Origin of the sequence: Streptomyces hokutonensis (genome assembly GCF_042751305.1) — a bacterium.
In the GTDB taxonomy this organism is placed as follows: Bacteria; Actinomycetota; Actinomycetes; order Streptomycetales; family Streptomycetaceae; genus Streptomyces; species Streptomyces hokutonensis_A.
Genome location: NZ_JBHYWD010000002.1, coordinates 275,313 through 378,466, shown reverse-complemented (window position 1 = coordinate 378,466; position 103,154 = coordinate 275,313). Strand labels below are relative to the sequence as shown.

General features: G+C 70.3%; 105 protein-coding genes and 1 pseudogene. 46 read left to right on the top strand and 60 right to left on the bottom strand.

The window, feature by feature from the left end; genetic code table 11:
• Positions 1 to 195 precede the first annotated feature (195 nt).
• Positions 196 to 1,383, top strand: coding sequence for a glycoside hydrolase family 64 protein (locus tag ACFXC1_RS07915; RefSeq protein ID WP_381240304.1), 1,188 nt, complete (start codon positions 196 to 198; stop codon positions 1,381 to 1,383).
• A gap of 75 nt (positions 1,384 to 1,458) precedes the next feature.
• Here ACFXC1_RS07915 and ACFXC1_RS07910 read toward each other — a convergent pair whose 3' ends face one another.
• A complete protein-coding gene (locus ACFXC1_RS07910) occupies positions 1,459 to 3,855 on the bottom strand; it encodes a M4 family metallopeptidase (RefSeq protein WP_381240302.1) in 2,397 nt (798 codons plus the stop codon).
• 284 nt (positions 3,856 to 4,139) lie between these two features.
• Between ACFXC1_RS07910 and ACFXC1_RS07905 the strand changes: the two genes are divergently transcribed.
• From ACFXC1_RS07905 to ACFXC1_RS07895, 3 genes are all read left to right on the top strand, one after another.
• Positions 4,140 to 5,390: an MFS transporter gene (locus ACFXC1_RS07905; protein ID WP_381240300.1), complete on the top strand. Its 1,251-nt coding sequence runs from the start codon at positions 4,140 to 4,142 to the stop codon at positions 5,388 to 5,390.
• Between the two features lie 77 nt (positions 5,391 to 5,467).
• Positions 5,468 to 5,650 carry an antitoxin gene (locus tag ACFXC1_RS07900; protein WP_381240298.1) on the top strand — a complete coding sequence of 61 codons (183 nt, stop codon included), beginning with the start codon at positions 5,468 to 5,470 and terminating at the stop codon, positions 5,648 to 5,650.
• Between the two features lie 153 nt (positions 5,651 to 5,803).
• Positions 5,804 to 6,703, top strand: coding sequence for an MHYT domain-containing protein (locus ACFXC1_RS07895; protein ID WP_381240295.1), 900 nt, complete (start codon positions 5,804 to 5,806; stop codon positions 6,701 to 6,703).
• A gap of 7 nt (positions 6,704 to 6,710) precedes the next feature.
• On the opposite strand, the gene ACFXC1_RS07890 is transcribed toward ACFXC1_RS07895, so the two are convergent.
• The gene (locus ACFXC1_RS07890; protein WP_381240293.1) at positions 6,711 to 9,005 is read right to left on the bottom strand and encodes a zinc-dependent metalloprotease; all 2,295 of its coding nucleotides are present in this window, start codon (positions 9,003 to 9,005) and stop codon (positions 6,711 to 6,713) included.
• Between the two features lie 88 nt (positions 9,006 to 9,093).
• Here ACFXC1_RS07890 and ACFXC1_RS07885 point away from each other — a divergent pair, with 88 nt between their 5' ends.
• Together ACFXC1_RS07885 and ACFXC1_RS07880 are read left to right on the top strand one after the other, a co-directional pair.
• Complete coding sequence (locus tag ACFXC1_RS07885) at positions 9,094 to 10,602, top strand: metallophosphoesterase family protein (RefSeq protein WP_381240290.1); 1,509 nt, start codon at positions 9,094 to 9,096, stop codon at positions 10,600 to 10,602.
• 72 nt (positions 10,603 to 10,674) lie between these two features.
• On the top strand, positions 10,675 to 11,703 hold the full coding sequence (locus ACFXC1_RS07880; RefSeq protein ID WP_381240287.1) for an LLM class flavin-dependent oxidoreductase: 1,029 nt from the start codon (positions 10,675 to 10,677) through the stop codon (positions 11,701 to 11,703).
• Between the two features lie 2 nt (positions 11,704 to 11,705).
• Here ACFXC1_RS07880 and ACFXC1_RS07875 read toward each other — a convergent pair whose 3' ends face one another.
• Positions 11,706 to 12,680, bottom strand: a complete 975-nt coding sequence (locus ACFXC1_RS07875) for a TauD/TfdA dioxygenase family protein (protein WP_381240285.1) — start codon at positions 12,678 to 12,680, stop codon at positions 11,706 to 11,708.
• 159 nt (positions 12,681 to 12,839) lie between these two features.
• On the opposite strand from ACFXC1_RS07875, the gene ACFXC1_RS07870 reads away from it, so the two are divergent.
• The gene (locus ACFXC1_RS07870; protein ID WP_381240283.1) at positions 12,840 to 13,670 is read left to right on the top strand and encodes an aldo/keto reductase; all 831 of its coding nucleotides are present in this window, start codon (positions 12,840 to 12,842) and stop codon (positions 13,668 to 13,670) included.
• A gap of 98 nt (positions 13,671 to 13,768) precedes the next feature.
• A complete protein-coding gene (locus ACFXC1_RS07865; protein WP_381240280.1) occupies positions 13,769 to 14,206 on the top strand; it encodes a cupin domain-containing protein in 438 nt (145 codons plus the stop codon).
• Between the two features lie 9 nt (positions 14,207 to 14,215).
• On the opposite strand, the gene ACFXC1_RS07860 is transcribed toward ACFXC1_RS07865, so the two are convergent.
• The 3 genes from ACFXC1_RS07860 to ACFXC1_RS07850 form a co-directional block, all read right to left on the bottom strand.
• The gene (locus ACFXC1_RS07860) at positions 14,216 to 16,555 is read right to left on the bottom strand and encodes an ATP-binding SpoIIE family protein phosphatase (protein ID WP_381240278.1); all 2,340 of its coding nucleotides are present in this window, start codon (positions 16,553 to 16,555) and stop codon (positions 14,216 to 14,218) included.
• A gap of 64 nt (positions 16,556 to 16,619) precedes the next feature.
• Positions 16,620 to 17,087, bottom strand: a complete 468-nt coding sequence (locus tag ACFXC1_RS07855) for a peroxiredoxin (protein ID WP_381240275.1) — start codon at positions 17,085 to 17,087, stop codon at positions 16,620 to 16,622.
• The gene (locus ACFXC1_RS07850; RefSeq protein ID WP_381240272.1) at positions 17,084 to 17,467 is read right to left on the bottom strand and encodes a DoxX family protein; all 384 of its coding nucleotides are present in this window, start codon (positions 17,465 to 17,467) and stop codon (positions 17,084 to 17,086) included. The genes ACFXC1_RS07855 and ACFXC1_RS07850 overlap by 4 nt, the downstream gene beginning before the upstream one ends.
• Positions 17,468 to 17,593: 126 nt before the next feature.
• Here ACFXC1_RS07850 and ACFXC1_RS07845 point away from each other — a divergent pair, with 126 nt between their 5' ends.
• From ACFXC1_RS07845 to ACFXC1_RS07790, 12 genes are all read left to right on the top strand, one after another.
• Positions 17,594 to 18,760 carry an acyl-CoA dehydrogenase family protein gene (locus ACFXC1_RS07845; protein WP_381240270.1) on the top strand — a complete coding sequence of 389 codons (1,167 nt, stop codon included), beginning with the start codon at positions 17,594 to 17,596 and terminating at the stop codon, positions 18,758 to 18,760.
• Positions 18,761 to 19,528 (top strand): SDR family NAD(P)-dependent oxidoreductase, encoded by a 768-nt coding sequence (locus ACFXC1_RS07840; RefSeq protein WP_381240268.1) that lies wholly within the window; start codon positions 18,761 to 18,763, stop codon positions 19,526 to 19,528.
• Between the two features lie 44 nt (positions 19,529 to 19,572).
• Complete coding sequence (locus ACFXC1_RS07835; protein WP_381240266.1) at positions 19,573 to 20,427, top strand: FadR/GntR family transcriptional regulator; 855 nt, start codon at positions 19,573 to 19,575, stop codon at positions 20,425 to 20,427.
• An 82-nt stretch (positions 20,428 to 20,509) separates the two neighbouring features.
• A complete protein-coding gene (locus ACFXC1_RS07830; RefSeq protein ID WP_381240264.1) occupies positions 20,510 to 21,310 on the top strand; it encodes an enoyl-CoA hydratase/isomerase family protein in 801 nt (266 codons plus the stop codon).
• Between the two features lie 2 nt (positions 21,311 to 21,312).
• Entirely contained in the window at positions 21,313 to 22,284 is a 972-nt protein-coding gene (locus ACFXC1_RS07825) for an acyl-CoA dehydrogenase family protein (protein WP_381240262.1), read from the top strand.
• Complete coding sequence (locus ACFXC1_RS07820; protein WP_381240260.1) at positions 22,281 to 23,420, top strand: acyl-CoA dehydrogenase family protein; 1,140 nt, start codon at positions 22,281 to 22,283, stop codon at positions 23,418 to 23,420. The genes ACFXC1_RS07825 and ACFXC1_RS07820 overlap by 4 nt, the downstream gene beginning before the upstream one ends.
• Before the next feature lie 15 nt (positions 23,421 to 23,435).
• The gene (locus ACFXC1_RS07815) at positions 23,436 to 25,019 is read left to right on the top strand and encodes a FadD3 family acyl-CoA ligase (RefSeq protein ID WP_381240258.1); all 1,584 of its coding nucleotides are present in this window, start codon (positions 23,436 to 23,438) and stop codon (positions 25,017 to 25,019) included.
• A 1-nt stretch (position 25,020) separates the two neighbouring features.
• Positions 25,021 to 26,220 carry a CaiB/BaiF CoA transferase family protein gene (locus tag ACFXC1_RS07810; RefSeq protein WP_381240256.1) on the top strand — a complete coding sequence of 400 codons (1,200 nt, stop codon included), beginning with the start codon at positions 25,021 to 25,023 and terminating at the stop codon, positions 26,218 to 26,220.
• Positions 26,217 to 27,038, top strand: coding sequence for an enoyl-CoA hydratase/isomerase family protein (locus ACFXC1_RS07805; RefSeq protein ID WP_381240253.1), 822 nt, complete (start codon positions 26,217 to 26,219; stop codon positions 27,036 to 27,038). The genes ACFXC1_RS07810 and ACFXC1_RS07805 overlap by 4 nt, the downstream gene beginning before the upstream one ends.
• Positions 27,038 to 28,186, top strand: a complete 1,149-nt coding sequence (locus ACFXC1_RS07800) for a thiolase family protein (RefSeq protein WP_381240251.1) — start codon at positions 27,038 to 27,040, stop codon at positions 28,184 to 28,186. The genes ACFXC1_RS07805 and ACFXC1_RS07800 overlap by 1 nt, the downstream gene beginning before the upstream one ends.
• An 11-nt stretch (positions 28,187 to 28,197) precedes the next feature.
• The gene (locus ACFXC1_RS07795; protein ID WP_381240248.1) at positions 28,198 to 29,346 is read left to right on the top strand and encodes an acyl-CoA dehydrogenase family protein; all 1,149 of its coding nucleotides are present in this window, start codon (positions 28,198 to 28,200) and stop codon (positions 29,344 to 29,346) included.
• A 46-nt stretch (positions 29,347 to 29,392) separates the two neighbouring features.
• A complete protein-coding gene (locus ACFXC1_RS07790; RefSeq protein WP_381241122.1) occupies positions 29,393 to 30,118 on the top strand; it encodes an SDR family NAD(P)-dependent oxidoreductase in 726 nt (241 codons plus the stop codon).
• A 3-nt stretch (positions 30,119 to 30,121) separates the two neighbouring features.
• Here ACFXC1_RS07790 and ACFXC1_RS07785 read toward each other — a convergent pair whose 3' ends face one another.
• Together ACFXC1_RS07785 and ACFXC1_RS07780 are read right to left on the bottom strand one after the other, a co-directional pair.
• Complete coding sequence (locus ACFXC1_RS07785; protein ID WP_381240246.1) at positions 30,122 to 31,372, bottom strand: amidohydrolase family protein; 1,251 nt, start codon at positions 31,370 to 31,372, stop codon at positions 30,122 to 30,124.
• The gene (locus ACFXC1_RS07780) at positions 31,366 to 32,403 is read right to left on the bottom strand and encodes a CoA transferase (RefSeq protein ID WP_381240244.1); all 1,038 of its coding nucleotides are present in this window, start codon (positions 32,401 to 32,403) and stop codon (positions 31,366 to 31,368) included. The genes ACFXC1_RS07785 and ACFXC1_RS07780 overlap by 7 nt, the downstream gene beginning before the upstream one ends.
• 70 nt (positions 32,404 to 32,473) lie before the next feature.
• Between ACFXC1_RS07780 and ACFXC1_RS07775 the strand changes: the two genes are divergently transcribed.
• On the top strand, positions 32,474 to 33,442 hold the full coding sequence (locus tag ACFXC1_RS07775; RefSeq protein WP_381240241.1) for an enoyl-CoA hydratase/isomerase family protein: 969 nt from the start codon (positions 32,474 to 32,476) through the stop codon (positions 33,440 to 33,442).
• Between the two features lie 47 nt (positions 33,443 to 33,489).
• On the opposite strand, the gene ACFXC1_RS07770 is transcribed toward ACFXC1_RS07775, so the two are convergent.
• Genes ACFXC1_RS07770 through ACFXC1_RS07740 form a run of 7 tightly spaced genes read right to left on the bottom strand, consistent with a single transcriptional unit; the run spans position 33,490 to position 39,708 of the window.
• Positions 33,490 to 34,218, bottom strand: coding sequence for an enoyl-CoA hydratase-related protein (locus ACFXC1_RS07770; protein WP_381240238.1), 729 nt, complete (start codon positions 34,216 to 34,218; stop codon positions 33,490 to 33,492).
• Positions 34,215 to 35,510 (bottom strand): amidohydrolase family protein, encoded by a 1,296-nt coding sequence (locus ACFXC1_RS07765; RefSeq protein ID WP_381240235.1) that lies wholly within the window; start codon positions 35,508 to 35,510, stop codon positions 34,215 to 34,217. Before ACFXC1_RS07765 ends, ACFXC1_RS07770 begins: the two co-directional genes overlap by 4 nt.
• 25 nt (positions 35,511 to 35,535) lie before the next feature.
• On the bottom strand, positions 35,536 to 35,853 hold the full coding sequence (locus ACFXC1_RS07760) for a hypothetical protein (protein WP_381240232.1): 318 nt from the start codon (positions 35,851 to 35,853) through the stop codon (positions 35,536 to 35,538).
• Entirely contained in the window at positions 35,819 to 36,202 is a 384-nt protein-coding gene (locus ACFXC1_RS07755; protein WP_019070011.1) for a hypothetical protein, read from the bottom strand. The genes ACFXC1_RS07760 and ACFXC1_RS07755 overlap by 35 nt, the downstream gene beginning before the upstream one ends.
• The gene (locus tag ACFXC1_RS07750; RefSeq protein WP_381240229.1) at positions 36,199 to 36,906 is read right to left on the bottom strand and encodes an ABC transporter ATP-binding protein; all 708 of its coding nucleotides are present in this window, start codon (positions 36,904 to 36,906) and stop codon (positions 36,199 to 36,201) included. The genes ACFXC1_RS07755 and ACFXC1_RS07750 overlap by 4 nt, the downstream gene beginning before the upstream one ends.
• Positions 36,903 to 37,613 carry an ABC transporter ATP-binding protein gene (locus ACFXC1_RS07745; protein ID WP_381240226.1) on the bottom strand — a complete coding sequence of 237 codons (711 nt, stop codon included), beginning with the start codon at positions 37,611 to 37,613 and terminating at the stop codon, positions 36,903 to 36,905. The genes ACFXC1_RS07750 and ACFXC1_RS07745 overlap by 4 nt, the downstream gene beginning before the upstream one ends.
• Positions 37,594 to 39,708 (bottom strand): branched-chain amino acid ABC transporter permease, encoded by a 2,115-nt coding sequence (locus tag ACFXC1_RS07740; protein ID WP_381240223.1) that lies wholly within the window; start codon positions 39,706 to 39,708, stop codon positions 37,594 to 37,596. Before ACFXC1_RS07740 ends, ACFXC1_RS07745 begins: the two co-directional genes overlap by 20 nt.
• Before the next feature lie 210 nt (positions 39,709 to 39,918).
• Here ACFXC1_RS07740 and ACFXC1_RS07735 point away from each other — a divergent pair, with 210 nt between their 5' ends.
• From ACFXC1_RS07735 to ACFXC1_RS07720, 4 genes are read left to right on the top strand one after another with little or no spacing between them, the layout of a single operon-like run.
• Entirely contained in the window at positions 39,919 to 40,314 is a 396-nt protein-coding gene (locus ACFXC1_RS07735) for a nuclear transport factor 2 family protein (RefSeq protein WP_381240221.1), read from the top strand.
• On the top strand, positions 40,311 to 41,426 hold the full coding sequence (locus ACFXC1_RS07730; RefSeq protein ID WP_381240219.1) for an acyl-CoA dehydrogenase family protein: 1,116 nt from the start codon (positions 40,311 to 40,313) through the stop codon (positions 41,424 to 41,426). The genes ACFXC1_RS07735 and ACFXC1_RS07730 overlap by 4 nt, the downstream gene beginning before the upstream one ends.
• A gap of 2 nt (positions 41,427 to 41,428) precedes the next feature.
• The gene (locus tag ACFXC1_RS07725) at positions 41,429 to 42,214 is read left to right on the top strand and encodes an acyl-CoA dehydrogenase family protein (protein WP_381240216.1); all 786 of its coding nucleotides are present in this window, start codon (positions 41,429 to 41,431) and stop codon (positions 42,212 to 42,214) included.
• A gap of 43 nt (positions 42,215 to 42,257) precedes the next feature.
• Positions 42,258 to 43,061: an acyl-CoA thioesterase gene (locus tag ACFXC1_RS07720; protein ID WP_381240215.1), complete on the top strand. Its 804-nt coding sequence runs from the start codon at positions 42,258 to 42,260 to the stop codon at positions 43,059 to 43,061.
• A 10-nt stretch (positions 43,062 to 43,071) separates the two neighbouring features.
• Here ACFXC1_RS07720 and ACFXC1_RS07715 read toward each other — a convergent pair whose 3' ends face one another.
• Genes ACFXC1_RS07715 through ACFXC1_RS07705 form a run of 3 tightly spaced genes read right to left on the bottom strand, consistent with a single transcriptional unit; the run spans position 43,072 to position 46,468 of the window.
• Positions 43,072 to 43,821: an SDR family NAD(P)-dependent oxidoreductase gene (locus ACFXC1_RS07715; RefSeq protein WP_381240212.1), complete on the bottom strand. Its 750-nt coding sequence runs from the start codon at positions 43,819 to 43,821 to the stop codon at positions 43,072 to 43,074.
• 60 nt (positions 43,822 to 43,881) lie between these two features.
• Entirely contained in the window at positions 43,882 to 45,030 is a 1,149-nt protein-coding gene (locus ACFXC1_RS07710; RefSeq protein ID WP_381240210.1) for a thiolase family protein, read from the bottom strand.
• Positions 45,023 to 46,468 carry a class I adenylate-forming enzyme family protein gene (locus ACFXC1_RS07705; protein WP_381240208.1) on the bottom strand — a complete coding sequence of 482 codons (1,446 nt, stop codon included), beginning with the start codon at positions 46,466 to 46,468 and terminating at the stop codon, positions 45,023 to 45,025. Before ACFXC1_RS07705 ends, ACFXC1_RS07710 begins: the two co-directional genes overlap by 8 nt.
• A gap of 66 nt (positions 46,469 to 46,534) precedes the next feature.
• Here ACFXC1_RS07705 and ACFXC1_RS07700 point away from each other — a divergent pair, with 66 nt between their 5' ends.
• From ACFXC1_RS07700 to ACFXC1_RS07690, 3 genes are all read left to right on the top strand, one after another.
• The gene (locus ACFXC1_RS07700) at positions 46,535 to 47,296 is read left to right on the top strand and encodes an SDR family NAD(P)-dependent oxidoreductase (RefSeq protein ID WP_381240206.1); all 762 of its coding nucleotides are present in this window, start codon (positions 46,535 to 46,537) and stop codon (positions 47,294 to 47,296) included.
• 5 nt (positions 47,297 to 47,301) lie between these two features.
• A complete protein-coding gene (locus ACFXC1_RS07695) occupies positions 47,302 to 48,063 on the top strand; it encodes an SDR family NAD(P)-dependent oxidoreductase (protein WP_381240204.1) in 762 nt (253 codons plus the stop codon).
• 127 nt (positions 48,064 to 48,190) lie between these two features.
• Positions 48,191 to 48,373: a hypothetical protein gene (locus ACFXC1_RS07690; RefSeq protein ID WP_362982607.1), complete on the top strand. Its 183-nt coding sequence runs from the start codon at positions 48,191 to 48,193 to the stop codon at positions 48,371 to 48,373.
• A 12-nt stretch (positions 48,374 to 48,385) separates the two neighbouring features.
• On the opposite strand, the gene ACFXC1_RS07685 is transcribed toward ACFXC1_RS07690, so the two are convergent.
• Genes ACFXC1_RS07685 through ACFXC1_RS07645 form a run of 9 tightly spaced genes read right to left on the bottom strand, consistent with a single transcriptional unit; the run spans position 48,386 to position 57,868 of the window.
• Complete coding sequence (locus tag ACFXC1_RS07685) at positions 48,386 to 49,204, bottom strand: SDR family oxidoreductase (RefSeq protein ID WP_381240202.1); 819 nt, start codon at positions 49,202 to 49,204, stop codon at positions 48,386 to 48,388.
• Positions 49,201 to 49,656 carry a VOC family protein gene (locus ACFXC1_RS07680; protein WP_381240199.1) on the bottom strand — a complete coding sequence of 152 codons (456 nt, stop codon included), beginning with the start codon at positions 49,654 to 49,656 and terminating at the stop codon, positions 49,201 to 49,203. The genes ACFXC1_RS07685 and ACFXC1_RS07680 overlap by 4 nt, the downstream gene beginning before the upstream one ends.
• On the bottom strand, positions 49,653 to 50,711 hold the full coding sequence (locus ACFXC1_RS07675; protein WP_381240196.1) for a CaiB/BaiF CoA transferase family protein: 1,059 nt from the start codon (positions 50,709 to 50,711) through the stop codon (positions 49,653 to 49,655). Before ACFXC1_RS07675 ends, ACFXC1_RS07680 begins: the two co-directional genes overlap by 4 nt.
• Positions 50,708 to 51,664, bottom strand: a complete 957-nt coding sequence (locus ACFXC1_RS07670) for an LLM class F420-dependent oxidoreductase (RefSeq protein WP_381240193.1) — start codon at positions 51,662 to 51,664, stop codon at positions 50,708 to 50,710. Before ACFXC1_RS07670 ends, ACFXC1_RS07675 begins: the two co-directional genes overlap by 4 nt.
• A gap of 31 nt (positions 51,665 to 51,695) precedes the next feature.
• A complete protein-coding gene (locus ACFXC1_RS07665; RefSeq protein WP_381240190.1) occupies positions 51,696 to 52,094 on the bottom strand; it encodes a cobalamin B12-binding domain-containing protein in 399 nt (132 codons plus the stop codon).
• Positions 52,094 to 53,695, bottom strand: a complete 1,602-nt coding sequence (locus ACFXC1_RS07660) for a methylmalonyl-CoA mutase family protein (protein WP_381240188.1) — start codon at positions 53,693 to 53,695, stop codon at positions 52,094 to 52,096. The genes ACFXC1_RS07665 and ACFXC1_RS07660 overlap by 1 nt, the downstream gene beginning before the upstream one ends.
• Positions 53,692 to 55,119 (bottom strand): FadD3 family acyl-CoA ligase, encoded by a 1,428-nt coding sequence (locus ACFXC1_RS07655; protein WP_381240185.1) that lies wholly within the window; start codon positions 55,117 to 55,119, stop codon positions 53,692 to 53,694. The genes ACFXC1_RS07660 and ACFXC1_RS07655 overlap by 4 nt, the downstream gene beginning before the upstream one ends.
• Complete coding sequence (locus ACFXC1_RS07650; protein ID WP_381240182.1) at positions 55,116 to 56,294, bottom strand: amidohydrolase family protein; 1,179 nt, start codon at positions 56,292 to 56,294, stop codon at positions 55,116 to 55,118. The genes ACFXC1_RS07655 and ACFXC1_RS07650 overlap by 4 nt, the downstream gene beginning before the upstream one ends.
• A 35-nt stretch (positions 56,295 to 56,329) precedes the next feature.
• On the bottom strand, positions 56,330 to 57,868 hold the full coding sequence (locus ACFXC1_RS07645; RefSeq protein ID WP_381240179.1) for an AMP-binding protein: 1,539 nt from the start codon (positions 57,866 to 57,868) through the stop codon (positions 56,330 to 56,332).
• Between the two features lie 64 nt (positions 57,869 to 57,932).
• Between ACFXC1_RS07645 and ACFXC1_RS07640 the strand changes: the two genes are divergently transcribed.
• From ACFXC1_RS07640 to ACFXC1_RS07630, 3 genes are read left to right on the top strand one after another with little or no spacing between them, the layout of a single operon-like run.
• Positions 57,933 to 58,946, top strand: a complete 1,014-nt coding sequence (locus ACFXC1_RS07640; protein WP_381240176.1) for a 2Fe-2S iron-sulfur cluster-binding protein — start codon at positions 57,933 to 57,935, stop codon at positions 58,944 to 58,946.
• A 4-nt stretch (positions 58,947 to 58,950) separates the two neighbouring features.
• Positions 58,951 to 59,670: an enoyl-CoA hydratase/isomerase family protein gene (locus tag ACFXC1_RS07635; RefSeq protein WP_381240173.1), complete on the top strand. Its 720-nt coding sequence runs from the start codon at positions 58,951 to 58,953 to the stop codon at positions 59,668 to 59,670.
• Complete coding sequence (locus ACFXC1_RS07630; RefSeq protein WP_381240170.1) at positions 59,663 to 60,472, top strand: alpha/beta hydrolase fold domain-containing protein; 810 nt, start codon at positions 59,663 to 59,665, stop codon at positions 60,470 to 60,472. Before ACFXC1_RS07635 ends, ACFXC1_RS07630 begins: the two co-directional genes overlap by 8 nt.
• On the opposite strand, the gene ACFXC1_RS07625 is transcribed toward ACFXC1_RS07630, so the two are convergent.
• The 14 genes from ACFXC1_RS07625 to ACFXC1_RS07560 form a co-directional block, all read right to left on the bottom strand.
• On the bottom strand, positions 60,426 to 60,998 hold the full coding sequence (locus ACFXC1_RS07625) for a TetR/AcrR family transcriptional regulator (protein ID WP_381240167.1): 573 nt from the start codon (positions 60,996 to 60,998) through the stop codon (positions 60,426 to 60,428). The two genes, ACFXC1_RS07630 and ACFXC1_RS07625, sit on opposite strands and share 47 nt — an antisense overlap.
• 93 nt (positions 60,999 to 61,091) lie before the next feature.
• Positions 61,092 to 61,403, bottom strand: coding sequence for a DUF1330 domain-containing protein (locus tag ACFXC1_RS07620; protein WP_381240164.1), 312 nt, complete (start codon positions 61,401 to 61,403; stop codon positions 61,092 to 61,094).
• 30 nt (positions 61,404 to 61,433) lie between these two features.
• Positions 61,434 to 61,622: a ferredoxin gene (locus ACFXC1_RS07615; protein ID WP_381240161.1), complete on the bottom strand. Its 189-nt coding sequence runs from the start codon at positions 61,620 to 61,622 to the stop codon at positions 61,434 to 61,436.
• Positions 61,619 to 62,914, bottom strand: a complete 1,296-nt coding sequence (locus ACFXC1_RS07610) for a cytochrome P450 (RefSeq protein WP_381240158.1) — start codon at positions 62,912 to 62,914, stop codon at positions 61,619 to 61,621. Before ACFXC1_RS07610 ends, ACFXC1_RS07615 begins: the two co-directional genes overlap by 4 nt.
• Positions 62,915 to 62,984: 70 nt before the next feature.
• Entirely contained in the window at positions 62,985 to 63,836 is an 852-nt protein-coding gene (locus tag ACFXC1_RS07605; protein ID WP_381240156.1) for an NAD(P)-dependent oxidoreductase, read from the bottom strand.
• Positions 63,836 to 64,384 (bottom strand): DoxX family protein, encoded by a 549-nt coding sequence (locus tag ACFXC1_RS07600; RefSeq protein WP_381240153.1) that lies wholly within the window; start codon positions 64,382 to 64,384, stop codon positions 63,836 to 63,838. The genes ACFXC1_RS07605 and ACFXC1_RS07600 overlap by 1 nt, the downstream gene beginning before the upstream one ends.
• Positions 64,381 to 65,298 carry an alpha/beta hydrolase gene (locus ACFXC1_RS07595; protein ID WP_381240150.1) on the bottom strand — a complete coding sequence of 306 codons (918 nt, stop codon included), beginning with the start codon at positions 65,296 to 65,298 and terminating at the stop codon, positions 64,381 to 64,383. Before ACFXC1_RS07595 ends, ACFXC1_RS07600 begins: the two co-directional genes overlap by 4 nt.
• The gene (locus ACFXC1_RS07590; protein ID WP_381240148.1) at positions 65,295 to 66,956 is read right to left on the bottom strand and encodes a thiolase C-terminal domain-containing protein; all 1,662 of its coding nucleotides are present in this window, start codon (positions 66,954 to 66,956) and stop codon (positions 65,295 to 65,297) included. The genes ACFXC1_RS07595 and ACFXC1_RS07590 overlap by 4 nt, the downstream gene beginning before the upstream one ends.
• Positions 66,953 to 68,329, bottom strand: coding sequence for a cytochrome P450 (locus ACFXC1_RS07585; RefSeq protein WP_381240145.1), 1,377 nt, complete (start codon positions 68,327 to 68,329; stop codon positions 66,953 to 66,955). The genes ACFXC1_RS07590 and ACFXC1_RS07585 overlap by 4 nt, the downstream gene beginning before the upstream one ends.
• 35 nt (positions 68,330 to 68,364) lie before the next feature.
• On the bottom strand, positions 68,365 to 68,559 hold the full coding sequence (locus ACFXC1_RS07580) for a ferredoxin (RefSeq protein ID WP_200711201.1): 195 nt from the start codon (positions 68,557 to 68,559) through the stop codon (positions 68,365 to 68,367).
• 42 nt (positions 68,560 to 68,601) lie between these two features.
• The gene (locus tag ACFXC1_RS07575) at positions 68,602 to 69,969 is read right to left on the bottom strand and encodes an ABC transporter substrate-binding protein (protein ID WP_381240142.1); all 1,368 of its coding nucleotides are present in this window, start codon (positions 69,967 to 69,969) and stop codon (positions 68,602 to 68,604) included.
• A 39-nt stretch (positions 69,970 to 70,008) separates the two neighbouring features.
• Positions 70,009 to 71,214 (bottom strand): CaiB/BaiF CoA transferase family protein, encoded by a 1,206-nt coding sequence (locus tag ACFXC1_RS07570; RefSeq protein WP_381240140.1) that lies wholly within the window; start codon positions 71,212 to 71,214, stop codon positions 70,009 to 70,011.
• Entirely contained in the window at positions 71,211 to 72,650 is a 1,440-nt protein-coding gene (locus ACFXC1_RS07565) for an aldehyde dehydrogenase family protein (RefSeq protein ID WP_381240138.1), read from the bottom strand. Before ACFXC1_RS07565 ends, ACFXC1_RS07570 begins: the two co-directional genes overlap by 4 nt.
• The gene (locus tag ACFXC1_RS07560; protein WP_381240135.1) at positions 72,647 to 73,378 is read right to left on the bottom strand and encodes an SDR family oxidoreductase; all 732 of its coding nucleotides are present in this window, start codon (positions 73,376 to 73,378) and stop codon (positions 72,647 to 72,649) included. Before ACFXC1_RS07560 ends, ACFXC1_RS07565 begins: the two co-directional genes overlap by 4 nt.
• Positions 73,379 to 73,613: 235 nt before the next feature.
• On the opposite strand from ACFXC1_RS07560, the gene ACFXC1_RS07555 reads away from it, so the two are divergent.
• From ACFXC1_RS07555 to ACFXC1_RS07535, 5 genes are read left to right on the top strand one after another with little or no spacing between them, the layout of a single operon-like run.
• Positions 73,614 to 74,318, top strand: a complete 705-nt coding sequence (locus ACFXC1_RS07555) for an SDR family NAD(P)-dependent oxidoreductase (RefSeq protein ID WP_381240132.1) — start codon at positions 73,614 to 73,616, stop codon at positions 74,316 to 74,318.
• Entirely contained in the window at positions 74,315 to 74,896 is a 582-nt protein-coding gene (locus ACFXC1_RS07550; RefSeq protein WP_381240130.1) for a carboxymuconolactone decarboxylase family protein, read from the top strand. Before ACFXC1_RS07555 ends, ACFXC1_RS07550 begins: the two co-directional genes overlap by 4 nt.
• A 4-nt stretch (positions 74,897 to 74,900) precedes the next feature.
• Positions 74,901 to 76,166 carry an aromatic ring-hydroxylating oxygenase subunit alpha gene (locus ACFXC1_RS07545; protein WP_381240129.1) on the top strand — a complete coding sequence of 422 codons (1,266 nt, stop codon included), beginning with the start codon at positions 74,901 to 74,903 and terminating at the stop codon, positions 76,164 to 76,166.
• Positions 76,153 to 76,473 carry a hypothetical protein gene (locus ACFXC1_RS07540; RefSeq protein WP_381240126.1) on the top strand — a complete coding sequence of 107 codons (321 nt, stop codon included), beginning with the start codon at positions 76,153 to 76,155 and terminating at the stop codon, positions 76,471 to 76,473. Before ACFXC1_RS07545 ends, ACFXC1_RS07540 begins: the two co-directional genes overlap by 14 nt.
• A gap of 6 nt (positions 76,474 to 76,479) precedes the next feature.
• Positions 76,480 to 77,691, top strand: a complete 1,212-nt coding sequence (locus ACFXC1_RS07535; protein WP_381240123.1) for a metal-dependent hydrolase family protein — start codon at positions 76,480 to 76,482, stop codon at positions 77,689 to 77,691.
• Positions 77,692 to 77,722: 31 nt separating this feature from the next.
• Here the strand turns inward: ACFXC1_RS07535 and ACFXC1_RS07530 are convergent, their stop codons facing one another.
• The 3 genes and pseudogenes from ACFXC1_RS07530 to ACFXC1_RS07520 all read right to left on the bottom strand — a co-directional run.
• Positions 77,723 to 77,872: a hypothetical protein gene (locus tag ACFXC1_RS07530; RefSeq protein ID WP_381240121.1), complete on the bottom strand. Its 150-nt coding sequence runs from the start codon at positions 77,870 to 77,872 to the stop codon at positions 77,723 to 77,725.
• 104 nt (positions 77,873 to 77,976) lie between these two features.
• Positions 77,977 to 78,186, bottom strand: a complete 210-nt coding sequence (locus ACFXC1_RS07525) for a hypothetical protein (protein ID WP_381241155.1) — start codon at positions 78,184 to 78,186, stop codon at positions 77,977 to 77,979.
• Positions 78,187 to 78,408: pseudogene (locus tag ACFXC1_RS07520) on the bottom strand (TetR family transcriptional regulator); the annotation flags it as partial. It lies immediately after the preceding gene.
• Here ACFXC1_RS07520 and ACFXC1_RS07515 point away from each other — a divergent pair.
• From ACFXC1_RS07515 to ACFXC1_RS07500, 4 genes are read left to right on the top strand one after another with little or no spacing between them, the layout of a single operon-like run.
• Positions 78,334 to 79,356 carry a zinc-binding dehydrogenase gene (locus ACFXC1_RS07515; RefSeq protein WP_381240119.1) on the top strand — a complete coding sequence of 341 codons (1,023 nt, stop codon included), beginning with the start codon at positions 78,334 to 78,336 and terminating at the stop codon, positions 79,354 to 79,356. The pseudogene ACFXC1_RS07520 and the gene ACFXC1_RS07515 sit on opposite strands and share 75 nt — an antisense overlap.
• A gap of 8 nt (positions 79,357 to 79,364) precedes the next feature.
• Positions 79,365 to 79,892, top strand: coding sequence for a nuclear transport factor 2 family protein (locus ACFXC1_RS07510; protein ID WP_381240117.1), 528 nt, complete (start codon positions 79,365 to 79,367; stop codon positions 79,890 to 79,892).
• Positions 79,889 to 80,728: an NAD(P)-dependent oxidoreductase gene (locus ACFXC1_RS07505; protein WP_381240114.1), complete on the top strand. Its 840-nt coding sequence runs from the start codon at positions 79,889 to 79,891 to the stop codon at positions 80,726 to 80,728. The genes ACFXC1_RS07510 and ACFXC1_RS07505 overlap by 4 nt, the downstream gene beginning before the upstream one ends.
• 24 nt (positions 80,729 to 80,752) lie before the next feature.
• Entirely contained in the window at positions 80,753 to 81,553 is an 801-nt protein-coding gene (locus ACFXC1_RS07500) for an SDR family NAD(P)-dependent oxidoreductase (RefSeq protein ID WP_381240112.1), read from the top strand.
• A gap of 19 nt (positions 81,554 to 81,572) precedes the next feature.
• On the opposite strand, the gene ACFXC1_RS07495 is transcribed toward ACFXC1_RS07500, so the two are convergent.
• From ACFXC1_RS07495 to ACFXC1_RS07470, 6 genes are read right to left on the bottom strand one after another with little or no spacing between them, the layout of a single operon-like run.
• Positions 81,573 to 82,394, bottom strand: a complete 822-nt coding sequence (locus ACFXC1_RS07495; protein WP_381240109.1) for an enoyl-CoA hydratase — start codon at positions 82,392 to 82,394, stop codon at positions 81,573 to 81,575.
• A gap of 21 nt (positions 82,395 to 82,415) precedes the next feature.
• Entirely contained in the window at positions 82,416 to 83,564 is a 1,149-nt protein-coding gene (locus ACFXC1_RS07490; protein ID WP_381240107.1) for an acyl-CoA dehydrogenase family protein, read from the bottom strand.
• Entirely contained in the window at positions 83,561 to 84,412 is an 852-nt protein-coding gene (locus ACFXC1_RS07485; RefSeq protein WP_381240104.1) for an acyl-CoA dehydrogenase family protein, read from the bottom strand. The genes ACFXC1_RS07490 and ACFXC1_RS07485 overlap by 4 nt, the downstream gene beginning before the upstream one ends.
• Entirely contained in the window at positions 84,402 to 85,373 is a 972-nt protein-coding gene (locus tag ACFXC1_RS07480) for an NADPH:quinone oxidoreductase family protein (protein ID WP_381240101.1), read from the bottom strand. The genes ACFXC1_RS07485 and ACFXC1_RS07480 overlap by 11 nt, the downstream gene beginning before the upstream one ends.
• Positions 85,370 to 86,392: a phosphotransferase family protein gene (locus ACFXC1_RS07475; RefSeq protein ID WP_381240098.1), complete on the bottom strand. Its 1,023-nt coding sequence runs from the start codon at positions 86,390 to 86,392 to the stop codon at positions 85,370 to 85,372. The genes ACFXC1_RS07480 and ACFXC1_RS07475 overlap by 4 nt, the downstream gene beginning before the upstream one ends.
• A complete protein-coding gene (locus tag ACFXC1_RS07470; protein WP_381240095.1) occupies positions 86,389 to 87,669 on the bottom strand; it encodes an acyl-CoA dehydrogenase family protein in 1,281 nt (426 codons plus the stop codon). Before ACFXC1_RS07470 ends, ACFXC1_RS07475 begins: the two co-directional genes overlap by 4 nt.
• A 145-nt stretch (positions 87,670 to 87,814) precedes the next feature.
• Between ACFXC1_RS07470 and ACFXC1_RS07465 the strand changes: the two genes are divergently transcribed.
• Together ACFXC1_RS07465 and ACFXC1_RS07460 are read left to right on the top strand one after the other, a co-directional pair.
• Entirely contained in the window at positions 87,815 to 88,480 is a 666-nt protein-coding gene (locus ACFXC1_RS07465) for a TetR/AcrR family transcriptional regulator (protein ID WP_381240093.1), read from the top strand.
• 94 nt (positions 88,481 to 88,574) lie between these two features.
• Positions 88,575 to 89,636 carry an NAD(P)H-dependent amine dehydrogenase family protein gene (locus tag ACFXC1_RS07460; protein ID WP_381240090.1) on the top strand — a complete coding sequence of 354 codons (1,062 nt, stop codon included), beginning with the start codon at positions 88,575 to 88,577 and terminating at the stop codon, positions 89,634 to 89,636.
• A gap of 25 nt (positions 89,637 to 89,661) precedes the next feature.
• Here ACFXC1_RS07460 and ACFXC1_RS07455 read toward each other — a convergent pair whose 3' ends face one another.
• The 5 genes from ACFXC1_RS07455 to ACFXC1_RS07435 all read right to left on the bottom strand — a co-directional run bounded on the left by ACFXC1_RS07455 (position 89,662) and on the right by ACFXC1_RS07435 (position 93,176).
• Complete coding sequence (locus tag ACFXC1_RS07455; protein ID WP_381240088.1) at positions 89,662 to 90,186, bottom strand: MarR family winged helix-turn-helix transcriptional regulator; 525 nt, start codon at positions 90,184 to 90,186, stop codon at positions 89,662 to 89,664.
• Between the two features lie 149 nt (positions 90,187 to 90,335).
• Entirely contained in the window at positions 90,336 to 90,833 is a 498-nt protein-coding gene (locus ACFXC1_RS07450; RefSeq protein ID WP_381240086.1) for a carboxylesterase family protein, read from the bottom strand.
• A 2-nt stretch (positions 90,834 to 90,835) separates the two neighbouring features.
• Positions 90,836 to 91,570: a polysaccharide deacetylase family protein gene (locus ACFXC1_RS07445; RefSeq protein ID WP_381240083.1), complete on the bottom strand. Its 735-nt coding sequence runs from the start codon at positions 91,568 to 91,570 to the stop codon at positions 90,836 to 90,838.
• On the bottom strand, positions 91,567 to 91,692 hold the full coding sequence (locus ACFXC1_RS07440; RefSeq protein ID WP_381240081.1) for a hypothetical protein: 126 nt from the start codon (positions 91,690 to 91,692) through the stop codon (positions 91,567 to 91,569). The genes ACFXC1_RS07445 and ACFXC1_RS07440 overlap by 4 nt, the downstream gene beginning before the upstream one ends.
• Positions 91,689 to 93,176, bottom strand: a complete 1,488-nt coding sequence (locus tag ACFXC1_RS07435) for a glycosyltransferase (protein ID WP_381240079.1) — start codon at positions 93,174 to 93,176, stop codon at positions 91,689 to 91,691. The genes ACFXC1_RS07440 and ACFXC1_RS07435 overlap by 4 nt, the downstream gene beginning before the upstream one ends.
• A gap of 209 nt (positions 93,177 to 93,385) precedes the next feature.
• Between ACFXC1_RS07435 and ACFXC1_RS07430 the strand changes: the two genes are divergently transcribed.
• The 3 genes from ACFXC1_RS07430 (at position 93,386) to ACFXC1_RS07420 (ending at position 95,920) form a co-directional block, all read left to right on the top strand.
• Positions 93,386 to 93,811: a BlaI/MecI/CopY family transcriptional regulator gene (locus ACFXC1_RS07430; RefSeq protein WP_381240076.1), complete on the top strand. Its 426-nt coding sequence runs from the start codon at positions 93,386 to 93,388 to the stop codon at positions 93,809 to 93,811.
• Positions 93,812 to 93,815: 4 nt separating this feature from the next.
• Complete coding sequence (locus ACFXC1_RS07425; protein WP_381240074.1) at positions 93,816 to 94,817, top strand: M56 family metallopeptidase; 1,002 nt, start codon at positions 93,816 to 93,818, stop codon at positions 94,815 to 94,817.
• Between the two features lie 170 nt (positions 94,818 to 94,987).
• Entirely contained in the window at positions 94,988 to 95,920 is a 933-nt protein-coding gene (locus tag ACFXC1_RS07420) for an alpha/beta hydrolase fold domain-containing protein (protein ID WP_381240072.1), read from the top strand.
• Between the two features lie 69 nt (positions 95,921 to 95,989).
• Here ACFXC1_RS07420 and ACFXC1_RS07415 read toward each other — a convergent pair whose 3' ends face one another.
• The 5 genes from ACFXC1_RS07415 to ACFXC1_RS07395 all read right to left on the bottom strand — a co-directional run bounded on the left by ACFXC1_RS07415 (position 95,990) and on the right by ACFXC1_RS07395 (position 102,489).
• Positions 95,990 to 97,069: an Ldh family oxidoreductase gene (locus tag ACFXC1_RS07415; protein WP_381240070.1), complete on the bottom strand. Its 1,080-nt coding sequence runs from the start codon at positions 97,067 to 97,069 to the stop codon at positions 95,990 to 95,992.
• A gap of 21 nt (positions 97,070 to 97,090) precedes the next feature.
• The gene (locus ACFXC1_RS07410) at positions 97,091 to 98,803 is read right to left on the bottom strand and encodes a thiamine pyrophosphate-dependent enzyme (RefSeq protein ID WP_381240068.1); all 1,713 of its coding nucleotides are present in this window, start codon (positions 98,801 to 98,803) and stop codon (positions 97,091 to 97,093) included.
• Between the two features lie 13 nt (positions 98,804 to 98,816).
• A complete protein-coding gene (locus tag ACFXC1_RS07405; protein WP_381240065.1) occupies positions 98,817 to 99,677 on the bottom strand; it encodes an amidohydrolase family protein in 861 nt (286 codons plus the stop codon).
• A gap of 121 nt (positions 99,678 to 99,798) precedes the next feature.
• Positions 99,799 to 101,007, bottom strand: coding sequence for an L-2-hydroxyglutarate oxidase (gene lhgO, locus ACFXC1_RS07400; RefSeq protein ID WP_381240063.1), 1,209 nt, complete (start codon positions 101,005 to 101,007; stop codon positions 99,799 to 99,801).
• Positions 101,008 to 101,040: 33 nt separating this feature from the next.
• Entirely contained in the window at positions 101,041 to 102,489 is a 1,449-nt protein-coding gene (locus ACFXC1_RS07395) for an aldehyde dehydrogenase family protein (RefSeq protein WP_381240061.1), read from the bottom strand.
• Positions 102,490 to 102,746: 257 nt separating this feature from the next.
• Between ACFXC1_RS07395 and ACFXC1_RS07390 the strand changes: the two genes are divergently transcribed.
• Positions 102,747 to 103,034 (top strand): putative quinol monooxygenase, encoded by a 288-nt coding sequence (locus ACFXC1_RS07390; protein ID WP_381240058.1) that lies wholly within the window; start codon positions 102,747 to 102,749, stop codon positions 103,032 to 103,034.
• The last annotated feature ends 120 nt before the right edge of the window (positions 103,035 to 103,154 follow it).

Here is a 103,154-nt window from a genome sequence, read left to right as displayed (position 1 = left end):
CGGCGCGCGCGCGCGCGCTCGGGCGTGCGCCCGGCCCCGACTATCCCCACCCCCCCCCCCGGCGCGCGCGGCGCGGGGCCCCCCCCCCCCCCCTTTCGTTCAACTCATTGACATGCTCGCGCGGCGGCGCGAATCTGAGAGCGCTCTCACACAGGTACGGACCAATTTCTCGTACACCCCCCACGGAGGTGAGTAGTGCTCGGCAGAATCCTGCGCCGACTGGGCGCCGCGACCGCGGTGGCCACAATGCTCGCGCTGGCCACACCGCTGACGGCGGACGCGGCGGTGCCCGCCACGATCCCGCTGAAGATCACCAACAACTCGGGCCGCGGCGACGCGGTCTACATCTACGACCTGGGCACCAACCTGGCCACCGGCCAACAGGGTTGGGCCGACGCGGCCGGCACGTTCCACGCCTGGCCGGCCGGCGGCAACCCGCCCACCCCGGCACCGGACGCGTCGATCGCGGGCCCGGCGACCGGACAGTCCACGACCATCCGGATCCCGAAGTTCTCCGGCCGCCTCTACTTCTCGTACGGCCAGAAGCTCGTGTTCAAGCTGACCACGGGCGGCCTGGTGCAGCCGGCCGTGCAGAACCCGACCGACCCGAACCGCAACATCCTCTTCAACTGGTCCGAGTACACGCTGAACGACTCCGGGCTGTGGATCAACAGCACCCAGGTGGACATGTTCTCCGCGCCGTACGCGGTCGGGGTGCAGCGGTCCGACGGAAGCACGGCCGGCACCGGGCACCTCAAGTCGGGTGGCTACACCGGGTTCTTCAACGCGCTGCGCGGACAGCCGGGTGGCTGGGCCAACCTGATCCAGACCCGGTCCGACGGCACGGTGCTGCGAGCGCTCTCACCGACGTACGGGATAGAGACAGGTGCCCTCCCGAGTACGGTGATGGACGACTACATCAACCGCGTCTGGACGAAGTACGCGTCCTCGACCCTGACGGTGACACCGTTCGCCGACCAGCCGAACACCAAGTACTACGGCCGGGTGTCGGGCAACGTCATGAACTTCACCAACAGCTCCGGCGCGGTCGTCACCACCTTCCAGAAGCCGGACGCGGCCAGCATCTTCGGCTGCTACAAGTACCTCGACGCACCCAACGACCTGGTGCGCGGGCCGATTTCGCGCACGCTGTGCGCGGGCTTCAACCGTTCCACGCTCCTGGTCAACCCCAACCAGCCGGACACCACCACGGCGAACTTCTACGTGGACACGGTGACCAACCAGTACGCGCGCAAGATCCACGCGCAGATGGCCGACGGCAAGGCGTACGCGTTCGCGTTCGACGACGTCGGCGCCCAGGAGTCCCTGGTGAACGACGGGAACCCGCAGCAGGCCTATCTGACGCTGGACCCGCTGAGCTGAGCTGAGCTGGGCTGAACAGACCGGAACACCCCGCACGCCTGGGGGCGCGTGCGGGGTGCCGGACTCACGGGTGGATCAGCTGGTCGTGACGGCGGTGTCGTCGATCACGAAGCTGGTCTGGAGCGAGGAGTCCTCGACCCCGCTGAACTTCAGGGCGACCGTGGTGCCCGCGAAGGCCGACAGGCTGAAGGACTTCGCCACATAACCGCTGGCCGCGTTGAGGTTGGAGTAGGTGGCCAGGGTGGTCGATCCGGCGGTGACCGTCAGCTTGTCGTAAGCCGTGCTGGTGGTGGTCTCCGCCGTGTCGATGTGGATGTAGAAGGTGAACGTCGTCCCCGTGCAGCCGCTCGGGATCGTCACCGACTGGGACAGCGTGTCCGTGTGGGTCGAGCCGTAGCCGTCGAGCCAGGCCTTGTACGAACCTGTGCGGGCCGCCTGGCTGCTGGAGTTGGTGATGACGCCGCTGGTCGCGGTCCAGGTCGTGTTGCCCGACTCGAAGCCCGCGTTGCCCAGCAACTGCGCCGAGGTGCAACTGCCTCCCCCGCCACTGGAACTGACGGTCCAGGTGAAGGACGCGGTACCCGTCGCCCCGGTGCTGTCGGTGACGGTCACCGTGGTGCTGTACGTGCCCGCCGCCGTCGGGGTGCCGGTGATGGCGCCCGTGGAACTGATCGACAGGCCCGTGGGCAGTCCGGTCGCGGCGTATGTCAGGGTGCCGCTGTTGGTGGAGCTGGCCGCGATCTGCAGGCTCACCGCCGTACCGACGGTGGAGGACTGACTGCCCGGGTTGGTGACCGTGACCCCGCTGGTCGGCACCGTGATGTGGCTGCCGACGTTGATGCCGGCGAAGGCGTTGCCGACTCCCGCGTACTGCGCGGAACTTGTGCCGTACAGCGCCGCCGCCGCGTTGAGCGCGGCGGTGCGGGCGCCGGCGTAGTTGGTGCTGGACGTCATGTACGTCGTCAGCGCCTTGTACCAGATCTGCAGGGCGGCGGCCCGGCCGATACCGGCGACGGCCACGCCGTCGGAAGTGGTGCTGGTGTAGGTGGTGCCGTTGATGACCTTGGTGCCGCTGCCCTCGGAGAGCAGGTAGAACATGTGGTTCGCGGGACCGGACGAATAGTGGACGTCGAGGTTGCCGACCCCCGAGTACCAACTGTCCGCGCTGCCGCCGTCCTTGCTCGGCTTGTCCATGTAACGCAGCGGCGTGCCGTCGCCGTTGATGTCGATCTTCTCGCCGATGAGGTAGTCGCCGACGTCGGAGGAGTTGTTGGCGTAGAACTCGACGCCGGTGCCGAAGATGTCGGAGGTCGCCTCGTTCAACCCACCTGATTCACCGGTGTAGTTGAGCCCGGCGGTGTTGGAGGTGACGCCGTGGCTCATCTCGTGGCCGGCCACGTCCAGCGAGGTCAGCGCGTGGGTCGAGCCCGAGCCGTCGCCGTACGTCATGCAGAAGCAACTGTCGTCCCAGAAGGCGTTGACGTACGCCGTGCTGTAGTGGACGCGCGAGTAGGCGGCGACGCCGTCGTTCTTGATGCCGCTGCGGCCGAAGGTGTTCTTGTAGAAGTCCCAGGTCGTCTGGGCGCCGTAGGCCGCGTCGGCGCCCGCGGTCTGGGTGTTGGAGCCCGCGCCGGTGCCCCACACGTCGTCCGCGTCCGTCATCAGGGTGCCGGTGCCGGACGTGGCGTTGTTCAGGCTGTACGTCTTGTGACCGCCGCGCGTGGTGTCGTACAGCTGGTACGTCGAACCCGACAGCGTGGTGCTCAGCGAGACCGTGCCGCTGTACTGGGTGTTGCCGGTGCCGGTCTCGATGCCCTGGAAGCGGGAGAGTTCCTTGCCGGTGGTGGCGTCGGTGATGACGTGCAGCCGGCTCGGGGTGCCGTCGTCCTGGAAGCCGCCGATCACCGTCTCCCAGGCGAGCTTGGGGCTGCCGTCGCCGGCCCAGATGACCTTCCGGGCGCTGTCGGTGCTCGGCGCCTTGGCGTCGAGGGCCTTCGCCGTGGTGAGGGCCTTGGTCTCGGCGGCCGACTTGGCGACGGACGCGGTGGTGGAGGGGACGGTGAGGGTGTGCTTGTTGTTGAAGGTCGCGCTCACCGTGCCGGTCGCCTGCGCTGCGGGCGGGGTGTGCACGACGAGGTCGCCGCCGAGCACGGGCAGTCCGGCGTAGGTGCGCTCGTAGCGCGTGTGGACGGTGCCGTCGTTGTCCTTGACGACGTCCTTGACGACCAGCTTCTCCTTGGCGCCGAGGCCGAGGGTGCGGGCGGTCTTCGTGCTGTTCGCGGTGGCGCTCTTCACCAGGGCGGTGCGCTGTGCCGGGGTGAGTTTCGCCTCCAGGCCGCCGGTGCGCAGCGGGCTGGGGTGGGGGGACGCGGGCTTCGCGCTCGCCGGAACCGACTGGATGCCGACGGCGAGGAGCGCGGCGGTGGAGATCAGGGCTCCAACCGCGGTCCGCTTGCGGGGGATGCGTCTCACTCGTACTCCTCCTGCGACGGCCGCGGACGCGGCCGGTGACAGACCGGACAGCCGGGTCTGCTGTCCGGGAGAGCTGAGCTGTGCGGGGCCGACCGAACTTTGACCGATCCATGGAGGATCCGTGGGGTAACTGCGTGGAGGATGACAGTGTTGACCCGTCCATGTCACGCAAGGCCGGGGCACTCAAGGGTTTTCCCTCTGTCGCCCGGCTCAACTGGCGTCGCGGACCGGCCACTTACGGTTCGCGAAGGGGACGGAAGGGGCTCGCCGGGTACGGTCCGGTCATGCCCCGACTGGTGGATGTTCCCGGGTACGCGCGCTTCTGGACGGCCTCCGCGGTCTCGGCGTTCGGTTCGCAGGTGTCGGGGCTCGCCCTGCCGATCCTCACCGCCGTCACGCTGAGCGCGTCCGCGACCGAGGTGGGCCTGGTCAACGCGGCCCGCTGGTCGCCGTATCTGCTCTTCGGCGTGGTGGCCGGTGTCCTGGTGGACCGCTGCCGGCGCAAACCGGTGCTGGTGGCCATGGATCTCGGCCGGGCCGCGCTGCTCGGCGCGATTCCGCTGCTGTACGCGCTGGACCGGCTCGACATCGCCACCCTGTGCGCGTGCGTCTTCGCCTTCACCTTCGGGGTGCTCTGCCTGTTCTTCGACGCGGCCAACCAGTCCTACGTGCCGCGGCTGGTCCCCCGAGAACTCCTCAACGCGGGGTACGCCCGGGTGGGACAGGCCGACGCGGTGGCCGGGTCGACCGGGCCGCTGATCGCCGGCGTACTGATCAAGCTGCTGGGCGCACCGGTCGCCGTACTCGTGGAGGCCGTCAGCTGTCTGGCCTCCGGCCTGCTGCTCACCTCGGTGCGGGCCCACGATCCGGTGCCCGACCGGGGCGCGCGGCGCGGTCTCGTCAGCGAGCTGCGGGAGGGGGTGGCCCGGGTCTACCGGCACCGGACCCTGGCGTCCATCGCGCTGACCTCGCATCTGATGCTGCTCTTCAACACCGTGGTCAGTACGGTCTTCGTCGTCTTCGCGCTGCGTGAGCCGAGGATCGGGGACTTCTGTCTGGGCGTGGCCTACGCCTGCGCGGGACTCCGCGGTGTGCTCGGCGGCGCGTTCTCGGGACGGGTGGCGAAGAAGCTCGATGTCGGCGCCACCCTGATCGCGGGCCGTCTGCTCGCCGCCGTCGGTTGGCTGCCGCTGGTCCTCGCCCACCGCGGGCCGTGGGCCCTGGTCTGTGTGTCCGCGGCCTTCTTCGTGGTGTCCGGGGCGATCTCGCTCGAGAGCCCGGTGGAGATGAGCTGTCGCCAGGCGGTCACGCCCGACCGGCTGCGGGGGCGGATGAACGCCACGATCCGCTCGTTCAACTGGGGAATGGTGGCGATCGGGGCGCCCCTGGGCGGGCTCCTCGCCGACCACGTCGGCTACCGGTTCGCCCTGTCCGTGGGGCTGACCGGAGCGGTCCTCCAGGCGCTCGCGCTCACCGTCTCCCCCACCCGCGGGGCCCGCGCCACCGACGCGCACGAACCGCTGGTGCCCGCCTGACGCACGGCACCGAAATGCGGCCTGCGCGAACGCGGGGGATGCTGGGAGGGCCAACGCACGTCCGAAGGAGGACACCCATGTCGTTCATGGACAAGGTCAAGGGAATGCTCGGCCAGAACCCCGACAAGGCCAAGCAGGGCGTGGACAAGGCGGGGGACATGATCGACGAGCGCACCGGCGGCAAGCACGCCAAGCAGGTCGACATGGCGCAGGACAAGGCCAACGAGTTCATCGACCGCGAGAGGCCGCAACAGCCCTGACCGCATCTGTCCGTGTATCGCCCTCGATGCGCCCCAAGTGGTCCCTGAAATTAGAGACTTCGTCAAGTACAGATGTGAAACCGGTGCGCGGCCGGGCCCCGATTCGTACATACTCCCCCCACAGGAAGCCTGAACTCTGGGGGGAGTTGGCTCATGCAAGGCACGATCGACGGGTTCCGCTACGGTGCGGTGACTCCGGTGGCGGCCTATCTGATGGCCTGCCTGGGAGGTGCTCTGGGACTGCGCTGCGTGGTGCGGTCCCTGCACAACGAAAATTCCTGGAAGGGGGGTTGGCTCGCGCTGGGCGCGACATCCATCGGCACCGGCATCTGGACGATGCACTTCATCGCGATGATCGGCTTCCAGGTCGAGGAGACCCGCATCGGCTACGACGTCGGCCTCACGGTGCTGAGTCTGGCTGTGGCGATCGTGATGGTCGCCGTCGGGGTGTTCACCGTGGGATACCGCGGCGCCACCACCGGCACGCTCGCCGGAGCGGGTGTGATCACCGGCCTCGGGGTCGCCGCGATGCACTATCTGGGTATGGCCGCCCTCAAGTTGAACGGCACCATCGAGTACCGGACCAGCACGGTCGTACTCTCCATCGCGATCGCGATCGTCGCCGCGACGGCGGCCCTGTGGGCGGCCGTCTCCATCCGGGGCTTCCTCGCGAGTCTGGGCGCCAGCCTGGTGATGGGCGTGGCCGTGTCCGGGATGCACTACACGGCCATGGCCGCCGTGAGCGTCCATCTGCACAGCACCGGCGGGGCGTGGACGGGCGACTCCGCCACCTCGTTGCTGCTGCCCATGCTGCTGGGCCCGGTCATCTTCCTGTTGCTGGCCGGGGTCGTCGTCATGTTCGACCCGCTGCTGGTGATGGGCGAGGGCAACTGGGACCGCTCCTTCGCCCGGCACCCCATCGCCTCGAAAACCGCTGACAGGCAAGCGGATTCGGCCTTCACCGCACGGGACGCCTCGACACCCCGGACCATGGTTGCCAACAGCGGTCGCCACGGCCCGAGTTCGACCACCGGCCGCCGCAGACCCCGCTAGCGTCGCCTCAGTTGGGCGCGCCCGGCGGCACCCGGGGCAGCGGGTCGAGCCGTACCGAGCCGGGGTCGGCGAGGAAGGCGCGAACCAACTCCCCCGCCTCGCGAGCCTGTTCGTCGCCCTGGCAGCGCAGCTCCGTCGCGAGCCGCCGGACGGCACCGCGCAGCGACATGCGCACCGGCGTGTGCAGCGCGGTGTCGTCGAGCAGGGTCAGCAGGTGGTTCAGGAGCGTCCAGTCCGCCGCGTGCTGCACGGCTGACCCGCCGGGCAGTTCCCCGGGCACGGGGTCGCTCCGGCGCCAGGTCGTGGCGAGCAGCGCGTCGACGATGTCCGCGACGCCGGGAACGGCGGGGTCGGCCGCGTGCTGCCAGGCGACCCGGTTGAGCCGGGCCGGGTCCAGCAACTGCTGGGTCACCAGCGCGGTCGCGGCCCGTACGGCTTCGAAGGGGTCGAAGATCCGTCCGGCGCCCGTGTCGAGGTACTGCTCCGTCCGGCCGTAGCGGATCGCGGGCGGGGTGAGGGTGTCCAACACCGGGTGCGGCAGGGCGAGTTGTTCGGCGCGCAGCAGTCCGGCGAGTCGGGTCAGAGCGGTGTGCTGAGTGGCCGCGTCGACGGCTTCCGTGCCCCGGCCGGCCTCACCCGCGAGCCCGTACGCGTAGCGCACCCCACCCACCAGCCGGGCCACGGCCGCCACCTCGTGCCGGTGCAGCAGGTGCAACAGCGCGGCGCGTTCCTCCAGTTCACCGGTCTGCCGGTCGGGTGGCAGCACCCCGGCGGAGAATCCGTCCAGGGCGATACGGCGGACCCGCAGCATCGTCTCCAGCGCCTGGAGCGCGTCCGTTCCACTGACCCAGGGCACGGCGTCGGCGTGCGCGGCGTTCGGGCCCTGGGCGTCCTCGTCGGAGACGTAGGTCAGACCGGCCTCGGCGGCTGCGCGGCGCAGTGCGGCGAGCGCGGTGTCCTCCTCGCCCTCGCCTGCGCCGAACCGTCCGTAGGCGTGCGCGACCAGGAAGTGGTCCCACGGACCGAGTTCGGTGCCGTACGCGGCGGAGAGATCGAGTTCGCCGTCTTCGGTGACGCGGATGCGGGCGTGCGGGTAGTCCATGACGGACGGCTCGGGGTGCCCCGAACCGGCGAAGTTGTGCATGAAGCCGAGTGCGTGGCCGATCTCGTGCGCGGTCAGCTGGCGCAGCCGGGCGAGCACCAACTCCTCGACTGCGGCGAGCCGTTCGGCCTCGTCCGGGCGGCCGTAGGGGGCGAGGAGGGCCTCGCCGAGCGCGCGGACCTGCTCAACGCGCTGGGAGCCGAGCCGTACCCGGGCGTGCAGGATCTCGCCGGTGCGCGGGTCGGTCAGCCCCTGCCCGAGGGACCAGCCGCGGCCGGACCGGTGCACCCAGACCACGCCGTTGACGCCGGGGTCGTAGGGGTCGAATTCGGCGCCACCGGGCTCGACCCGGTAGGCGTCGGGGAGGCCGATCCGGGCGAAGGCCCGCTGCCACCAGTTGCCGCCCTCGACGACCGCCGAGCGGAAGGGTTCGGGGACGGCGGGGTCCACCTGGAAGACGATCGGGTCGCCGCCGGGTTCCGCGCGGAAGCGGGGCTGGAACCTGATCTGGGTGCCCGCCCGGCCGACGAGGCCGTGGTCGGCGTAGCCGATGCCGTAGCCGCCCGAGGCGGGGTGGTAGCGGCGGACGGGCAGCGGGGTCGCGGGCAGGCGCATCAGGTTGAGCTGCTGGACGAGGGTGATCGCACGCGGGTCGGCGGCCACGGCCCGCACTGCCTCGCCCCGGCCGGGGCCCCGGAAGGTGAGGAGCGCGGGCAGCCGGACGGCACGGGGCCCGTTGCGGCTGTCGGCGGTGAGCGGGAGGCTCGCCGACTCGTCGATCGTGTAGTCGCCCTGCTCGTGCGCGTGCAGATGCTCGGCGACCCGGTCGTGGTCGGCGACGACCAGGCCGGTCGCGTCGACGACCACCGCTCCGTCCTCCTCCCGCAGCACGGGCCCGCTCCACACCACTGACAGCGCGAACGACTCGTCCCCGGCCCGTACGGCGGCCTCGTCGCCGGAGGTGAGGAAGTGCTTGTTGCGTACCGCGAACAGGACCCGGTCGCCGATCCGGCGGAACTCCGCGAGCCGCGCCTTGCCCGCCCTGCCCCGGTCCAGCCACAGGTCGCTGGAGCCCAGGCCCTGGGAGAGGGAGACGGTGAGGAGGAAGGGTTCGCCGAAGTGGCGGATGCCCAACAGCAGCCGTTCCGACCGGAGTTCGGGGTCGGGGAGCAGATCGATGAAGTCGGCTTCGCCGGGCATGCGGGGGCCTTTCGGTCGTACGTCGTCGAGTTGATGTTGCCAGGCCCCCGCCTCTCGCCCCGCCATGGCTCGTTGTTACGGTGCACCGGTGTCTGAATCCTCACGCGATACCGCCGAAGGCGCCGGTTGGGGCACCGCGGAGCGCGGCGCGTACCAGCAGCTCATGCCGTCCCGTGTCGAGAAGGTCTCGTGGCTAGACCCGAGGACCCTGTGGGCCGCGCGCAACGGTGTGCTGGCCTCCTGGTTCGGGGACCCGACCGGCGACACCCGCAGCCGCTGGGTCGCCCAGCGCACGGCCGCCGGTGCCCCTGCCGACAAGGTGATCCGGCGCGACGACGCGGACACCTTCTCCTTCATGGTCGTCGGTGACACGGGCGAGGGTGACGATCCCCAATACGCCGTCGTGCCAGGGTTTCTGAAGGTCAGTCAGGGAACTGACTTCGCGGTCATAGCCAGCGACGTCATCTATCCCGTCGGCACCGCGGACGACTACGGCACGAAGTTCTTCCGGCCGTACCAGGGCTATCCGGCGCCCATCTACGCGATACCCGGCAACCACGACTGGTACGAGGGCCTCGGCGGCTTCATGCGCGTCTTCTGCGACGACGCGCCCGCGCTCCCGGCGCCGGAGTCGGGGCCGCGCCCGCTGACCCGGGCCTGGTGGCGGTCGCTGCTGTGGCACCACCCCCGCCCGACCGACGGCGAACACCTGGACAAGGCACGGGAGTTGCGGTCCTCGCCGGTCCAACAGGCCGTCCAGCCGGGCCCGTACTGGGCGATCGACGCGGGACCAGTGCGGATCATCGGCATCGACACGGGCCTGTTGGGCACGATCGACGCCGAACAGGGCGCCTGGCTGCGGGAGGTGGCGAAGGGGCCGACGCCCAAGATCCTCGTCACGGGCTCGCCCCTGTACGTGGACGGCAAGTACGACCCCTGTGTCATCGAGGGCGGCGGCACGGTCGACGACATCGTCCGCGATCCGGACCACCACTTCGTGGCGGCGATCGGCGGCGACATCCACAACTACCAGCGCTATCCGGTGCGGTTGGACGACGGGCGCACGCTCCAGTACGTGGTCTCGGGCGGCGGCGGCGCGTTCATGCACGCCACCCACACCGTCCCGCGCGTCGACATCGCGGGCGTCACCGAGCAGGACTTCCGCTGCTATCCGCTGCGCGGCGACTCCCTCGCCTTCTACAGCAGGCTCTACGGGCGCCGACTGCACCTGCGCCGCTTCTTCACCCTCACCGAGGCCGAGGCGTCGGCCGTGATCTGCGAGCGCCTCGGCATCCCGCCGACGCGCACCCCGGGCCCGCCGGTCCGCGTCACCCGGCGCGTCCGGCTGGTGGCGAGCCTGCTGGGCGCGGGCGGCCGTCCCGACCGGACCTCCCGTTTCCGGCTCCCGGTGCGCAAGATCTACACGCAGCTGTTCTCGCCCAGCTCGGTGACGTACAGCCCGCCGTTCTTCAAGTGCTTCCTGCGGCTGGACGTCACCCCGGAGGCGGTCCGCCTGCGCTGCTTCGCGGCCACCGGCAACCGTGCCCAGGAGATCGACCCGCCGGTCGAGGACGAGATCGTCATCCCGCTGCGCTGATCACACGCCCGCAATGTTCACCTGTCACAATCGGGACAGAACAGAACTGACGTACGACCGCCGGAGGAGCCCGTGCCGCCCACCTCACGCCCGTTGCGGAAGCTGGGCTTCCTGACGATCGGCCTGTTCGACGAGGCCGATCCGCGCCAGGGCCACGAGTCGACGCTGGAGATCATCGAACTCGGCGAACGGCTCGGCTTCGACAGCGCCTGGCTGCGCCACCGCCATCTCCAGTACGGCATCTCCTCCCCCGTCGCGATCATGGCGGCGGCCTCGCAGCGCACCAGCCGGATCGAACTCGGCACCGCGGTGATCCCGCTCGGCTGGGAGAACCCGCTGCGGCTGGCGGAGGACCTGGCGACCGTCGACATCCTGTCCGGGGGCCGGATCAACCCGGGCGTCAGCGTCGGCCCGCCGATGCACTACGACCAGGTCAGGGAGGCGCTGTACCCCGACACGGCCGACGTCGAGGACTTCAGCTACGAGCGGGTGCGGCGGCTCCTGGACTTCGTGCGCGGCAAGCCGGCCACCGACTTCAGCGGCGTCGAGGGCTTCGAGGTGTTCTCCGACCGGGTCCAGCCGCACTCCCCCGGCCTGGGCCGCCGCCTCTGGTACGGCGGCGGCAGCGCGAGTTCGGCGAAGTGGGCCGGCGAGCACGGCATGAACTTCCTGACGAGCAGCGTCGTCAAGGCCGAAGGGCCGGACGAGTCAAGGGACTTCGCGGAGATCCAGCTCTCCCACATCCGCACGTTCCGCGCCCATCACCCGGACGGCGAGGCCGCCCGCGTCTCCCAGGGGCTGGTCGTGATCCCCACCGACTCCGCGTCGCCCGAACAGCGCGCGAAGTACGAGGAGTTCGCCCGCAGGCGCACTCCCCGTACGACGTCACCTCAGGGCCCGGCCCGGCTGATGTTCGCGCCGGACATCGTCGGCACCTCGGATGAGATCGCCGAACTCCTGGGCGCACACGCCGCGTTCAGGGAGATCGACGAGGTGGCGTTCGCGCTGCCGTTCACCTTCGAGCACGAGGACTATGTGCAGATCCTCACGGACATGGCGACGAAGCTGGGACCGGCGCTCGGCTGGCGGCCCGCCGCCTGACCTCACCAGCGGCCCGGCTCCGTACCGACGATCGGCTCCGACGGCTTGCCGTCGACGCCGACCGGTATGTCGCCGGTGAGCATGACCCGGTGCATGGTCCGGGGGAAGCCCAGGTGGGCGTTGTCGCTGGGGGCGAGGTGGATGGTGGCCCGGTTGTCCCAGAAGGCCACGCTGCCCGGCTCCCAGCGGAAGCGGACGGTGTACTCGGGCCGGGTCGCCTGCGCGAGCAGCATGTCCAGGACCGCGGCGCTCTCCGCGCGGGAGATGTCGGTGATCTGCTCCAGGTAGTAGCCGTTGACGAACAGCACCCGCTCCCCCGTCTCGGGGTGCACCCGGACCAGCGGGTGCACCGAGGCGACCTGGTGGTCCAGGAGGTGGCGGACGTACGCGTCGTCGCCGGGCCGCGGCTGGTAGCCGACGCCGAGCCGGTGCTCGGCCCGCAGTCCGTCCACGAACTCCCGTACCGGCTGCGACAGTCCGGCGTAGGCGGCGGCCAGGTTCGACCAGGTGGTGTCGCCGCCGTACGGCGGGACGGTCTCCGCGCGCAGGATCGTCGCGGCCGGCGGGTCGACGCGGGCGCCGTGGTCGCAGTGCCAGCCGCGCAGAAGTGTGTGCCTCCGTCGCTCCAGCCACTCCTCGTGCTCCATGCCGAACCGGCCGCCCAACTCCAGCCGGTCGGCGGTCGTTTCGACCTCGGGGAAGCCGGCCGGTGAGGCGCTGCCGCGCCTGCCGAGCACGACCGGTTCGCCGAACCGCCGCGCGAACGCCACATGCCCGGCGTGATCGAGCCGTTGGTCCCGGAAGAACACGACCTTCCAGCGCAGCACCGCCGCCCGGATCGCGGCCACCGCGGCGTCGTCGAGTTCACCGGCCAGATCGACACCGGTGATCTCGGCCCCGACGTGTCCGGCGGCCGGCTTCACCTCCATGCCGTCCACCCGCGCCGCCTCGTCCGTCGTACCGCTGTCCGTCGTCATGCGCGCTCCGTCGTCGTACCTGCTCGGTCGGTCGTGCCCACCGGGTCGTACCCAGGTCGTACCGGGTTCAAGAAGATCGTGACAGCGATCACCGCACCGGGCGACCGGGCTCCCGGACGCCCATACTGGCTGTACCGCACAGTCAAGGGAAGGTCGATCGTGATCAGCATCCCGACGCACACGCTCAACGACGGAACGAAGCTCCCCGCCATCGGCCTGGGCACCTGGCCGATGGACGACGCGACGGCCGAGGAGGCCGTGGACGGCGCGTTGCGCACGGGCTATCGCCTGGTGGACACGGCGACGAACTACCGCAACGAGACCGGCGTCGGCCGGGGCATCGCCCGCAGCGGGGTGCCGCGCGAGGAGATCGTCGTGACGACGAAGCTCCCGGGCCGCCACCACGGCTACGAGGAGACCCTCGCGTCCTTCGAGGAGTCCCGGGCGCGGCTCGGCGTGGAGTACGTGGACCTGTATCTGATCCACTGGCCGCTGCCCCGCGTCGGCAAGTACGTCGACTCCTGGAAGGCGATGATCAAGCTCCGCGAGGACGGTCTCGTCCGGTCGATCGGTGTCTCCAACTTCACGCCCGGGCACATCGAGCGGCTGGAGAAGGAGACCGGCGTGCTGCCCTCCGTCAACCAGATCGAGCTGCACCCGCTGTTCCCGCAGGACGAACTGCGCGCCTTCGGCGCCGAGAAGGGCGTTCTCACCGAGAGCTGGAGCCCTCTCGGGCGCGGTTCCGCGCTGCTCGACGACCCGACCGTCGTCACGGTCGCGGAGGCCTTCGGTGTCACGCCGGGACAGGTGGTGCTGCGCTGGCACACCCAGCTCGGGGCGGTCCCGATCCCCAAGTCGGCCGACCCGGCACGGCAGCGCGCCAACCTCGACATCTTCGGCTTCGAACTCGGCCCGGCCCAGCTGGCCGCCCTCTCCGACCATGCCCCGCAGCGCCTGGGCGGGGACCCGGAAACGCACGAGGAATTCTGAGAATCCCGGGGTGGAGGTTGCGTGTTTCCACCCCCAACTCGCCTTCCCTGCCTCTATGTTCACGGCGGAGGCTCAAGATCTCACCGGAAGGTTCCCGTATGCGCACCGCGTTCCGTACCGCCGTGACCGGAGTGGTGGCCACCACTGCCCTGCTGGCCGGCGGCACCGTCGCCCAGGCAACCCCCGCAGGGCCGGGTGTCACCGCCAAGCTGATCAGCCAGACCACGATCGGCGACACCGACTACACGGTGCGAGAGATCACCATTCCGCCCGGTCAGGCCACCGGCTGGCACTACCACGACGGCCCCCTGTACGGAATCGTCAAGGAGGGCACGCTCAGCCACTTCGACTCCGACTGCGACTCCGACGGCGTCTACCGCAAGGGCAGCACCATCCAGGAGCCGGCCGGGGCGGGCAACGTGCACATCGGCCGCAACCTGGGGAAGACGCCCCTCGTCCTGGACGTGCTGTACGTCCTGCCGCACGGATCGCCGTTCTCCGAGGACGCGCCGAACCCCGGCTGCCCCTTCGAGTGAGCGGTCCGGTCAGCCGGGCGGCAGCGGCTGTTCCGCCCAGATCGTCTTGCCGCTGCCGGTCTGTCTGCTGCCCCACCGCTGGGTGAGCTGGGCGACGAGGAGGAGTCCGCGTCCGCCCTCGTCGAAGGCGTGGGCCCGGCGCAGGTGCGGTGAGGTCGAACTGCCGTCGGAGACCTCGCAGATGAGCGCACGGTCGCGGATCAGGCGGAGCTGGATGGGCGGTTGGCCGTAGCGGATGGCGTTGGTGACCAGTTCGCTGACGACGAGTTCGGTGACGAAGGCCTCCTCCTCCAGTCCCCAGGCGGCGAGTTGGTCGGTGGCGGCCTGCCGGGCCCCGGCCACGCGCGCGGGGTCCGGTTCGATGTCCCAGGTGGCGACCCGGTCGCCGCCCAGCGCGCGGGTGCGCGCCAGCAACAGGGCCACGTCGTCGCTCGGTTCCTCCGGCATCACGGCCTTCAGCACCGAGTCGCAGAGCGCGTCCAGGGACTCGGCGGACGCGGTGAGCGCGCGGCACATTTCGGCGGTGGCGTGGTCGACGTCGCGGTCCCGGTCCTCGATCAGACCGTCCGTGTAAAGCGCGACGACGGCACCTTCGGGAAGCTCCAACTCGACCGCCTCGAAAGGGAGTCCGCCGACTCCGAGCGGTGGTCCCGCGGTCATCGGGACGAGGCTCGCGGTCCCGTCGGGCAGGACGAGGGCCGGCGGTGGATGTCCGGCGGCGGCCATGGTGAGGCGGCGCGAGACGGGGTCGTAGACGGCGTAGAGACAGGTCGCGCCGAGTTCCGCGACCTCGTCGCCGGTGTCGTCGGTCGCGAGGTGGGTGACCAGGTCGTCGAGGTGGGTGAGGAGTTCGTCGGGCGGGAGGTCCACGTCGGCGAGCGTGCGGACGGCCGTGCAGAGGCGGCCCATGGTCGCCGAGGACGCGATGCCGTGTCCGACGACGTCGCCGACGACGAGGGCGACCCGGCTGCCGGACAGCGGGATCACGTCGAACCAGTCGCCGCCGATGCCCGCGAGCGAACCGGAGGGCCGGTAGCGGTGCGCGACCTCGACCGCGGCCTGTCCCGGCAGGCCCCTGGGCAGCAGGGTGTGCTGCAAGGCCAGCGCGGTGCTGCGTTCGCGGGCGAAGCGGCGGGCGTTGTCGATGCAGACGGCGGCCCGGCTGGCCAGCTCCTCGGCGAGTACGGCGTCGTCCCCCGCGTAGTCGTCCGGGTGCGCCATACGGACGCCCACCGCGACGCCGAGTGTGGTGCCGCGCGCCCGCAGCGGCACCGCGATCATCGAGTGGACGCCCTTGCGGTACGAAGCCGCGGCGGGGCTGCGTGCGTTGCGCTCCGCCACCCAGCGGACGAACTCGGGTTCGCCCGCCTGGCTGAGGACGGCCCGGCCCGACATCAGCGCACGCGCGGGCGGCGAGTACGGCGGGTAGACGTCCGCCTCGGACAGGTGCAGCGCCGCCTCGGGCGTGCCCTCGGTGGCGGAGCCATGGGCGACCCGGCGCAGGACGACCTCGCCCTCCAGGTCGGTCGGCGGTTCGTCCGCGCCGAGCACCCAGTCCAGCAGGTCGACGCTGGCGAAGTCGGCGTAGCGGGGCACCAGCAGCTCCACCAGTTCCTCGGCGGTGCGCACGACGTCGAGGGTGGTGCCGATGCAGGTCGCCGCCTCGTTCAGCAGGGCCAGCCGCTGTCGGGCGAGGTACTGCTCGGTGCTGTCGAACGCCGCGAGGGCGACCGCCGTCAGCTCGCCGGAGGAGTCCCTGAGGGGCCACATCTCGATGCTCCAGGCGTGCTCCCGGTTCAGGGCGGGGGCGCCCGCCCAGCTGTCGTAGCGGACCGGTCGGCCCGTCTCGACGACCTGGCGCAGGTTGCGGAGGAAGCCCCGGCTGTGTTCGGCGTCCTCGACGGTCTCCGGGAAGAACCGGCCGATCAGGACGTCCTCCGGGACTCCCATCACGCGGCAGGCGACGTCGTTGACCCGGAGATAGCGCTGCCCGGTGTCGAAGACGGACAGTGACATCGACGCCTGCTCGAAGGCCTGCTCGGCGAGGGTGGGGCCGGGTTCGGGCGGGGGTTCGGCGGTGAGGACGTATCCGTCCGGCGCGCCGTCCGCGCCGAGCACCGCGCAGGCGCGCACGGTGAGCGGGAGCGGGGAGCCGTCCCGGTGCCGTAGGACCACCGGGCCGGCCAGTGCGGCCACGGACGCGGCGGCGGGGGGTTCGGCGAGCAGTGCCGCCACCGACCGGCCCACGGCCTCCTCGGCCGGGTATCCCGTCAGTGTCCGGGCACCCTCGCTCCACCCCGTCACGATGCCCCGGGCATCGATGACCGCCGCGGCGGAGGCCTGCTCCATATCGTCCAGGATGGTCCCTGTACCGCGCGGCATCAACCGCGATACGGCATTTGCGGCCCCTGTGTCACTTCCGGTGGGCGCGCAGTGCGGCGAGGGCGCGGTCGGCGTGGGTGTTCATACGGAGTTCGCTGGTGACGACCTCGAGGATCGTGCGGTCCTCACCGATGACGAAGGTGGCCCGCTTGGTGGGTGCCAGTGAGAACCCGCGCTTCACGCCGAACCGCTCCCGGATCGTCCCGTCGACGTCCGAGAGGAGGGGCATGCCGAGGGTGTTCTTCCCGGCGAACTCCTTCTGCTTGTCGACCGTGTCGCCGCTGATGCCGACGGGCCGGGCGCCGACGGCCGCGAACTCGGCCGCCAGATCCCGGAAGTGGCAGGCCTCGGCGGTGCAGCCGGCGGACAGGGCGGCCGGGTAGAAGAAGAGCACCACGGGCCCCTCGGCGAGCAGTTCCGTGAGGCTGCGCTCCGTGCCGGTCTCGTCCGGCAGCGTGAAGTCCTCGACCTTGTCGCCGACGTTCGGGCGATCACTCATGATTGTCCCTCCCCATTGTTCTTAGCGACACTACGGGCCCACAGCACGAGGGGTATCTGCAGGGGCAGCCTTCCGAGGGCCGCCGCCTTCTGCGGCGCCGGGCGGTCCCGCCAGTCCACCGCCATCTGCACATTGGCGGGGAACACGCCGACGAAGAACGCCGCCGCGGCCAGTGCGGCCGGACGCCGGGTGCGCGGCACGGCGATCCCGGCGGCCAGCGCCAGTTCGACGGCACCGCTCGCGTACGTCCAGGTCCGGGGCGCCCCCGGCAGAGCGCGCGGGATCGTCGCGTCGAACTGCTTCGGCGAGGCGAAGTGGGCGACCCCCGCGGTCGCCAGCAGTCCGGCGAGCAGCAGCGATGAGCGTTCGGACCGTGGCACGGTTCCTCCTCTGATGGCCTGCCGCGCGATATTACTGGACGGTAGACACCACTCACTGACGGGCCCTTACTCTATCGGTCTGACCTTTGATATGTTTCGCAGCCGGAACCGGAGAAGGGTCCGTGCATGGACTTCGAACTGACCGAGGACCAGGAAACGATCCGCAACTCCGTCGCCGGACTGCTGCGCGACTTCGACGACCAGTACTGGATGGCGAAGGACCAGGCGCACGAGTTCCCGACGGAGTTCTACGAGACCGTCGCGGGCGGCGGCTGGCTCGGGATCACGATCCCGGAGGAGTACGGCGGCCACGGCCTCGGCATCACCGAGGCCGGCCTGCTCCTGGAAGAGGTGGCACGCTCGGGCGGCGGCATGAACGCGGCCAGCGCCATCCATCTGTCCATCTTCGGCATGCATCCCGTCGTGGTGCACGGCTCCGAGGAGCTCAAGCGCCGGACACTCCCGCGTATCGCCAACGGCGACCTGCACGTCTGTTTCGGCGTCACCGAACCCGGCGCGGGTCTCGACACCGCGAGCATCACGACGTACGCGCGACGGGACGGCGATCACTACGTGGTCAACGGCCGCAAGGTGTGGATCACCAAGGCCATGGAGTCCGAGAAGATCCTCCTCCTGACCCGCACCAGCAAGGCCGACGAGGTCACCAAGAAGACCGACGGGATGACCCTGTTCCTGACGGACATCGACCGCGACCGCATCGACATCCGCCCCATCCCGAAGATGGGCCGCAACGCCGTCACCTCGAACGAACTCTTCATCGACGACCTGCGCATCCCGGTCGAGGACCGCGTCGGCGAGGAGGGCCAGGGCTTCCGCTACCTTCTCGACGGCCTCAACCCGGAACGCATGCTGATCGCGGCCGAGGCTCTCGGCATCGGGCGGGCGTCACTCGACAAGGCCGTCCAGTACGGCAAGGAGCGCATCGTCTTCGGCCGGCCCATCGGCATGAACCAGGCCATCCAGTTCCCCCTCGCGGACTCCCTGGCCCGCCTCGACGCCGCCGAACTCGTACTGCGCAAGGCGACCTGGCTGTACGACAACGGGAAGCCCTGCGGGCGGGAGGCGAACACCGCCAAGTACCTGTGCGCGGACGCCGGGTTCACGGCCGCCGACCGGGCCCTGCAGACCCACGGGGGCATGGGCTACTCCGAGGAGTACGCCGTGGCCCGCTACTTCCGCGAGGCCCGCCTCATGCGGATCGCGCCGATCAGTCAGGAAATGATCCTGAACTACCTGGGATCGCACACGCTGGGACTCCCGAGGAGCTACTGAATGAGCGACAGCACAGGGCTGTTCGACCTCACGGGCCGGTCGGCGCTGGTCACCGGCGCCGGGGGCGGCATCGGTTCCGCGGTCGCCGAGGCACTGGCACGCGCGGGTGCCGCGGTGCTGGTGACCGACGTCGACGAGTCGGCCGCCGCGGCCGTCGCGGGGAAGATCAGCGCGGCGGGGCTGACGGCGGACAGTGCCGCCCTCGACGTACGGGTCCGGGCCGCCGCCGATACGGCCGTGGAGCGCGCGGCGGCGCTCGCCGACGGGACGCTGCACATCCTGGTCAACAACGCCGGGGTCATCGCCCCGGCCATGTTCGACAAGCTGGAGGAGGAGGCGTTCCGGCGGGTTCTCGACATCCATGTGATGGGGACCTTCCACTGCGCGCAGGCCGCGCTGCCGTTCCTGCCGGACGACGGGAAGGGGCGGATCATCAACGTCACCTCGTCGGCCGGCCTGGTCGGCACGCTCGGGCAGGTCAACTACTCCGCCGCGAAGGCCGGGATCATCGGGCTGACCAAGTCCCTGGCCCGCGAACTGGCGCGGCGGCGGGTGCTGGTCAACGCGCTCGCCCCGCTGGCGGCCACGCCCATGACGGAGACCATCCGCACCAACGAGAAGTTCGCGACCCAGATGCTGGCCCGGATACCGCTGGGCAGGTGGGCGGAGCCTGCGGAGATCGCGGGCAGCTTCGTGTTCCTCGCCTCGGACGCGGCGTCCTTCATCACCGGTCAGGTGCTGCCGGTGGACGGCGGCATGGTGATGTGACGGTCGGTCCCGTGATGTGACAGTTGGCGCGCGTGCTGTGTTGAATGGTTCAGCCAAAGAGGCCGGAGAGCGCGGCCTGCGACGAGAGGCCCGAACCTGTGCAGAGCGCCGAGCATCCTTCCCGCACCGTCCGGGGGCGCGCAGCGGCCGGTGAGCCCCGGCCGCGCTTCGACACGCTCACCGTGCCCAAGGCGTCGGACGTGCTGGCGGCGGAGGTGCGCGAGCGGATCCTCTCCGGGGAGTTCACGGAGGGCATGGCGCTGCCGCCGGAGCGGCAACTGGTCGAGCAGACGGGGCTGAGCCGGGCCACGGTGCGCGAGGCGCTGCGCGTCCTGGAGGTCGAACGGCTGCTGGAGATCAGGCCGGGGCGCGGGGGCGGAGCCTTCGTGCACCGGCCGGGGCGTGAATCCCTCGCCAACACCGTGCGGTTGGTGATCCGGGGTCAGCGGATCCGCCTTGAGGACCTGCACGAGACCCGGGAGGCGATCGAGCCGGCGTGTGCCGCGCTGGCGGCCAGGCGCCGGACGGACGCGGACCTCGCGGAGCTGGACGACGCGCACGCGGAGCTGGTCGCCGCGGGGGACGACATCCAGCGGTTCCTGCGCGCCAACATCCACTGGCACAACGCCGTGGCGAGGGCCGGCGAGAACGAGCTTCTCATCGGGTTCATGAGCGCCCTCTCGCAGTCGATCCACGCGGCCACCGACATCGAGCAGTTCATGGACGCGGACATCCGCAAGCTCACCGCCCGTGCGCACGCCCGGATCACCGAGGCGATCCGGGACGGCGACAGCGAGGCCGCGATGCGCCGGATGACCCGCCATGTGTGCGGCTTCGCGCGGGCCGCCGCCGAGGTGGACCGCCGGGACGGCGTGGAGCTGACCGAACCGGAGAACTGACTCTGCCAGGTATGAGAATGTGATTCTCTTCTTCATGCAACACCATTGACAGTTTCGGTCTGACCTTTAATACCATCGCGGTATGAGCAAGGTGAGTTCCGTGCTGACCGTGGCCGCCGACGGAGACGTCCGCATCGTCACCCTGAACCGCCCCGACCGGCTGAACGGCGTGTCCGAGGAGCTGCACCGACGGCTGTCGGAGGTGTGGCGCGAACTCGCGGACGACACCAAGGCCCGGGCCGTCGTCCTCACGGGCGCGGGACGGGCGTTCAGCGCCGGCGGCGACTTCGACCATCTCCTGCGGCACCACACCGACCCGGAGCTGCGGGAGCGGTCCATCCGTATCGACCGCACCATCCAGACCGAGATGATCCGCTTCCCGCTGCCGGTGATCGCCGCCGTCAACGGCCCTGCCGTGGGCCTGGGTTGCAGCCTCGCCCTGGCCTGCGATCTCGTACTGATCGCCGAGGACGCCTACTTCGCGGACCCGCATGTCTCGGTCGGCCTGGTGGCGGGCGACGGCGGAGTGACCCTGTGGCCGCTGCTCACCAGCCTGCTGCGGGTGAAGGAGTACCTCTTCACCGGAGACCGCATCCCCGCGACCAAGGCGGTCGAGTTCGGCCTCGCCAACCGCACGGTCCCGCCCGACGACCTGATGAGCGAGGCCCTCGCCCTGGCCCATCGGCTCGCCGCCCAGCCCGCAGAAGCCCTCCGCGCCACGAAAATGGCCCTCGCCGCCGTCGTCGAGCAGGTCTCGCGCGGCGGCATGGAGGCGGCCCTGATGGCCGAGCGGGCCACCATGACCAACCCCGACCACATCCGCATCATCACCGACCTCGCGGCCCGCGCCGAGCGGCGCGCGAACCCCCCTGAGGAGCGCTGAGCGTGGAGCGCGAGGAGTTCGTCCTCGTCCGCGAGACGGTGCGTTCGCTCGCACCCCGGTACGGCGTGACCTCTGCGGACGAGGTGAAGCCGGCGACCCGAGCGGCAGCCCAACAGGCCCTGGACGACGTGGGTTTGAGAGATCTACGGCGCTCATCTCCGCCGGCGGCGACCGCGCAGGAGTGCGCACTGCTCGCGGAGGAACACGGCCGCCATCCGCTCACCACGTCCCTGCTCGGTACGGTCCTGCTCGCTCCGGAGCTGCTCCGGCTGCTCGGCGACGACACCTCGCGGGGAACCCCCACCGTCGCGCTCACCCGCGAACTCCGCTTCCCCGGGGCGGGGTTGGCCGATCTCGTCGCCTGGGACTGCGAAGGAGCCGACAGCGCGCTCTGCGTCACCACCGACGGCACGGTCACCCGGGTCGAGTTGGGCCCGACGGCGCCGAGCACAGACCTGCTGCGCGCGATCCGCGAGGTCCCCGCCGAGTCTCCCGTGGAGACCGTCGGCCGTCTCACGGCACCGGACCGACTCCGTTGGGAGGCCTACGCACTTGTCGTCGTGACCGCCGAACTCGTCGGCGCGGCGGGCTCGTTCGTGGAGCAGGCGGTCGAATACGCCCGTGTCCGGCGCCAGTACGGGCAGGCGATCGGCTCCTTCCAGGCCGTACAGCATCTCCTCGCCGACGCGACGGTCCTGGTGGAGGCGGGCGCCAGCGTCACGCGCTACGCGGCCTGGTGCCTGGACAACGAACCGCCGCAGCGGGCTCTGACGGCCGCGCGCGTCGCCAAGGCGGAGGTCGACTCCTCGGCGCTGGAGGCGGTGTACGCCGGGATGCAGGTCTTCGGCGGTATCGCGCATACCTGGGAGCACATCGCGCACCTGTATCTGCGCAAGGTGCGCCTTGGCGCCACGCTGCTCGCCACGACGGACGACCTGCTCCCCGCGCTGGCCGCCCCGGAGGTGACACGGTGACCGGCACCCCGCTGGACTTCGGCGACCCGGCCGACCTGGACCGGCTGCGCCACGATTTCCGTGCCTGGCTGGCCCAACATCCGCTTCCCGAACGGGAGTCGGGCGAACCGGTCCCGGTCTTTCTGCACCGCTGGCACCGGCTGCTGCACTCAGGCGGCTGGGTCGGCCTCGACGTCCCGGAGCGCTACGGCGGCCGGGGCCTGACCGCGTTGCACCAGGTCGCGATCAGTGACGAACTCGGCGCCTGCCGGGCCCCGGGCGTCCCCCGGATCGGCTATCTCGCGCACGCCCTGCTGGAGTTCGGCTCGGAGGAGCAGCGGCTGCGGTTCCTGCCAAGGATGTTGGCGGGTGACGAGGTGTGGTGCCAGGGCTTCAGCGAGCCGGGAGCGGGCTCGGACCTGGCGGGCATGAGCACCTTCGCCGAACGGCACGACGGCCACTACATCGTGCGCGGGCAGAAGCTGTGGACCAGCTACGCCCAGTACTCCGGCCTGTGCCTGCTGCTGGCCCGCACCGACCGCTCGGCGCCGGCCCACAAGTCGATCTCGGCGTTCGTCCTGCCCCTGGACCGCCCCGGTGTGACGGTCCGTCCGCTGCGGGCGGCCAACGGCGACGACGAGTTCTGCGAGCTGTTCCTCGACGACGTCCGTGTCGAGGAGTCCGAGCGCGTCGGCGCCGAGGGCGTCGGCTGGGCGCTGGCGATGACGACGGTGTCGTACGAGCGCAACGCTCTCGACACCGGGCACATCTCGAAGTACGGGCTCCTCGTCGAGCGGCTGCGGCGGCACGCCGCCGAACGGCGGGGAAGTCTGCCCGACGGGCTGCTGTCGCGGATCGGCCGGTGTGTCGTGGACTACGAGGTGCTGGTGGCGCACGCCCGCCGCCGTACCGCCGAGCGGCTGGCCGGGCAGGTCGCCGGCCCGGAGTCCTCGGTCGACAAGTTGCTGATGACGAGGACCGAACAGCGGCTCTACGACACGGCACTTGAGGTGTTCCCGGCCGAACTGGCCCAGGAGAGCAGCGAGTTGTTCGGCGACTACCTCTACTCCCGTGCGGCCTCCGTCTACGGCGGCACCTCCCAGATCCAGCGGAACATCATCGCCAAGCGGATCCTGCATCTCCCCTCGAACGGCTAGCCCTGGAGCCAACTGATGCGCTACGACGACGAATTCCTGAGCATCCCCCACGTCATCAGACTGGCCGCCGAACGCTTCGGGAACGCCACGGCACTCATCGACGGGGATCGCCGGTGGACGTTCCGGGAGCTGAGGGACGAGATGGTCGACGCGGTCCGCGCCACCGTCGCGCTCGGCATCAAGCCCGGGGACCGGGTGGGGTTGTGCGCCCCCAACTCCGCGGAGTGGATCTTCGCCGCGCTGGGCATCCACGGCGCCGGGGGCGTACTGGTGCCGCTCAACACGCGGTTCAAGGCGCAGGAGATCTCGTACATCCTGCGGAAGTCGGAAGCGGCCGCCGTGTTCGCCTCGCCCTTCCTCGGCAACGACTACGTCGGCGAACTGCGGAAGGCCGATCCGGGACTCCCGGCGCTGCAGAAGACGGTGTCCGTTCTCGGTCCGCAGGGAACGGCCGATCGGTCCTGGAACGACTTTCTCGGTGCGGGAGAAGGCGTTTCCGCGTCCGCCGCCCATGAGTCGATCGACCGGCTGACGCGGGACGACGTGTCCGACGTGATGTTCACGTCCGGCACGACAGGCCACCCCAAGGGCGTGATGCTCACACACGGCCAGTCCCTGCGCGCCTATGGGTGGATGGCCGAGGAGTACACCTTCCGGGCCTCCGACACCTTCCTGGTGATCCCGCCCTTCTTCCACTGCTTCGGATACAAGGCGGGGTGGCTGGCCTCCTTCATTCACGGGGTGACCGTCATTCCCATGGCCGTCTTCGACGCCGGGCGGGCACTGGATCTCATCGCCCGGGAAAGGGTGAGCATCCTCCTCGGCCCGCCGACGATCTTCCACGACCTGGTCAACCATCCCGCCCGCGCCGCGCACGACCTGACCTCGCTCCGGGTCTCCATGACAGGCGGTACGACGATCCCGGAATCGCTGATCCGCGCCATGAAAGCGGAGTTGTCGTTCGACATCGTGATGAGCGCCTACGGCCTCACCGAGTCCACGGCGCTGGTGACCACCACCCGGGTCGGGGACTCGGAGGAAACGGTCGCGCGCACCACGGGAAGCGCCATTCCGGGAGTCCAGGTCCGGATCGTCGCCGACGACGGTCTGGAGGTGCCGATCGGACTCGACGGCGAGATCCTCGTGCGCGGCTACAACGTCACCCGCGGCTACTGGGACGACCCCGACGCCACCGCCTCGACGATCGACACCGAGGGCTGGCTGCACACCGGGGACATCGGACGGCTCGACGACGACGGCAACCTCGCCATCGTCGACCGCAAGAAGGAGATGTACATCGTCGGCGGCTTCAACGCGTACCCGGCGGAGATAGAGAAACTGCTTCTCGGCTGCGAGAGCGTCCAGCAGGCCGCCGTGATCGGCGTTCCCGACGAACGCCTCGGCGAGGTCGGCTGCGCCTTCGTCGTCGCGGACCCGGAGCACCCGACGACCGAGACCGCGGTCATCGCCTGGGCCCGCGAGAACATGGCGAACTTCAAGGTCCCCCGGCATGTCCGCTTCGTCGACCAACTCCCGCGCAACGCAAGCCACAAGGTCCTCAAGGACGAACTCCGTGCCACTTTCACGACCGCGGGCTGAGATGACGACAACGACAGGGCCGCTGGCCGGAATCACCGTGGTCGCGTTGGAGCAGGCTATCTCCGCTCCCATGTGCACCCGCACGCTCGGCGACTTCGGCGCCCGCGTGATCAAGGTCGAGAACCCCCAGGGCGGGGACTTCGCCCGCCACTACGACGACGTCGTCAAGGGACTCGGGGCGCACTTCGTGTGGGTCAACCGGGGCAAGGAGTCGGTTGCCCTGGACCTCAAGACACAGGCCGGCATGGGCGTGTTGCACCGCCTGCTGGAGCGCGCCGACGTCCTCGTCTCCAACCTCACACCCGGCACCACGGCCAAACTGGGCATCTCCCCCGACGACTTGACGACTCGTCACCCCGAACTGATCGCCGTCGAGATCGACGGCTACGGCCCCGGCGGCCCCCTCTCCCACAAACGCGCCTACGACCTGCTCGTACAGGCCGAGTCGGGCGCCTGCTCGGTGACCGGGCACCCGGGAGCACCGGCCAAACCCGGCCCTCCGATGGCCGACGTGTCCACCGGCCTGTACGCCGCGCTGTCGGTCGTCGCACTGCTGTGCGGCAGGGAGCGCGGGGTGGGTCCTGCGGGCTCGTCCGTGGCGGTGAGCCTGTTCGACACGATGACGGAGCTGATGGGCTATCCGCTCACCTACACCCGCCACTCCGGGATCGAGCAGCAGCCGCTCGGTCTGAGTTCGCCCGCCGTGGCGCCGTACGGCGCCCATCGCACCGCCGACGGCCACACCGTGATCCTCGGGACGACGAACGACCGTGAATGGCAGCGCCTGGCAAGGGAGTTGCTCGACCGGCCCGACCTCGCGGACGACCCCCGCTTCCACAGCAACGCCGGACGGGTGGAACACCGCGCCCTGCTGGAGCCGGAGATCAGCGCCTGGTGCGCACGGCACGACCTCGCCCACGTACAGGAGCGCGCGGACGCGGCCGGCATCGGCAACTCCCGCTACAACACGACCAGTGACGTGATCGCGCACCCGCATCTGCAGGCGCGCAACCGCTGGCGGGAGATCGACACGCCGTCGGGCCCGGTGCCGGCGCTGCTGCCGCCCCCGGTCATCGCCGGGTACGACCCGCCGATGGGCGCGATTCCCGCGCTCGGCCAGCACACCGACGCCGTACTCGCCGAACTCGGCCTCACGGGCGAGGAGATCGCCGTTCTCCGGGCAGCTGGAGCGGTGCGATGAGCGGGCCGCCGGTGCTTCTGACGAGCGACGCCGACGGTGTCCGGACGCTGACGCTGAACCGGCCGGAGCGCAAGAACGCGATCGACGCCGAGCTGTGGGACGCCCTGAGAACGGCACTCTCAGCAGCGGGCAGGGATCGTACGGTCCGTGCGCTGGTCCTGACCGGTGCCGGTGGCGCGTTCTGCTCGGGGGCCGACATCCGCAAGGGCGTCAGCAGCGAACACCCCTTGTACCGGATGCGAACCCTGAGCGAGGTCACGCTCCTCCTGCACGAGCTGCCGATCCCCACCATCGCCAAGGTGAACGGGGTGGCGGTCGGCGCGGGCTGGAACCTGGCCCTGGGCTGCGACTTCGTCGTGGCCACCCCTGAGACCACGTTCTCGCAGATCTTCGCCCGCCGGGCGCTGTCCCTGGACTGCGGCGGCTCATGGCTGCTGCCGAAGCTGGTGGGGTTGCAGCAGGCGAAACGGCTGGCGCTGCTCGCGGAGACGATCGACGCCGAGGAGGCCCGCGCGCTGAACCTGGTGACCTGGGTCGTGGACGCCGACAAGATCGACGCCTTCGTGGACGACCTGGCCGCCCGGCTGGTCGCCGGTGCCCCGGTCGCGCTCGCGCAGAACAAGGCGCTCCTCAACGAGAACGCCGATCGCTCGCTGCGCGAGGCCCTTGCCGGTGAGGCGCGGTCGCAGGCCATGAACTTCGCCACGGCGGACGTCCCGGAGGCGTATGCCGCCTTCGTGGAGAAGCGCCCGCCTCGCTACACGGGGCGCTGGGCGGTGCCGGGAACAGCCGTGCCGAGAGTGACGGAGGAGACGTGATGCGTGAGGCAGTGGTGGTGGAGGCGGTCCGCACCGCCGTCGGCAAACGAAACGGCGGTCTGGCCGGCGTGCACGCGGCCGACCTCTCCGCCGCCGTCCTCCAGGCCCTCGTCGACCGGACGGGCCTGGATCCCGAGGTCGTGGACGACGTGGTGTGGGGCTGCGTGGGCCAGCTGGGCGACCAGTCGAGCAACATCGGCCGCTACGCCGTGCTGGCCGCGGGCTGGCCCGAGACCATCCCGGGGACCACGGTGAACCGGGCCTGCGGATCGAGCCAGCAGGCCCTGGACTTCGCCGCCCAGGCGGTCATGTCCGGGCAGCAGGACGTCGTGGTGGCGGGCGGCGTCGAGGTGATGAGCCGGGTACCGCTCGGCGCCTCGCGGGCCGGCGGGACGCCGTACGGTCCCCAAGTCCTCGCCCGTTACGAGGACTTCTCCTTCAACCAGGGTGTCTCGGCCGAGCTGATCGCGCGCAAGTGGGGACTGGGCCGGGATGTCCTCGACGAGTTCGCCGAGCTGTCCCACGAGCGGGCGGCGGCCGCACAGGACGGCGGGGCGCTCGACGCGCAGATCGTGCCGGTGACCGACGGCACGGGCGGCACGGTGACCGTGGACGAAGGCATACGGCGAGGGACCAGCAACGCCACTCTCGCGAAGCTGAAACCGTCCTTCCAGGAGGACGGCGTGATCCATGCGGGCAACTCCTCGCAGATCTCCGACGGTGCGGCGGCCCTGCTGGTGACGACTCCGGAGAAGGCCCGCGAGCTGGGGCTGAAGCCGATCGCGCGCTACCGGGCGGGCGTGGTCACCGGTTCCGATCCGGTCCTGATGCTGACCGGGCCGATCCCGGCGACCGAGAAGGTCCTGCGCAAGGCCGGAGTGGCACTCTCCGAGGTGGGCGTCTTCGAGGTCAACGAGGCCTTCGCGCCGATCCCGCTCGCCTGGCTTGCCGAGACCGGAGCGGACCCGGCCCTCCTCAATCCGCTCGGGGGTGCCATCGCGCTCGGGCATCCGCTCGGCGCGTCGGGCGCCGTCCTGATGACCCGCATGCTCCACCACATGCGGGACCGCGGCATCCGCTACGGCCTTCAGACCATGTGCGAGGGCGGCGGCACCGCCAACGCCACCGTCGTCGAACTCGCTTCCTGACAGGGGATGTTGTGCGCCGAGACGTCTTCACCGACGACCACGAGGCATTCCGCCGACTCGCCCGGGACTTCATCGCCAAGGAGGTCGTCCCGCACTACACCGAGTGGGAGGAGACCGGCCGACTCCCCCGCACCCTCTTCGAACAGCTGGGCTCGCTCGGGCTGTTGGGCACGGCGGTCCCCGAGGAGTACGGCGGAGCGGGCCTCGACGACTACCGCTACAACGTCGTCCTCCAGGAGGAAGCGGCCCGCGCCCTGGTGACGTTGGGCACCGTCCGCACCCAACTCGACGTCGTCCTGCCGTACTTCCTCACCTACGCCGACCGGGATCAGCGCGAGCGCTGGTTCCCCGGCCTGGCCTCCGGGAAGCTGCTGACGGCCGTCGCGATGACCGAGCCGGGCACGGGCTCCGATCTCGCCGGCATCCGTACGACCGCCGTGCGCGACGGGGACTCGTACATTCTCAACGGCGCGAAGACCTTCATCACCGGCGGGCTCCTCGCCGACCTGGTGATCGTCGTGGCCCGTACGTCGACCGACCCGGACAACCGCCGCGCCGGGCTCACCCTGCTGGTCGTCGAGGACGGTATGCCCGGTTTCACTCGCGGACGGGTGCTGCACAAGCTGGGCATCAAGGTGCAGGACACGGTGGAGCTGGCCTTCGACGACGTACGGGTCCCGGTCGCCAACCGGCTCGGCGAGGAGGGTGCCGCGTTCGGCTATCTCGGCCACAACCTGCCGCAGGAGCGGATGACGGTGGCGGTGGGTTCGGTCGCGCAGGCGCGGGCGGCCCTGGAAACGACGATCGCCTACGTCAAGGAACGCAAGGCGTTCGGGAAACCGGTCGCCTCCTTCCAGAACACCAAGTTCGAACTCGCCGCGGTGGCGGCCGAGATCGAGGCCGCGCAGGCCATGCTGGACCGGGCGGTCCTCGAACTCGTCGCCGGTGAACTGAGCGGCCCCGACGCCGCCAAGGTGAAACTCTTCTGCACGGAGATGCAGGCCCGCGCGGTCGACCGCTGTCTGCAACTGTTCGGCGGCTACGGCTACATGCTGGAATACCCCATCGCCCGGCTCTACGCGGACGCGCGCATCACCCGCATCTACGCCGGAACCAGCGAGGTCATGAAGGTCATCATCGCCAAGTCCCTCGGATTGTGAGGCGGTTACGGTGCCGGACTTCTCCAGCAGACCAGGGGTCGCGTTCGTGGCGGGCGGCTCGGGCGGTATCGGCGCGGCGGTCGTACGCCTCCTCGCCGAGCGGGGCAGCGACATCGTCCTCACCTACCGGGCCAACCAGGAGGCGGCGGACGCACTCGCCGACGAGGTGAGGAAGCTGGGCCGTCAAGTGCGGTCACTGCGGCTGGACTTGAGCGACGAGTCCGCCACGGCCGAGGCCGTCACGGAAGCCGACGGAGGCATCCATACGCTCGTGTACGCGGCAGGACCACACGTACCCATGAGGCACCTGAGCAGGGTGTCGCCGGGCGAGTACCGCGCCCAACTCGAAGGGGACGCCGTGGCGTTCTTCAACCTCGTCCATCCCGCACTGCCGCTGCTGCGCGAAAGCCGGGGCAACATAGTCGCCGTGACGACCGTCGCCACCCGCCGCTTCCCGGTACGGGACGGGCTGTCGTCGGGCGCGAAGGGCGCGGTCGAGGCCGTGGCCCGCGCGCTGGCCGCCGAGGAGGGCCGCTACGGCGTCCGGGTGAACTGTGTGGCGCCCGGCATGCTCAACGACGGCATCGCCGGCCGTCTGATCAGCACCGGCGAACTCGACGAGGACGCCCTCGCCGTCACCCGGCGCAACATCCCGCTGCGCCGTTTCGGCGATGCCACGGACATCGCGGAGGCGGTCGCGTTCCTCGCCTCGGACCGGGCCGGGTTCATCACCGGGCAGGCGTTGGGAGTTGACGGCGGGTACAGCGTGTAGCGGTCATACGGGCGAGATACGGCGGCCCGACACGTATGCGGCGCGGACCAGTTCCCCGGACAACGCGTCGAGGGCAGCGCGTAGCGGTACGTGCAGCAGGCACAGGTCGGCGACCGCGCCCACCGCCAACCGCCTTGTCCGGGCGGGGTGTTGAGGCTCACCGGTGAACAGCCGTAGCGCCGCCTCCGGTTGGAGCCGCTCCCTGTCGTCCCGTTCGGTCGCCGCCCGCATGACCGCCCAGGGGTCCGAAGTGCCGTAGGGCGCGTCGGTGCCGGCGGCGAGGGGGATGCCGGCCTCGGCCAGGGTGCGGCAGCGGTAGAGGTGGGGGCGGTCGTCGGGGTCCACGTCGGTGGCGTACGCGGCGCCCCGTTCGACGGGGAAGTGGGGCTGGGTCACCACCGTCACCCCGAGCCGCCGCAGCCACGGGATCGTCTCGGCAGGGATGACCGACCCGTGCTCGATCCGGTCGCCGGCCGCCGGACCCACCTCGTCCAGGGCGAGCAGTGTCACCAGCAACTGCACCCGGGTCACACAGTGCACGGCGACCGGTCTGGGCCTGATCTCCCCCATGGTCTGCGCGAGTTGGGCGGGAGTCGGGAGCGTCGGATCGTCGAGCATCAGCTTCACGGGCTCGTCGACGCCCATCACCAGGAGCCGTTGCGGAAGGACCGACAGCATCTGGGTGAGTCCGCCGGCCGGGTGCGGGTCGGCGTTGGTGAACCCCGTGACGCCGAGTGCCGCCGCCCGCCGCCCCACACCCTCCAGATCCAGCCGTACGGGCGGCACGAAGCCGCGCAGCCGCTCGTCCTCGCGCCAGAACCGTCCGTCGCCGTCCAGCCCGGCCGCCCGGAGCGCGGCACTGTTCCACACCCACAGCGCGCCGGTGCGATGCTGCACCCGCACCGGCCGATCGGGGACGAGCGCGTCCAGCGTCCACCGGTCCAACTCTCCTGCCACGCCCTCGTGGTAGCCGACGGCCCGCACCCACTCCCCCGGCGGCCCACTCGCCAAGGCCGCCGCGAACGCCGTACGGTCTCGTACGTCTGTCGGTCCGACGCGCACGGAGGCGGCTTCGGCGGCCAGCGCCGCGAGGTGGACGTGATGGTCGTGCAGCCCCGGCAGCAACGCACCGCCCCGGCCGTCCACTTCAGCCCGCCCCGGCTGCCCGGGCCCGATCTCGGCGATCCGCCCGCCCGTGATCCGTACGTCCACCGCCGCCTCGTGGCCCGCCACCTCCACGTTTCTGATCAGCACGGCGGGCGGACCCGTACAGGCGCGTCGGCGAGGGTCGCGGCGCAGGCCGCCATGGAGACGCAGAGGAGTTCTCCGCCTCCCTCGGCGAGAGTGCGGGCTGCGGCGTGGGCGGCGAAGACACCGGTGACGGGGTCCGCGAGCGCGTCACCCAGGAACACTGGGTCGCCGTTCGTGTCCAGGCCCGTCAGACCGCCGGCGACGGCAGCGTCGTCTCCGAAAGCGATACGGTCGTTCTCTCGTCCGTAGCCGGTGATGCCGACCCAGACCCGGCCGGGGCGGGCGGCGAGGAACTCCTCGGCGCTGAGGCCGAGTCGGCGCAATGCGCGTGGTCGCGAGGCCTCGATCACGATGTCGGCCTCGGCGACGAGTTCGTCCAGCGCGCCGGGGGCGAAATCCGCGACCAGGTTGTCGTGCCCGTCGTGCAGCCAGCGGTAGAAGGCCGGTGTCCCGAGGCGCGCGCCGTCCGGTCGCGTCGCGCTCTCCACCTTGACGACCCGCGCGCCCGCCAGCCCCAGCAGCCGGGCGCACAGCGGCCCCGCCCAGAGCGCGGAGAAGTCGACGACCCGCAGATCGGCCATCGCACGCACCCGGCGCTCGCCCCACCGCTCGGCGCGCACCGCAGGCCGTGCGTTCCGGGTGACCGATCCGTGTACTGCGGCGGCGATGCCCAGCAACTGCGCGGCCTCGGCCACTTCGGCAGCCGTGACCCGTTGTACGGCCGTAGGCAGTTCCCCGGTCTCGGCGGACGGGGAGCCGAGAAGGGCCAGCAGTGCGGGTACGGCGGCGAGGTCGTCGGGGCGGGCCAGGTTCAGGGCGGTCCAGCCGTCGGAGGCTCGGAGGAGGTGGCAGGAGCCGTTGGCCGAGGTCCTGCCCGGGCGTTCCAGACCGGCCAGTTGGGCCCGGAGGAACAGTGCGTTCGGCAGGTCCACCGGCACATGCGTCAGGTCGGTGAAGGAGCGGGCGACATCAGAGAGGGGGTTCAGGTACGGCTCGACAGTGTCCATCCAGGCGCGGAGAGCGCGATTCTCCATGAGCCGAACCCCATTCTCTCCACAGGTGATCTCAAATTACACTCCGGTCCACGCCTGGAGGGAGATCACCGTGGAGTCGCCTCTCGTGATCGTCGATCTCGACCGCACCCCTGCCTGGGAACCAGACGCCCGCGACCGCGTCGTGATCGGTGTGGCCACAGCGCCCAAGGACTCGATCGACGGGTACGACGTACTGCTCACCGCTGCCCTTGATCCGCCCAACCCGTGGGTGTGGTGTGCGGATCCGCAGGCCACGGCTCGGGAGCTGGGGCACATCGTGAAGAGCCGGCCCGCCGCGGCCGTCGCGCTGGTGCAGGTACTGCGGATGGGTAGCGGGCTCTCGGTCCCGGACAGGCTGGTTCTCGAGTCCCTGGCCTACTCGACGCTCCAGGGCGGAACGGACTTCCGGTCCTGGCTTGCCGCCGCTCCCCGCCGTGCGCACCGCCCGGCCGAGACTCCCGTACGACTCGGTCGCGACGGATCCCGGCTGGCGATCACGCTGGACCGCCCCTGGGTGCGGAACGCCTTCGACGCGGCGACGCGGGACGCGCTGTGCGAGGCGCTCCAGGTGGCCGTGGCCGACCCGTCGATCACCCGCGTCGACCTGTACGGCAACGGTCCCGCGTTCTGCAGCGGGGGCGACCTCGCCGAGTTCGGTACGTCCAGTGATCCGGCGCGGGCCCATCTGGTGCGGGTCCATCGCAGCCCGGCCGCACTGCTGTACCGGTGCGCTCCGCGTGTGACCGCGCACCTGCACGGCGCCTGTGTCGGCGCGGGGATCGAACTCGCCGCCTTCGCGGGGCGGGTGGTCGCCGCGCCGGACACGGTGATCCGGTTGCCGGAGATCGGGATGGGGCTGATTCCGGGTGCGGGCGGCACGGCGAGCATCCCGGTCCGGGTCGGCCGGGAGCGGGCCGCGTATCTCGCCCTGTCCGGGGCGGAGTTGAGCGCCGGAGAAGCACTGCGCTGGGGGCTGGTCGACGAGATCGGCGATACCGACGACGTGACCGCCGATGCTCAGGAGGCGGTCCGCTCCTGAGCATCACTCCGGTGTCTCCAACAGTCGCCGAAGACACCGGAGTTCGGTCACTTCCCGCTCCACACCGGGCTGCGGCGTTCGGCGAAGGCCCGTGCCCCCTCCGCCGCGTCGGCGCTCCTGAACACCGCCTCGACCTCTGCCGGTTCGGCCCAACGGCGTTCCCGCATCAGCTTCTTGGTCATCGCCACACCGAGAGGGCCGTTCTCGGCGATGCGCCCGGCCAGGGTCAGCGCTGTCTCCCGCACCTTCTCGGCCGGTACGGCTCGGTTGACCAGGCCGAACTGTTTGGCGTCCGCCGCCGTGACGAGGTCGCCGGTCAGTCCCATCTCCAGGGCGACGGCCAGCGGCACCCGGTCGGCGAGGGTCGTACCGCCGCCGGCCGCGAAGAGGCCCCGTTTGACCTCGGCGATGCCCAACTTGGCGTCCTCGGCGGCGACCACCAGGTCGCAGGCCAGGGCGAGTTCGAAGCCGCCGGCGAGTGCCGAGCCGTTGAGGGCGGCGATCACCGGGGTGGCGATTCCCCCGCGGAAGAACCACACCAGCCCGTCGAACCTGCCGCCGCCCTTCGCGAACGCCTTGAGGTCCATGCCGGAGCAGAAGACCGTTCCGGCGCCGGTGAGGACGATCGCCCGGACCGCCGGGTCGGTGTCCGCCTCCCGCAGCACAGTTGACAGATCGTCAATCAGCTCCGGACTCATGGCGTTTCGGACCTCGGGACGGTTCAGAGTCGCCACGAGGACGGCGCCGACCCGTTCCGTCAGGACCAGGTCGCTCACCGGGCCGCCGCCACGGCCGCCCGGGCCTTGGAGCGGAACGCCTCCAACTTCTCGGCGGGCTCGATGAGTTGGTGACTGCGGGAGCGGGTGGTGACGTCGTGGCCCTCGGCCGCCTTGCGCAGGGCGCCCACGGTGGCCTGTTCGCACGGGATGTGCGCGAAGGGGTCGAAGGAGTACCAGCGCATCGCGTTCTCGAAGGTGATCTTCCGGGCGTCGCCGTCGGGGACGTCGCACTCCGTGAGCACGTCGTGCAGCTGCTCGGGGGCGTCCGGCCACAGGGAGTCGCTGTGCGGGTAGTCGCCCTCCCAGCAGATGTTGTCGATGCCGATGTCGTGGCGGAGCCGTACACCCAGCTTGTCGGTGATGAAGCAGGTCAGGAAGTGCTCGCGGAAGACCTCGGAGGGCAGCTTGCCGCCGAAGTCCTGGAGGGTCCAGGTGGAGTGCATCTCGAAGGTGCGGTCGAGACGCTCCAGGAAGTACGGGATCCAGCCCGTTCCGCCCTCCGAGAGGGCGATCTTCAGATTCGGGAACTCCTTGACCGGCTGCGACCAGAGCAGGTCGGCGGCGGCGGAGACGATGTTCATCGGCTGGAGCGTGATCATCACGTCGGGCGGCGAGTCGGCGGCCGGGACGGCGAGCCTGCCGGAGGAGCCGATGTGCACCGACATGACGGTGTCCGTGTCGGACAGCGCACGCCACAGCGGGTTCCAGTAGGGGTCGTGGAAGCTCGGGTAGCCGAGGACGGCGGGGTTCTCGGTGAAGGTGAGCGAGTGCACGCCCTTCTCAGCGACCCGGCGGACTTCCGCCGCGCACAGTTCCGCGTCCCAGATGGCAGGGAGCGCCATCGGGATGAAGCGGCCCGGGTAGGCGGCGCACCACTCGTCGATGTGCCAGTCGTTGTAGGCCCGGACGAGCGCGAGGGAGAAGTCGGCGTCCTCGGTGGCGAAGAGCCGGGCCGAGAAGCCGGGGAAGGAGGGGAAGTTCATCTGGGCGAGGATGCCGCCCGCGTTCATGTCCTTGATCCGCTCGTGCACGTCGTAGCAGCCGGGGCGGATCTCGTCGAGGCCCTGCGGTTCGACGCCGTACTCCTCCTTGGGCCGGCCGGCCACGGCGTTGAGCGCCGAGTTGGTGATGGTGACGCCGCGGAACTGCCAGACGTCGGTTCCGTCGTCCCGGTGCACCAGTTGGGGCGCGTCTTTCTTGTAGCGCTCGGGCAGGTGGTTCACGAACATGTCGGGCGGTTCGATGATGTGGTCGTCGACGCTGATGAGGATGAGGTCGTCGCGGTCCATGACGGCTCCTTCGGGGGTGGGTCGGTCAGTCGGAGGCGGGCAGCGGCTTGGCCGCCTTCAGGGTCATGGGGGCGCCGTCACAGGTCAGTTCGCCCGCGCCGGAGGCGGTGCAGAGCAGTTCGAGCGTCCCGGTGGCGTCGACGTACCGCTTGCCGATGAGAGTGGTGGTGCCGACCGGTCCGGGCTTCGCCGTGGGTGCTTCGGCGGCGGGTACCAACGGGCTGCCGCCGCAGGCCAGTTGGGGCTGTGCGTCGGCGGGTGCGCGGATGACGACCACGCGGGTGCCGCAGACGGTGCTGGCGAGTTGGTCACCGGGGCGCGGCGTCGGTGCCGGTGGGGTCATGGCGGAGTTCCCTTTCGAGCAGGCGGTCGGCGAGGAGTTCCACGTCGTAGGACTGACGGGCCATCCAGTACCGCAGGAAGCCGGTGAGCGAGTACCGCAGGAAGAGCGCGGACCCGACGACGCTTCCGGCGACCGCGGCGAGCCCGAGGGTGAGAGCGTCGTTCTGCACCAGCGGGTCGCTGGTGTTGTGCGAGATGAAGTAGGCGCTCACGCCGAGGACGACGCCGATCGTCATCAGGGCGGCGCCCGCGCGCAGCCAGAGAGCGGCCCTTCCGGCGGCCGGGTCCGGGATTTTCAGGACGGTGAGTTCGCGGACGAAGCGGTCCGCTCGCGTCTCGGTGGACGTCATGTGGAACTCCCCAGGTAGAGAGCGGACAGTTCGGCGCGCAGGCCGCCGTCGGGGTGGCCTTGCCGTTCAACCCGGCCGCGCACGAGGACGGCGGCGTGGTCGCAGATGTCGAGTACCGCGGCGGCGAACTGCTCGACGACCAGCACGGCGACGCCCTGTCGGGCGATCTCGCCGACCTGTTCGTAGAGGCGGCCGACGACCAACGGGGCGAGTCCCATGGAGAGTTCGTCGAGCAGCAGGACGGCGGGGTCGGTGGTGAGGCCACGGGCGAGGGCGAGCATCTGCTGTTCGCCGCCGGAGAGGGTGCCCGCCGCCTGTCCGGCGCGTTGCGCGAGGACGGGGAAGCGGGCGAACGCGATCTCCTCGATCTCCTCGCGGCCGCGGCCGGTGAAGGTCATCATGAGGAGGTTGTCGCGGACGGACAGGTTCGGGAACACGCCTCGTCCTTCGGGGATGAGGCAGACCCCGGCGCGGGCCAGGTCGCGGGGGTCGGCACCGGTCATGTCCCGTCCGCCGAGCAGGAGTTGGCCCGACTCGACGGGGTGGACTCCGGCGGCGACGCGCAGGGTGGTGGTCTTTCCGGCGCCGTTCGGGCCGAGGAGCGCGACCACCTGTCCGGCGGCGACGTCGAGGTCGACGCCGTGCAGGACGGTGATGCGTTCATGGGCGGCGCGGATGCCGCGCAGTTCGAGAAGTGCGCTCACGCGTCCCCCAGATAGGCGGCGAGTACCGTTTCGTCGCTGCGGATCACCTCGGGCGGCCCGACGGCGATGATCTTGCCGAGGTCGAGGACGTACACCTCGTCGCAGACCGCCATCACGAGGCTCATGTCGTGCTCGACGAGGACCACGGCGGTGCCGTCCTCCGTGAGGGCGCGCAGGAGTTCCGCGAAGCGTTCGGTCTCCTCCGCGTCCTGTCCGGCGGCGGGTTCGTCGAGGAGAAGCACCTTCGGGCGGATCGCGAGCGCTCTTCCGACCTCGACCAGGCGGCCGACTCCGGTGGGGAGGGCGTCGGGTGAGGTGTCGGCGATGTCGGTGAGATCGAGGCGGTGGAGTATCTCGGTGACTAGCCGGTCGGCCCGGCGCCGTTCGGGACCGAGTTCGGCGGCCACGAGGAGGTTGTCGCGCACGCTCAACCGCCCGAACAGTTCCAGGCGTTGGAAGGTGCGGGCCAGTCCGTGCCGGGCGCGTGCGGAGGGCCGGGCCCGGGTGACGTCCCGGCCGTCCAGCCGGACCTGCCCCGAGGCGGGTCTGCGCAGTCCGGAGGCGACGTCGAACAGGGTACTTTTTCCAGCCCCGTTGGGCCCGATGAGTCCGGTGACCCGGCCCGCCTCGGCGGTCAGCGCGACCCCGTCGAGCGCGCGGTTCCCGCCGAAGGTGACGGTCACTCCACTAACCTGCAGCGACGCCACGGGCCAGCACCTCCTCGTCCTCGGGGCGCCACGCACGCCGTAGGCCCCACCACTCGACGGGGATCTCCGGCTCGGCCGGAGCGGACTGCCGGGCGTCCGCCCAGGTGCGCAGCGCTACGGCGAGAAGGAGTGAACCGCCGTAGTACGTCCAGTCGTTGATCACGCCGCCGAAGCGCAGCGCCCAGGCCAGGGCGAGAACGCAGAGCAGGGCGGGCAGGGCGATGCGGTCGCGGGCGAGGGGCTCCCACTGGCGGCGGAAACGGGGGACGATGCCGTCGGGATTGTGGCCGAGTCCGACGCCGGCCAGGCCCGGGAGCAGGGCGACCAGGTTCGCGGTGCCCGGGGCGATGGCGATCAGGGCGTTCGTCGGGCCGACGAAGGCGGTGCCGGCGAAGAGGCCGTTGCCGACCGCGCCGAGTCCGCCGACCACGGCGACGAGGAAGATCGGCAGTCCCGCGATGAGGCTGAACTGGTCGGCGGTGACGGTGCGTTGCTGCATTCCGTACAGCGCTCCGCCGAGTCCGGCGATACCCGAGGCCAGGGCGAACACCGCGACTTTGGCGACCAGCAGATTGCCGCCGAGGGTGGCATACGCGGCCTCGCTGTCGCGCAGGGCGATCAGTCGCCGTCCGAAGCGGCTGCGGCGCAGGGCGGCCACGCCGATCGAGGCGAGGGCGAGGCAGACGGCGGCGAACACCATCAACTCCCGCCCGCTGTCCAGCCGTAGACCGAAGAGGTGGGGTCCGGAGATGTCCACCGAGCCCTGGTCGAACAGGGCGATCCGGAGGCCGAAGAGGTGGAAGGCCGGGATGGTGAAGATCCAGCGGTCGAGGATCACCGCGAACGCGGCTGTGCCCAGGGCGAGATAGACACCGGAGAGCCGTAGCGCGGGGAGTGCGACCAGGGCTCCGGCCGCCGCCGAGACGAGGATCGCGGCGCCGAGTGCCCACAGTTGGCCGTGGGCTCCGAGGTGTCCCCAGACGACCGCGCCGATGGCGGCCATGCTGAGCTGGCACAGGGAGACCTGTCCGGCGTACCCGGCGAGCGGGACGTACGAGAGTGCCACTACCCCCAGAGAGAAGATCGCTCCGTAGGTGATCAGGTCGGCTTCTCCGAGGAGGGAGGCCAGTACCGCGCCGAAGGTGATGACCACCGCGGCGAAGACGAGTGTGCCGCGCGCGCTCGGCACCGGTACGCGGGCGAGCCGTCGTTCCCGGCCGCGCAGGCGTCGGTGCGGGAAGACCAGCAGGGCGAGGAAGAGGAGGAGGGCGGGGGCGGCGAGCCGTAGTCCGGGGAGGTATTCGTTCTGCGGCAGGTAGCCCGTCAGATAGCTCTCCATGCAGCCGACGACGACGGCGCCCAGGAAGGTGAGCGGCAGGCTGCGCAGTCGGCCGAAGACGGCCGCGGTGTAGGCGCTGACGATCAGCAGGGAGAGCTGGGCGGCATCCAGGGTGACGGTCGGGGCGATCAAAATGCCGCCGATCGCGGCGAGTTGGGTGCCGAGGATCCAGGAGACCCGGCCCGCCCGCACCGGGTCGGCGCCGGTGAGTCCGACGAGTGCCCGGTCGTCGACGGCGGCGCGCATCTCGGCTCCGGCGCGGGTGCGGTAGAGCAGGATGCGCAGGCCGATCGCGACGGCGACGGCCACCGCCATGGTGATCGCCTGGTGCCAGGTGATGACGGCAGGGCCTACGTGGAAGGGTTTGCGGCCGGCGAAGAACATCGGCAGCGGGCGCGCGACGTTCGGGTCCCAGATCCAGCGCGCCGCCGCGATGAGCCCGCTGAGCAACGCCACCGTCGTGACGAGCCGTTCGGCTTCGCCGAGGGCCTGGACGGGGCGCAGCACGAACCGCTCCACGAGCAGTCCGAAGCCCGGGGCGAGCACGAGCAGCACCACGACCAGGGCGAGCGGAACGGGCCAGCCCCAGCCGACGGTCAGCTGCCAGTACATGAACGCGGACAGCATGCCCGCCGCGCCGTGCGCGAAGTTGAACACGCCGGTGGTGGTGTAGGTGAGCACGAGCCCACTGCCGATGACGGCATAGATCGCGGCCGTGCTCAGGCCGACGATCCCGAAGGTGAGGAACTGGTCCATCGCGTCGGATCTCCCCTCTCCATCGCTGGAAACTAGCTTCTCATCTACGGAGAATCAACCATTCAGACGGAGACTGTTGACGTCGCCTCACGCTACGTGGAAATCTGCAACTCATCTGAGAGAATGACATTCTCACTCATGGTGAAGGGTGGAAAGTCCTTGTCCTCCTTGCCTGTTCCGGCTCCTCCCCAGCGTCCGACCGACGACCTGATGGAGATCCAGCAGCTCGTCGCCCGCTACGCGGTGTGCATCACCCGCGGCGACCTGGACGGGGTGCTGGGGGTCTTCACACCCGACGGCACGTACAGCGCCTTCGGGGACTCCTACGGCCTTGACGAGTTCCCGGCGCTCGTGGCCGCCGCCCCCAAGGGGCTGTTCCTCACGGGTACGCCGGCCGTCGACCTGTCCGGCGACACGGCCACCGGCACCCAGCCGCTGTGCTTCGTCGACCACGCCACGCACGACATGCGGATCGGCTACTACAACGACACCTACGTCCGCACGGACGAGGGGTGGCGGCTGCGCACCCGCGCGATGACCTTCATCCGCCGCAGCGGAGCGCACGACTCGGGCCGCCCGCACGCCTATCAGCATCCGGGAACATGACCTCCGCCTCCGCGCCCGGGTACTCGAACGTCGCCGGCTTCCGCTCGGACCTGCGCGACTGGCTGGACGGGCACGACCTGTCCCCCGGCCCCGACCACTCCCTGGACGCCCAGGTCGCTCAACTGGCCCGGGTCCGCCGGGCGTTGTACGACGCGGACTGGATGCGGTACGGCTGGCCCGCCGAGGTGAGGGGGCTCGGCGGGCCCGCGGTGCTGAGGGCGGTACTCGGCGAGGAGGTCGCAACAAGGGAGTTGGCCGAGCCGGGGATCTACTCGATGATCGAGGTCCTCGCCCCGACGATGATCTCGTACGCCCCTCCCGCGCTGGCCGCCGAGATGGTCCCCCGGCTGCTCAGCGGCCGTGAGCAGTGGTGCCAGGGCTTCTCCGAACCCGGCTCGGGCAGCGACCTCGCCTCCCTGACCACGCGGGCGGTTGCGCACGACGGCCACTGGGTCGTCAACGGCCAGAAGGTGTGGACGAGCCTGGCCCAATTCGCCGCCCGCTGCGTCCTGTTGACCCGCACCGCGCCGGGCCACAACGGGATCACCGCGTTCTTCGTCGACATGGACACCCCCGGCATCACCGTCCGGCCGCTGCGCACGATGCACGGCGTGGACGAGTTCGCCGAGGTGTTCTTCGACGACGTGATCGTTCCCGCCGAGCGGATGCTCGGCCGCCTCGGCGACGGCTGGCGCCTGGCGATGGATCTGCTCCCGCACGAGCGCTCCACCTGCTTCTGGCACCGGATTGCCCATCTCTACACCCGACTTGACCGCCTGCTGGCCGAGACCAGCATCCCGGACGACGCCGAACTCGGCGCCGCCTACCTGGCGTTGCACACCGTCCGCTGCCGCTCCCACGCCACACAGCGGCGCCTGGGCGAGGGTGAGCGGCTGGGCGCGGAGACGTCGGTCGACAAGGTGCTGCTGGCCACCGCCGAGCAACGGCTCTTCGAGACCGTGCGCGATCTGCTGCCCGGCGTACTGGAGTTGACGGACACTCCGTGGCGCTCGGAGTACCTGTACGCGAAGGCGGCGACCATCTACGGCGGCACGGCCGAGATCCAGCGGAACATCATCGCGCGCCGACTGCTCGACCTGGGGAAGGAGTAGCGGTGGACGCGGCCGAACAGGACCTGCTCGCAGAGACGCTCCGCAAGACGATGACGGCTGCGTCGGGGCAGGCGCTGGACACCGCCCTGGCCGACCTCGGCTGGGCCGAACTCCTCGCCGAACAGCCGGACATCGCCGTACCGCTCGCCTTCCGCCTGCTCGGCGAGACGGGCGCCCAGGCACCGCTCCTCAACGACGTCCTGCTCGGCGCGGCGGGCCGTCCGCCCGGCGGCACCCTGCCGCTGCCGTACACCGGCGGTACGTGGGTCGTCTGGGAACGCGACGACAGTGCGGCCGGGGCGGCCCTGGACGCCGAGCTCCCCCTGCGTTCCGTACCCGCCGGAGCCCCTGTCCCACTCTCCGCCGGCCGGGTGGCGCTCGGCTGGTGGCTGCTCGGGACGGGCCGCGCCATGCTCGCGCTGGCCCGCCAGCACGCCGTGGACCGCGTGCAGTTCGGCCGCCCGCTGGCCTCCTTCCAGGCCGTACGGCACCGGCTCGCCGAGACCCTCGTAGCACTCGACGGCGCCGAGGCCACGCTCGTAGCCGCCACCGACGATCTGGGCGCGCTGCTGGCCAAGGCCGCGGCCGGGCAGGCGGCGCTGACGGCGGCCCGGCACTGTCAGCAGGTCCTGGGCGGGATCGGTTTCACGGCCGAGCACGAGCTGCACCGGCATGTGCGGCGGGCCATGGTGCTGGACGGACTGCTGGGCAACGCACGGGAGTTGACGCGCGAGGCCGGGGCGCTACTGCGGGCCGGCGGGTCCGCGCCACGGCTCGTCCACCTGTGATCGACAAGCTCGTCCGCGTGTGATCGACCGAGGAGTGACATCAGTGACCGATCTCTGGAGCGACCTGCTCTCCTGCCTGGACCTCGACGCCCGGCCCGGTGACACGTTCGAGGGCCGCAACCAGCAACTCGGCTATCACCGCATCTTCGGCGGGCAGTTGCTCGCCCAGAGTGTCCGGGCCGCCCAACTGGCCTGCCCCGACAAGGCGGTCAAGAGCCTTCATGTGCAGTTCGCGCGGGCGGGACGGCCGCAGGAGCCGGTGCGGTACGAGGTGACACGTCATCACGAGGGCGGTTCCTTCGCCACGTTGACGGTCGTGGCGCGCCAGACGCAGGGTGTCGCGGCCGTGGCGGCCGTGTCGCTGCACTCCCACGAGGAGGGCCCCGACCAGCAGATCGCGTTCCCGATGCCGTCGGTGCCGGGGGCCGAGCACGACGTGGACCTCTCGCTGCTTCCCTGGGACACCCGGGCCACCGTCGACGTGGACTCGCCGAAGTCGGAGCCGCCCGAGTACGACCTGTGGATGCGCACACCGGCGGTCGCGCCGGAACTCGCGCCCGCGTTGACGGCGTACGCGAGCGATCTGAGTCTGATCGGTACGGCGCTCCGCCCGCTGGAAGGCGTCACCCAGCGCGATTCGGGAACGGCGTTCACCTCCGCCGTCACCGCGCACACGGTGTGGTTCCACCGCCCGTTCACCACGGACGACTGGCTTCTCCTGCGCCAGCAGAGCCCGCTGCTCGCCCACGGCCGCTGCTACGGCCGGGGCGATGTGCTCACCGCGCAGGGGTCTCTGGTCGCCTCGTTCGCGCAGGAGGCCCTGCTGCGCTTCCGTACGGTCGAGTAGCGCCCCCCGCTCAGCGCATCACGGTGCCGCCGTCGACGTTGATGACCTGGCCGTTGATCCAGGCTCCCGCGTCGGACATGAGGTGGACCACCATCGCGGCGATGTCGTCGGCCCGGCCGTGCCGGGTGCTGCGGGTGCGGGCGAGCAGTGCCTCCAGCAGGTCCGGGGCGGCGCCCTCCTGGATGGCCGGGGTCAGGATCAGACCGGGCGCGACCGCGTTGGCCCGGATGCCCTCCCTGCCCCAGCGGGAGGCGACATGGCGGGCGAGGGCGTTGATGCCCGCCTTGGTCGCCGAGTAGGCGGGGCGCACGGCCTCGCCGGTGAACGCCGCGATGGACGAGGTGTAGACGAGCGCGCCGCCGCCCCGGGCGAGAATTTCGGGAACCGCGTATCGCGTCACGAGCATGTGGCCCCGCAGATTGACGGCGAAGGTCCGGTCCCAGACCGCGAGGTCCATGTCGACGACGTCGGTGTCCTTGGAGACCGCGCCCATGTCGCCCGCGTTGATGTGCACGGCGTCCAGGCCGCCGTACGTCCGCACGGTGGTCGTCACCAGGTCGCCGACCGACCTCTCGTCGGCGATGTCGAAGCCCACCGCGACCGCCTCGCCACCGGCATCAGCGATGACCGAGGCGGTCCGCCGAGCGCCCTCGGCATCGAGATCGGCGACGACGACCCAGGCGCCCTCGTCCGCGAGCCGCCGGGCCGACGCGGCGCCCAGCCCCGTGGCCGCGCCGGCGACAAGAACGACCTTCTCCATCAAGCCCTCCACAGTGTTCCCCTCATCGCATCGTCTCCCCGCCCAGGCCGTACTTGAGCGCTACGGCGCCGGCACCTCGATGACCGTGGCCGAGCCCATGCCGCCGCCCGCGCACATCGCGGCGACGCCGATGCCACCGCCCCGGCGGCGCAGTTCGTGCACCAGCGTGACCAGCATCCGGGCGCCGGTCGCGGCGACCGGGTGGCCGAGGGAGCAGCCGCTGCCGTTGACGTTCACGCGGTCGGGGTCGAGACCGAGCAGCTTCACCGCGGCGACGGGCACAGCGGCGAAGGCCTCGTTGATCTCGAAGAGGTCGACGTCGAAGGTCGAAAGTCCCGCGCGGGCAAGGGCTTTGGGGATCACCTTCACCGGGGTGAGGCCGGTCTCGGCGGGGTCGGCGCCGACCGAGGCCCAGGACCGGACGACGGCGAGTGCGGCCAGACCGAGCCGATCGCTGGCCACCACCAGCGCGGCGGCACCGTCGTTGGCGCCGCCCGCGTTGCCCGCCGTGATGGAGAAGCCGTCTATCTCCGGATGGAGCGGCTTGAGCGAGGCCAGTTTCTCCAGGCTCGTGGTGCGGCGCGGGTGTTCGTCGACGGAGAAGAGGCCGTGCGGGGTGTCGATCGGCACCAGCTCGGCGTCGAACCGCCCTTCGTCGATGGCGCGAATCGCGTTCTGGTGCGAGCGCAGTGCCCAGGCGTCCATGTCGGCGCGGCTCAGGCCCGCTCGTACGGCGGTGTTCCAGCCGACCGTGATCGACATGTCGAGGTTGGGGGCGTCGGGGCGGTCGGGGTGCGTGGGCGGACTCCACGGCTCGACCCACTCCCCGTCCACGCGGTAACGCAGTTTCGGGGAGGTGGAAGCCGAGTTGACGCCACCGGCGATGACGAGTTCGTCCATGCCTGCGCGGATGCTGCCCGCCGCGCTCTGCACGGCCGCGAGACCGGCGGCGCAGTGGCGGTTGTGGGCCAGGCCGGGTACGGCGGTGAGCCCGACGGTCAGTGCCGCGTGCCGGGCCACGACCCCGCCGCCGTACAGGCCCTCGCCGAGGATGACGTCGTCGACGGCGACCGGATCGAGCCCGTCTGTGGCAGCCGCTGCGGCGACGATGTGGTGGGCCAGGTCGAACGCGGTGGTGTCGCGCAGAGTGCCCTTGACGGCGGTGCCGACGGGGGTACGCAGGGCGGACACGAGGACTGCTTCAGGCATGGGTGGTCTCCAACTCGGCCAGCAGGGTGCGGCGCAGCAGCTTTCCGGTCTCGGTCTTGGGCAGTTCGGCGCGGAAGACGATCGTGTCGGGGGTCTTGGAGGAGCGCAGCCGGTCCCTGACCCACTGGCGGACCTCGGCCGGATCGCCCTCGCCGACCACGACGGCGACGATCCGCTGCCCCCATTCGGGGTCGGGCACGCCGATCACCGCGGCCTCCACGATCCCGGGGTGGGCGACGAGAACGTCCTCTATCTCGGCGGGAGCGATGTTCTCGCCGCCGCGAATGATCGTGTCGTCGGCGCGGCCCTCGATGAAGAGGTAGCCGTCGGCGTCGAGACGGCCCCGGTCCCGGGTGGGGAACCAGCCTTCCCCAGCCCCAGGGGGCTGGGAGGTGCCCCCAGCGTCCAGGGCGCTGCGTCCGCCGTACTCGCCGGAGACCTGCTCCCCGCGCACGAACACGAGCCCGGTCTCTCCGGCGGGGGCCGGCTTTCCGTCGTCGGTGCGGATCTCGATCTCGACGCCGGGCAACGAGCGTCCCACGGAGCCGAGTCGGTCCCGTACGGCCGGGTCGGACGCGGCAAGGGCCTCGCGGTGGTCGTCGGGCCCCAGCACGGCGACCGAGGAAGCCGTCTCGGTCAGACCGTACGCGTTCACGAAGCTCGTGCCGGGGAAGATCTCCAACGCCCGTTCCACGACCCGCCGTGGGGTCCTGGCGCCGCCGTAGGCGAGGCTCCGGAGCGTGGGTGTACGGGCGTCACCGGCCGGGATCTCCGCGACGATGCGGGCCAGCATGGTGGGCACGACGAGTGCGTGCGTGACCTGCTCGCGGCGCACGGTCGCCAGCCACTCCCCCGGGTCGAAGGCGGAGAGATACACCAGGCGGCGGCCCGAGTAGAGGTTCGTCAGCAGGTTCATCAGCCCGGCCACGTGGTACGGCGGAACGGCCACCAGCGCCGCGTCGCCCTCCTCCGCGGAGGCGAACTCCTGCGTGTTCAGGACGTAGGCGAGCAGGTGCCGGTGGCGCAGCAGGGCCGCCTTGGGCTCGGCGGTCGTTCCGCTGGTGTAGAGGACCACCGCGACGGAGTCCTGGTCCTGGACCAACTCCGTTACGGGGGTGTCCTCTTCGGCGCTCAGCAGGGCGTCGAGGTCGGCGGGGCGCAGCACGAGGGCGCCGGGGTGGCGGGCCAGGAGGCGGGCCAACTGGTGTTCGCCGAGGCGGTAGTTGAGGGGGATGAACGGGATGCCCGCCAGGGCGGCGCCGAACAGGGCCACCGGGTAAGCGAGGTGACTGGGGCTCAGATAGAGCACGGCCGGGTGGCCCTGGAAGCGGTGCGCGGCGGCGCGGGCGCGGGCGAGCAGTTCCGAGGCGGTCAGGGAGCGGCCGTTCGCCGTGACCACCGGTCGGTCGCCGCCCGAGGCCACCATCTCGAGAATCATGGTTATATTCATGAGAATGCTATTCTCGTCTCACTAGAGCGCTGTTCGCAAGAGAGGAAATCCTTGATGCAGATCAGTGGGAGCTCCGCGGTGGTCGTCGGCGGCGCGGGCGGCCTGGGCGAGGCCACCGTCCGTCGACTGCACGCGGCGGGAGCGAAGGTCGTCGTGGCCGATCTGGCCGACGAGAAGGGCAAGGCCCTGGAGCAGGAGTTGGGTGTGCGCTATGTGCGCACCGACGCCACCTCCGAGGACGATGTCCAAGCCGCCCTGGCCGAGGCGGAGTCGGCGGGACCGCTCAGGATCTCTGTGGACGCGCACGGCGGCCCGGCGAGCGGTGGCCGACTGGTCGGCAAGGACGGCTCTCCCCTTGACCTCGCGGGCTTCCGCACGACGATCGACGTCTATCTCACCGGCGTGTTCAACGTGCTGCGTCTGGCCGCCGCCGCGATGGCCCGTCAGGAGCCGCTGGACGGCGGCCGGGGTGTCATCGTCAGCACGGCGTCGATCGCCGCGTACGAGGGCCAGATCGGCCAACTCCCTTACGCGGCGGCCAAGGGCGGGGTCGTCAGCATGACCCTGGTGGCCGCCCGCGACCTGTCCCCGCTCGGCATCCGGGTCGTCACGATCGCCCCGGGCACCTTCAACACTCCGGCCTACGGCAAGGCGGGCGACCAGTTGGAGGCCTACTGGGGGCCGCAGATCCCTTACCCGAAGCGCATGGGGCTGCCCGCCGAGTACGCGGGGCTGGTGCAGCACATCGTCGAGAACGACTATCTCAACGGCGAGGTCGTCCGTCTCGACGGCGCCCTCCGGTTCCCGCCGAAGTGACCGGCGTGAGTGAACCGACCGGCGTGAGCGGCTCGTTGAAGGGCAAGGTCGCGTTCGTCGCGGGCGCCAGCCGCGGCATCGGCCGTACGGTCGCGCTGGCGCTGGCGGAGGCCGGCGCCTCCGTAGCGGTCGCCGCGCGCTCCGAGCGGGAGGGCCGGCTGCCCGGCACCATCCACTCGGTCGCGGACCGGATCACGGCTGCCGGCGGGCGGGCGCTGCCGGTGCCCTGTGATGTGAGCGACGAGGCGTCGGTCGATGCGGCGGTCGCCGCCACGGTCGCGGAGTTCGGCGGAATCGACATTCTCGTCGCCAATGCCGGGGTGCTGTGGCTCGGCCCGGTCGAGTCGACGCCGCTCAAGCGCTGGCAGCTGTGTCTGGACGTCAATCTGACCGGGGTGTTTCTGGTGACCCGGGCGGTGATTCCCCACGTACGCGCGCGTGGCGGTGGGTCCTTGGTCGCCGTGACGACCGGCGGGGTGGGCCTGACGGACCGGGGCGCCAACGCGTACTGGGTGTCCAAGGCGGCGGTCGAGCGCCTCTATCTGGGGCTCGCCGCCGACCTGCGCAAGGACAACATCGCGGTCAACTGCCTTGCTCCGTCACGGGTGGTGCTGACGGAGGGATGGCAGGCCGGTGGCGGGGGCCGGGAGATCCCGCCGGAGATGGTGGAGCCGCCGGAGGCGATGGCGAGGGCCGCGGTTCTCCTCGCGGGCCAGGACGCGACCGGGCTCACGGGGACCGTGCAACGCTCGGAGTCCCTTGCCTGAACGGCAGTTGGGCCCGAGCCCGCCAGGTGGTGCGGTGGGCACGACTGATCGGCGCCATCGGGGGCACACGGAACGACGAGCCACCGGGGTCACCGGTGGCTCGTCGTCCATTCCTAGGGGTTCTCACATGCTTGCCTTCGTGGCTGCCGCGCTCTTCGTCATCGCCTTCCTGATCCGGGTCACCGAGACGTCGACCCAGCTGGTCTTCAGCCCGACGAGCCTCATGCTCCTCGGACTGGCCTTCCTCGCCGCCCACTCGGCCGGCCTGGGTACGGGCTGGTCCGCGCGCCGCAGCGGGCGTCGGCGCTGACGCGGTAAGGCGTCAGCGGACCGCCGCGCACACCCCTCCGTCGACGAGAACGTCGATCCCGGAGATGAAAGCGGCCTCGTCCGACAGCAGGAACGCCACCGCCGCCGCGACGTCCTCGGCCCGCCCCGTCCGGCCGAGCGGCGTCCGTTCCACCAGTGCGGCCATGGCGGGCTGGGCCGCCGCCTCCTGCCGTCCCTGAGGGGTGTCGATGACACCCGGTGAGACGGAACACGCGCGGGCGCCGTACGGCCCCAGCCGTACCGCCTCCCGTCGTACGAACCGGTGCACTCCGTGTTTGGCCCACGCGTAGGCGAGCCCGGAGTCCTCGACAGCGGGCCCGAGGGCGTCCCGGAGCCGGTCGAGGAAGTCGTCCCGGAGCGGATCGTCGAGAATCGCCGCTACGGCGGGATCGGCCTCCAGGTTGCCGAGCAACGGGGCCATCGAGGCGAAGCACACCAGCGCCGTTCCCTCGGTGGCGAGCGGGCGGAGTGCCTCGGCGAGGCGGGCGGTGCCGACGAGGTCGACCTCGAAGATGCGTCGCCAGTCGGCCATGGTGGGCGAGATCCCGGCGGCGTGGGAGACGGCCCTGAGCGTGCCCAATTCGGCTGTCACGGAGGCGAGTTGGGTGAGTCCGGCCGGGTCGGTGATGTCGAGGACGAAGGGTTCGATCCGCACCTCCCGCTCCGCGGCGGACAGTTCCTTCGCGGCGGCGGTGACGGCCGGTTCGTCGCGGTCCACCAGCAGCAGTGTGTCGACCAGGTCGGTGAAGCGCCGTGCGCAGGCCAGTCCCATGCCGCGCCCGGCCCCGGTGGCGATGCCCACGGTCGTCATGCGGTCCCTCCTCCGTGGCTCCAGTACTTCTCCAAGCCCGGCCGCGCCACCCGGTCCACGAGTTCCACGAGCAGCCCGCTCGGACCGCGCAGGAAGGCGAAGGGCGCGCCCTCGGAGCCGATCCGGCGAGCCTCCGTCACGAAGCCCTGCCCGGTGAGTTCGGCGGCGTCGGCGGCGACATCGTCGGACCAGTAGCCGACGTGGTGCACTCCCCCACCGGCCACCGGTTCCCACAGGGTGCCCGGTATCCGTCGGATGATCTCGAGTCGAGGGAGTGTCCGGGAGTAGGCACAGCTGATGTCGAGAACGGCGTTTCCGCTCGGCAGCGTCAGCGGCACCGCTCCCCCGATCTCGGCGCACCACTCGTACCCGAACGCGGCCGAGAACTCGGCCAGGGTCGCTTCGAAGTCCTCGACGACGAGCCCGAGATGGAACTGGTCCTCGGCCCTCATGACTCCACCACCGCCCCGGAAACGTCATGTTCGCCGAGCCGGGGCGGTGGCCCGTAGCCGGGCTCGTATCCGGCGACCCGCACGGGGCTGCGGACCAGTCGGAAATCCCCGGCCGTTACCACGGCCTCCGGGGTGGCGGCGAGCGCCTGCGGCAGCGTCCGTACGGTGGCGGCCGGCACCCCGAGCGGTCGCAGCCGCGCCTCCCAGGACGCGGCCGTGTCCCCGGCCAGGGCGTCCGTGACGGCGGCCAGCACTTCCTCCCGACGCTCCGCCCGCTCGGCCATCGTGGGGAATCCCTGGAGCCCGGCCTCGGCGGCGAAGGACTTCCAGAAGCCGTCGTGAGTGATGAAGAGCGCCAAGTAGCCCTCGGCCGTGGGGAAGAGCTGGGCCGGTACGTAGAAGGAGTGCGCGCCGAGCGGCAGTCGGCGCGGTTCGACGCCCTCGTTGAGGTAGGCGGAGGCACGGTAGTTGAGCTGAGACAGCATCACATCCCTCAGCGACACCTCCACTTGGCCGCCGCGTCCCGAGACGATGTGGGCGAGGAGTCCCAACGCGGCTGTCAGGCCTGATGAGTTGTCGGCGGACGAGTAGCCGGGCAGGGTCGGCGGACCGTCCGGGTCGCCGGTGAGGGCGGCGACACCGGTGGCCGCCTGGACCACGTAGTCGAAGGCGGGTTCGTCGCCCGCCGCCAGCCCGTATCCGGTGAGCGCGACGCACACGATCCGCTCGTTCCACTTCCGCAGCACGTCGTACGTCAGCCCCAGCCGGTGGATGGCGGACGGCTTGAGGTTGACGAGCAACGCGTGGGCGCCGGCGACGAGTTCACCGAGTCCGGCCTGTCCGTCGGCGGTCGTGAGGTCGAGGCGGACGCTGTGCTTACCGCGGTTGAGGCTGGCGAAATAGGCGTCGCTCACCTGACGCGAGATGTCCCCGCCCGGCGGCTCGATCTTGGTGACCTCGGCGCCGAGGTCGGCGAGCATCATCGTGGCGTAGGGGCCGGCCAGCATGTGGCCGACCTCCAGGACGCGGATGCCGTCCAGCGGTCCGGCGGTCATCGCAGGTCCGCGGCGAGGGCGGCGAGCATGTCGCGGGTGCGGTACTTGGAGGCGACCAGCTCGTCGCGGTTGTCGCCGATGGGCAGCAGCCGTACGGACAGGTCGGTGACCCCGGCGTCCGCGAAGCGCTGGAAGCGAGCGGCAATGGCGCTCTCGTCACCGGCCGCGCACAGGTCACCGACATCGCGGGCGTCGCCGTAGTCCAGCAGGCGTTGGTAGTTGGGCGAGATCTCGGCCTCGCCGAGGATCCGGTTGGCGCGCTCGCGGGCCTCGTCGACGCGGTCGGGTGCGCACAGGCAGACCGGGATGCCCGCGACGATCCGGGGTGCCGGGCGTCCGGCGCTCTCGGCGGCCTTGGTGATCCGCGGCACGACGTGTTCGGCGACCGCGCGTTCGTCGGCCATCCACAGCACGGTTCCGTCGGCCCGTTCCCCGGCGAGGCGCAGCATGACCGGGCCGAGGGCCGCGAGCAGGACCGGCAGCCGGGAGACGGGGGTGAGGGTGAGCGGGTTGTGTACGGTGAAGGTGTCGTTCTCGACATCGACCAGGTCCGTTCCGGCGAACGCTGCGTCCAGGACGTCCAGGTAGTCGCGGGTGAGGGCGGCCGGTTTCTCGTAGGGCAGTCCGAGCATGTCCCGGATGATCCAGTGGTGGGACGGCCCGAGGCCCAGCGCGAGCCGTCCGCCGGTCGCGGCCTGGGCCGAAATGGCCTGCCGGGCAAGGGCGATGGGGTGCTGGGCCTGCAACGGCACGACAGCGGTGCCCAGTTCGATCCGCTCGGTGCGCGCGCCCATAAGCGCGATCGCGGTGAGGGCGTCGAAGTCGGTCGGGATCTGCGGCACCCACACGGTGTCGAAGCCGGCCTTCTCGGCCCATGTCACGTCGTCGATCATGCGCGTGACCTTGCGGACCGAGTCCCCGCGCTCGGGCCCGATCATCACTCCGATGCGCACGCTGCCTCCAGGTTTTCGGGTTGCCACCGGGTCATGGCGAGGTGACGGATGTCAGGGCGCGCATCTCGGTGACGAGGGTGTCGAGCGGTGTGCCCGTGGGGAACACCGCGACGGCTCCGGCCGAGAGCAGCTTCGGTACGTCGGCCGGTGGGATCGTGCCGCCCACCACGACGGCGATGTCCTCGGATCCCGTGGCGCGCAATGCCTCGATCACCCGGGTGGTGAGCGCGAGGTGCGCGCCGGAGAGGATGCTGAGGCCGACCACGGCCACGTCCTCCTGGACGGCAACAGCCACGATGTCGTCGACGCGCTGTCGGATCCCGGTGAAGATCACCTCGAAGCCCGCGTCGCGCAGGGTCCGCGCGACGATCTTGGCTCCGCGGTCGTGTCCGTCGAGACCCGGTTTGGCTACCAGTACACGGGAGTTCATCAGAACACCACCGGCTGCTGGAACTCGCCCCAGACCGCCCTGAGCGCGGCCACCATCTCGCCGACCGTGCAGTAGGCGTTGGCGCAGTCGATCAGGATGGGCATGAGGTTGTCGGTACCTTCCGCGGCGCGGGCCAGTTCGGCGAGGCGTTGCCGTACGAGGGCTGCGTCGCGGGTGGCCTTGACGTCGGCGAGGCGTTTCAGCTGCCGGTCGCGGCCCTCCGCGTCGAGTTCGTACGTGGCGAGGTCGGGCGGTGGTTCGTCGGAGACGAAGCGATTGACGCCGACCACCGGCCGGGCGCCCGCCTCTACCTCGCGGTGCAACTGGTAGGCCTCGTCGGCGATGAGGGTCTGCAGATAGCCGTCCTCGATGGCCCGGACCATGCCGCCGTAGCGCTCCAGGTCCTCCATGATCTCGACGATGCGCGCCTCGGTGGCGTCTGTGAGCGCCTCCACGAAGTACGAGCCGCCGAGCGGGTCCGCGACCCTGGCAACTCCCGTCTCGTGGGCGAGAATCTGCTGTGTGCGCAGCGCGAGCGTCGCCGACTCCTCGCTGGGCAGCGCGAACGGCTCGTCCCAGGCCGCCGTGAACATCGACTGGACGCCGCCGAGGACCGAGGCGAGCGCCTCGTAGGCGACCCGGACGGTGTTGTTCTGTGCCTGGGGCGCGTACAGCGAGGCGCCTCCGGCCACGCACCCGAAGCGGAACATGGCCGCCTTGTCGCTGCCCGCCCCATACCGCTCGCGCACGATGGTCGCCCAACGCCTGCGTCCGGCACGGTACTTGGCGATCTCCTCGAAGAAGTCGCCGTGCGTGTAGAAGAAGAAGGAGACCTGCGGGGCGAACTGATCGATCGTCATACGGCCCCGGGCGAGCACCGTGTCGCAGTAGGTGACCCCGTCGGCGAGCGTGAACGCCATCTCCTGAACGGCGTTGGCGCCGGCGTCGCGGAAGTGCGAGCCGGCGACTGAGATGGCGTTGAAGCGCGGTACTTCGGCCGCGCAGAACTCGATGGTGTCCGCGATGAGTCGGAGGGACGGATCCGCCGGCCAGATCCAAGTGCCCCTGGACGCATACTCCTTGAGGATGTCGTTCTGGATCGTTCCGGTGAGTTTCGCGCGGGGCACGCCCGCCCGTTCGGCGGCGGCGACGTAGAAGGCGAGCAGGATCGCGGCGGTGCCGTTGATGGTGAAACTGGTGCTGATCCGGTCCAACGGGATGCCCTCGAAGAGGACTTCGGCGTCGGCGAGCGTGTCGACGGCGACGCCGACCCGGCCGACCTCCTCACCCACTTCGGGGTCGTCGGAGTCGTAGCCGCACTGGGTGGGCAGGTCGAGGGCCACCGAGAGTCCGGTGCCGCCCTGTTGGAGGAGGTAGTGGTAGCGGCGGTTGGAGGATTCGGCGGTGCCGAAGCCGGAGTACTGGCGCAGGGTCCACAGCCGTCCCCGGTAACCGGTGGCGTAATTGCCTCGTGTGAAGGGGAAGTTGCCCGGCGCGGGCGGTTCGGCCTTCACGTCGTCGGGGCCGTAGACCGGTTTGAGGGGCAGGCCGGACGCGGTCCGGACAGGTTCTTCGCCCTGGGGCGGTGGGGGAGGCGTCATCGCAGGAGGTCCTTCATCACCTTTCCGGTGGCGTTCAGCGGCAGTTCCGTCAGGAACTCCACGGTCCGGGGCACCTTGAACCCGGCCATCCGGCGCCGGCTCCACTCGATCAACTCGTCGGCGGCCAGCGGCTCCCGGAGGACGACGAAGGCCTTGCCGACCTGTCCCATCCGTTCGTCGGGGACGCCGATCACGGCGGCCTGGGCGACCGCCGGGTGTTCCATCAGGAAGCCCTCGATCTCGGCCGGGTAGGCGTTGAAGCCACCGACGATGAACATGTCCTTCTTGCGGCCGACGATCCGCAGATAGCCGCGGTCGTCGAGCGTGCCGAGGTCTCCGGTGTGCAACCAGCCGTCCTGGTCGATGGCTTCGGCCGTCGCCTCGGGGTCGTTGAAGTAGCCGCGCATGACGCTGTAGCCGCGGACCTGCACCTCGCCGTCGTCGGCGATTTGGACCTCGACGCCGTCGCAGGGGGTGCCGACGGTGGTCGCGATGTCCTCGAAGGAGTCGCCCGGGCGGGTGGCCGTCGCTGTGCCCGCCTCGGTCAGGCCGTAGCCCGTCATGATCGAGGTGAAGGGCAGTTCGGTCATCACCCGGCGGATGAGTTCGACGGGGATGTCGGCGGCTCCGGTGACCGCAACTCGCAGTGAGGACAGGTCTCTTGAGCCTCGGTCGGACAGCAGGGAGTGGTAGAGCGTGGGCGGCCCGGGCAGGACCGTCACCCGTTCTCGCTCGACCAGGTCGAGGACCTTCTCCACGTCGAAGACGGGTACGGGCAGTATGGTCATGCCCCGGATGAGCGAGGCGACCAGGCCCGCCTTGAAGCCGAAGATGTGGAAGAAGGGGTTGACGATCAGATAGCGGTCGCCCTCCCTGACCCCAGCCAGGTCGCACCACTCCGCGTACAGGCGGAGCGTCTGGGCGTGGGTCATCAGCACGCCCTTGGGCCGGCCGGTGGTGCCCGAGGTGAAGACGATGTCGCTGATCTGGTCGCCGGTCACCTTCCGCTCGAAGGGTGAACCGCTCGCCAGGAAGCCGGACTTGAGGTCGATCACCGGCACACCGGGCGGTGCTTTGAAGTCCAGGCCGAGGAAACCCTTCTGGACGAGGACGGCCTTCGCACCGCTGCGGACGATGATGTCGTGCGCCTCGTCCGCCTTGAAGCGGGTGTTGACGGGCACGACCACACCGCCCGCGGTCATGAGACCGAAGGCGGCGACGATCCACTCGGCGGAGTTGGGCGCCCAGATCGCGACCCGGTCGCCCTGCTCCACTCCGGCCGACGCGAACGCTCCCGCAGCCACGCGCACCCGTTCGACCAGCTCGGTGAACGTGAGGCGGAGCGGGCCGTCCACCACGGCTTCGGCGTCACCGAAGCGGTCGGCCGCGCTCAGCACCATCTGCGGGATGCTCTCCCAGGTCATACGCCGATCAGGCGGGCGAGGTTGCCGCCCATGATCTTGGCCTGGTCGGCCTGCTGCATGCCCTGGATCGCGTCGATGTAGGAGACCGGGTCGGCCAGCCCCTCGGGGTGCGGGTAGTCGGACCCGAACAGGACGCGCTCGACCCCGACGACCTCCGAGAGCGCGGCCATGTCCTCCTCCCAGAACGGGCTGATGTGGATGCGGTTCCTGACCTCTTCGACCGGGTCTCCCAGGAAGCCCTTGGGCTGCTTCTTGTAGGTGCTGGCCAGCTGGTCGAGCAGTGGCAGCAGCCAGGAGGAGCCGTTCTCGATGACCGAGACCTTCAGTTCCGGGAAGCGGAACAGGGCTCCGTGGCAGACCCAGGACGCCACCGCGTCGGTGACCGGGCGCCACTCGGACATCATCCGGAAGACCTGCGCCTGGAACGGCGTCATCTCCTGGGCCTTGCCCTCCCAGTCGCTGGAGTAGCGGGAGTAGCCGCTGTCGGAGGAGTGCATGGCCACCAGCACGCCCGCCTCCTCGACGCGCTTCCAGAAGGGGTCGAACTCCGGCAGCGCGAAGGACCGCGAGCCGCCGTAGCCGGGGACGGGTGCGGGCCGGACGAGAATCGCCCGCGCTCCGCGCTCCAGGCACCACTCCAGTTCGGCGATCGCCTTGTCCAGGATCGGCAGGCTGATCACCGGCGTGGTGAAAATGCGGTTCTTGTAGTTGAACTGCCAGGTCTCGTGCAGCCATTGGTTGAGGGCGTGCACGACCACGTGGATCAGCTCCGGGTCGTCCCGCATCCGCTCCTCGACCAGGCTGGCGAGGGTCGGGAACATCAGGGTCTGCTGGATGCCCAGGTCGTCCATGAGGGCCAGGCGCGGGGCGGGTTCGCGGAACGCGGGTATCGACCGCATCGGTTCGCCGAACAGCTCCCGGTGGGACTTGCCCTCCGGGTTGCCCTCGCGGAAGTAGTCCTCCCAGGCGCCGGGCCGGGCGACGACCTCGAACGTGGGGTTGGGGATGTAGTCACTGATCTGACCGCGGATGGCAATCTTCGTACGCCCCTTCACCTGCACGTACTGGATCGCGCTCGCGTACTGCTTGGGCAGGTACCGGGTGAGCGCGTCCTCGGTCTCGTACAGGTGGTTGTCCGCGTCGAACAGCGGATACGGCGGCACACGCGATGGCATGAGATCCTCCTTCGCAGATTGCGAGAATCCTATTCTCACTCTTGATGGGCGGCAATATCCTTGCGGAGAACGAACTTCTGGACCTTGCCACTGGCGGTGCGCGGGAAGTCGTCGACGACGTGCAGTTCCTCGGGCCACTTCTGCCGGGCCAGGCCGGCCGCCGCGAAGTGGGCGCGCAGGTCGGCGAGTCCGGGTTCGGGGTGGCCCGGCCGCACTCGTACGACGGCTGCCGCGTGCTCGCCGAGGCGGGCGTCCGGGGCGGCCACGACCGCGGCCTCGGCGACGGCCGGCAGGGCGAGGAGAACCTCCTCGACCTCCAGCGCGCCGATGTTCTCGCCGCCGCGGATGATGATGTCCGCCTTGCGGTCGGTGATGGTGAGGTAGCCGTCCCCGTCGAACACGCCGATGTCGCCCGTGTGATACCAGCCGTCCGCGTCGAAGGCGCGCTCGGTGAGGGCGTCGTCGGTGTAGCCGAGGCACAGGTCGGGGCCGCGGCTGAGGATCTCGCCGTCCTCGGCGAGCCGGATCTCCACTCCGGCCAGCGCGTCTCCGTCGGTGTAGAGCCGCTTGTCCTCGGGCGCGGTGTGGCTGGAGGCCGTGATCGAGGGGTGCTCGGTGCTGCCGTAGGCGCGGAAGACCGTGATGCCGAGGTCCGCGAGCCGTCTGGTCACCGCGTTCGGCACGGCCGCGCCGCCGAGGCCCGCGTACTTCATGCCTGCCAGGTGGGAGGGCGTGAAGTCGGGGTGGTCGAGCAGGCTCGTCATGTAGTAGGCGGCACCGCCTCCGACGGTGAGTCCGTCGCGGGCCATCAACTCCAGCGCCTGGCCCGGGTCCCAGGTGTCGGCGAGGTTGACCGGGGAGCCGTCGAGGACGGGGATCAGGAAGGCGTTCACCATGCCGATGAAGTGGCCGACGGGCGCGGAGGTGAGCTGGTCGCCGCGGTCCGGCGGGTAGCGCCCGGCCAGTTGACGGGTCTCGAAGCCCAGGGTGTGGTGGCTGTGCACAACTCCCTTGGGGTCGCGGGTCGTTCCGGAGGTGAAGGCGATCAGCGCGGGGCCGGACGGGTCCGTCGGCACGACGCCGGGCAGCGGTTCGTCGGCGAGCAGTTCGTCGAAGTCCCGCCCGACGACGCCGACCACGGGGATCTTCGAGCTCAGGTCGGGGTCGTAGGAGAGATGCCCGAACCGGTCGGCGGTGACGAAGACCTTGGGTTGGACCGTGTCCAGGATGTAGCCGACTTCCTTGCGTCCGTAGAAATGGACGATCGGGACCACGACCGCGCCGAGGAACGCCGAGGCCCAGAAGACGGCGGCGGCCTCCATCCAGTTGGGCAGTTGGAGTGCCACCGTGTCGCCGGGGGCGACGCCCCGCTCGCGCAGTCCTGCGGCCAGTCGGCGGGCCGTCAGTTCGACCTCGGCGAAGGTGCCTTCCCAGGGCCGTACCGCCGAGTGCACGCGGAACGCGGCTCCCGGGGCTGCCTCCAGTCCCCGCGCGAGCAGGTCGCCGATGGTCTCCCCGGTCCACCACCCCTCCGCCTCGTAGCGCCTGACCAGTTCAGCGGGGACAGTTCGCACGACAGGAACTTCCTCTCGTCATTGAGAATTGCACTCTCTCAGGGCGAGAAGGTAAATTCCATACATGGGACGAGACCACGGGTTCCACCCGGTCCGGATCACCCGGATCATCCAGGAGACGCCCGACACCCGGACGTACGTACTCGACGCGCCCTTCCCGTACCGGGCGGGCCAGTTCGTCACGATCAAGGCCTGCGGCACGCTGCGCAGTTACTCGATGTCCAGTTCGCCGGAGACGGACACCGAGTTGATGACGACGGTGAAGCGGGTTCCGGGCGGTCTGGTGTCCAACTGGATGCACGACCATCTCGCCCCCGGCGATGTCCTCGAAACCACCCTGCCCGCAGGGGTGTTCTGTCTGCGGGAGGACGGCGAGGCGGGCGCGGCCCACGAGTTGACGGTTCCGGTGGTGGCGTTCTGCGGGGGCAGCGGGATCACCCCGGTCCTCTCGCTCGCCAAGTCCGCGCTGGCCGGCACCGGGCGCCCGGTGCGGGTGCTGTCGGCCAACCGGGACGCGGACGCCGTCATCTTCGCCTCCGCACTGGGCGAGTTGGAGCGGCGGTACCCCGGGCGCTTCGAGATCCGGCACCACCTCGACGACTGGGAGGGCTTCGTCACGGCGGACCAGGTACGGGAGTTCGCCGGCGGCGACACGCACGCGGATTTCTACCTCTGCGGACCCGCGCCCTTCATGGAACTGGTGGAGAACGCGCTGCTCGCCCATGGAGTCGCCCCGGAACGGATCTTCGTCGAGCGGTTCGCGCAGGCCGCCGATCCACCACCCGAGGACGCCCCTGAGCGGGAGGGCACCCTCACGCTCGTGCTCTCCGGCAAGCGGCACACGCTCGCGCAGCGTTCCGGCGAGACGTTTCTGGAGAGCGCGCGTCGGGCGGGTCTGGCCCCGCCGTTCTCCTGCGAGGCGGGCAACTGCGCCACCTGTATCGCCCAAGTCACCGAAGGCGAGGCCAAGATGCGCGTCAACAACGCGCTCGACGAGGACGAGATCGCCGAGGGCTGGGTCCTGACCTGCCAGGGCGAGCCGACCGCGCCGCACGTCACTGTCGTATACGAGGACTGAGGCCATGGACGTAGATCTCGAACTCGACGAGGGCCTGGCGGTCATCACCATCGACCGCCCGCAGGCCCGCAACGCCATCGCCCCGACCACGATGGACGAACTCGACAAGGTGCTCGACGCGGCGGCGGCCGCCAAGGCCCTGGTCGTCACGGGCGCGGGCGACAAGGCGTTCGTCTCCGGCGGGGATCTGAAGCAGTTGGCCGCGATCCGGACCGAGGAGGACGCGATGGCCATGGCCCTGCGGATGCGGCATATCTGCGATCGCATCTCGAACTTCCCGGGGCCGGTGATCGCCGCGTTGAACGGGCACGCGTTCGGTGGCGGTGCCGAGGTCGCGGTGGCCGCCGACATCCGGGTCGCCGCCGACGACATCAGGATCGGCTTCAACCAGGTGGCCCTGGCCATCATGCCGGCGTGGGGCGGTGCCGAGCGCCTTGCCCAACTCATCGGCAGAGGGCGGGCGTTGATGCTCGCCGGGGCCGGGACCGTACTCGGCGCGGCCGAGGCCCAGCGCGTCGGGCTGCTCGATCTGGTGCTGCCCCGCACGGAGTTCGCCGAGGGCTGGCGGACCCTGGCCAGAGCACTGGCGACCGACCCGGCGCGGGAGATCAAGCGCGTGATGAGCGGAGCCGTCCCTGAGGAGGAGGCGGCCCGCGCCTTCGCCCGCCTCTGGGTGTCCGACGAGCACTGGCAGGCAGCGGAGAGGGTGATGTCCCGTGGGTGACACACGAGTTGGGGCGACCGGAGCGAGCGCCGACCTGGCCGACGTACGAGCGCGTTCGGATCGTGCGGGGGCCGGCGACGGCCGGGTGCGGGTCGAGTCGAGCCCGGTCGGGCCGATCGTCCGGCCGCCGGACGCGAGCGATCTGGTCATCCTGTATCTGCACGGGGACCGGCAGTTGTCGGGTTCGCCGGAGTCGGCGGTGGACCTGGCCGAGCGGCTCGCCCTGCGCACGGGGGCAGTTGTGGTGTGCCCGCGCTACCGTTCGTCGTTCCCGGGGGCGCTCGACGACGTGCACGCCGTGTACAGCTCGTGCCAGGCCCGCGGTCCGGTCGCGCTGGCCGGTGAGCGGCTCGGGGCCGGGCTCGCGGCCTCGCTGCTGGTGCGGCTGCGGGACATGGGGGCGGCCGAGCCGGACTGCGCGGTACTGAGTTCGGCGCTGCTCGATCTGACGCTGGACGCGCCGAGTCTGCTGTTCAACGCGGCGGCCGATCCGGGCTTCGACATCGACGAACTCCGGCTGCACGCGGCCCGGTTCGCGGCCGGCGCCGACCGGACCAACCCGCTGCTCAGTCCGCTGCACGCCAATCTGCACGGGCTGCCGCCGATTCAGCTGCTGGTGGCGGGGACCGATCCACTGCTGGACGACTCGCTGTCGTTCGCCGCCCGCGCGGCCCGGTCCGGTGTCACGGTGGATCTCCGGGTACGGCCGGACGCGGTGAGTCTGCATCCCGAGAGCGTGACGGCCATGGCCGAATTCATACAGGCGTGGGCCCGAGCAGCACACCCATCACCTCACGGATGATCTCCGGGTAGTCGGTCTGCTCCTCGTCGAGCATCCACTGCTGCTGGACCCCGTCGAGCATCGCCACCACCGCGGTGGCGGCGGCTCGCGGGGTCAGGCCGCTGGGTACGCGGTCGCCGTAGAGCGCGGTGAGGTACTCGACGGTGTGCTCCTGGATCGCGCGGTAGTAGTCGTGGCAGAACCGCTGTGCCTCGTCGCTGCCGGTGACGCCCTCGGCGACGAGAACGCTGTGTATCTGTGCGAGACCGGGGTTCTTGTGGTCGTGGGTGATGACCTCGGCGAGCAGCCCGGGCAGGTCCTCTCCGGGGTCCGTGTCGAGGGCAGCCAGGTGTTCGCGGGCGAGGTCCTCGCGGAGCGCGACGAGGGCGAGGAGCAGCCGTTTCTTGCTGGGGAAGTAGTGCAGAACGCCCTGTCTGGTCAGGCCGGCGCGCTCCGCCACGGCGTCGATGGACGCCTTCTTGTAGCCGCGCTCGGCGAAGACCGCCAGCGCGGCGACAAGGATCTCGTCGTATCGGCCCGTCGTCATTGGGGACCCCTTTCACCGCGGCAACACCGATGTGACACTACGGTTGCCGTGTCGATAGGGCGACCCTTCCGGCCATAGCCGATCCGATGCCCGTCACTGGCCCCGGGGCGGCATCTCGAAGCCGGAGACGATCACGGCGTTGGTGTCCGCCGCGGCGTGCCGCAGCGGCTTCGCCCGCCCGTACACCTCCGACTCGTACCAGGCTCTCGCGGCTTCCACCGAATCAAATTCGAGTACGACCGTCCGGTCGCCGTGCCACTCGCCCTCGAGCAGCTGCGGCTGCCCGTCGGCCGCGAGGACGGACGCGCCACCCTCGGCCAGCGTAGGACCGGCCGCCCGGCCGTAGGCGTCCATCCCGGCCGGGTCCTTCACGGACTCGGTCAGGATGACGTACCCCTTGGGCATGCGTTCTCCTCAACTCACCGCGTGGGCAGGCTAGTTCACCGTAATGGCGCGCTCGGGGCAGCTGTTGACCGCCTCGCGGACCCGGGCCTCGTACGCGGTGGGGACCTCGGGGGTCAGCACCTCGGCGTAACCGTCGTCGGTGAGGTCGAAGACCTCGGGGCAGATCGACCAGCAGATGCCGTGGCCCCGGCAGCGGTCCGTGTCGATGACGGCTTTCATCGGGCGGGCTCCTCGGCGAGCGTGAACTCCAGGTTCAGATGGGTGAGTCCGCGCAGGATGTACGTCGGCAGGTAACGGTACTTCCGTGCCCCGGCGGGGCCGTGCACGCTCTCCGAGATCCTGATGTCCGTCGTACGGTCGAGGATGCGCTCGATGCCCACCCGGGCCTCGGCGCGGGCCAGCGGGGCGCCGGGACAGGTGTGCGGGCCGCGGCCGAAGGCGAGGTGGTGGCGGGCGTTGGCGCGGGCCGGGTCGAAGGTCTCGGGGTCCTCGAAGTGGCGCGGGTCCCGGTTGGCGGCGCCGTTGAGGACCATGAGGGTGGTGCCGGCGGGGATGTCGACGCCGCCCACCGTGGTCGGGACGCGGGACAGCCGGAAGTCGCCCTTGATCGGGCTCTCGGTGCGCAGCGTCTCCTCGATGAAGTTCGGGATGCGGTCGCGCTCGGTGCGCAACAGCCGCTGCAGTTCGGGGTCTTCGGCGATCAGCTTGAGGGCGTTGCTCAGCAGCCGGACGGTGGTCTCCTGGCCGGCCGCGAAGAGGTTGGTGGCGACGCGGGCCACGTCGGCGACGTCGGGGGTCGAGCCGTCGGAGAACTTCGCGAGGGCGAGGCCCGTGATCACGTCCTCGCGCGGCTCGCGGCGGCGCTCCTCGACATAGGCCGAGAACTGCGCGTAGAGGTACTGCAGCGGCGAGTACGCCATCTCGCCGTCCGTGCTTCCGACGCCTCCCCGCGGGTGGTGTTCGAGACCCTCCACGAACGTGTTGCGGTCCTCGTCGGGCACTCCGAGCAGGTCGGCGATGACCCTCAGGGTGAAGGGGCCGGCGAACCCCCTGATGAAGTCGCCCTCGCCGGCGGCGAGATACGCGTCCAGCTGGGCGTCGGCGAGGTGCCACATCGACGCCTCGTTCTCCTTCAGGCGGCGCGGGGTGATCATCCGCATCAGCAGTCCGCGGTGATCGGTGTGCATGGGCGGGTCGAGCGTCGGCAGCTGGTCGCTCATCGGGAGCTGGTCGCGGTACTGCTCGATCAGCGCACTGACGTCGACGTCCCCGTCGAGCGGGACCGGGAACCCGGGGAAAGGGCCGGTGACCGAGAGACAGGACGAGAAGTTCCCGGCGTCGTTGAGGACCTGGATCGCCTCGTCGTAGCCCGTCACCATCGTCACGTCGTGGTGGCTCTCGCGCAGCACCGGGCACTTTCCGCGCAGGGCCGCCAAATAGGGATAGGGGTCCGCGACGACCTCGTCGTCCTGGAAGAAGTCGATCGCCTCGAAGTCCTTCACGGTGTGCACGGTTCCCTTCCGTCACCAGTCTGACGACGAGCGACGATATCAATGTTCTCCACTGGCGAGAAGCTCGTTTTCACCTTCGTGGAGCGGGAGTTGGGGCTGTAGTCAGACGCCCTTGACCCATGCGGTCCAGGGCCGCGTCGGCCGCCGCGAGTGCGGTGCCCGCCGTGGCGTCCGCCGTCTCGACGAGATCGGCCAGCAGTCTCACGTCCTTGCGGAGCAGCGGTCCCGCGCGCTCCGCGAGGGGGTCGAGGGTGCCGCCCGCGGACTTCACGCGGTCGAGGGCGAAGCTCGATCCGCTGCCGTGGAGCACGGCTTCGGCGAGAGCGCCGCGGTCGATGCCGAACTCCGGTGCCAGCGCCAGCGTATCGACCGCGGTCTCCAAGTTGGCAGTGAACAATAGGTTGTTGAGAAGCTTGGCGATCTGTCCCGAGCCGAGCGGGCCCATGTGGAGCACCGGGTCGCCGAAGGTCTCGAACACCTTGCGGCAGTAGGCGACGGTGCCGGACTCGCCGCCCGTCATCACCAGCAGCCGGCCCTCGGCTGCGGCCCGACCGCCGCCGCTGACCGGTGCGTCGACCACGGACACGCCGTGCACCTGAGCGCGTTCGGCCAACCGCCGGCAGGTATCGGGGTGGACCGTACTGTGCACGGCGATGACTCCACCTCTGCGCAGGCCGGTCAGTACGCCCTGCTCACCCGTGACGACCTGTTCGACGTCGGCGTCGTCGACGACACACACGCACACCAGGTCGCTGGCCGCGGCCAGTTCGACGGGGGACGCGGCCCGCCGGGCGGCCGTGTCCGCGAACGGGGCCAGTGTGGCCGGGCGGCGCGCCCAGAGCGTGGTGTCGAAGCCCGCCTCGACGATCCGGCGTGCCATGGGGGCGCCCTGACTGCCCAGCCCGATGAATCCGACGCGCATCAGCGGGCCTCCTGGTCGACTTGCTCGGGGGTGCTCTCGGACGCTGCTTCCGCCTTGGGCTCCAGTCGCCAGAACGTGCCCAGCAGTCCCCCGGTCGCCACCACGGCCGCGCCGAGCGCGATCCCGCCGCCGGTCCAGCCGGCCAGGTCGAGGCCGGCCGCGTGGTCGACGGACCAGCGGCCGGGGCCGAGCACCGCGAGGGCCAGGGCGACGACGGCGAGCGTGAGGACGTACTCGTAGCCGTCCTTGAAGACGAAGAACCCGTTGGGCCGGTGGGCGAGCAGTCCCGCGACCAGCATCACGGAGATCACGGCGGCGCAGGCCAGGGGTGTGAGGAGACCGAGGATCAGCAGGATGCCCGCGCCTACCTCGGTGAGCACGCTCATCCAGGCCTGCAGCACACCCTGTCTGAGGCCGAGTCCGGTGAACCAGCGGGCGGTGCCCTCGATCCTGCCGCCGCCGCGCCAGTGATTCAGCCCGTGCATGATCATGATGAGTCCTACGACCACTCGTACGAGCAGCAGTACCGCGGTGTCGGCGTCGCTCATCCGGCCCTCCTCGGCAGACGGTCGATCCCGTCGTTCTCCCGGGCGAGAACGCACTCCTCGACGAACGAGAGGATCTTCAGGTGGTATCCGGTCGCGGTGCGCCCGATGCTCAGGTTGTGGCCGCTGTCGGCCTGTTCGTCGGTGACGACACGCGGCGAGGCGGTGAACAGGCTCGCTATGTCGGCCATGGCCGCGGGCCCGGAACTCCACACGCGTTCGTGGTCGCCGAGCGTGTAGTGGACGGGAATCCGTACGTGGGCGGCGACTTCGGCGAACTCCAGCGGCCAGCGGCGGGCCACGGTCGCTTCGTACGGCGGGCCCGGCGACTGGATGCGGGCGGCGCCGACGACCTCGGCCGGATACAGACGCGACGGCTCCCACAGCAGGTCGCGCAGTCCGGGGCCGGGTTGTCTCGGCTCGGCCGGGTCGCGCCGTCTGAAGTCCAGGATCTCGACGGCGGCGGGTGCGTGGTGGCGTCCGGTACCGGCGATCTCCAGACCGAGAAGGTCGCTCCGCCGTTCGTCGCCCGCCATGCGCACGCCCAGCGCGCAGCCGATCGAGTGCGCCCACAGGAAAAGGCCCGCTCCGCGCGGACGCGAGGCGAGCAGCCGGTCCACCACTCCGTAGGCGAGGTCGACGCGCCGCGCCGGGGAAGCCATGCTCTCGCCGTACGGAGCCGAACTCCCGTATCCGGGACGGTCGATGGCGACGGCGGTGAAGCCGAGTGCCGCCGCGGTACGCAGGAGGGACAGGCGGGGCTGGTCGGGGTAGTCGAAGTAGCGGGAGGTCACCGCTCCCCCGTGCAGCGCGACGAGGACCGCGCGCGGTTCGCGGGCCTCGCACAGCAGCGCGGACATGGGGATGCCGTCGACGTCGACGACGCGCGAAACGACCTCCGCGGTACGTGAGTTCATCCGTCCGCCCGGAAGAGGATCACACCGCTCGGGGTGAGTCCGCCGCTGCTCGCCACCGCCACCCGGGCCCCGGCCACCTGCCTCGGCCCGGCCGCGCCGCGCAGCTGGGTGATGGCCTCGTGGACCAGTCCCATGCCGTGGGTGCGGCCGTGGGAGAGCTGTCCACCGTGGGTGTTCAGGGGCAGTACGCCGTCCCGTGCGATGTTCTTGCCCCCGTCCAGGAAGTCCTTGGACTCACCGATGCCGCAGAACCCCAACCCCTCCAGCCAGGAGAGGCAGTTGAAGGTGAAGCCGTCGTACAGCTCGGCGACGTCGACGTCCTCGGGGCGCAGTGAGGTGCGGGACCACAAGTGGGCGGACTGGCCCAGGACTTGAGGCTCGTGGGTCAGCGTGCTCTGGTCCCATTCGAGCCGTTCCAGGATCTGGGTGCCGACCGCCTCGACCAGTACGGGTGGTTGGGCGAGGTCCCGGGCCGCGTCCACGGCCGACACGATCACGGCGACCGCTCCGTCGCAGGGGACATCACAGTCGTAGAGGCCGAACGGGGTGGTGATCGGGCGGGCGCCCAGATAGTCGTCCATGGTCAGCGGGTCGCGGTAGACCGCCGTGGGGTTGAGTGCCGCGTTGGCCCGCTGGTTGAGGGCGATCCAGCCGAGGGTCTCGCGGGTGGTGCCGTAGCGGTGGAAGTGGCGTTGGGCGTTCTGGGCGAGGGTGTGGGCGGCCGAGGTCGCGCCGAACGGCTTCATCCAGCCGTCCAGTTTCCGCGGCGGGTCCTGCGCGATCCGGCCGCGGCGGACGAGTTCGCCGTACGACGCCTCCCAGACCGTGCGGAAGCACAGGACGTGCCGGGCGAGTCCCCCCGCGATGGCGAGCATTGCGGAAATGAGGGAGCCACAGGGGCCGAAGGTCTCGCTGCCGCCGTTGTACCAGGTCGGTTCCAGGCCGAGGGCGGATTCCAGGGCGGTGACCCCGCCCTCGCCGAAGCCGCCGTACGCGGCGCCGGCGCCCGGGTAGGTGGCCAGACCGTCAATGTCGTCGACGGTCAATCCGGCGTCGGCGATGGCCTGTTGGCAGGCCTCGACGGTCAGGGACACCGGTGGGACGAGGAGGCGGCGGCCGATCCCCGACATGCCGATGCCGGTGATGGCGACCTTGTCCTCGAACTTGTCCGTCGACACCATCGGCCTTACGCGGCGGGCGAGTTGGCGGGTGTCCACCTCGGCGAGCGGCAGCGGGTCCGGGGCCGGGCGTTCGGGTGCCGGGCGGAACAGGGGCAGCCAGGCTTCCTCGACCTCCTCGAAGACGACCTCCATCCGCATGCCCAACTCCAGCTCGTCCGGGGTGCATTGGACGGCGTTGGTGGTGAGCCGGACGCGCGGGTCCTCCTCCAGGGCGACCTGGGCCACGACATAGGGCGCGGGCAGGCCGGGCAGGGCGAAGCGGTGGTTGACGGTGAAGCCGATCAGCGTCGCACGGCCGGATACGGCCCGGACGCCCATGTCGTGGCCGTGGCAGTACCGGCAGACCGGCTGCGGCGGGTGGATGAGGGCCTGGCAGGACCCGCACTCCGCCAGCCGCAGCCGGCCGTCCGCGCCGGAGGTCCAGAAGAACTCGTTCTCCTCCGTGACCACCGGACCGGGGCGCTGACTGTCCGTCATGTGTCGATCCGCGCCGTGGACTTGCGGACGGTGACGGGTTCGGCGAGCCGCTGTTCGTCGCAGACCTTCTGGAGTTCGGCGAGGGTCTCGTCGAGTCCGGCGCCGAGCCGCTCGCCCGGGGTGAAGGTGGCCGGGAGGTGGCGCATGCCCTGGATGACGCCGATGGTCTCGTAGTGCACGGCGCCCTCGGGGTCGCACTCGTAGTCGGGCATCCGGTCGAGTACGGCGGTCACCATCCGCTTGAACACGGTGCGGGCCACGTTGGAGCCGATGCAGCGGTGGATGCCGAGGCCGAAGCTGCTGTGCCGGTTGCCCTTGCGTTCCATGTCGATGCTGTCCGGGTCGGGGAAGACCGAAGGGTCGCGGTTGGCCATCGCCCAGGAGAGCCAGAGGCGTTCGCCCTCCTTGAACTGCGTTCCGGCGATCTCGCAGTCCGCGGTGATGGTGCGGCCGTCTCCGGGTGCCGGGGTGTAGAAGCGCAGGAACTCCTCGGTCGCGGAGTCCAGCAGGGTCTTGCGCTCGCGGCTCAACCGGGCGCGTTCCTCCGGGTGTTGGGAGAGCCATTCGAGGGAGTGGGCGGTGAGCGCGGTGGTGGTGTCGAAGCCGCCGCCGATCAACAGGGCGCACACGCCGAGGAGTTCGCCGTCGTCGGGGTTGCGGCCGTTGATGTCGGCGCGGACCAGCGCGTCGACCAGGCCCGGGCGGGGGTTCTTGCGGATCTCCGCGAGCTGGGACATGAGGTCCATGCCCATCCTGCGGCTGAGGTCCAACACCCGTTGCATGTCGGGCGAGTTGGGTGGGGTGTAGACGGAGGCGTGGGCCGGTTCGTTGTAGATGGTCCAGCGCTCCAGCGGGATACCCATCATCGCCAGGGTGAGCACGGCGGGGACGATGTTGGCGAGGTCGTCGACGAAGTCGATGTACCCGGACTCGATCTTCTCGTCGATGCTGGCGCGCACGACCTCGTCGACGAACGGGATCCAGCGCTGGATCGCGGCCGGAGACAGATAGGGGTTGAGGGTCTGCCGGTAGTAGCGCTGGTCCGGCGGGTCCATCTCCAGGAAGCCGCCCCGGCCCTTCCGCTCGGGGGGCGGTGCGGGGATGGAGATCCCGTTGTATCCGCGCCGCTCCCCCTTCACGTCGTGGTCGTTGGAGAGGAACTCGGCGGACCGCGCGAGTTCGAAGACCTCACGGTTGCCGCTGGCGACCCAGTGGCCGCCGTGGGTCTCCGTCCAGGCGATCGGGCACCGGCCGTGCAGTTCGTGGGTGATGTCCTCGAACCGGTCGCGGTAGTCGGGGGTGTGCCGGTCGAAGTGCACCAGGTGGTGCTTGCGGCCACCGTCGTCGTCGACGGCCGCTTCTTCCGTGTTCATGCGGAGTCCTCTCCCGCTCGGTGGCTGAGGTGGGGTCAGGAGATGAGGGAGATCGCCCGTTCCGGACAGGACAGGACCGCCTCGCGGACGGCCTCCTCCTGGTCGGCGGGGACTTCTTCCTCTACGACCGAGGAGTGCCCGTCGATCTCGCTGAGTTCGAAGGTGTCCGGAGCGCGCATCGCGCAGAGCGTGTGGCCCTGGCAGCGCTCCGGGTCGACTCGTACCTTCACGGTCCTTCCTTCCTGCCGTGCTGAACGGGGCGCGTGGCGTGATTACTTGAGGTCGGAGAGCGACTTGCCGACGTCCGCCAGGGTCGGCGGCTTGCCGTAGTTCCCCTTGAACTTGTAGGCGGGCGCGTCGCAGCGGTAGACGCCCTCGGTGGGCTTGAAGTCGGCCGGCACCCAGCCGCTGGTGGTGGCCTTCTCGACGTTGAAGCACTTCAGGGGCTCGTCGGGCGAGGACAGGTTGACCGAGGCGTGGAGCCCGCCCCCGGTCCAGTCGGTCTGCTTCTTGGCGTTCTCAAGGACACAACTGCGGGTCAGCTCGGCGCAGTCGCGGGCCGAGGTGGCGAACAGCAGCCAGCTTGAGAAGGCCTGCATGGCGGGCAGGGTGAGCTGCGCGTCGGGCGCGTACTTCTTGAACAGGGCGACCATCTCCTTCGTCGCCGGGTTGTCGTCGGCCTTCTCCAACGGGTATCCGTTGATGGAGGCGAAGTTGGTCTGTGTACCGAGCGCGGGACCGGCCAGTTTCACGAAGGCGGGGCCGTAGGCGTTGCTGTTGGCGTCGATCCAGTCGAGCTTGTAGTCGATGTTGGTGAGCGCCTGCTCCAGCTTCGCCAACTGGGTGAAGTCACCCAGGAAGACGAGTCCCTTGACCTTCTTCGTCTTGATGGACTGGGCGTACGGCGTCCAGTCGGAGACACCCTGTGCGGGGTAGAGGTCGGAGTAGGTGACCTTGCCGCCCATCGCGGTGAGGACTTCCTTGTCCTGGGCCGCGATGACCTTGGTGACGGGCACGTCTCCGGTGATGATGCCGACGCCGCTCGCGGACGACGGGTACGCCTCCTTCAACAGCCAGGAGAAGTAACCGGCGTAGGGCGAATAGCCCGTCGAGGCGCCCATGGCCATGACCTGGAGGTCCGCGCCGATCTCGGAGGTGACCTGTGCCGGGAACTCGGGGAGCAGGCACTTCAGGCGGGTCTTGACGCCCAGGCCGTCGAGGGCCGCGCCGCCGCCCACCTCGAAGAAGTCGGTGCGGCAGGCCCCGATCATCTGCTGGTTGACCTGCATGAGCGCGGAGTCGTGCGTCACGGGTGTGATCTTGCGGCCGTTGATGCCGCCAGCCGCGTTGCACCAGGAGGCGAAGACCTTCGCCGCGTTCTCGAACTCCGGGTTCTTGGTGAACCCGACGTCGGAGAAGACGCCGACCTTGATCTCGGAGCTGGTGACGCCCTGGCTGGTCACGGACTTGGCCGTGCCCTTGCCGCAGACGGACTTCAGCGAGCCGAAGTCGGTGGACGCGGTGTCGGCGGCTCCGGTGGTGGAAGGACTGCTGCTGGTGTCCGCGGTCTTGGTGCGGCCGGAGCATCCGGCCGCGGCCGCGAGGGCCAGGACGAGCGCGGGGATGAGCAAGCGTCTCATCGGTTCTCCTCGTTGAGAATGAGTCCCGCTGTCGGGTGGTCAGGTGACGGCGCCCGCCGCCTTGAGCGCGATGATGCGGTCCCAGTCGAGGCCCAGTTCGAGGAGGATCTCCTCGGTCTGGGCGGCGAACTCGGGTGCGGGCCCGAGTTCGGGGGCTTGCACGTCGAACTGCACGGGGCTGCTGACCAGTTCGAGTTCTCCTGCCCGCAGCAGGTACTCGTTGGCTCTGATCTGCGGGTCGTCGCCCACTTGCAGGGAGTCCTGCACCGGGGCCCAGGGCCCGGCCAGGGTGGCGAAGCGCCGGCTCCACTCCGCGAGGGTGCGAGTGGCGAGGACTTCGCGCAGGATCTTGACGGCCTCCGCCGTGTTGGCCACGAGGTGCTCGGCCGTGTCGAAGCGTGGGTCGTCGGCGAGTTCGGGGCGGTCGATGTGCCGGCAGACATCGGCCCAGAACTTGCCTGGCTGCATCATCACGAACGCCAGGTGGTGGCCGTCGGACGTCTCGTACAGACCGGACAGCGGGTTGGCTATGGAGCCGTGGGTGCCGACGGGCGGCGGGATCCACGGCTTGCCCAGGTGCAGGGAGAGCGCGGTGGCGTGGCCCATCGCCCACAGTCCGCTGCCGAGCAGGGAGACGTCCACGACGGACGGTTCGCCGGTGCGCTCGCGTTTGAGGAGCGCCGCCGCGATGCCGCCGGCGAGGTTGGTGCCGGAGATCGTGTCGCCGTAGGCCGGTGACGGCGGGTTGATGATGCCGTCCGTGCCCTCGGGGGTGATGCTCGCGGCGGTGCCGGCGCGTGCCCAGAACGCCGTCATGTCGTAGCCACCCTTCCCCGCCTCCGGTCCACGCGGCCCGAAGGCGCTGCCCCGGGCGTAGACGATGCGGGGGTTGACGGTACGGATGTCGTCGACGTCGATGCCGAACTTGTCCCGGTGGCCGGGAAGGAAGCTGGTCAGGAACACGTCGGCGTGCCGGGCCAGTTCGTACAGCACCTCCTTGCCCTCGGGCCGGGAGATGTCGAGACCGAGGCTGCGCTTGCCGCGGTTGGCATGCTCGACGTTGGGGTTGGGGTCGCCCTCGACGCGCATCGTGCCGGTCTGGCGGAGACCGCGTTGCGGATCGCCGGTGACGGCGTGCTCGACCTTGATGACGTCCGCTCCCCAGTCGGCGAGGACGGCTCCCGCGGAGGGCACGAAGCCGTACATCGCGACTTCGAGGACGCGGATTCCGTCGAGCGGCATCATGACCGCACCACGACCGCGAAGGACTTGTACTCCAGGAACTCCTCCAGGCCCGGCACTCCGCTCTCCCTGCCGATGCCCGACTGCTTGTAGCCGCCGAACGGCACGTCCGCCGCGAAGTAGTTGCCGCCGTTGATGCTGAAGGTGCCGGTACGGATCCGGCGAGCCAGCGCGATGGCCCGCTCGTCGTCGCCGCTCTGGATCCCGCCGGAGAGACCGAAGATGGAGTTGTTGGCGATGCGCACGGCGTCGTCATCGTCGTCGTACGGGATCACCACGAGGACCGGCCCGAAGACCTCGTCCTGGGCGATCTCGCTGTCCGGATCGACGTTGCTGAGGAGGGTCGGCCTGTAGAAGAAGCCGGGATCGACCTTCTCACCACCGGTGACGAGGTTCGCGCCTGCGGCCACGGCCCGCTGCACCATCCCGTCGACCTTCTCGCGCTGGCGCTCGCTGATGAGCGGGCCCGCGAAGGTCTTCGGGTCGGCGGGGTCGCCGAGCGGGATACGGGCGAGGCCCGCCGCCACCTTCTCGACGAGCTCGTCGTGGTGCTCCCGGGGCACGAGCAGCCGGGAGGTGAGCGCGCAACCCTGCCCGGAGTGCGAGCAGATGGTGCCGGCCGCGAACATCGCGGCGGTGGCGAAGTCGGCGTCGTCGAGCACGATCATGGCGGACTTGCCGCCGAGTTCCAGGAAGACCTTCTTCACCGTACGGCTCGCCGCCTCCATGATGCGGCGGCCGGTCGCGGTGGAGCCGGTGAAGGTGATCATGTCGACGTCGGGGTGCGTGGTGAGCGTCTCGCCGACGTCTGCGCTGGAGGACGTGAGGACGTTGACCACACCGGGCGGGAAGTCCGTGTGCTCGGCGATGAGTTGACCGAGGAACAGGGTGGTCAGCGGGGTGTCCGGGGCGCCCTTGAGGACGACCGTGCAGCCGGCCGCGAGTGCGGGAGCGAGCTTGGCGAGGGCCAGTTGGTTCGGGTAGTTGTACGCGATGATCGCGGTGACGACCCCGGCGGCCTCCTTCTCCACCCAACGGCGGTGGCGCTGGCCGCGGATCTCGACCTCGCCCAGCTCCTCCGTCAACGGGTACTTGCGCAGCAGGTCCGCGTAGAACCGCACCAGCTTGACGGGGTCGTCGAGTTGGGGGCCGTAGGTGAGCATGCGGGGCGCGCCGACCTCGGCGATCGTCAGCTCGCGCAGCTCCTCGACGTGGTCGAGGAGCGCCTGGTGCAGCTGGTCGAGACAGCGGATGCGCAGCTGTACGTCGATGGACCAGGCGGTGGTGTCGAAGGCGGTCCGCGCGGCTGCTACGGCGGCTTCGGCCTGGGCCGTGGTGGCCTCGGGGGCGTGGCCGTAGACCTCGCCGGTGGCGGGGTTGAGGGAGGGGAACGTCCGCTCCCCGTCGACCAGTTGGCCGTTGATGAGCAGGCGGGTCACAGCCGCACCACCTGTCCGCCGTCCACGCTGATGGTCTGGCCCGTCAGCCAGCTGGCGTCGTCGGAGAGCAGGAACAGCACGGTGGGGGTGAGGTCGCCGGGGGTGCCCATCCGTTTGATGGCCAGGGCCTGGGTCATCCGCTCCTGGAACTCGACCGGTACGACGGTGGCCGTGGCCTCCGTGTCGGTGGGGCCGGGGGCGATGGCGTTGACGCGGATGCCCCGGCCGCCGAGTTCGGCGGCGAGGGACGCGGTGAGGTGGTTGATGCCGATCTTGGCCAGTCCGTAGTAGCCGCTGGCCATGTAGGCGGCGGCGGAGGACTGGTTGACGATCGCGGCGCCCTCGCTCAGGTGCGGGACGACGGCCCTGGTGACGTACAGGGCCCCCATCAGGTTCACCTGGATGAAGCGGTTGAGGTAGTCGAGGTCGACCGTGGTCAGGCCCTCGCGCCGCATGCTGTGGTAGATCGCCGCGTTGTTGATCAGGTAGTCGATGCGGCCGAACTCGGCGACGGTGGCGGCGGCCAGCGCGTCGGCCGAGGCGGGGTCTCCGACGTCGACCTTGACGAAGAGCGCGGAGTCGATGTCCTTGGCGACCCGCTGCCCCTGCTCCTCGTTGATGTCCGCGACCACGACCCGTGCGCCCTCGGCGGCCAGCGCCCGGGCGTAGTCCTCGCCGATTCCCTGTCCCGCTCCGGTGACGATCGCCACCTTGTCCTGGAACCGCATCCTGTTCTCCTCGCATGGATGGGCGGCTTGCTCCAATGAGGCGGAAACTACATTCTCCTTATACGCGAATCAACCATCCGGAAGCGAGAATGTCATCCTGACGTTTCGCTGACAGGTACACGGGGTGCGGCGAACAGCCCCCGCCTGCGCGGGACTTCCGAAGCACCGGACACGAGAATACGCTTCTCAGATCCGGAAGGGAGATTTTCATGATCGAGACGAAGGGGGTTCCGGCATGAGGACAGCCCTCGTCACAGGCGGCGGCTCCGGCATCGGACTGGCCATCGCACAGCGCCTGGAGGCCGACGGTCTCCAGGTCGCCACCCTCGACCTCAATCCGTCCGACAGGGGCTTCTCCCGGAAGGCCGACGTCTCCGACCGGGCTCAGGTGGACGAGGCACTGACCGAGATCCGGGAGCAGCTCGGCCCGGTCACGGTCCTGGTCAACGCGGCGGGGATGGAGGGCTACAAGCGCTTCGCCAACCTGACCTTCCAGGCCTGGCAGCGGGTGATCGACGTCAATCTCAACGGCGTCTTCCACTGCGTCCAGGCCGTCCTGCCCGACATGGTCGAGGCCGGCTGGGGGCGGATCGTCAACATCTCCTCGTCCAGCGCGCACTCCGGCCAGCCGTTCATGACGCACTACGTGGCCGCCAAGTCGGCCGTCAACGGGCTGACCAAGGCACTGGCCCTGGAGCTGGGCCCGCAGGGCATCACCGTGAACGCGGTGCCGCCCGGCTTCATCGACACACCGATGCTGCGCCGCTCCGAGGAGCGCCAACTGCTCGGCGGGACGGTCGAGGAGCACATCCAGCGCACTCCGGTACGGCGCGTCGGGCGCCCCGAGGACATCGCCGCGGCCTGCGCCTTCCTCGCCTCCGAGGAGGCCGGCTACATCACCGGCCAGATCCTGGGCGTGAACGGCGGGCGGAACACGTGACCGAGAACGGCGAGACCGCCGCCGGTGTCCGCATCCCCCCGGTGCCGTACGACGAGTGGGACCACGACCTGTTCTCGGTCATCAACCCCAACAAGAAGCTGCCGGAGGCCAACGTCCTGGGGATCTTCCAGCGGCATCCGGCCCTGGCGCGGGCGTTCCTGACGTTCAACATGCACCTCAACACCACGACCCTGCCGGTGCGCGTACGCGAGCTGGCCATCATGCGCGTGGCCTGGCGGCGGGCCAGCAGATACGAGTGGGCGAGCCATGTCCTGATCGGCCGGAAGTACGGGGTGACCGAGGCGGAGATCGAGGAAGTCCGCACCGGCGCAGACACCTTGCTCAACCGGGCGGTGGACGAACTGGACGCCGACTCGGGCCTCTCCGACGCGACCTATGCGGCGCTCGCCGTCGACCTGGACGAACACCAGCTCATGGACCTGGTCTTCACCATCGGCGCGTACACGATGCTCACGATGGCCCTCAACACCTTCGGCGTGGAACTCGACCCCGTGATCTCGGAAGAGAACTTCAGTTTCCCAAAAAGAGAATGGTATTCTCACAAACGAGAGGGGTGATCCCATGCCACACTTCGCCAAGCCGGCGGCCGGAAGCTGGACCGAGAACTACCCCGAGCTGGGCACGAGCCCGGTGAACTACGAGGACTCCATCGACCCCGCGTACTACGAGGCGGAGAAGGAGGCGATCTTCAAGAAGACCTGGCTTAACGTCGGCCGGGTCGAGCAAGTGCCCAAGGTCGGCAGCTACTTCACCAAGGAGCTGGCCGTCGCCGACACCTCACTGGTGATCGTGCGGGGCAAGGACAAGGAGATCCGCGCCTTCCACAACGTGTGCCGCCATCGCGGCAACAAGCTCGTGTGGAACGACTACCCGGGCGAGGAGGTCAAGGGCACCTGCCGCCAGTTCACCTGCAAGTACCACGCCTGGCGCTACAGCCTCGACGGCGATCTGACCTTCGTCCAGCAGGAGAAGGAGTTCTTCGACCTGGACAAGGCGGACTACGGCCTCAAGCTGGTCCGCTGCGAGGTCTGGGAGGGGTTCATCTTCGTCAACCTCGACCCGAACGCCCAGCCGCTCAAGGAGTATCTGGGCGAGTTCGCCAAGGGACTCGAGGGCTACCCCTTCCACGAGATGACCGAGGTCTTCACGTACAAGGCGGAGATCGGCAGCAACTGGAAGCTGTTCATCGACGCGTTCGCGGAGTTCTACCACGCGCCCGTCCTGCACATGAAGCAGGCCGTCAAGGACGAGGCCGACAAGCTCTTCAACGTCGGGTACGAGGCGCTGCACTACGAGATCCACCCCCCGCACTCGATGATCTCCTCCTGGGGAGGCATGTCCCCGCCCAAGGACCTGACCATCGTCAAGCCCATCGAACGCGTCCTGCGCAGCGGCCTGTTCGGGCCGTGGGAAGCTCCCGACATCGAGGGCCTCGACCCGCTTCCCCCCGGCCTCAACCCGGGCGGGCACCGCGCGTGGGGCAACGACTCCTTCGAGTTCTTCCCGAACATGACCCTGCTGATCTGGAAGCCCGGCTGGTACCTGACGTACCACTACTGGCCGACCGCGGTGGACAAGCACCTCTTCGAGGCCAACCTGTACTTCGTGCCCGCCAAGACGGCGCGCGAGCGGCTGAAGCAGGAGCTGGCGGCGGTGACGTTCAAGGAGTACGCGCTCCAGGACGGCAACACGCTGGAGGCCACCCAGACGATGCTCAAGAGCCGGGTCGTCACCGAATTCCCGCTCTGTGACCAGGAGTTGCTGCTCCGCCATCTGCACAAGACGGTCGCCGACCACGTCAAGGAGCACACCGATGCTGCCCAGTGAGTTCGCGGTGCTCGAACCGTTCAGCGAGTGGGTCCTGGAGTCGGAGCGCGAGCGGTACACCAAGCGCCTGGCCAGCTCCATGGAGGAGATGCAGGCCTTCTACGACGCCGCGTTCCCGCTCCTGGAACAGGCCTCCGACCACCTCGACAAGTTCCCGCTCTCCGAACTCCCGGAGCAGGAGCGCAACCTGCTGCTCCTGATGTTCTCTTTGGTGAACGTGTCGTTCCCGGTCGAGGTCTGGAAGCAGGCCCGGGTGCCGGACAGCGGGGCCGCCTACATGGACCTCGTCGTCGAGCCGAAGGTCTGACCGGTCGTGCTCACGCTCAGAGCGGCGCGTGTACTGCACGTGGAGACGGGCGAGTTGGAGTCGCCGGGCCTGGTCAGGATCGACGGCGACCGCATCACAGGCGACACCCGCGACGATGAGGTCCTCGACCTCGGTGACGTGACCCTCCTGCCCGGTCTCATGGACATGGAGGTCAACCTTCTGATGGGCGGCCGGGGAGAGACGCTCGCGCTCTCCCCCGTCCAGGACGATCCTCCGCTGCGGATGCTCCGCGCGGTGGGCAACGCCCGGCGGACCCTGCGCGCGGGCTTCACCACGGTCAGGAACCTCGGCCTGTTCGTGAAGACGGGCGGCTATCTGCTGGACGTCGCGCTGGCCAAGGCCATCGACGCCGGCTGGATCGACGGCCCGCGCATCGTGCCGGCCGGGCACGCCATCACACCGACCGGCGGCCATCTGGACCCCACGATGTTCGCCGCGTACGCCCCCGGAATCATGCCTCTCTCCCTCGAAGAGGGCATCGCCAACGGTGTCGACGAGGTGCGCAAGGCCGTCCGCTACCAGATCAAGCACGGGGCACGGCTCATCAAGGTCTGCGCGTCCGGGGGCGTGATGTCGCACACCGGCACCCCCGGTGCGCAGCACTACTCCGACGAGGAGCTGCGCGCCATCGTCGACGAGGCCCACCGGCGCGGACTGAAGGTGGCGGCTCACACTCATGGGGCCGACGCCGTCCGCTCGGCGGTGGAGGCGGGCATCGACTGCATCGAGCACGGCTTCCTGCTCGACGACGACACCATCGCGCTGATGGCGGAGAGGGGCACTTTCCTGGTGCCGACCACCGCTCTCATCGATGGGATGGACCTGTCCCATTCGGCTCCTGAGCTGGTGGAGAAGGCCGCCGAGATCTTCCCCCGGGCGAAGACGGTGGTGTCCAGGGCCGGGAAGGCGGGTGTCCGTATGGCGCTGGGCACGGACGCGCCGGCGATTCCGCACGGCCGTGGCGCGCAGGAGCTGATCGCCCTGGTCGAGCGCGGGATGACTCCCCTGGAGGCGCTCCAGGCGGCGACCGTCAACGCGGCGGAGCTGATCGACTCCGACGACCGGGGCCGTATCGCCGAGGGACTGCTCGCCGACCTGATCGCAGTACCCGGCAACCCGCTGGAGGACGTCTCCGTGATGGCGGACGTCCGGTTCGTGATGAAGGGCGGGAAGGTGTTCCGCGACGAACGCCGCTGACACCAACGCCCGGGCCGGTCGGGCGAGTTGATCAGTTCGGCGGCCCGTCGAGCAGCCGTAGCATCCGGAGGATCATCTCCACCGTGCGCTCGACGGGGCGGTTGCGGGCCGTGACCGTGGACAGGAGGGTGCGGGTCAGTACGGCGCCGAGGAGCATGTCGAAGACGTCGTCCGGGTCCACGGCGGGGTCGACGCTCCCGGTCGGCGCGGCGCGGCGCGCAGGATGTCCTGTAACTGCGGTCGCGCCGACACCCGCAGCAGCATCTCCGGCGGCCGGGGGCGGTTCTACGTCTGGGAGTGCGCGAAGAGTCCGGCTGCGGCGGCGCGTGCCGCAGGGGCGCCGAAGGCCGCCAAGTAGGCACGGATGAACCGGCGCAGGTCACGGCGGAGGTCCCTCGTCGGCCGGACGCTCACCGGGCTGAGTCCGGGGAACGTGGCCTCCTCGATCAGCTCGATCCGGGACGGCCAGCGACGGTAGATGGCGGAGGCGTGCACGCCCGGGTGCTCGGCCAGCGCTTGGATCGTTGTCGCGTCGAAGCCGCGCTGGACGAGCAGGTCGCGCGTCGCCGCGAGCGCTCGCTCGTTGATGCTGGTCCGAAGGAGACGGGCATCGGAGAACTTCGAAGATCGGAGGAGAGTCTGATGCGTGCTGCTGTGCTGCGTGGCGGGACGGTCGAGACGCGGAGCGTCGACGATCCGGCCCCCGGACCGGGCCAACTCCTCGTCCGCTCGCTGGCGTGCGGGATCTGCGCGTCGGATCTGCACTTCATGGACCATCCCGAGGCGGGCGCGGACGACGACAGCGGGATGTCGACGTACGACCAGGACGTCGACATCGTGATGGGGCACGAGTACTGCGCCGAGGTCATGGACTACGGCCCCGGCACCGAGCGGCGGATCCCGGTCGGGACGCGGGTCAGTTCGCTGCCCGTACTGAACACCCCCGGCGGCCGCAGGATCATCGGCCAGAATCCTGAATCGCCCGGTGGGTTAGGCGAGTTGTTCCTGTTGACCGAGGTCATCACCCGGGTCGTGGTCTCGGAGCTGCCGAGCGGGATCGTGTGTGTCGCCGACGCGATCTCGGTGGGGTGGTCGACCTCGTCGCGCGCCCAACTGGCCGACCGGGACGTACCGTTGGTCATCGGCTGCGGTGCCATCGCCCTGTCGGCGATCGGTCGGCTCAAGAGCCTCGGCGTCGGGCCGATCGTGGCGGCCGACCTGGTCGCGTCGCGTCGTGCGACCGCGCTGGCCATGGGTGCCGATGTGGTCGTCGACCCGGGCGAGGTCTCGCCGTACGAGACATGGCGCAACGCGGCCGGTCCGCAGGCGAGTTGTGTCGTGTTCGAGTGCGTCGGCGTGCCGGGCGTTCTCGACTCGATCATCAAGGGGTGTGAGCGCGGCACCCGGATCTTCTCCGTCGGCCGGCCGCCCGAGGGCGACCATCTGCACACCCTGACCGCCAAGCGGAAGGGGCTCAACATCCAGTTCGGGGGCGGCCCGTCGATGGACCACTGGGACGAGGCGTTCCGGGCCGTCTGCTCCGGCCGCCTCGACGTCGGGCCGATGCTCGGCCACACCGTCGGGCTCGACAGGGTTCCGGCGGCGCTCGACGCGGCGCGGGACGCCGACGGTCCGGCCCGCATCATCGTCGTACCAGGGAGTTGAACCCACTCATGAGCGAGAGCGACGAACTTGCCCAACTGCGTTCCACCGTCGGGGCGTTGGCGGCGAAGGTGCGCGCCCTGGAGGACCAGGTCGAGATCACTCAACTCGTCGCCCAGTACGGGCCGGCGGTCGACAGCGGTTCCGGAGAGGCCGCCGCGGCGCTCCGGACCGAGGACGGTGTCTTCGACGCGATCCCCCATCTGCGGATGGAGGGCCGGGAGGGCATCGTCGGCATGGTGCACGGCCCGGGCCATCAGAGCGTGATCCACAACGGCTGCGGCCATGTGCTGACCGCGCCGCACGTCGTCGTGGACGGCGACCACGCGACCGGCCGCAGTCATGCGCTGCATCTGCGGTGGGACGCCGACGCGGGCCGGTTCTGGGTGTTCCAGGTCTCCGCCAATACCTGGCGCTGGGTGCGCACTTCGGAGGGGTGGCGGATCGCCGAGCGGATCAACGCCAACCTCGACGGCACCGACGGGCCGCGTGCGATGCTGGCGCCGACGGCCAACTCCAAGTCCTTGGAGCAGAGTTGAGGATCGGGTTCATCGGGTGGGGCCGGATGGGGCGGCCGATCGTCGACCGGCTGACGGCCGCCGGGCATGACGTCACAGTCCTTGCACGCAGCCCGGAGGCCCGTGCGGCCGCCCAGGAGAGCGGGCTTGCGCCGACCGACACGGTTAGGGCGACAGTCCGCGACGCCGACGCGGTGTTCGTCGTCGTACTGAAGGACGAGCAGGTACGTGCGGTGTGCCTCGGCGCGGACGGCGCCCTCTCGGCCATGAAGCCGGGATCGACGCTCGTCCAGCACACCACCTCCGATCCCGCCACCGCGCAACTGCTTGCCGAGGCGGGCACGGAGCGCGGTGTCGGAGTCCTCGACGCCGCGCTCTCGGGAGGCCCGCACGACATCGCGGCGGGCCGTCTCACCCTGTGGGTCGGCGGGGACGAGGCTCAACTGGACTCGACGCGCCCGCTGTTGGAGGCGTACGCCTCGCCGGTCATGTTCGTGGGACCGGCCGGCAACGGTCAGCGGGTCAAGCTCGTCAACAACGCCCTGTTCGTGGCGCAGGTCGGTCTCGCGGTCGACGCGGTACGGATCGCGGGTTCGCTGGGCATCGACGAGAAGGCGATCCTCGCCGCGCTCCAGCACGGCAGCGGTGCCAGTCGCGCGCTCGGTGTCGTCGCCAATGGGGGCTCCGTCGGCTCGGTCGCGGAGCGGCTGGCAGACCTGATGAGCAAGGACGTCCGCGTGGTGCGCGAGGTGGCGCACAGCGCGGGAGCGGACCTGGGGATCATCGGGACGGTGCTGTCGTCGGACGCGGTCGAGAAGAAGGTACTCCGGTCGTCCTGGATGAACTCGTCGTCCTAGACAACCCTATCGAGGAGTAACGAAGTGACTGAATCGCTCACCGCCAAGTACGGGCCGTGGGGTGTCGTCGCCGGTGGGTCGGACGGGGCGGGTGCCGCGTTCGCCCACCGGATGGCCGCCCAGGGGATGAACGTCGTACTGGTGGCCCGGCGGCTGCCCGTACTGGAGGAGTCCGCCGACGAGATGCGCGCCCGGTACGGCGTCGAGGTCCGTACCGTCGCGCTCGACCTCAGCTCCCCCACCGCCCTGGCGGAGTTGGAGCAGGCGACCGCCGGTCTGGAGGTCGGACTGTTCGTGTACAACGCGGGCAGCGACGACCGCAGCGTCCCGTTCCTCGACAAGGACCTCGACGTCCACCTGGGGCTGGTGCGGCGCAACTGCGCGGCCGTACTCGAAGCGGCCTACCGCTTCGGCGGCCCGATGGTGGCGCGCAAGCGGGGCGCCGTGGTCCTGGTGACCTCGGGCGCCGCGTGGGCCGGTGGCGCCACTCTCGCCGCCTACGGCGCGTCGAAGGCGTTCGACCTGATCCTCGCGGAGAGCCTGTGGGCTGAGTGGCGGGACAGCGGGGTGGACGTCCTGGGGCTGGTACTCGGCAGGACAGACACCCCTTCCCTGCGGCGGACCCAGGAGGTCCAAGGGGGTTCGTACGGCGGTGACTTGGCCGACCCGGACGACGTGGCCGCCGAGGCGCTCGGCCATCTCTCCGACGGCCCGACCTGGATCTGCGGCAGCCCGACCCCGACCGGCGGTTCGCCGTTCGGGGCGCTGAGCCGCCGTGACGCGGTCCTCGCGATGAGCCGGGGCGCGACCGCGCACCGCGAGTGATGCACGGTCGCGCCACCGCCTACTGACCCTTGAGGCGTTCCTTCATGCCGTCGAGCTTCGTGAGAATGGGATATCCGGAGACGCTCAACGCGTTTCCGTGTCCCGTCTCGTGGATGTCGAACACGGACTGGATGGCCGCGTAGAAGCCCTGGACGTCGAGGCTCTGGTTGACGGCGCGTTTGGCCTGGCGGAGGCCGAAGGACGGCATGCGGGCGATCTGGCGGGCCAACTCCATTGCCTCGGTGTCCAGTTGGTCGAGGGGGACGACCTTGTTCACCATGCCGACCTTCTCCGCCTCCTCGGCGGTGACGGCCCGTCCGGTGAAGAGGATCTCCTTCGCCTTGCGCGGGCCCAACTCCCAGGTGTGGCCGTGGTATTCGACTCCCCCGATGCCCATGTGCACGACGGGGTCGGAGAATTCGGCGTTCTCGGCTGCCACGATCAGATCGCAGGGCCAGCACAGCATCAGTCCGCCCGCGATGCACTTGCCCTGGACCGCGGCGATCGACGGCTTGGGGACGTTGCGCCAGCGCAGCGTGTATTCCAGGTAGCGGCGGGACTCGGCGGCGTAGATCCACTCCAGGGTGATCTCGTTCGGGGCCGGCCAGCGGTCCTTGAGGTCGTGGCCGGAGGAGAAGTGCTTGCCGTTGCCCCGCAGGAGGATCACCTTGACCTCCTCGTCGGCGGCGGCCCGGCGCCAGGCGGCGTCCAGCGCGTCGAGGAGAACCGAGTTCTGGGCGTTGGCGACCTCGGGCCGGTTCAGCGTGATGACCGCGACCTTGCTGTCGACCTCGTAGAGGACCTCGTCCTTGTCCACTGCGTCTGCCGCTGTGTCTGTCATGGGTCCCGTCTTCCGTCGGCTCTATCGGGGCAGGCCGAGGATGCGCTCGGCGATGATGTTGCGCTGGATCTCGGAGGTGCCGCCGGCGATCGTCCCGCCGAAGCTGCGCGCGTACCGCTCGAACCAACTGGCGGTGAACGCCTCGATGTTCATATGGGTGTACGGCCCGGTCTGCACCGGATGCAGCAGCGCCTCGGTCCCGTGGTGTTCGAGGGCGTGCAGTTCGGCGCTCTGCGCGGCCTCGGAGCCGAGCAGTTTCAGCACCGAGATCTCCACCGGGTTCCGGTCGGCCCCGAGCAGCCGGTAGCCGAGCAACCGCAGCGCCTGGACGTCCATTTGGAGCGTGGCGTACCACTCCTCGTCGCAGGGCGAGTCCTGGATCAGGCCGTCCATCCGCTCGGCGTAGTGCACCCACAGCAGGGTCCGTTCGTGCCCGAGCGAGCCGTTGGCCACGCGCCAGCCCTCGTTGAGGGGGCCGACGAGGTTCTCCTTGGGGACGCGGACGTCGGTGAAGAACACCTCGTTGAAGTCGAGGTCGTCGGGGGCGGCGATCGATCCGAACGGCCGCCGGACCAGGCCTTCGGAGTCGGTCGGGATGAGCAGGACGCTGATGCCCTTGTGCTTGGGGGCGCCGGGGTCGGTGCGGACGAAGGTGAGAAGCACGTCGGCGTGGTGCGCGCCGGAGGTCCACACCTTCTGTCCGTTGACGACGAAGTGGTCTCCGTCGAGGACCGCGCGGGTCCGTAGCCCCGCCAGGTCCGAACCCGCCCCGGGCTCGCTCATGCCGAGCGAGGCCGTGATCTCGGCGCGCAGCAGCGGTACGGCCCAGTCGCGTTTCTGCTGCTCCGTGCCGAAGGTGAGCAAGGAGGCCGCGATGATGTTGAGGCCCTGCGGGTTGAAGCTGTGGTAGATGCGCCGCCGGGACAACTCCTCCAGGTGGGCGACGACTTGGGCCAGGGTGGCGTTGCGCCCGCCGTACTCCGGTGGCTGGGCGGGCAGCAGCCAGCCCTCGTCGAAGAGGGTGCGCTGCCAGCGCCGGGCCCAATCCGGTATGTCCGCGCTGGACTTGGAGCGGACGGTGGCCTCTTCGGGGGTGGGCAGGTGGGTGTCGAGGAAGGCGCTGAAATCGGCGCGGAACTTCTCGACCTCGGGGTCGGGGGCCAGCCTCATACCAGCAGCGCCTTCCTGTGCTCGGACGCCGTGCCGAGGAGCAGGTCCCCGGCCTTGGCCCGCTTGAGATGGATCTGTAGTTCGTTCTCCCACGTGTAGCCCATGGCCCCGAAGAGCTGGAACCCGTTGCGGAAACACACCCGTTGGCAGTCTCCGGCGGCTGCTTTCGCCATCGCGGCGGCCCGGCCGCGGCGCGGGTCGTCCTCGGCGATGGTGAGTGCGGAGAAGTAGGCGAGCACCTTGGCGCGTTCGATGGCGACGTACATGTCGGCAGCCTTGTGCTTGACGGCCTGGAACGAGCCGATGGGCACGCCGAATTGGTGCCGCTCTTTCACATGGGCGACGACCAGGTCGAGGATGCGCCGGCAACTGCCGACGGTGCTGACCGCCAGGCCCATCAGGGCCAGGTCCCGTACGCCGGCGACCAGGTCCGGGGCGTCCACCCGGGCCACGTGCAGGGTCGGGTCGAACACGGAGACCCGCTCGGCCGCCAGGTCCTTTCCGTTCCGTACGACCACGCCCTGGGAGGTGAGAAGGGCGATCTCGTCGGCGCGGTCGGCGTCGAGGACGAACCGGCCCTCGCCGTCGAAGACACCGGTGCCCGAGCCGCGCGGCAGCCGTCCGGCCAGCGGCGCGAACCAGGTGGCGGTGGCGAGGAAGGGTGTCGGGTCGGCGGCGTAGCCCAACTCCTCCAGCACGATGGCGAGTTCCACCGGCGGAGCTTCGAGCCAGCCCAACTCCAGGTAGGTGTCCCAGAGTTGGCCCTCGGGAAGCGACCGTGACCTGCTGACCGTTTCGCGGACCACTCGCTGGAGCAGTCGCTGCTCGTCGTCGAACTCAAACTCCATGCGCGACCTCCAGAAGGACCTTGCCGATGGCGCGCCGCCCCAGGCTGAGGGCGGCGGCGACTTCGGCGAGCGGATACACGGCGTGGACGCGGGGACTGATCTTCCCGGCGGCGAACAGTCCGTGAAGTTCGGTGCGGGCGGCGACCAGGTCGTCCCTCCGGTGCCGCGCCCAGCCGCCGAGGTCGAAGCCGTGGACGCTGACGCCCTTGAGCATCGGGAGGTTGAGCGGGATGCTCGGGATCTCCCCGCTCGCGAACCCCACGCTCACGAACCGTCCGCCCCAGCGCATCGCCCGCAACGCCTCCTCCGCGTACGGCCCGCCGACGGGGTCGATCACGACATCGGCGCCGCCCGCGTCCCGCAGGCTCCGCTTCAGATCGTCGTACGGCAAGGTGACGTGCGCGCCCTGCTCGGCGCACACCGCTCGCTTCTCCTCCGTGGAGGCGATGGCAACGACCTCGGCGCCGAGCAGCGCGGCGAGTTCGACGGTCGCGAGGCCGACCCCGCCGGCCGCTCCGAGGACGGCCACCCGCTCCCCCGGCTGCACGTCGGCGACCAGGCGGAGCGCGTCGAAGGCGGTGGCGTGGCTGACCCCGAAGGCCGCCGCGCGCTCGGTGGGGATGCCCTCGGGGATCCGGCTCAGGCCGACGGGGCGGGCGGTGACGCGTTCGGCGAAGGCGCCGACGAACATCGAGCCGAAGACCCGCTCGCCCTTCTCGAATCCGTGCGCGGAGGCGACGACCACACCGGCGAACTCACTGCCCGGGGTGAAGGGCGGTTCCGCCTTCACCTGGTAGGCGCCGTCGATCACGAGGACGTCGGCGAAGTTGACGGCGGCGTAGTGCACGTCGACCGGGATACCGCCGTCCGACCCGGCCAACTCCCCATCCGAGACCACTGGTTCAGGAATGTCCTCAACGACCACCGGGCCGCCGACGGCGTTGCAGCGGGCGGCTCTCATAGCCGGGTCGTGGCGGCGAGCTCGGCCGCCTGGGCGGCCATCTGCAGGACGACGTCGCCGTAGTGTGCCATCTTGGGGTTGCCGCCCTCATCCTTCACATGCCGGGCGTAGCCGCCCTCCAGGACGACGGCCATCTTGAAGCGGGCGAGGATGACGTAGTAGTCGATCTCGCCGACGTCCCGGCCACTGACCTTGGCGTAGTGCTCCAGCAGGTCGGCGCGGTCGGGCATGCCGGTGTAGTCGACGTATCCCTTCTGGGTGCGGTCCTCGTCGGCGTCCGGCCAGCCCATGATCACCCAGCCGAGGTCGAGCAACGGGTCGCCCACGGTGGCCATTTCGAAGTCGACCAGAGCCGCGAGTTCGGCGGGTGCGCCGTGCCGGAACATGACGTTGGCGAACTGGTAGTCGCCGTGGATGATGCCCGGCGTCCAGTGGGCGGGACGGTGCTCCCGCAGCCAGGCGGCGGCCTTCTCCAGGCCGGGTATCTCGCGGAACCTGAACTTGGCGAGGTGGGCCAGCCAGCGGTCGACCTGCCGGTCGTGGAAGCCGTCCGGGCGGCCGAAGCCCTCAAGTCCCTGGGCCCGCCAGTCCACGTTGCCCAACTTGGCGATGCCCTCGACGAGTTGGTACGCGAGGCCGGGGCGCAGGGACAGGTCGCTGAGGAACGGCTCGGGCCAGCCGCCGGAGTTCATCGGCGACCAGCCGTCGACGTGCGTCATGAGGTAGAAGCAGGAGCCGAGCACGCTCGTGTCGTCGCACACGGCGATCGCCTCGGGGTGCGGGACGTCCGTGCCGTTGAGCGCCTTGAGAACGCGGTATTCGCGGAGCATGGTCTCGTTGCGCCCCGGCGGAGCCTTCTCCGGCGGTTTGCGCAGCACCATGCTCTCTTCGCCGCGCCGGATGCCGTAGATGTCGTTGGAGGTGCCTCCGGAGATGTACGACGTCTCGACGGTTTCGCCGGGGGCGATGCCCTGGTCGTCCAGCCAGCGGGCGAGGGATTCCGTGTCGGCGAGCGTCACAGCAGGTCCTCCAACTGCTTCCGGGCCCATTCGCGGCGGGTGGGCAGGTGCTGGGTGGGCCACAGTCCGGGGGCGGCTTCGTAGCCGCGCAGGACGTCACGGGCGACGGTGATCTTGTGGACCTCGGTGGGGCCGTCGACGACCGCCATGACGGCGGCGCCGTTCCACATGTCCGCGAAGGGCATTTCGTTCGACACACCGAGGGCGCCGTGCAGATGCATCGAGCGGTACACGATGTCGTGCAGCACCTTCGGGGTGAGGAACTTGATGGCGGCGATGTCCTTCCGGACCCGCTTGTAGTCCTGGTAGCGGTCGATCTGCCAGGCGGTGTAGAGCACGAACAGCCGGAACTGGGCGAGTTGGGCGTAGGAGTCGGCGAGGTCGGCGCGGACGAGTTGCTTGTCCGCCAGCAGACTGCCCTGGGTCTCGCGGGACAGGGCCCGCTCGGCCATCATGTCGAGCGCCTTCTGGCTCTGGCCGACGACCCGCATCGCGTGGTGGACGCGGCCGCCGCCGAGCCGGGTCTGGGCGATCGCGAAGGCCTGGCCCTCGCCGCCGAGCAGCGCGTCGGCGGGGACGCGGACGCCGTCGTAGGCGATGAGCGCGTGCATGCCCTCGTCGGTGGCCTCGCCCATGATGCCGAGGTGGCGCTCGATGCGGACGCCGGGGGTGTCGCTGGGCACCAGGAACATCGACATGCCCTTGTAGGGGCTGACGTCGGGGTTCGTCACGGCCATCACGATGACGAACTTCGAGGTGCGGGCGTTGGAGGAGAAGAACTTGCGGCCGGTGATGACCCAGTCGTCGCCGTCCCGTTCGGCGCGGGTGGTGAACATCGTGGGGTCGGCGCCGGCCTGGGGTTCGGTCATGGAGAAGCAGGAGAAGCACTCGCCCTCCAGCAGCGGCTGGAGGTAGCGCTCCTTCTGTTCGTCGGTGCCGTAGCGGGCGATGATCTCGGCGTTGCCGGTGTCGGGGGCGGCTGTGCCGAAGATGACGGGGGCCCAACTCGACTGGCCCAGGATCTCGTTGATGAGCGCCAGCTTGACCTGGCCGAAGCCGCGCCCGCCGAGCTCGGGGCCGAGGTGCGGTGCCCACAGGCCCTCGTCACGGACCTGTTGCTTCAACGTCCTTACGACGGGAGCGAGTTCGTCGTCCAGCGGATGGTAGGCCCGGTCCGGATACAGCAGGTCCAGGGGTTCCACGCGCTCGGCGCGGAACCGCCTGATCCACTCCAGCTTCTCCTCGAACTCCGGCTCGGTGGAAAAGTCCCATGCCATGTCAGACGAACCTCCTGCCAACCCGGACGAATGCCGGTGAGAATATCATTCTCATCTCACGCAAGTAAGAGTCTCGGAAGTTGCAGTGCCGCCCTCGGTAGGGGAAGCCGAGGCGTTACCGCTGAAGTGGAGTATCGTTCTTCATGTGACAGCTGTCCCCGAAGAACAACCAGCCTGGCGCCAGCGCGCCGTTGAGCGTTCCACCCGTGCCGCCAAGCTCCGCGCCGAACAACGGGTGCAGCGCTTCCTGGACGCGGCACAGGAACTGATCGCGGAGAAGCGGACGACGGACTTCACCGTCCAGGAGGTCGTGGACCGCTCCAAACAGTCACTGCGCAGCTTCTACCAGCACTTCGACGGCAAACACGAGCTGCTGCTCGCCCTGTTCGAGGACGCGTTGTCCAAGTCGGCCGCCGAGATCCGTGAGACCGCCGGCTCCCAGTCGGATCCGCTCCAGGCGCTGCGGCTCGCGGTGGAGATGCTGTTCGAGCAGTCGCTCTCCAACCCCGGCGTGGAGCGCCCGCTGTTCAGCGACTTCGCGCTGCAACTCCTCGTGAAGCACCCCTCGCAGGTGGCGACCGCTCACCTCCCCCTGCTCACGGTGTTCACGGAGTTGGTGGAACAGGCCGAGGACGCCGGCGTCATCCCCGCCGGGAAGCCTCGCCGTCAGGCCTCGATCCTGATGCAGACGGTCATGTTCGTCGCGCAGGGCAACGGCGTTCCGGCCGGCAGCCACGCCGCGGCGGTCAGCGCCGAGGAGGTCTGGCAGTTCTGCCTCGGCGGCCTCTCGGGCGTCCCCGTACGCAATTGACGGTTCCTCAGACGCAGTTGACGGTTCTCGCTGCGTAATTGACGCTCTCTGTAGCGGAGAGTACGGTTCTCGCCCACCGGACGGGAGGTGGGCGATGACCGAGCCACTACGGCATGGAGCACAGCGCTACCGGGTCGTGCAGTGGGCCACGGGGAACATCGGTGCCCGCACGATGCGTGCCGTACTGGAGCATCCGAAGCTGACGCTGGCCGGCGTGTATGTCCACACCTCGGCCAAGTCGGGCCTGGACGCGGGTGAGTTGAGCGGCGGGGAGTTCGGCACGACCGGGATCCTCGCCACGCACGACATCGACGAGATCCTGGCGCTCGACGCCGACTGCGTCCTCTACACCCCGCGCACCTGCGACTTCGACGAGGTGTGCACGCTGCTCTCGTCAGGCGTGAACGTCGTGTCGACGCGCGGGGAGTTCCATCACGCGCCCAGCCTCGACCCGGTCACGCGGAAGCGGATCGAGGACGCGTGCGCGGAGGGCGGGACCTCCGTCCACAGCACGGGCAGCAGTCCCGGATTCATCACGGAGGCCCTGCCGATCGTCCTCACCTCGATCCAGCGGCGGCTCGACGCGTTGACGATCGACGAGTTCGCGGATCTCTCCCAACGGGACTCCCCCGGGCTGCTGTTCGAGGTGATGGGCTTCGGGCAGCCCCCTGCCGAATTCGGCGAACAGCGGCTGAACGGACTGCGCGACAGTTTCGGCCCGTCGCTGCGGCTGCTGGCCGAGGCGCTCGGGGCACCACTCGACTCGGTGGAGGCGACCGGCGAGGTCGCGCTCGCCCGGCGCGCGACCACGATCGCGGCGGGCACCCTGCCGGAAGGGGCGGTGGCCGCGCAGCGGATCACGGTTTCCGGTCTGCGCGAAGGCCGTCCCCTGCTGCGGTTCCGCGCCAACTGGTACTGCACTACCGATCTGGACCCGGCCTGGGACCTGCGCTCCACGGGCTGGCATGTCTCGGTCGATGGGGACGCGCCGCTCGACATCGACCTGCGCTTCCCCGTCCCCCTCGACCGGATGGCCGCGATGTCCCCCTCCTACACCGCGAACCGCGCGGTCAACGCTGTCCCCTTCGTCTGCGCGGCGGCCCCGGGAATCCGCACCACGGCCGACCTGCCGCAGATCGTCGCCGACCTCGGTTGAGGCCGGCGCGATCCGCGCCCGATGCTCAGACGGTGCGTGCCGGCGCGGCGACTTCCGTCGGCTCGCCCTCGTCGTCGATCGCGTAGTTCAGGAAGTCGTCGACCATGCGGTGGAACAGCGTTGCCAGTTGCTGCAGTTCGTCCTTCGACCACTCGGAGAGGGCCATCTGCATTCCGCGCGCACCGGCGTCCCGGACGCTGGCGACGGCCTTCTCCCCGGCCTCGGTCAGCTCGATCCGCTGGGCGCGGCGGTCGTCGGGGTCGGGCACGCGGGTGACGTAGCCGGACTTCTGCAGCTGCTGCACCGTACGGGTCACATGCGAGGCCTCGACGCCGAGACGGTTCGCCAGCTCCCCGGGGCGCAGCGGCTCGGAGTCGGCGACCTGCCGCAGCAACGCCACCGCCGCACGGTCCAGCGGCACACCGGCGAGGGCCATGAGCCGGTCGTGCTGACGGGCGCGCGTACTCAGGTAGGTGATCCGAGTGAGGGCTCGCTCGATCTCGGTCACCTCCGGAGAGGCGGGGGCGGTAGGGACCGGTGGTGTGGACATGAGACCCACTTTACCATATTGTTGCGTAACTCAAGTAAGTTACGGCGTGCGTTTACCCCGCCTACGGCGGAGAGAGTACGTCACCCTCAGAAAACCATCGCCCCCGGCGTCACCAGCACTTCTGGCTCGCGAAGAATCGCCCGAAGAACTCAGCCTTGGCCGTGTCCGCCAGGGCGAGCGCGCCGAAGCAGTCCGAGGCCATGGCCGTTGGGGTCGCCGTGGGTCACGAAGTTGACCACGTAGTCGGACAGGGTGTCGGCGACCGCGCGGTCCGCGTCGGTCCAGGGCAGGTTCGTGGCGTAGAGGTTGTCGAAGACGTAGTTGATCTCCGAACCGTGGCAGGCGCCACGGGAGTTGGGCCCGGTCGCAGGGCCGAAGTTGAGGCAGTCCTCGCTCATCGCGACGGAGGCCGAACTCATCATCTGCGGCGGGCGCCAGCGGTTGGCGCCCGCCGTGGTCGCCGCGTAGGGCAGGCCCCTGCGTCGGCGCCGGTCGCGGTGCCGGCGAGTGCGGCCGTCGCGGCGGCGGTCAGCGTCCCGTTGAGGAAGGTCCGGCGGTTCAGGGCGTTCGAAGGCATGGGGGGTTCCCTGGTCCAGGTACTTGCGAACGTGAATTCCGCCGACCAGGAACGCCAACAATATTGTCAACTTCAGAGCGGATCCACAGCATGTTCCCGCAGCGGACCCACGGACAGCCCGCGCATCGCGCACGTGTCGAGGATGCGGGGCACCGCGCCGAGGGTGGCGCGCCAGGAGCCGGGGGCCGAGGTGCAGTCGGAGTCGTGCAGCAGGATCGTGCCGCCGCCGCGCAGATCCGCGGTGACCGTCCGGTGGACCGACTCCGGTGTGGCGCGGGCCCGCCAGTCCTCGCCCCAGGCCGTCCACAGCACCGGCGTGAGGTCCAGGCTGCGGGCCGCGAGGTGGGCGGCGGCGGACATCACGCCGTAGGGCGGGCGGAAGAGCCGTGGTGTGCGGCCGGTGAGGTCGCCGACCGTGTCGCGGGCGCGGGCCAGGTCGTCGTGGGTGGCGCGCGGGCCGCGCAGCAGGAGCGGGCGGTGCAGCCAGCCGTGGACGGCGATCTCGTGTCCGGCGGCGGCGATCTCGCGGACCAGGCCGGGGGCGCGTACCGCCTGGTTGCCGAGGAGGAAGAAGGTGGCGTGGACCCGGCGCTCGTCGAGCAGGCGGAGGAACAGCGGGGTGGAGAGCGGGTCCGGTCCGTCGTCGAAGGTGAGCGCCACGTGGTCGGGCCGACCACGGCCGGAGAGGCGGGGCATTGCGCGGTTGCGGAGCGGGCCGTAGGTGGACAGGACGGGGGCGGCGTACGCGGCGGCGGCGAGCACGGGCAGTACGGAGAGCCCGGTGCGGAGGAGGCGGGCGGCGGTCATGCGGGGCGTCCCGCCGTGGGGCTCGTCGCGGGGCCCGCTGCGGACGCGCCGCGCGCGGTGGCGGGGTCGAGGTCGGGCGGCGCGAGACGAGCGGTCGTAGAAAGAAGGCGTACGACTGTCACGAGCGGTCTCCCTTCGCATGGGCCTCGTGAGCCGTGTGGAGTTCGTGGTGTCCATCGCCCGGGTCGTCGAAGTCGAGACTCTTGCCTATGGCGTGTATCAGGCCCGGGCCGCCGTCGGTCGTGGCGACCGCCGTGCCGACCGCGCCCGCCCAGACCGCGCAGGCCAGGGCGGTGGTGGTCGCGAGCCGCAGGGCGGTCGGACGGACCGGCCGGGTCCGGCGAGCGGCGATCGGGGTGGCGGGTCCTGCGCCGGCCCGGCAGACCCGTACGGTCTCGGCGGCGGGGCCCCGGTCGGCGCCCATCGCCTGCTCGTGGTGTGCGGCGTCCTTCCCGGGAACCCGGTCCGGTCCCCCGCCCGCGAACAGTGCGAGCCCCGCCTCCCGTTGCAGCAGCCCGCGCGGGCCGTCGATCAACTCGGCCAGTACGTGCTTGAGTTGGGCCGGGTCCCGGATCCACGCGGCGACGCCCGCCTGGTCCAGGGCGGACGCGTTGGTCAGGCCGTGGCCGGGTATGCAGCCGTAGCTGGCGACGGGCAGGCCCGCGGCGAAGGCCTCCAGCGAGGTCAGTCCGCCGGCGTTCTGGACCAGGACGTCGGCGGCGTGCATCAGGCCGGGCATGTCGTCGACCCAGCCGTGGACGTGCTCGATACCGTCCGCGCGGAGCTGTTCGGCCAGCTCCTCGTTTCGGCCGCAGACCACGACCGGTACGGCCGCGCCGCAGTCGCGCAGTTCGCGGGCGACCTGCCGTACCGGGCCCACGCCCCAGGAACCCGCGACCAGCAGGGCCAGCGGCGCGTTCGCGGGCAGGCCGAAGCGGGCGCGGGCCGCGGCGCGTTCCGTCGCGTTCACGGGGTGGAAGCGCGGGTCGGCGACCGGGCCACAGACCCGGACGTCGGGTGCGCCCGCGGCTCTGGCCTGGGCGGCGGGCACGGCGTGCAGCGCGAGGTGGACGTCGACGCCGTCGGCCACCCACAGGGGGTGGACGGAGAAGTCGGTCAGGTAGGTGAGGACGGGCACGGTCAGCCGGCCGGCGAGCCGGAGGTTGCCCAGGACCCGGCTCGCGCCCGGGTAGGTCGAGACGACGGCGCCCGCGTCGGCGGGCAGGGCGCGCAGCAGTCTCCCCTCGGCGGAGCGCAGCAACGCGCGCGCCAAGAGGCCGCCGCCTCCGGCGCGTTCGCTGCTGCTGTAGATCCGCTGGTACAGCCAGGGTGTCCGGACGAGCATGCGGTGGTAGCCGTCCCGGACGAGCCGGCCGAGCCGGGCGGGCAGCACGTCCAGCAGGTCGAGCCGGTCGACCGCGAGTCCGGCCGCGACCAGGCGCCGCTCCAGCTCCGCGGCGGCGCCGTCGTGACCGGCTCCGACGCTCGCCGAGACGATCACGATCCGCTCAGCCGCCGACGGACGGCGGGGCGGGGTCGTCCGCCGGGGGCGCAGGGTGGCAACCGCGAGGGCACGCAGATGCACCGTACTTCCGAGGTGGGGCATGGGCTTCTTTTCCTCCGCAGGTGGAGTGGAGCGGCGAAACTCTACAACATGTAGTAGGTAAGGTCGTACAACATGTAGTAGATCGCGATCGCAAAGCTCAGCCCGATCCCCCGACCGGTCACTTCGAGCCCTTGACGCACTTCCTACAGGCCGTAGTAGGTCGGCGGGTAGGCTGGGTCGCCGAGCGGTGAAAGGCGGTGGGGTGAACAGTGCACGACGGGAAGAACGACGAACCCGGCGCGACGTCCGGCAGGCGGGCGCGCGGTGAGCTGGAGAGCGGTGTTCTCGCCGCGCTCTACGAAGCCACCGAGCCGCTGACCGCCCGCCAGGTCAAGGACGGACTACCGGGGGACCTGGCCTACACCACCGTGCTGACGATCCTGTCGCGTCTGTACGACAAGGGGATGCTCGTCCGGCGTCGCGCGGGCCGCGGGTACGCGTACGCGCCCGCCCGGGACGAGGCGACGCACACGGCGGAGCGAATGCGTTCCCTGCTGGAGCACGGCGCCGACCGCGAGGCGGTGCTCACCCGCTTCGTCTCCGAACTGTCCGAGGAGGACGAGCAGTTGCTGCAGCGACTGCTCTCCGGGCACGACGGGCCGCAGCACTCCGGCCGCGCCGACGAAGGACCGTGAGCCGGTGCTGATCAGTGTCTACGTCCCCCTTCTGATCACGATGGTGATCGCGGTGTTCGCACCCCGCGCGGCCCCTCTGCTGGCCCCGCGACCGGCCGCCTGGTCGCTGGCCTCCGCCGCACTCGTGGCTTCGCTCGGCTGGCTCGGCTCCCTGGGACTGCTGGCGTTCGCGGGCCTCGTACAGATCCCCGAGGTCGCCCAGGAGGGGCAGTGGTCGGTCGCCGCCGTACGTGCCTCCGACCCCGTCTACCTCACGGTCGCGGGGGTCGCCGCGCTCGCCCTCCTCGCGTCCGTCGCGGCTCTCGCCGTGGCCACCACCCGCCAGTTGCGGCACCTGCGCTGGGCCCGCCGCGAGTGCCGACAGCTGCCCGGCGACACGGAGTTGGCCGTCCTCGACATGGCGACACCGGAGGCCTTCGCGCTGCCGGGGAAGCCGGGGCGGATCGTGGTGTCGCGCGGCATGCTGCGCTGCCTGGGCGACCGCGAGCGCGAGGCGCTGCTCGCGCACGAGCGGGCCCATCTGTGCGGCCGGCATCATCTCTTCCAGACCCTGTGGCGCCTCTCCGCCGCCGTGAATCCGCTGCTACGGCCACTGTCCGCGGCCGGCGGCTTCGTGCTGGAGCGCTGGGCCGACGAGGAGGCCGCGCTACGGGTCGGCGATCGTGCGGTCGTCGCGCGCGCCGTGGGCCGGGCGGCGCTGGCCACCTCCGCGAACCGTTCCCGCCCGGTGCTGGCCGCGACCGGCGGGGCGGTGCCGCAGCGGGTGCGGGCGCTGCTGGCGCCTCCTCCCCCGCGCCGGGCGCTGCCGTTCGTCGCGGGCGCGGCGCTGCTCGTCATGTGCTGCGGGAGCCTGGCCGATGCGGCGACCGACAGTGAGCAGATGATCGAGACGGCACAGCACGCGGAGTGCCTGACGGCTCGAGCGGCGGCCGCTCCGGCAGTCCCGCCGCACCACGGGCCCTGCTGTGAACACGGGCACCCGGACGGGCCCGCGCGACACCACTGACCTGCGGGCACCACCCACCCCCCAGCCATCCCTCGCCAGTGCCGATCACGGCATCCGGCCGGAATGCGCGCGTGTTATCGTCGGCCTAGCCATCGCCAGGAATCCTGTCGATTGAACCCGGGCGGTCGGACCGCACTCCCCCGTCGCGCGCACTCCATGAATGGAGCGGTATGTCTGTTCTGGCCCGGCCGACGGTGGCCGCCTTCGCCGCCAAGTCCCTGCAGCGTCTCTCCCTGATGGCGGACCGCCGCCCCAGCGGACGCGGCTCCGCGGCCTCCTCGCACCAGCGGTTCCCTCAGTTCCCGCGCACCACAAGGGAGTTGACGATCCCGAGCTCGGTCGCCCCGGCCCGCGCCACGGTGTATCTGCCGGCCGGCGAGGGCCCGCCGCCGGTGCACGTGAACTTCCACGGCGGTGGCTACGTCGTTCCGCTGACCGAGCTCGACGACCCGCTGTGCCGTTTCCTCGCGGCGGAGGCGGGTGTCGTAGTGGTCAACGTCGACTACGTCGTCGCGCCGCAGCACCCGTTCCCCGCACCGCCCCGGCAGGCCTTCGAGGTGGTCCGGTGGATCGCGGAACACGGCGCCGAACAGGGCTGGGACGGCGAGCGGCTCACCGTGGGCGGGCAGAGCGCCGGGGGCGGACTCGCGGCGGCGGTGGCCCGGCAGGCACTGGAGGAGGGCGGCCCCTCGATCGCGCTCCAAGTACTGCACTATCCGCCGCTGGACCTCGCGACCAGCGCCAAGGACAAGCGGGCCGCCATCGCCAAGCCGGTGCTGCGCCCCTGGATGGCCGAGGTCTTCGACACGTCGTACGTCCCGGATCCGAAGGTTCGCTCCGACCGGCTGGTGTCTCCCGCCCACCCCTCGGACACCGCGGACCTCAAGGGCATCGCGCCGGCGCTGGTCGTCACGGCGGAGTACGACCTCCTCAAGGCCGAAGGCGTGCGCTATGCCGACCGGTTGCGTACGGCGGGCGCTCTGGTGGAGCACGTCGACGTCGCCGGAGCCGACCACGGCTACGACGGCACGGACGACGAACGGGCGCTGGAGACCTACGCGTTGATCGCCCGCCAGGTACGGCAAGCCGTGGGAACCGGCTGAACTACCTTCCGAGAACAACACACTTCGCCGACCGTCCCCCTCCGGGGCGGTCGGCGAAGTGCCGCTGGGTCACGCCGACAGCACCGGCTCCGGCGGAGTGAGGCCGAACTTCCCTGCCGCCTCGGTCAGTTCACGCCACACCTTGGGCGCGACCGGGATGCCCTTCGCGCCGCGCGCCTCGGCGACCGCCGCGCTGCGCTCGCCGGGATAGAAGACACCCTCGGCTCCGTCCGCGGGCGGCAGTTGCTTGAGGGTGGCCAGCGTCGCGTCGACCGCCTCGGTGAAGGCGGCCGGGTCGCCGAAGGCCGCCGGGTCCAGGGCGATGAGCAGCGCGTTCTGCCGGTGCTTGCGGCCCTGCGGGTCGTCCGAGTGGAACGCGGCGAAGATCGGCGCGCCGACCAGCACGCTGGTGAGCAGCTCGAAGGCGAGGGACATCCCGGAACCCTTGGCACCGCCCAACGGCAGGGGCATGACGGCCAGTTGGGGATCGGTGGTCGGGGTACCGTCGGCGGTGGCCGCCGCACCCTCGGGCAGCGGGGTGCCGCTCGCCTTCGCCTGGCGGATCTTGCCCAGGGCGATGGTGGCGGTGGCCATGTCGAGCAGTAGCGGGGCATGCGCCTTCGCCGGTACGGCAATGGCGAGCGGGCTGGTCGCCACGGCTGCGCCCTTGACGCCGGTGTAGCCCATGTTGGGCATCCCGGAGACGTAGCCGATGCCGACGAGCCCCTGCTCGGCGATCTTCGACACGTAGTAGCCGATGGCGCCGGTGTGGACGGTACGCCGGACCCCGACGGCGGCAACTCCACTGATCCTGGCCCGGGTTACCGCCTCTTCGGCGGCGGCACTGAGAGCGACCGGGCCGGGGGCGCGGTCGGCGTCCAGGACGGCGGCGGCCGGGGCGGTGGACTCGATCTTGATGTCGGCGTCGGCGTTGGCCACGCCCTTGGCCAGCAGCTCCAGGTAGGCGGGGACGCGGGCGATGCCGTGCGAGTCGACGCCCCGGAGCGCGGCCCACACGAACACGTCGGCGGTGGTGCGCGCCTGCTCGGTGTTCAGGCCGCCCTTCTCCAGGAGGGCCGCGGAGAAGGTGCGCAGGTCGTCGGCGGCGACAAGGACCTTGCCCGGCTTGGGCGTTGCGGTGTCGGACATGGTGGCGGATGCCTTCCTGGTTCAGCGGGTGACGAGTACGTCGACGACAGCGGTGGTGCCCTCCGCCACGGCCTTGAGCGCACGCTCCAGCGCGGGCGCGAGCGCCTCGGGCGCGTCGACCGTCTCGGTGTGCATCCCGAACGGCTCGGCGAACGCGGCGAGCCGGGGCAGCCGGTGCAGATCGGTGCCGAGCCACTCGCCGGTGTCGGCGGCGGCGCCCTCGGGATAGAACCTGCGGTGGTTAAGGTTCATCGACTTGTAGACGCGGTTGTTGAACACCACGATCAGCAAAGGGAGTTCGTAGGCGTTCGAGGCGTCGTACGACTGGATGACCGGGTTGTAGGTGAAGGCGCCGTCGCCGATGGTCAGGACCACCGGGCGTTCCTTCGCGGCGAGTTTGACGCCGAGCGCGACCGCGATGCCCTGGCCGAGGCCGCCCTGGACGTAGAAGTACGAGTCGGGGTCGGCGGTTTGGACATGGCGCTTCACGACACGGCTGTGGGTGATGGTCTCGTCGACGACGATCCCGTCCCGGCCCTCCAGCATCTTGCGCAGGGTCGCGGCGACGAGCACCGGGTCGATGCCCTCGGGGGCCTGGGCGGCCTTCGCCTCGGCCGCGGCGATGGCGGACTGCTCGTCGGCGTGCCGCTGCTCCTGGGCGGCGCGGCGCACCCCGACCGCCTCCGTGTCGAGGTCCTTCGCCCGCTTGGCCAGCTGGCGCAGGGTGTTGGCGACGCTGCCTTCCAAGTACCTGTCGGCGAACAGGACTTGGTAGACGACGTGCGGTCGCTGCGGTACTTCGTCGATGACGACGACGGTCGCCTTGGAGGGGCGGCGCGACGGCGGGTAGAAGGGGGCGCGGCAGTTGACGAGGAGGATCAGGTCCGCCTCGTCCATCCACGGCCCGATGTCGCTGCCGGCGTGCAGCGGGTGGGTGCGCGGGAAGTTGCCGCACACCGCCGAGTCGGGCTCGACGACGGGGATGTTCCACGCCTCGGCGAAGGCGACGAGCGCCTCGAAGCCACCTGCCTCGCGTCCGGCCGTCTCCGTGACGATGACGGGATTCGAGGCCTCGCGGATCAACTGGGCGACCGGGTCGACCTCTTCGGGCGAGCTGTGCGTGGAGCCCGGCGCCACGATCGGCTTGGCCTCACGCCCGTCCCACTCCTCCAGGAGGATCTCCAACGGGACGTTGAGGTACGCCGGTCCCGCCGGGGCCCGCCAGGCCAGTTCCGCCGCGCGCGTCACCATCGTAGGAAGGGTGTGGACGCTGGCGGCCTCGTTGGACCACTTGGTGAAGGGCTGCGCGATCTGGTGCGGGCCCCCCACGATGGACAGGTTGCGGTACCACTGGCCGCCCGGGTCCTGGCCGGGGCCGTCGCCGTACGTGGTGGACTCCGAGGAGCTGACCACCATCGGGACGCCCGCGAGCAGTGCCCCGTGCACGGCCATCGAGCCCTGGAGCAGACCGGGGGCCGCGTGCAGGAGCACGCCCTGCGGCCGGCGCTTGATGAGTCCGTAGCCGGTGGCCATGCCGACGGCGACGGTCTCGTGGGTCAGGTCCAGGTACTGCGGGCAGGGCAGTCCGTCGCGGTGGCGGCGGGCCAGGGACTCCCAGACGGGAGCCCATTCGGAACCCGACGAACAGAAGATGTAGTCGGCGCCGACGGCGTTGAAGGCGGTAACGAGAGCATCGCCGCCGTCGGCGCCCGGGGAGTTGGTGGTGTCGGTCATCTCTCGTGCTTCCTCAGCCCTCGATCGGCCAGTTCAGGACCTCGGAGATACCGCGGCCCATGATCCATTCAAGCTCCTCGGGCGTGAAGTCCCAGTGCTTGGTGAACTGCTCGATCGTGTCGGTGTAGGTGATGCCGTGGCCGAGCAGCCGCGTGATGTCGGTGCCGTAGAAGCAGCGCTGCGGGCCCATCTTGTCGACCATCTCGCGCACGTACTTCTGGATGTTGTTGTTCGGGAAGGGCTGCGTGGAGTAGCCGGGGAGCGCCGAGACCTTCACATAGATGTTCGGGTGGACGGCCAGGTCGGCGGTCTCCGAGACCCAGTAGCCGATCGCGTCGTCGACGCAGCGGGCCATGATGCCCATGTGGTCGATGATGATCTTCAGCTCGGGGTGCTTGGCGGCGATCTCGCCCAACTCCCGCTTCCAGATGGGCGCGTGGACCATCGTCGGGATGCGCAGCTCCTCGGCGATCGGCCAGTACCAGTCGTTGGTGCCGTCGATCATCCAGTTGCGGTCCTGCGGCCGGTGGAAGGTGAGGCGGGTGCCCTTCACATGCGGGTTCTGCGCGAAGTCCTTCAGCAGCGCCTTGCCCTCTTCGGGCTTGTTCTGCGGGATGCGCGCCATGATGCCGAAGCGGTCGGGGTGCGCCACGCAGGCCTCCAGGGCGTAGTCGATACGGTCGCCCTCCCAGGACGGCGGCAGGATCAGGGCCCGGTTGACGCCGGCCTCGTCCATCAGCTCCAGGGCCTCTTCGTAGGAGAAGGGGTCCTCGCGGTGTCCGTTGAGGCGGATGCGCTCCCGCGCTCCCGGGACCCAGGGGCGGTCCGGGCTCTCTTCCTTCCAGATGTGGATCTGCGTGTCGACAACGAACATGTCCGGGACTCTTTCTCTCGAAGGTCTTTACGGAAGGAACGCTAGGCAGGCGAAGGGGCCTTGCCGAGCGCTGGGAGTGCAAGCAGTAGTTGCGCGGAACACCGCTGCACGCAGGGCATTCTCAGTTTGCGGACGAGGCGCCGAACACCGCGCCGACGATGTGCTCGGCGATCGCCATGGAGGCGGTGGCGGCCGGCGAAGGCGCGTTCCGTACGGCGGTGATCCGGCCGACCCGATGGATGCGGAAGTCGTCCACGAGCGTGCCGTCGGGATCCAGTGCCTGGGCCCGGACGCCCGCTCCGCCGCGTACGACGTCGGCGACGCCGACACCGGGGACGTAGAGCTTCGCGTCCTTCATGAAGGCCGACGCGGACAGCGAGCCGCGGTACTCCTTGATGCCGGTCCGCCAGTGCTGGGCGGCCATCCGCCAGGTGCCGGGGTACGCGGCCAGTCCGGCGAGGTCCTTCACGGAGAGGCGCCCGAGCTTGTAGCCCTCCCTCGCCGGCGCGAGGACGGCGTTCGGGCCGACCTCGACGCTGCCGTCGACCCGGGGCGTGAAGTGCACGCCGAGGAAGGGGTAACGGGGGTCCGGCACCGGGTAGATGAGCCCGCGTACCAGATGGGTGCGCTCCGGCTTGAGGAGCATGTACTCGCCCCGGAACGGGATGATCTTCGGCGCCTTCTTGTCCTGCGCGAGCTTGGCCACGGCGTCCGAGTGCAGCCCCGCGCAGAGGATCAGCCGGTCGACGCGGACGCGCTCCTCTCCCGACGCGACCTCGATACCGCCCGGCGCATTGGTGATGGACGTGACCGGAAAGCCGAGCCGCACCTCTCCCCCGGAGGCCTCGATGTCCTTGGCGAACTCGCGGGCGATCGCCGGGTAGTCGGTGATCGCGGTGCGCGGGGAGTGCAGAGCGGCGATACCGCCGACGTGCGGCTCCAGCTCCCTGATCTCCTCCCGGGAGATCCTGCGGAGTTCGGGCACGTGGTTGTTCCTGGCCCGCTCGTACAGGTTCTCCATCCGGCCCAGCTCGTCCGGGCGTACGGCCACGACGAGCTTGCCGATCTCCTCGTACGGCAGCCCGCGGTCCTGGCAGTACTCGCGCAGGATCGATACGCCCCGGACGCACAGGTCGGCCTTGAGGCTGCCCGGCGCGTAGTAGATGCCGGCGTGCACGACACCGGAGTTGTGGCCGGTCTGGTGGACGGCGACCTCCTGTTCCTTCTCCATGACCACGACCCGGGTGCCGGGGCGGCGCAGGGCGATCTCACGGGCGGTGGCCAGGCCCACGATGCCGGCGCCGACGATGCCGATCGTCTCGTCAGCCATCGGCATCCTCCTCTCTCTGTGCTGCTCGCCCGCTCATGCACCGATGTGCACGGCGACGGTCTTGACCCGGGTGGAGAAGCGCAGGACCTCGTCGCCCTGCTCCTTGTAGCCGGTGCCGGAGTCGTGGAAGCCGCCGAAGGGCAGGTGCACGTCCCAGCCGGGGGTGGTCGCGTTGACCGCGATCTGCCCGCACTCGGCGTCGTCGGCGAAGCGGTACGCGGAGGCGAGGTCGCGGGTGAACACGGCGGCGGCCAGGCCGAATTGGGAGTCGTTGACCGCGTCCACGGCCTGCGTGAAGTCGTCCACGGCGCGGACGGCGAGGACCGGTCCAAAGACCTCCTCGCGCCAGATCGCCGTCTCGGCGGTGACGTCGGCGAGCACGGTCGGCTGGACGAAGCAGCCGTGCGCGTGGTCGCCCTCGGTGTCCGCCGCGCCACCGGTGAGGACGGTGGCACCCTGCTCGACGGCGCCCTTGAGGTGGGCGAGGACGCTGTCCCGCTGCTTGGGGCTGGACAGCGGGCACAGGGTGGTCGCCGGGTCGCTGCCGGGGCCGACCTTCAGCGCCTCGACCTCGGCGACGAGGAGCCGGGTGAACTCGTCGTACACCGGCCGCTCGACGATGACACGACTCGTGGCGGTGCAGCGCTGTCCGGCCTGGCCGAAGGACGCGGCTACGACGGTCTTCGCGGCGAACGGCAGGTCGGCGTCCGCCAGGACCACCGAGGCGTTCTTGCCGCCGAGTTCGCCCTGGAAGCGGACGTTGCGGTCGGCGAGGCGGCGGCGGATGCGGTTGCCGACCTCGTTCGAGCCGGTGAAGGTGATGCCGACGATGCGCGGGTCGTCGAGGAGGGCCTCCTCGATCTCGGCGGTGCGGCCCGTGACCACGTTCAGGACTCCGGCGGGCAGTCCGGCGTCGTGCAGGGCGCGGGCGAGGTGCAGGCCCGACAACGGTGTCTCGGTGGCCGGCTTGAACACGGCCGCGTTGCCGGTGGCGAGCAGCGGGGCGAGCTTGCGGGCCGGAGTGATCAGTGGATCGTTCCAGGGGCTGATCACGAGGATCACGCCGATCGGCTCGCGCTGGGTGTGGACGCGGGTGTTGGGGCGGGCGTCGTGCAGGAGGGTGCCGTAGCCCTGGCGGGCCAGGCCGGCGTAGTAGTCGAGGAAGTCGGCGGCCTTGAGGGTCTCACCGCGGGCCTCGGCGCCGGTCTTGCCGTTCTCGGCGGTGACGTCGGCCGCGATCTCGTCGACCCGCTCGCGGATCAGCCTGGCCGCCTCGGTGAAGATCCGGGACCGCTCGAAGGGGCTGGTGCGCTTCCATACGGCGAAGCCGCGCTCGGCGTGGTCGTAGGCGCGGGTGATGTCCTTGGCGGCGAGGGCGGGGATGCGCGCGAGGGGGGTGCGGACGTCGGCGGGGTTCTGTACCTCGATCCACTCGCCGGTCGTCACCCACTCTCCACCGGAGAGGGTTTCCAGGCTTCGCATGAAGATCACTTCCTTCGTCCGCCGCGGTGCGGGTCCGCGGTCTGCACAGTCAGCGGCCGCAGTGGGCCGAATGCGACAACACACCATGTGGGGGCGGTGCCACCAGTCCCGCAGAGGCAGGCATTGCTTGCGCCGCGCGCAGGTCGGCGCAGGGTTGATCCGTGCTGGAATCGGCAGGCCGGACGGCATGTGCCACGCCGCCGGGAGCCGAGGATCCGTCGCGGATCGACCGAGGATTCGATGAGGAGAGACACCACATGGCCTACGCAGTCATCGCCCGCTACTTCTGCGAGCCCGCCGACGAGGCCACGGTCCGGGCCGCGCTGCTGAAGGTGCGCGAGCAGAGCCGTGCCGAGCCGGGGAACCTGGCGTACGAGGTGCACGCCGAGGCGGAGGTGCCGGGGAGTTTCGTGCTGTACGAGCAGTACGCCGACCGGGCCGGTTTCGAGGCGCACAAGGCGGCCGACCACTTCGACGAGCTGATCGTGCGGACGATCTGGCCGCTGCTGACCGATCGCAAGGTGACGTTCGCCGAGGTGCTTTGACGGACCCTGCCGGGAAGCGCTGGGACGCGCTTCCCCGCGCGGGCGGGCCGATCAGAAAACGTTTCCCCCCACCTACCCGGCGGTCGTCTCCACCCCCGCGATCTTACGGCGCGGGTGCGC

Coding starts and splice junctions, on each gene's coding strand:
- ACFXC1_RS07495 (WP_381240109.1), bottom strand. CDS start 82,394: ATGACAGACACAGCGGCAGACGCAGTGGACAAGGACGAGGTCCTCTAC.
- ACFXC1_RS07585 (WP_381240145.1), bottom strand. CDS start 68,329: ATGAACACGGAAGAAGCGGCCGTCGACGACGACGGTGGCCGCAAGCAC.
- ACFXC1_RS07700 (WP_381240206.1), top strand. CDS start 46,535: ATGCAGATCAGTGGGAGCTCCGCGGTGGTCGTCGGCGGCGCGGGCGGC.
- ACFXC1_RS07480 (WP_381240101.1), bottom strand. CDS start 85,373: ATGAGAGCCGCCCGCTGCAACGCCGTCGGCGGCCCGGTGGTCGTTGAG.
- ACFXC1_RS07900 (WP_381240298.1), top strand. CDS start 5,468: ATGTCGTTCATGGACAAGGTCAAGGGAATGCTCGGCCAGAACCCCGAC.
- ACFXC1_RS07405 (WP_381240065.1), bottom strand. CDS start 99,677: ATGTTCGTTGTCGACACGCAGATCCACATCTGGAAGGAAGAGAGCCCG.
- ACFXC1_RS07485 (WP_381240104.1), bottom strand. CDS start 84,412: ATGGAGTTTGAGTTCGACGACGAGCAGCGACTGCTCCAGCGAGTGGTC.
- ACFXC1_RS07435 (WP_381240079.1), bottom strand. CDS start 93,176: ATGCCCCACCTCGGAAGTACGGTGCATCTGCGTGCCCTCGCGGTTGCC.
- ACFXC1_RS07715 (WP_381240212.1), bottom strand. CDS start 43,821: ATGGAGAAGGTCGTTCTTGTCGCCGGCGCGGCCACGGGGCTGGGCGCC.
- ACFXC1_RS07595 (WP_381240150.1), bottom strand. CDS start 65,298: ATGAACTCACGTACCGCGGAGGTCGTTTCGCGCGTCGTCGACGTCGAC.
- ACFXC1_RS07455 (WP_381240088.1), bottom strand. CDS start 90,186: ATGTCCACACCACCGGTCCCTACCGCCCCCGCCTCTCCGGAGGTGACC.
- ACFXC1_RS07410 (WP_381240068.1), bottom strand. CDS start 98,803: ATGACCGACACCACCAACTCCCCGGGCGCCGACGGCGGCGATGCTCTC.
- ACFXC1_RS07560 (WP_381240135.1), bottom strand. CDS start 73,378: ATGCGGTTCCAGGACAAGGTGGCGATCGTCACCGGAGCGGGACAGGGA.
- ACFXC1_RS07665 (WP_381240190.1), bottom strand. CDS start 52,094: ATGAACTCCCGTGTACTGGTAGCCAAACCGGGTCTCGACGGACACGAC.
- ACFXC1_RS07655 (WP_381240185.1), bottom strand. CDS start 55,119: ATGACCTGGGAGAGCATCCCGCAGATGGTGCTGAGCGCGGCCGACCGC.
- ACFXC1_RS07490 (WP_381240107.1), bottom strand. CDS start 83,564: ATGAGGCTGGCCCCCGACCCCGAGGTCGAGAAGTTCCGCGCCGATTTC.
- ACFXC1_RS07875 (WP_381240285.1), bottom strand. CDS start 12,680: ATGACGACGGACAGCGGTACGACGGACGAGGCGGCGCGGGTGGACGGC.
- ACFXC1_RS07540 (WP_381240126.1), top strand. CDS start 76,153: ATGCTGCCCAGTGAGTTCGCGGTGCTCGAACCGTTCAGCGAGTGGGTC.
- ACFXC1_RS07615 (WP_381240161.1), bottom strand. CDS start 61,622: ATGAAAGCCGTCATCGACACGGACCGCTGCCGGGGCCACGGCATCTGC.
- ACFXC1_RS07420 (WP_381240072.1), top strand. CDS start 94,988: ATGTCTGTTCTGGCCCGGCCGACGGTGGCCGCCTTCGCCGCCAAGTCC.
- ACFXC1_RS07855 (WP_381240275.1), bottom strand. CDS start 17,087: ATGAGTGATCGCCCGAACGTCGGCGACAAGGTCGAGGACTTCACGCTG.
- ACFXC1_RS07445 (WP_381240083.1), bottom strand. CDS start 91,570: ATGACCGCCGCCCGCCTCCTCCGCACCGGGCTCTCCGTACTGCCCGTG.
- ACFXC1_RS07860 (WP_381240278.1), bottom strand. CDS start 16,555: ATGGAGCAGGCCTCCGCCGCGGCGGTCATCGATGCCCGGGGCATCGTG.
- ACFXC1_RS07705 (WP_381240208.1), bottom strand. CDS start 46,468: ATGATTCTCGAGATGGTGGCCTCGGGCGGCGACCGACCGGTGGTCACG.
- ACFXC1_RS07545 (WP_381240129.1), top strand. CDS start 74,901: ATGCCACACTTCGCCAAGCCGGCGGCCGGAAGCTGGACCGAGAACTAC.
- ACFXC1_RS07865 (WP_381240280.1), top strand. CDS start 13,769: ATGCGCACCGCGTTCCGTACCGCCGTGACCGGAGTGGTGGCCACCACT.
- ACFXC1_RS07805 (WP_381240253.1), top strand. CDS start 26,217: ATGAGCGGGCCGCCGGTGCTTCTGACGAGCGACGCCGACGGTGTCCGG.
- ACFXC1_RS07675 (WP_381240196.1), bottom strand. CDS start 50,711: ATGACCGCCGGACCGCTGGACGGCATCCGCGTCCTGGAGGTCGGCCAC.
- ACFXC1_RS07735 (WP_381240221.1), top strand. CDS start 39,919: ATGGAGATCCAGCAGCTCGTCGCCCGCTACGCGGTGTGCATCACCCGC.
- ACFXC1_RS07510 (WP_381240117.1), top strand. CDS start 79,365: ATGAGCGAGAGCGACGAACTTGCCCAACTGCGTTCCACCGTCGGGGCG.
- ACFXC1_RS07905 (WP_381240300.1), top strand. CDS start 4,140: ATGCCCCGACTGGTGGATGTTCCCGGGTACGCGCGCTTCTGGACGGCC.
- ACFXC1_RS07605 (WP_381240156.1), bottom strand. CDS start 63,836: ATGCGCGTCGGATTCATCGGGCTGGGCAGTCAGGGCGCCCCCATGGCA.
- ACFXC1_RS07710 (WP_381240210.1), bottom strand. CDS start 45,030: ATGCCTGAAGCAGTCCTCGTGTCCGCCCTGCGTACCCCCGTCGGCACC.
- ACFXC1_RS07760 (WP_381240232.1), bottom strand. CDS start 35,853: ATGACCCCACCGGCACCGACGCCGCGCCCCGGTGACCAACTCGCCAGC.
- ACFXC1_RS07690 (WP_362982607.1), top strand. CDS start 48,191: ATGCTTGCCTTCGTGGCTGCCGCGCTCTTCGTCATCGCCTTCCTGATC.
- ACFXC1_RS07680 (WP_381240199.1), bottom strand. CDS start 49,656: ATGAGGGCCGAGGACCAGTTCCATCTCGGGCTCGTCGTCGAGGACTTC.
- ACFXC1_RS07840 (WP_381240268.1), top strand. CDS start 18,761: ATGAGCGACAGCACAGGGCTGTTCGACCTCACGGGCCGGTCGGCGCTG.
- ACFXC1_RS07650 (WP_381240182.1), bottom strand. CDS start 56,294: ATGCCATCGCGTGTGCCGCCGTATCCGCTGTTCGACGCGGACAACCAC.
- ACFXC1_RS07390 (WP_381240058.1), top strand. CDS start 102,747: ATGGCCTACGCAGTCATCGCCCGCTACTTCTGCGAGCCCGCCGACGAG.
- ACFXC1_RS07800 (WP_381240251.1), top strand. CDS start 27,038: ATGCGTGAGGCAGTGGTGGTGGAGGCGGTCCGCACCGCCGTCGGCAAA.
- ACFXC1_RS07470 (WP_381240095.1), bottom strand. CDS start 87,669: ATGGCATGGGACTTTTCCACCGAGCCGGAGTTCGAGGAGAAGCTGGAG.
- ACFXC1_RS07815 (WP_381240258.1), top strand. CDS start 23,436: ATGCGCTACGACGACGAATTCCTGAGCATCCCCCACGTCATCAGACTG.
- ACFXC1_RS07395 (WP_381240061.1), bottom strand. CDS start 102,489: ATGCGAAGCCTGGAAACCCTCTCCGGTGGAGAGTGGGTGACGACCGGC.
- lhgO (WP_381240063.1), bottom strand. CDS start 101,007: ATGGCTGACGAGACGATCGGCATCGTCGGCGCCGGCATCGTGGGCCTG.
- ACFXC1_RS07740 (WP_381240223.1), bottom strand. CDS start 39,708: ATGGACCAGTTCCTCACCTTCGGGATCGTCGGCCTGAGCACGGCCGCG.
- ACFXC1_RS07845 (WP_381240270.1), top strand. CDS start 17,594: ATGGACTTCGAACTGACCGAGGACCAGGAAACGATCCGCAACTCCGTC.
- ACFXC1_RS07890 (WP_381240293.1), bottom strand. CDS start 9,005: ATGCCCGGCGAAGCCGACTTCATCGATCTGCTCCCCGACCCCGAACTC.
- ACFXC1_RS07835 (WP_381240266.1), top strand. CDS start 19,573: ATGGTTCAGCCAAAGAGGCCGGAGAGCGCGGCCTGCGACGAGAGGCCC.
- ACFXC1_RS07575 (WP_381240142.1), bottom strand. CDS start 69,969: ATGAGACGCTTGCTCATCCCCGCGCTCGTCCTGGCCCTCGCGGCCGCG.
- ACFXC1_RS07555 (WP_381240132.1), top strand. CDS start 73,614: ATGAGGACAGCCCTCGTCACAGGCGGCGGCTCCGGCATCGGACTGGCC.
- ACFXC1_RS07810 (WP_381240256.1), top strand. CDS start 25,021: ATGACGACAACGACAGGGCCGCTGGCCGGAATCACCGTGGTCGCGTTG.
- ACFXC1_RS07755 (WP_019070011.1), bottom strand. CDS start 36,202: ATGACGTCCACCGAGACGCGAGCGGACCGCTTCGTCCGCGAACTCACC.
- ACFXC1_RS07515 (WP_381240119.1), top strand. CDS start 78,334: ATGCGTGCTGCTGTGCTGCGTGGCGGGACGGTCGAGACGCGGAGCGTC.
- ACFXC1_RS07600 (WP_381240153.1), bottom strand. CDS start 64,384: ATGAGCGACGCCGACACCGCGGTACTGCTGCTCGTACGAGTGGTCGTA.
- ACFXC1_RS07730 (WP_381240219.1), top strand. CDS start 40,311: ATGACCTCCGCCTCCGCGCCCGGGTACTCGAACGTCGCCGGCTTCCGC.
- ACFXC1_RS07625 (WP_381240167.1), bottom strand. CDS start 60,998: ATGACGACGGGCCGATACGACGAGATCCTTGTCGCCGCGCTGGCGGTC.
- ACFXC1_RS07640 (WP_381240176.1), top strand. CDS start 57,933: ATGGGACGAGACCACGGGTTCCACCCGGTCCGGATCACCCGGATCATC.
- ACFXC1_RS07620 (WP_381240164.1), bottom strand. CDS start 61,403: ATGCCCAAGGGGTACGTCATCCTGACCGAGTCCGTGAAGGACCCGGCC.
- ACFXC1_RS07635 (WP_381240173.1), top strand. CDS start 58,951: ATGGACGTAGATCTCGAACTCGACGAGGGCCTGGCGGTCATCACCATC.
- ACFXC1_RS07590 (WP_381240148.1), bottom strand. CDS start 66,956: ATGACGGACAGTCAGCGCCCCGGTCCGGTGGTCACGGAGGAGAACGAG.
- ACFXC1_RS07570 (WP_381240140.1), bottom strand. CDS start 71,214: ATGATGCCGCTCGACGGAATCCGCGTCCTCGAAGTCGCGATGTACGGC.
- ACFXC1_RS07685 (WP_381240202.1), bottom strand. CDS start 49,204: ATGACGACCGTGGGCATCGCCACCGGGGCCGGGCGCGGCATGGGACTG.
- ACFXC1_RS07765 (WP_381240235.1), bottom strand. CDS start 35,510: ATGGACCGCGACGACCTCATCCTCATCAGCGTCGACGACCACATCATC.
- ACFXC1_RS07895 (WP_381240295.1), top strand. CDS start 5,804: ATGCAAGGCACGATCGACGGGTTCCGCTACGGTGCGGTGACTCCGGTG.
- ACFXC1_RS07830 (WP_381240264.1), top strand. CDS start 20,510: ATGAGCAAGGTGAGTTCCGTGCTGACCGTGGCCGCCGACGGAGACGTC.
- ACFXC1_RS07415 (WP_381240070.1), bottom strand. CDS start 97,069: ATGTCCGACACCGCAACGCCCAAGCCGGGCAAGGTCCTTGTCGCCGCC.
- ACFXC1_RS07460 (WP_381240090.1), top strand. CDS start 88,575: ATGACCGAGCCACTACGGCATGGAGCACAGCGCTACCGGGTCGTGCAG.
- ACFXC1_RS07780 (WP_381240244.1), bottom strand. CDS start 32,403: ATGGAGAATCGCGCTCTCCGCGCCTGGATGGACACTGTCGAGCCGTAC.
- ACFXC1_RS07660 (WP_381240188.1), bottom strand. CDS start 53,695: ATGACGCCTCCCCCACCGCCCCAGGGCGAAGAACCTGTCCGGACCGCG.